The 113375-nt window shown below is 71.2% G+C and carries 95 protein-coding genes, 3 pseudogenes and 2 riboswitches; of the genes and pseudogenes, 48 read left to right on the top strand and 50 right to left on the bottom strand.

Annotated features, from left to right (window positions below; translation table 11 throughout):
• Positions 1-65: 65 nt before the first annotated feature.
• The 7 genes from ACFWXQ_RS31030 (at position 66) to ACFWXQ_RS31000 (ending at position 6207) form a co-directional block, all read left to right on the top strand.
• Positions 66-590, top strand: coding sequence for a 2-oxo-4-hydroxy-4-carboxy-5-ureidoimidazoline decarboxylase (locus ACFWXQ_RS31030; protein WP_383952826.1), 525 nt, complete (start codon positions 66-68; stop codon positions 588-590).
• A gap of 532 nt (positions 591-1122) precedes the next feature.
• A complete protein-coding gene (gene sdhC, locus ACFWXQ_RS31025; protein ID WP_079053671.1) occupies positions 1123-1503 on the top strand; it encodes a succinate dehydrogenase, cytochrome b556 subunit in 381 nt (126 codons plus the stop codon).
• Positions 1504-1511: 8 nt separating this feature from the next.
• The gene (locus ACFWXQ_RS31020) at positions 1512-1997 is read left to right on the top strand and encodes a succinate dehydrogenase hydrophobic membrane anchor subunit (protein ID WP_383952818.1); all 486 of its coding nucleotides are present in this window, start codon (positions 1512-1514) and stop codon (positions 1995-1997) included.
• Between the two features lie 19 nt (positions 1998-2016).
• On the top strand, positions 2017-3774 hold the full coding sequence (sdhA, locus tag ACFWXQ_RS31015; protein WP_383952816.1) for a succinate dehydrogenase flavoprotein subunit: 1758 nt from the start codon (positions 2017-2019) through the stop codon (positions 3772-3774).
• Positions 3774-4553 (top strand): succinate dehydrogenase iron-sulfur subunit, encoded by a 780-nt coding sequence (locus ACFWXQ_RS31010; protein WP_200396256.1) that lies wholly within the window; start codon positions 3774-3776, stop codon positions 4551-4553. The genes sdhA and ACFWXQ_RS31010 overlap by 1 nt, the downstream gene beginning before the upstream one ends.
• A 344-nt stretch (positions 4554-4897) precedes the next feature.
• Positions 4898-5068 carry a hypothetical protein gene (locus tag ACFWXQ_RS31005; protein ID WP_383952813.1) on the top strand — a complete coding sequence of 57 codons (171 nt, stop codon included), beginning with the start codon at positions 4898-4900 and terminating at the stop codon, positions 5066-5068.
• Positions 5069-5082: 14 nt separating this feature from the next.
• Positions 5083-6207, top strand: a complete 1125-nt coding sequence (locus ACFWXQ_RS31000; protein ID WP_383952811.1) for a hypothetical protein — start codon at positions 5083-5085, stop codon at positions 6205-6207.
• On the opposite strand, the gene ACFWXQ_RS30995 is transcribed toward ACFWXQ_RS31000, so the two are convergent.
• Entirely contained in the window at positions 6175-6912 is a 738-nt protein-coding gene (locus ACFWXQ_RS30995) for a hypothetical protein (RefSeq protein ID WP_383952809.1), read from the bottom strand. The two genes, ACFWXQ_RS31000 and ACFWXQ_RS30995, sit on opposite strands and share 33 nt — an antisense overlap.
• Positions 6913-7070: 158 nt before the next feature.
• Between ACFWXQ_RS30995 and ACFWXQ_RS30990 the strand changes: the two genes are divergently transcribed.
• Positions 7071-8225, top strand: coding sequence for a serine hydrolase domain-containing protein (locus ACFWXQ_RS30990; RefSeq protein ID WP_383952807.1), 1155 nt, complete (start codon positions 7071-7073; stop codon positions 8223-8225).
• Here the strand turns inward: ACFWXQ_RS30990 and ACFWXQ_RS30985 are convergent.
• The 3 genes from ACFWXQ_RS30985 to ACFWXQ_RS30975 all read right to left on the bottom strand — a co-directional run bounded on the left by ACFWXQ_RS30985 (position 8212) and on the right by ACFWXQ_RS30975 (position 12251).
• On the bottom strand, positions 8212-10671 hold the full coding sequence (locus ACFWXQ_RS30985; RefSeq protein ID WP_383952824.1) for a DUF4132 domain-containing protein: 2460 nt from the start codon (positions 10669-10671) through the stop codon (positions 8212-8214). The two genes, ACFWXQ_RS30990 and ACFWXQ_RS30985, sit on opposite strands and share 14 nt — an antisense overlap.
• 8 nt (positions 10672-10679) lie before the next feature.
• Positions 10680-11072: a hypothetical protein gene (locus tag ACFWXQ_RS30980; RefSeq protein ID WP_383952805.1), complete on the bottom strand. Its 393-nt coding sequence runs from the start codon at positions 11070-11072 to the stop codon at positions 10680-10682.
• A 165-nt stretch (positions 11073-11237) separates the two neighbouring features.
• Entirely contained in the window at positions 11238-12251 is a 1014-nt protein-coding gene (locus ACFWXQ_RS30975; protein WP_383936774.1) for an aldo/keto reductase, read from the bottom strand.
• A 167-nt stretch (positions 12252-12418) separates the two neighbouring features.
• Here ACFWXQ_RS30975 and ACFWXQ_RS30970 point away from each other — a divergent pair, with 167 nt between their 5' ends.
• The 5 genes from ACFWXQ_RS30970 (at position 12419) to ACFWXQ_RS30950 (ending at position 15633) form a co-directional block, all read left to right on the top strand.
• Positions 12419-13288 (top strand): helix-turn-helix transcriptional regulator, encoded by an 870-nt coding sequence (locus ACFWXQ_RS30970; RefSeq protein WP_383936772.1) that lies wholly within the window; start codon positions 12419-12421, stop codon positions 13286-13288.
• Between the two features lie 25 nt (positions 13289-13313).
• A complete protein-coding gene (locus ACFWXQ_RS30965) occupies positions 13314-13724 on the top strand; it encodes a VOC family protein (RefSeq protein WP_383936770.1) in 411 nt (136 codons plus the stop codon).
• A 196-nt stretch (positions 13725-13920) separates the two neighbouring features.
• Positions 13921-14328, top strand: coding sequence for a hypothetical protein (locus ACFWXQ_RS30960; RefSeq protein ID WP_200396267.1), 408 nt, complete (start codon positions 13921-13923; stop codon positions 14326-14328).
• Positions 14329-14333: 5 nt separating this feature from the next.
• Positions 14334-14846 (top strand): thiol-disulfide oxidoreductase DCC family protein, encoded by a 513-nt coding sequence (locus tag ACFWXQ_RS30955; protein ID WP_383936795.1) that lies wholly within the window; start codon positions 14334-14336, stop codon positions 14844-14846.
• 10 nt (positions 14847-14856) lie between these two features.
• Positions 14857-15633 carry a TetR family transcriptional regulator gene (locus ACFWXQ_RS30950; RefSeq protein WP_383936768.1) on the top strand — a complete coding sequence of 259 codons (777 nt, stop codon included), beginning with the start codon at positions 14857-14859 and terminating at the stop codon, positions 15631-15633.
• A gap of 13 nt (positions 15634-15646) precedes the next feature.
• Here ACFWXQ_RS30950 and ACFWXQ_RS30945 read toward each other — a convergent pair whose 3' ends face one another.
• Entirely contained in the window at positions 15647-18067 is a 2421-nt protein-coding gene (locus tag ACFWXQ_RS30945; RefSeq protein WP_383936793.1) for an MMPL family transporter, read from the bottom strand.
• A gap of 167 nt (positions 18068-18234) precedes the next feature.
• On the opposite strand from ACFWXQ_RS30945, the gene ACFWXQ_RS30940 reads away from it, so the two are divergent.
• Positions 18235-18924 (top strand): response regulator transcription factor, encoded by a 690-nt coding sequence (locus ACFWXQ_RS30940; protein ID WP_383936766.1) that lies wholly within the window; start codon positions 18235-18237, stop codon positions 18922-18924.
• Entirely contained in the window at positions 18921-20363 is a 1443-nt protein-coding gene (locus ACFWXQ_RS30935; RefSeq protein WP_383936764.1) for an ATP-binding protein, read from the top strand. The genes ACFWXQ_RS30940 and ACFWXQ_RS30935 overlap by 4 nt, the downstream gene beginning before the upstream one ends.
• A gap of 121 nt (positions 20364-20484) precedes the next feature.
• Here the strand turns inward: ACFWXQ_RS30935 and ACFWXQ_RS30930 are convergent, their stop codons facing one another.
• The 4 genes from ACFWXQ_RS30930 to ACFWXQ_RS30915 all read right to left on the bottom strand — a co-directional run bounded on the left by ACFWXQ_RS30930 (position 20485) and on the right by ACFWXQ_RS30915 (position 24365).
• Entirely contained in the window at positions 20485-20886 is a 402-nt protein-coding gene (locus ACFWXQ_RS30930; RefSeq protein WP_362072263.1) for an ATP-binding protein, read from the bottom strand.
• 96 nt (positions 20887-20982) lie between these two features.
• The gene (locus ACFWXQ_RS30925; protein WP_383936761.1) at positions 20983-22533 is read right to left on the bottom strand and encodes an ABC transporter substrate-binding protein; all 1551 of its coding nucleotides are present in this window, start codon (positions 22531-22533) and stop codon (positions 20983-20985) included.
• 204 nt (positions 22534-22737) lie between these two features.
• Positions 22738-24039 (bottom strand): metallophosphoesterase, encoded by a 1302-nt coding sequence (locus tag ACFWXQ_RS30920; protein ID WP_383936792.1) that lies wholly within the window; start codon positions 24037-24039, stop codon positions 22738-22740.
• An 83-nt stretch (positions 24040-24122) separates the two neighbouring features.
• A complete protein-coding gene (locus ACFWXQ_RS30915; RefSeq protein ID WP_055615755.1) occupies positions 24123-24365 on the bottom strand; it encodes an SCO4848 family membrane protein in 243 nt (80 codons plus the stop codon).
• A 145-nt stretch (positions 24366-24510) separates the two neighbouring features.
• Between ACFWXQ_RS30915 and ACFWXQ_RS30910 the strand changes: the two genes are divergently transcribed.
• Positions 24511-25842: a D-alanyl-D-alanine carboxypeptidase family protein gene (locus tag ACFWXQ_RS30910; RefSeq protein WP_383936790.1), complete on the top strand. Its 1332-nt coding sequence runs from the start codon at positions 24511-24513 to the stop codon at positions 25840-25842.
• Here ACFWXQ_RS30910 and ACFWXQ_RS30905 read toward each other — a convergent pair.
• From ACFWXQ_RS30905 to ACFWXQ_RS30890, 4 genes are all read right to left on the bottom strand, one after another.
• Positions 25796-26845, bottom strand: coding sequence for a YihY/virulence factor BrkB family protein (locus ACFWXQ_RS30905; RefSeq protein ID WP_383936759.1), 1050 nt, complete (start codon positions 26843-26845; stop codon positions 25796-25798). The genes ACFWXQ_RS30910 and ACFWXQ_RS30905 overlap by 47 nt on opposite strands.
• On the bottom strand, positions 26833-27276 hold the full coding sequence (locus ACFWXQ_RS30900; protein ID WP_383936788.1) for a GtrA family protein: 444 nt from the start codon (positions 27274-27276) through the stop codon (positions 26833-26835). The genes ACFWXQ_RS30905 and ACFWXQ_RS30900 overlap by 13 nt, the downstream gene beginning before the upstream one ends.
• Positions 27277-27362: 86 nt before the next feature.
• Positions 27363-28310 (bottom strand): decaprenyl-phosphate phosphoribosyltransferase, encoded by a 948-nt coding sequence (locus ACFWXQ_RS30895; RefSeq protein WP_383936757.1) that lies wholly within the window; start codon positions 28308-28310, stop codon positions 27363-27365.
• Positions 28303-28824: a phosphatase PAP2 family protein gene (locus tag ACFWXQ_RS30890; RefSeq protein ID WP_383936755.1), complete on the bottom strand. Its 522-nt coding sequence runs from the start codon at positions 28822-28824 to the stop codon at positions 28303-28305. The genes ACFWXQ_RS30895 and ACFWXQ_RS30890 overlap by 8 nt, the downstream gene beginning before the upstream one ends.
• 132 nt (positions 28825-28956) lie before the next feature.
• On the opposite strand from ACFWXQ_RS30890, the gene ACFWXQ_RS30885 reads away from it, so the two are divergent.
• Positions 28957-30312, top strand: coding sequence for an FAD-binding protein (locus ACFWXQ_RS30885; RefSeq protein WP_383936753.1), 1356 nt, complete (start codon positions 28957-28959; stop codon positions 30310-30312).
• Positions 30313-30378: 66 nt separating this feature from the next.
• Positions 30379-31134 carry a decaprenylphospho-beta-D-erythro-pentofuranosid-2-ulose 2-reductase gene (locus ACFWXQ_RS30880; protein WP_383936751.1) on the top strand — a complete coding sequence of 252 codons (756 nt, stop codon included), beginning with the start codon at positions 30379-30381 and terminating at the stop codon, positions 31132-31134.
• Positions 31135-31223: 89 nt separating this feature from the next.
• On the opposite strand, the gene ACFWXQ_RS30875 is transcribed toward ACFWXQ_RS30880, so the two are convergent.
• The 3 genes from ACFWXQ_RS30875 to trpS form a co-directional block, all read right to left on the bottom strand.
• Entirely contained in the window at positions 31224-32423 is a 1200-nt protein-coding gene (locus tag ACFWXQ_RS30875) for a hypothetical protein (protein ID WP_383936750.1), read from the bottom strand.
• Positions 32424-32490: 67 nt separating this feature from the next.
• Positions 32491-33069 (bottom strand): 2'-5' RNA ligase family protein, encoded by a 579-nt coding sequence (locus tag ACFWXQ_RS30870; RefSeq protein ID WP_383936748.1) that lies wholly within the window; start codon positions 33067-33069, stop codon positions 32491-32493.
• Positions 33070-33240: 171 nt separating this feature from the next.
• Complete coding sequence (trpS, locus tag ACFWXQ_RS30865; RefSeq protein ID WP_383936746.1) at positions 33241-34254, bottom strand: tryptophan--tRNA ligase; 1014 nt, start codon at positions 34252-34254, stop codon at positions 33241-33243.
• Positions 34255-34354: 100 nt separating this feature from the next.
• Here trpS and ACFWXQ_RS30860 point away from each other — a divergent pair, with 100 nt between their 5' ends.
• The 3 genes from ACFWXQ_RS30860 to ACFWXQ_RS30850 all read left to right on the top strand — a co-directional run bounded on the left by ACFWXQ_RS30860 (position 34355) and on the right by ACFWXQ_RS30850 (position 37039).
• Entirely contained in the window at positions 34355-35047 is a 693-nt protein-coding gene (locus tag ACFWXQ_RS30860) for an RNA polymerase sigma factor (RefSeq protein ID WP_383936744.1), read from the top strand.
• Positions 35048-35219: 172 nt separating this feature from the next.
• Positions 35220-36011, top strand: coding sequence for a hypothetical protein (locus ACFWXQ_RS30855; RefSeq protein WP_383936742.1), 792 nt, complete (start codon positions 35220-35222; stop codon positions 36009-36011).
• A gap of 287 nt (positions 36012-36298) precedes the next feature.
• A complete protein-coding gene (locus tag ACFWXQ_RS30850; protein WP_383936740.1) occupies positions 36299-37039 on the top strand; it encodes a hypothetical protein in 741 nt (246 codons plus the stop codon).
• 415 nt (positions 37040-37454) lie between these two features.
• Here the strand turns inward: ACFWXQ_RS30850 and ACFWXQ_RS30845 are convergent, their stop codons facing one another.
• Complete coding sequence (locus ACFWXQ_RS30845; protein ID WP_383936738.1) at positions 37455-38900, bottom strand: glycine hydroxymethyltransferase; 1446 nt, start codon at positions 38898-38900, stop codon at positions 37455-37457.
• 32 nt (positions 38901-38932) lie between these two features.
• Positions 38933-39019: riboswitch (ZMP/ZTP riboswitch) on the bottom strand.
• Positions 39020-39212: 193 nt separating this feature from the next.
• Between ACFWXQ_RS30845 and rocD the strand changes: the two genes are divergently transcribed.
• On the top strand, positions 39213-40418 hold the full coding sequence (gene rocD / locus ACFWXQ_RS30840) for an ornithine--oxo-acid transaminase (protein WP_383936736.1): 1206 nt from the start codon (positions 39213-39215) through the stop codon (positions 40416-40418).
• A 67-nt stretch (positions 40419-40485) separates the two neighbouring features.
• Here rocD and ACFWXQ_RS30835 read toward each other — a convergent pair whose 3' ends face one another.
• Entirely contained in the window at positions 40486-41670 is a 1185-nt protein-coding gene (locus ACFWXQ_RS30835) for a glutathionylspermidine synthase family protein (protein ID WP_383936734.1), read from the bottom strand.
• A 98-nt stretch (positions 41671-41768) separates the two neighbouring features.
• On the bottom strand, positions 41769-42131 hold the full coding sequence (locus ACFWXQ_RS30830) for a hypothetical protein (RefSeq protein WP_383936732.1): 363 nt from the start codon (positions 42129-42131) through the stop codon (positions 41769-41771).
• Positions 42132-42279: 148 nt separating this feature from the next.
• Here ACFWXQ_RS30830 and ACFWXQ_RS30825 point away from each other — a divergent pair, with 148 nt between their 5' ends.
• The gene (locus ACFWXQ_RS30825) at positions 42280-43200 is read left to right on the top strand and encodes a hypothetical protein (protein ID WP_383936786.1); all 921 of its coding nucleotides are present in this window, start codon (positions 42280-42282) and stop codon (positions 43198-43200) included.
• Between the two features lie 143 nt (positions 43201-43343).
• Here the strand turns inward: ACFWXQ_RS30825 and ACFWXQ_RS30820 are convergent, their stop codons facing one another.
• Positions 43344-44753: a PLP-dependent aminotransferase family protein gene (locus ACFWXQ_RS30820; RefSeq protein WP_383936730.1), complete on the bottom strand. Its 1410-nt coding sequence runs from the start codon at positions 44751-44753 to the stop codon at positions 43344-43346.
• Positions 44754-44800: 47 nt separating this feature from the next.
• On the opposite strand from ACFWXQ_RS30820, the gene ACFWXQ_RS30815 reads away from it, so the two are divergent.
• Positions 44801-45343, top strand: a complete 543-nt coding sequence (locus ACFWXQ_RS30815) for a carboxymuconolactone decarboxylase family protein (RefSeq protein WP_383936728.1) — start codon at positions 44801-44803, stop codon at positions 45341-45343.
• Positions 45344-45510: 167 nt separating this feature from the next.
• Here ACFWXQ_RS30815 and ACFWXQ_RS30810 read toward each other — a convergent pair whose 3' ends face one another.
• The 5 genes from ACFWXQ_RS30810 to ACFWXQ_RS30790 form a co-directional block, all read right to left on the bottom strand.
• Entirely contained in the window at positions 45511-46464 is a 954-nt protein-coding gene (locus ACFWXQ_RS30810; protein ID WP_383936784.1) for an ABC transporter substrate-binding protein, read from the bottom strand.
• Between the two features lie 67 nt (positions 46465-46531).
• Positions 46532-48499, bottom strand: coding sequence for an ABC transporter permease (locus tag ACFWXQ_RS30805; RefSeq protein WP_383936726.1), 1968 nt, complete (start codon positions 48497-48499; stop codon positions 46532-46534).
• On the bottom strand, positions 48499-49839 hold the full coding sequence (locus tag ACFWXQ_RS30800; protein WP_383936724.1) for a glycine betaine/L-proline ABC transporter ATP-binding protein: 1341 nt from the start codon (positions 49837-49839) through the stop codon (positions 48499-48501). The genes ACFWXQ_RS30805 and ACFWXQ_RS30800 overlap by 1 nt, the downstream gene beginning before the upstream one ends.
• Positions 49839-51368 (bottom strand): GMC family oxidoreductase, encoded by a 1530-nt coding sequence (locus ACFWXQ_RS30795; protein ID WP_383936782.1) that lies wholly within the window; start codon positions 51366-51368, stop codon positions 49839-49841. The genes ACFWXQ_RS30800 and ACFWXQ_RS30795 overlap by 1 nt, the downstream gene beginning before the upstream one ends.
• Positions 51369-51451: 83 nt before the next feature.
• Positions 51452-52963: an aldehyde dehydrogenase family protein gene (locus ACFWXQ_RS30790; RefSeq protein ID WP_383936722.1), complete on the bottom strand. Its 1512-nt coding sequence runs from the start codon at positions 52961-52963 to the stop codon at positions 51452-51454.
• Positions 52964-53208: 245 nt separating this feature from the next.
• On the opposite strand from ACFWXQ_RS30790, the gene ACFWXQ_RS30785 reads away from it, so the two are divergent.
• Positions 53209-54102 carry a GNAT family N-acetyltransferase gene (locus ACFWXQ_RS30785; protein ID WP_383936720.1) on the top strand — a complete coding sequence of 298 codons (894 nt, stop codon included), beginning with the start codon at positions 53209-53211 and terminating at the stop codon, positions 54100-54102.
• Between the two features lie 338 nt (positions 54103-54440).
• Here the strand turns inward: ACFWXQ_RS30785 and ACFWXQ_RS30780 are convergent, their stop codons facing one another.
• Both ACFWXQ_RS30780 and ACFWXQ_RS30775 read right to left on the bottom strand, forming a co-directional pair.
• Positions 54441-55430 (bottom strand): malate dehydrogenase, encoded by a 990-nt coding sequence (locus tag ACFWXQ_RS30780; RefSeq protein ID WP_383936718.1) that lies wholly within the window; start codon positions 55428-55430, stop codon positions 54441-54443.
• A gap of 922 nt (positions 55431-56352) precedes the next feature.
• Positions 56353-57666 carry a DUF2690 domain-containing protein gene (locus ACFWXQ_RS30775; protein ID WP_383936716.1) on the bottom strand — a complete coding sequence of 438 codons (1314 nt, stop codon included), beginning with the start codon at positions 57664-57666 and terminating at the stop codon, positions 56353-56355.
• Between the two features lie 574 nt (positions 57667-58240).
• On the opposite strand from ACFWXQ_RS30775, the gene ACFWXQ_RS30770 reads away from it, so the two are divergent.
• Positions 58241-58423 carry a hypothetical protein gene (locus ACFWXQ_RS30770; protein WP_383936714.1) on the top strand — a complete coding sequence of 61 codons (183 nt, stop codon included), beginning with the start codon at positions 58241-58243 and terminating at the stop codon, positions 58421-58423.
• Positions 58424-58589: 166 nt separating this feature from the next.
• Here ACFWXQ_RS30770 and ACFWXQ_RS30765 read toward each other — a convergent pair whose 3' ends face one another.
• From ACFWXQ_RS30765 to ACFWXQ_RS30755, 3 genes are all read right to left on the bottom strand, one after another.
• On the bottom strand, positions 58590-59159 hold the full coding sequence (locus ACFWXQ_RS30765) for a helix-turn-helix domain-containing protein (protein WP_383936712.1): 570 nt from the start codon (positions 59157-59159) through the stop codon (positions 58590-58592).
• Between the two features lie 337 nt (positions 59160-59496).
• Positions 59497-60036 carry a DUF3017 domain-containing protein gene (locus ACFWXQ_RS30760; RefSeq protein WP_383936780.1) on the bottom strand — a complete coding sequence of 180 codons (540 nt, stop codon included), beginning with the start codon at positions 60034-60036 and terminating at the stop codon, positions 59497-59499.
• Between the two features lie 754 nt (positions 60037-60790).
• Entirely contained in the window at positions 60791-61645 is an 855-nt protein-coding gene (locus ACFWXQ_RS30755) for a bifunctional methylenetetrahydrofolate dehydrogenase/methenyltetrahydrofolate cyclohydrolase (protein ID WP_383936711.1), read from the bottom strand.
• 315 nt (positions 61646-61960) lie between these two features.
• On the opposite strand from ACFWXQ_RS30755, the gene ACFWXQ_RS30750 reads away from it, so the two are divergent.
• The 7 genes and pseudogenes from ACFWXQ_RS30750 to ACFWXQ_RS30720 all read left to right on the top strand — a co-directional run bounded on the left by ACFWXQ_RS30750 (position 61961) and on the right by ACFWXQ_RS30720 (position 67287).
• Entirely contained in the window at positions 61961-62596 is a 636-nt protein-coding gene (locus ACFWXQ_RS30750) for a hypothetical protein (protein ID WP_383936709.1), read from the top strand.
• A gap of 191 nt (positions 62597-62787) precedes the next feature.
• Positions 62788-63630 carry an FHA domain-containing protein gene (locus ACFWXQ_RS30745; RefSeq protein WP_383936707.1) on the top strand — a complete coding sequence of 281 codons (843 nt, stop codon included), beginning with the start codon at positions 62788-62790 and terminating at the stop codon, positions 63628-63630.
• On the top strand, positions 63627-65195 hold the full coding sequence (locus tag ACFWXQ_RS30740; protein ID WP_383936705.1) for a serine/threonine protein kinase: 1569 nt from the start codon (positions 63627-63629) through the stop codon (positions 65193-65195). The genes ACFWXQ_RS30745 and ACFWXQ_RS30740 overlap by 4 nt, the downstream gene beginning before the upstream one ends.
• Positions 65196-65402: 207 nt before the next feature.
• Positions 65403-65991 (top strand): annotated as a pseudogene (locus tag ACFWXQ_RS30735) (FHA domain-containing protein); the annotation flags it as partial.
• A gap of 12 nt (positions 65992-66003) precedes the next feature.
• A pseudogene (locus tag ACFWXQ_RS30730) lies at positions 66004-66333 on the top strand (peptidase inhibitor family I36 protein); the annotation flags it as partial.
• A complete protein-coding gene (locus ACFWXQ_RS30725) occupies positions 66315-66836 on the top strand; it encodes a hypothetical protein (protein WP_383936703.1) in 522 nt (173 codons plus the stop codon). The pseudogene ACFWXQ_RS30730 and the gene ACFWXQ_RS30725, both read left to right, overlap by 19 nt.
• A 172-nt stretch (positions 66837-67008) precedes the next feature.
• Positions 67009-67287 carry a hypothetical protein gene (locus tag ACFWXQ_RS30720; protein WP_383936701.1) on the top strand — a complete coding sequence of 93 codons (279 nt, stop codon included), beginning with the start codon at positions 67009-67011 and terminating at the stop codon, positions 67285-67287.
• A gap of 78 nt (positions 67288-67365) precedes the next feature.
• On the opposite strand, the gene purH is transcribed toward ACFWXQ_RS30720, so the two are convergent.
• Together purH and purN are read right to left on the bottom strand one after the other, a co-directional pair.
• A complete protein-coding gene (purH, locus tag ACFWXQ_RS30715; RefSeq protein WP_383936699.1) occupies positions 67366-68946 on the bottom strand; it encodes a bifunctional phosphoribosylaminoimidazolecarboxamide formyltransferase/IMP cyclohydrolase in 1581 nt (526 codons plus the stop codon).
• Positions 68943-69608 (bottom strand): phosphoribosylglycinamide formyltransferase, encoded by a 666-nt coding sequence (gene purN / locus ACFWXQ_RS30710; protein WP_383936697.1) that lies wholly within the window; start codon positions 69606-69608, stop codon positions 68943-68945. The genes purH and purN overlap by 4 nt, the downstream gene beginning before the upstream one ends.
• Positions 69609-69961: 353 nt before the next feature.
• Between purN and ACFWXQ_RS30705 the strand changes: the two genes are divergently transcribed.
• Both ACFWXQ_RS30705 and ACFWXQ_RS30700 read left to right on the top strand, forming a co-directional pair.
• Positions 69962-70858, top strand: a complete 897-nt coding sequence (locus ACFWXQ_RS30705; protein WP_383936695.1) for a hypothetical protein — start codon at positions 69962-69964, stop codon at positions 70856-70858.
• 219 nt (positions 70859-71077) lie between these two features.
• Entirely contained in the window at positions 71078-72064 is a 987-nt protein-coding gene (locus tag ACFWXQ_RS30700) for an aldo/keto reductase (RefSeq protein ID WP_383936693.1), read from the top strand.
• A gap of 1377 nt (positions 72065-73441) precedes the next feature.
• On the opposite strand, the pseudogene ACFWXQ_RS30695 reads toward ACFWXQ_RS30700, so the two are convergent.
• A pseudogene (locus tag ACFWXQ_RS30695) lies at positions 73442-74917 on the bottom strand (DUF6350 family protein); the annotation flags it as partial.
• A 156-nt stretch (positions 74918-75073) separates the two neighbouring features.
• On the opposite strand from ACFWXQ_RS30695, the gene ACFWXQ_RS30690 reads away from it, so the two are divergent.
• Positions 75074-76093, top strand: coding sequence for an RNA polymerase subunit sigma-70 (locus ACFWXQ_RS30690; protein WP_383936691.1), 1020 nt, complete (start codon positions 75074-75076; stop codon positions 76091-76093).
• A 189-nt stretch (positions 76094-76282) separates the two neighbouring features.
• On the opposite strand, the gene sucD is transcribed toward ACFWXQ_RS30690, so the two are convergent.
• The 7 genes from sucD to ACFWXQ_RS30655 form a co-directional block, all read right to left on the bottom strand.
• Positions 76283-77167, bottom strand: a complete 885-nt coding sequence (gene sucD / locus ACFWXQ_RS30685; RefSeq protein WP_383936689.1) for a succinate--CoA ligase subunit alpha — start codon at positions 77165-77167, stop codon at positions 76283-76285.
• Between the two features lie 21 nt (positions 77168-77188).
• Positions 77189-78367, bottom strand: coding sequence for an ADP-forming succinate--CoA ligase subunit beta (gene sucC, locus ACFWXQ_RS30680; RefSeq protein ID WP_383936687.1), 1179 nt, complete (start codon positions 78365-78367; stop codon positions 77189-77191).
• A gap of 441 nt (positions 78368-78808) precedes the next feature.
• Entirely contained in the window at positions 78809-80509 is a 1701-nt protein-coding gene (locus ACFWXQ_RS30675; RefSeq protein ID WP_383936685.1) for a hypothetical protein, read from the bottom strand.
• 250 nt (positions 80510-80759) lie between these two features.
• On the bottom strand, positions 80760-81842 hold the full coding sequence (locus tag ACFWXQ_RS30670) for a hypothetical protein (RefSeq protein WP_383936683.1): 1083 nt from the start codon (positions 81840-81842) through the stop codon (positions 80760-80762).
• A gap of 312 nt (positions 81843-82154) precedes the next feature.
• On the bottom strand, positions 82155-83372 hold the full coding sequence (locus ACFWXQ_RS30665) for a VWA domain-containing protein (protein ID WP_383936778.1): 1218 nt from the start codon (positions 83370-83372) through the stop codon (positions 82155-82157).
• Positions 83373-83389: 17 nt separating this feature from the next.
• Positions 83390-86017: a DUF5682 family protein gene (locus ACFWXQ_RS30660; RefSeq protein WP_383936681.1), complete on the bottom strand. Its 2628-nt coding sequence runs from the start codon at positions 86015-86017 to the stop codon at positions 83390-83392.
• Positions 86014-87168, bottom strand: a complete 1155-nt coding sequence (locus tag ACFWXQ_RS30655; RefSeq protein WP_383936679.1) for an AAA family ATPase — start codon at positions 87166-87168, stop codon at positions 86014-86016. The genes ACFWXQ_RS30660 and ACFWXQ_RS30655 overlap by 4 nt, the downstream gene beginning before the upstream one ends.
• Before the next feature lie 133 nt (positions 87169-87301).
• On the opposite strand from ACFWXQ_RS30655, the gene ACFWXQ_RS30650 reads away from it, so the two are divergent.
• Together ACFWXQ_RS30650 and ACFWXQ_RS30645 are read left to right on the top strand one after the other, a co-directional pair.
• Positions 87302-88654: an SWIM zinc finger family protein gene (locus ACFWXQ_RS30650; RefSeq protein ID WP_383936677.1), complete on the top strand. Its 1353-nt coding sequence runs from the start codon at positions 87302-87304 to the stop codon at positions 88652-88654.
• 134 nt (positions 88655-88788) lie between these two features.
• Positions 88789-90444, top strand: a complete 1656-nt coding sequence (locus ACFWXQ_RS30645; protein WP_383936675.1) for a DUF5691 domain-containing protein — start codon at positions 88789-88791, stop codon at positions 90442-90444.
• 152 nt (positions 90445-90596) lie between these two features.
• Here the strand turns inward: ACFWXQ_RS30645 and ACFWXQ_RS30640 are convergent, their stop codons facing one another.
• Positions 90597-90998 (bottom strand): cobalamin B12-binding domain-containing protein, encoded by a 402-nt coding sequence (locus ACFWXQ_RS30640; protein WP_383936673.1) that lies wholly within the window; start codon positions 90996-90998, stop codon positions 90597-90599.
• Positions 90999-91535: 537 nt separating this feature from the next.
• Here ACFWXQ_RS30640 and ACFWXQ_RS30635 point away from each other — a divergent pair.
• Together ACFWXQ_RS30635 and ACFWXQ_RS30630 are read left to right on the top strand one after the other, a co-directional pair.
• Positions 91536-92447 carry an esterase/lipase family protein gene (locus ACFWXQ_RS30635; protein ID WP_383936776.1) on the top strand — a complete coding sequence of 304 codons (912 nt, stop codon included), beginning with the start codon at positions 91536-91538 and terminating at the stop codon, positions 92445-92447.
• Positions 92448-92775: 328 nt separating this feature from the next.
• Positions 92776-94500 (top strand): M23 family metallopeptidase, encoded by a 1725-nt coding sequence (locus ACFWXQ_RS30630; RefSeq protein WP_383936672.1) that lies wholly within the window; start codon positions 92776-92778, stop codon positions 94498-94500.
• A 75-nt stretch (positions 94501-94575) separates the two neighbouring features.
• Here ACFWXQ_RS30630 and pcrA read toward each other — a convergent pair whose 3' ends face one another.
• Complete coding sequence (gene pcrA / locus ACFWXQ_RS30625; RefSeq protein ID WP_383936670.1) at positions 94576-97068, bottom strand: DNA helicase PcrA; 2493 nt, start codon at positions 97066-97068, stop codon at positions 94576-94578.
• 397 nt (positions 97069-97465) lie between these two features.
• Positions 97466-97637: riboswitch (cyclic di-AMP (ydaO/yuaA leader) on the top strand.
• 6 nt (positions 97638-97643) lie between these two features.
• Between pcrA and ACFWXQ_RS30620 the strand changes: the two genes are divergently transcribed.
• Positions 97644-98804 (top strand): NlpC/P60 family protein, encoded by a 1161-nt coding sequence (locus tag ACFWXQ_RS30620; RefSeq protein WP_383936668.1) that lies wholly within the window; start codon positions 97644-97646, stop codon positions 98802-98804.
• A gap of 43 nt (positions 98805-98847) precedes the next feature.
• On the opposite strand, the gene ACFWXQ_RS30615 is transcribed toward ACFWXQ_RS30620, so the two are convergent.
• Together ACFWXQ_RS30615 and ACFWXQ_RS30610 are read right to left on the bottom strand one after the other, a co-directional pair.
• Entirely contained in the window at positions 98848-99201 is a 354-nt protein-coding gene (locus tag ACFWXQ_RS30615) for a hypothetical protein (protein ID WP_364191467.1), read from the bottom strand.
• Between the two features lie 248 nt (positions 99202-99449).
• The gene (locus ACFWXQ_RS30610; RefSeq protein ID WP_386269592.1) at positions 99450-99638 is read right to left on the bottom strand and encodes a hypothetical protein; all 189 of its coding nucleotides are present in this window, start codon (positions 99636-99638) and stop codon (positions 99450-99452) included.
• On the opposite strand from ACFWXQ_RS30610, the gene ACFWXQ_RS30605 reads away from it, so the two are divergent.
• On the top strand, positions 99639-100706 hold the full coding sequence (locus ACFWXQ_RS30605; RefSeq protein ID WP_383956013.1) for an NlpC/P60 family protein: 1068 nt from the start codon (positions 99639-99641) through the stop codon (positions 100704-100706).
• 322 nt (positions 100707-101028) lie between these two features.
• Positions 101029-101712, top strand: coding sequence for a hypothetical protein (locus tag ACFWXQ_RS30600; RefSeq protein ID WP_383956016.1), 684 nt, complete (start codon positions 101029-101031; stop codon positions 101710-101712).
• Between the two features lie 53 nt (positions 101713-101765).
• Here the strand turns inward: ACFWXQ_RS30600 and ACFWXQ_RS30595 are convergent, their stop codons facing one another.
• Together ACFWXQ_RS30595 and ACFWXQ_RS30590 are read right to left on the bottom strand one after the other, a co-directional pair.
• Complete coding sequence (locus tag ACFWXQ_RS30595) at positions 101766-102611, bottom strand: LuxR C-terminal-related transcriptional regulator (protein WP_383956018.1); 846 nt, start codon at positions 102609-102611, stop codon at positions 101766-101768.
• Positions 102608-103891, bottom strand: a complete 1284-nt coding sequence (locus ACFWXQ_RS30590; protein ID WP_383956021.1) for a PspC domain-containing protein — start codon at positions 103889-103891, stop codon at positions 102608-102610. The genes ACFWXQ_RS30595 and ACFWXQ_RS30590 overlap by 4 nt, the downstream gene beginning before the upstream one ends.
• 233 nt (positions 103892-104124) lie before the next feature.
• On the opposite strand from ACFWXQ_RS30590, the gene ACFWXQ_RS30585 reads away from it, so the two are divergent.
• Positions 104125-105600 (top strand): PspC domain-containing protein, encoded by a 1476-nt coding sequence (locus ACFWXQ_RS30585; protein WP_383956024.1) that lies wholly within the window; start codon positions 104125-104127, stop codon positions 105598-105600.
• The gene (locus tag ACFWXQ_RS30580) at positions 105587-105844 is read left to right on the top strand and encodes a hypothetical protein (RefSeq protein ID WP_383956027.1); all 258 of its coding nucleotides are present in this window, start codon (positions 105587-105589) and stop codon (positions 105842-105844) included. The genes ACFWXQ_RS30585 and ACFWXQ_RS30580 overlap by 14 nt, the downstream gene beginning before the upstream one ends.
• A 98-nt stretch (positions 105845-105942) precedes the next feature.
• Here ACFWXQ_RS30580 and ACFWXQ_RS30575 read toward each other — a convergent pair whose 3' ends face one another.
• Together ACFWXQ_RS30575 and ACFWXQ_RS30570 are read right to left on the bottom strand one after the other, a co-directional pair.
• A complete protein-coding gene (locus ACFWXQ_RS30575; protein ID WP_384095596.1) occupies positions 105943-106464 on the bottom strand; it encodes a DoxX family protein in 522 nt (173 codons plus the stop codon).
• A 265-nt stretch (positions 106465-106729) separates the two neighbouring features.
• Positions 106730-108031, bottom strand: a complete 1302-nt coding sequence (locus tag ACFWXQ_RS30570) for a hypothetical protein (RefSeq protein WP_383957050.1) — start codon at positions 108029-108031, stop codon at positions 106730-106732.
• A gap of 302 nt (positions 108032-108333) precedes the next feature.
• On the opposite strand from ACFWXQ_RS30570, the gene ACFWXQ_RS30565 reads away from it, so the two are divergent.
• Positions 108334-109242 carry a DUF4429 domain-containing protein gene (locus ACFWXQ_RS30565; RefSeq protein WP_383957053.1) on the top strand — a complete coding sequence of 303 codons (909 nt, stop codon included), beginning with the start codon at positions 108334-108336 and terminating at the stop codon, positions 109240-109242.
• Positions 109243-109258: 16 nt separating this feature from the next.
• On the opposite strand, the gene ACFWXQ_RS30560 is transcribed toward ACFWXQ_RS30565, so the two are convergent.
• Positions 109259-110053, bottom strand: a complete 795-nt coding sequence (locus tag ACFWXQ_RS30560; protein WP_384095587.1) for a class II aldolase/adducin family protein — start codon at positions 110051-110053, stop codon at positions 109259-109261.
• A 279-nt stretch (positions 110054-110332) separates the two neighbouring features.
• Between ACFWXQ_RS30560 and ACFWXQ_RS30555 the strand changes: the two genes are divergently transcribed.
• Positions 110333-110851 carry a hypothetical protein gene (locus tag ACFWXQ_RS30555; RefSeq protein WP_383957016.1) on the top strand — a complete coding sequence of 173 codons (519 nt, stop codon included), beginning with the start codon at positions 110333-110335 and terminating at the stop codon, positions 110849-110851.
• Positions 110852-110930: 79 nt separating this feature from the next.
• On the top strand, positions 110931-111428 hold the full coding sequence (locus ACFWXQ_RS30550) for a pyridoxamine 5'-phosphate oxidase family protein (RefSeq protein ID WP_384095584.1): 498 nt from the start codon (positions 110931-110933) through the stop codon (positions 111426-111428).
• 20 nt (positions 111429-111448) lie between these two features.
• Here the strand turns inward: ACFWXQ_RS30550 and guaA are convergent, their stop codons facing one another.
• Positions 111449-113023: a glutamine-hydrolyzing GMP synthase gene (guaA, locus tag ACFWXQ_RS30545; protein ID WP_383957023.1), complete on the bottom strand. Its 1575-nt coding sequence runs from the start codon at positions 113021-113023 to the stop codon at positions 111449-111451.
• Positions 113024-113375 lie beyond the last annotated feature (352 nt).

Below are 113375 nucleotides of genomic sequence, written 5' to 3'. Positions count from 1 at the left end.
ACCCGTCGGAGCCCTCGGAGCCCTCGGAGTCCCCCGAGCCCTCAGGGCCCTCAGGACCCTCGGAACTGCCGGGGCAGACCCGCTCGGCGCCGGACCCCACCGGAACCCGTCCCACCGGTCTGGACGGGTTCAACGGCATGCCCGCCGACGAGGCCGAGCGCGCCCTCCTCGCCTGCTGCGGCAGCCACCGCTGGGCCCGCCGGGTCGCCGCCCACCGTCCGTACCCCGACCTGGACGCCCTGCTGGCCGCGGCCGACGAGGCGGCGTACGACCTGACCCCCGGCGATCTCGCCGAGGCCCTGGCCTGCGAATCGCTCACGCTCCTCCCGGACGGCGCGTACTCCGCGGCCCACACCGCCCTGAGCGCCGCCCACGCCGCCTACGAGAGCCGTTTCGGCCACGTCTTCGTCATCTGCCTGGACGGCACGACCCCCGAGGAGTCCCTCGACCAGGTCCTGGCCGGAATCCGATCACGATTGACAAACGATCCCGACGAGGAACGAACCCTCACAGCAGAAGAACTCCGCCGCCTGGCAAGAGGCCGCCTCACCAGGTCCTTCAGACCGGCGGGAAACTGCGCGGTCTCGTAACGACACGTCCGGGGGCACGGGGACCGGCCCCTTGGGGGCGCGGGGAAGTCCGCAGGGGCGCGGGGGCGCCGCCGCCTCTTGGGGGGCGCGGGGAACGGCGCAGGTCTTTTTTGGGGGCGCGGGATCGGCGCAGGTCTCTTTATGGGGGCGCGGGGGTCGGCGCAGTCGTTTTCGGGGCACGGGGAACAGCGCGCAGGCCTTCCTGGGGGCGCGGGGAACAGCGCGCAGGCCCTCTTGGGGGCGCGGGGAACTGCGCAATCTTTTAGGGGCGCGGGGAACTGCGCGACCAGCCACAACCAACCCGCACCCGGCAAACCACACAAAGCCCCACCCCCGTAGCCGCCCCGCCCCACCTACGGAGTAGCCCGTCCGTGTCCCATATGACTGCCGGTTCGATCACATCGGTAGGCCCGCCGTAAACGTTCCGACAACACGTCGCTACGATGGCCAGGGCCGGTGGACCGTACCCGGCCGGGCCCGTCCGACACAGAAGCCGGCGCGGCCCCAATCCCCGCTCCCGGAGGGTTCTTCCGTGCCGGCTGGAACGCTGTACCGCGGCCGGGAAGGAATGTGGTCATGGGTGGCTCATCGAGTCACCGGCGTCCTCATCTTCTTCTTCCTGTTCGTACACGTGCTGGACACCGCTCTTGTCCGTGTCTCCCCCGAGGACTACGACAAGGTCGTAGCCACCTACAAGACGCCGATCGTCGCGCTGCTGGAGTACGGCCTCGTCGCCGCCATCCTCTTCCACGCGCTCAACGGCCTGCGTGTGATCGCCGTCGACTTCTGGTCGAAGGGACCGCGGTACCAGAAGCAGATGCTCTGGACCGTGGTCGGCATCTGGGTCGTGCTGATGGTCGGGGCCCTGTACCCCGTACTCGGCCACGCCGCTCGTGAAGTCTTCGGGAGCTGACGCCAACAATGTCCACCACTGAGAAGACCGCCGCCTCCGGCATCGGCCCCGTCGAGGGCGAGTCCCTCTACGGCGTCGACAACCCGGCGCCCCTGATCGAGGCCCCGCGCAAGCGGACGAAGAAGACCCCGAAGTCCACCCGTGGCAACTTCGAGATGGCCGCATGGCTCTTCATGCGTCTGTCCGGCATCGTCCTCGTCGTCCTCGTCATCGGCCACCTGCTGATCCAGCTCGTCCTCGACGGCGGAGTCTCCAAGATCGGCTTCGCCTTCGTGGCGGGCCGCTGGGCGTCCCCGTTCTGGCAGACGTGGGACCTGCTGATGCTGTGGCTGGCGATGCTGCACGGCGCCAACGGCCTGCGTACGGTCATCAACGACTACGCGGAGCGCGCGAACACCCGGCTGTGGCTCAAGGGCCTGCTCTACACGGCCACGGTGTTCACCATCCTGCTGGGCACGCTGGTGATCTTCACCTTCGACCCGAACATCCGCTAGATCCGGGGCTACGAGAATCATGAAGATCCACAAGTACGACACAGTCATCGTCGGCGCGGGCGGCGCCGGCATGCGCGCCGCGATCGAAGCGACGAAGCGCAGCCGTACCGCCGTGCTCACGAAGCTCTACCCCACCCGCTCCCACACGGGCGCCGCGCAGGGCGGCATGGCCGCCGCGCTGGCCAACGTGGAGGAGGACAACTGGGAGTGGCACACCTTCGACACGGTCAAGGGCGGTGACTACCTGGTCGACCAGGACGCCGCCGAGATCCTGGCGAAGGAGGCCATCGACGCGGTCCTCGACCTGGAGAAGATGGGCCTGCCGTTCAACCGCACCCCGAACGGCACCATCGACCAGCGCCGCTTCGGCGGTCACAGCCGCAACCACGGCGAGGCCCCGGTCCGCCGGTCCTGCTACGCGGCCGACCGCACCGGCCACATGATCCTCCAGACGCTGTACCAGAACTGCGTGAAGGAGGGCGTGGAGTTCTTCAACGAGTTCTACGTCCTCGACCAGCTCATCACCGAGGTCGACGGCGTCAAGCACTCGGCCGGTGTCGTCGCGTACGAACTGGCGACCGGTGAGATCCACGTCTTCCAGGCGAAGGCCGTGATCTACGCGTCCGGCGGCACCGGCAAGTTCTTCAAGGTGACGTCGAACGCGCACACGCTGACGGGTGACGGACAGGCGGCGGTCTACCGTCGCGGACTGCCGCTGGAGGACATGGAGTTCTTCCAGTTCCACCCGACCGGCATCTGGCGCATGGGCATCCTGCTGACGGAGGGCGCCCGCGGTGAGGGCGGCATCCTCCGCAACAAGGACGGCGAGCGCTTCATGGAGAAGTACGCGCCGGTGATGAAGGACCTGGCGTCGCGAGACGTGGTTTCGAGGTCCATCTACACGGAGATCCGTGAGGGCCGGGGCTGCGGTCCCGAGGCCGACCACGTCTACCTCGACCTCACGCACCTCCCGCCGGAGCAGCTGGACGCCAAGCTCCCGGACATCACCGAGTTCGCCCGTACCTACCTGGGCATCGAGCCCTACACGGACCCGATCCCGATCCAGCCCACCGCGCACTACGCGATGGGCGGCATCCCGACGAACGTCGAGGGTGAGGTCCTGTCGGACAACACCACGGTCGTCCCGGGCCTGTACGCGGCCGGCGAGGTCGCCTGCGTGTCCGTCCACGGCGCGAACCGCCTGGGCACGAACTCCCTCCTGGACATCAACGTGTTCGGGCGCCGCTCGGGTATCGCCGCGGCGGAGTACTCCTCGAAGGTCGCCTCGCACGTAGAGCTGCCCGAGGACCCGGCCTCCCTGGTCGTCGAGCAGATCGAGCGGCTGCGGTCGTCCACGGGCAACGAGCGCGTGGCGGACATCCGCCGCGAGCTGCAGGAGTGCATGGACGCCAACGTCATGGTGTTCCGCACCGAGCAGACGATCAAGACGGCCGTGGAGAAGATCGCGGAGCTGCGCGAGCGGTACCGGAACGTCTCGATCCAGGACAAGGGCAAGCGGTTCAACACCGACCTGCTGGAGGCCGTCGAGCTCGGCAACCTCCTGGACCTGGCCGAGGTCATGGCGGTCTCCGCCCTCGCCCGCAAGGAGTCCCGCGGCGGTCACTACCGCGAGGACTACCCGAACCGCGACGACGTCAACTTCATGCGCCACACCATGGCGTACCGCGAGGTCGGCGACGACGGCACCGAGTCCATCCGTCTCGACTACAAGCCGGTCGTCCAGACCCGCTACCAGCCGATGGAGCGTAAGTACTGATGGCTACCCCCACCCTGGACAAGGCGGACAGCGCCGGCGCGCCGGAGGCCGGCTTCGCCGACACCCCGTACATCACCGCCACGTTCCGCATCCGCCGCTTCAACTCCGAGGTCTCGGCGGAGGCGGTCTGGGAAGACTTCCAGCTGGAGATCGACCCGAAGGAGCGCGTCCTGGACGCGCTGCACAAGATCAAGTGGGACCTGGACGGCACGCTCACGTTCCGCCGGTCCTGCGCGCACGGCATCTGCGGCTCGGACGCGATGCGGATCAACGGCAGGAACCGCCTTGCCTGCAAGACGCTGATCAAGGACATCAACCCCGAGAAGCCGATCACGGTCGAGCCCATCAAGGGCCTGACGGTCCTGAAGGACCTGGTCGTGGACATGGAGCCGTTCTTCCAGGCATACCGCGACGTCATGCCCTTCCTCATCACGAAGGACACGAACGAGCCGACCCGGGAACGCCTCCAGACGGCGGAGGACCGCGAGCGCTTCGACGACACCACGAAGTGCATCCTCTGCGCGGCCTGCACGTCCTCCTGCCCGGTCTTCTGGAACGACGGCCAGTACTTCGGCCCGGCCGCGATCGTGAACGCCCACCGCTTCATCTTCGACAGCCGTGACGAAGCGGGCGAACAGCGCCTCGAAATCCTGAACGACAAGGACGGCGTCTGGCGCTGCCGCACCACATTCAACTGCACGGACGCCTGCCCCCGAGGCATCGAGGTAACGAAGGCGATCCAGGAAGTGAAGAGGGCACTGATCACTCGTCGGTTCTGACCTCCACGGCCGTACGTTGCCGAAGGCCCTGCTCCCCGGACTACCGGGGGCGGGGCCTTCGTCGCGTACATGCTGTGCGTACAAGGGACTTGGCGGCATACTCGTTCCACCTACGTGGGGTGGGGGTGGTCATGGCGCGGGGAAGACCTGGTCGTACGCGGCTGGGGCTGCGGCTGCTTGTTCTGTGGTGGGTGTCGGTTGCCGACCAAGCTCCCTACTTTCAAACACGGCCTCCGGAGCCCGGCTGGTACGTCTACGTATGCTCCGCCGACGGGTGCGCCCACCCCTCTCTCATTGAGGACGAGGTGGCGGATCCCCTTCCTGAGTGCGCGTGCGGAACAACCATGGACACGCAGCAGATCCTGCCCGGTATGGAACTGGCTGACCTCTCCCTCGGCAAGATCATCTGGGTCTGCGTCAGCTGCCCCGGTCAGCCTCCCGTCCGCACCGGTCGAAGCGCGCCGAACTGCCCGGGTCCCGGTATGCAGCACCACATGAAACGCTTCTCCACGTAGGGGACGAGTCGTAAATGTTGAAGGGTCTTATCGAGGCGGGCGGCAAGGTCCTGGGCGGGGCGCGGTTCAGCCTCCTGAGCATTCTGCCGAGTGTCCTGGTGATCGGCGTCGTTGCCACCCTCGTGCGCGCGCACCTGTACGACCCCGACGCACACGTGGACTTCGGCGCCGTGCTCCCGGAGAAGCGGGATGCGGCAGCCTTGGCCCTAGGGACCTTTTTCATCTTCGTGGGCGGGGTGATTCTGCGCCCCTTCGAAGCCGCACTGGTCCAGCTCCTCGAAGGCTACTGGACTCGTCCGTCCCCTTTGGCGCCTCTGCGCGGTGCCGCAACCGAACGCCACCGCCGCCGCAGAAACCGTGCGATCGCTACTCTCGAATTCGCCAAACCGGGCACCGCCGTCAGCACCACCGCACAGGCGACCGTGGCCCGTCCATTGCACATGCTGGCGTCGGAAGCCAAGGAAACCGCAAAACAGCAACGCCGGATGAAACAGGCGCAGCGCATCCGGAACAGGTATCCGACCGAGGTCCGCGAGCTGGAACTGCCAGACAATGAATGGCGGGACAAGCACGGCGAGTTGATGGCCACCGAGCTCGGCAACGCCCTGCTGCGGGCGGAGCGTCTCTCGGGGGACCGCTACGGGCTGGACATGATGCGCACGTACCCACGGATCTATCCTTTCGTGTCCGAAAGGCTCAACGGCGCCGTAACCCAACAGATGGATGTCATCGCCTCGACCGCCTCCCTCTGTGTCTCGCTGGCAATCTGCACGGTGGCCACCCTGCCGCTGATACTCCGACTCGATGCCTGGTCATTGCTGCCCGTACTTCCCGCTGTCATGGCTGCACTCGCCTACCGCGGCGCTGTCGCCGCGGCGCTCCACCACGCGGTGCTGCTGTGCGCAGTCTTCGATCTGCACCGGTTCGACCTGGTCAAAGCGTTCCACTACAAGCCGGAAACCAACGCATCGGACTTCGTGCAGGTGAACGAGCTGATCTCGGAATTCATAGCCCAGGACGACAGTCGGCTCGATACTCACGCCAGCCTCAAGCGCGAAGTCATGGACCACACTGTGGATGCCCCAGTAAGCGCAGACACCACTGCCTCACAAGGAACGAATGGCAACGGATCCGCCTAGCCCCAGAACATTGAGCAGCACTCGGCGAGGCATTTCCTCACCCACCAATGTGCGATAGGTGTCTGTGTCCGCGTACACGGCGACGCGGTCGGCGTAGTGAACGGCCAGAGTGTTCTCCACATTGCCGCGCACAACCGCGCAGCGCGACGGCAGGACGAGTTCGACCCTGCCGAAGCAGACCATGACATCGACCTCCAGCACCTTGTACCCCCCGTCGGGCTCAGGGTCACTGGTGAACTGAGCTCCCGAGAGATCTATCCGCGCGTCCCCGAACCACGAACTCACCGCCACGTTCTGCAATGGCACGGTCTCCGTTGCGACGCGCTTACGCACCGGAAGCACAATGCTCCGATAGAGCCTGAACGGCAGTTCGTCCTCCACGACCGCGGGCCGGGGCCGCACGCCGAGCGCGAGCGCTGCCCCCAGTGCGATCACGACGCCAGGCCACACCCTGCCCGCGCTCGCCTCCCCCAAGTACCCCGCGTTGTAAGCCGCCCACAGTCCGCCGCCGGCGATGAGAACGAGCGGCGCGGCAAGCAGTCCTCTCGGCACCGCCGCTCGCAGGACCAGCAGCAGTCCGAGTGCGACCAACACATACGGCAGCGCCGACAGTGCCCACCGTCCGCCCGAGCGGACCGCCGACCCCCCGCCCAGCAGCCAGACCGTGCCGACGACAACCACCAGCAGCCCGAAGGCAATTCGCACGCGGCCCACCGGCTCCCCCTCCCGCAATCAGCCTGAAGAGTACTGAAGCCTCCATGACAGGTCCCGTGCCGGGCAGGGGCAGGCTCAGGGTGACGTCAGGGGCGCGTCCGGGATCCTCCCTATGGAGGCGGCGCATGTGTGGCGCGAGGCTGGTGTGCATGGCGAACTTACTTGGGCGCAAGAAGCGTTGGAGGACGGCGGCCGCCGCCGGAGCAGTGGCGGCCCTGCTGGTGGCGGGGGCCGTGCCTGCGGTGGCCGCGGGCTCCGGGCACGGTGTGGTCCGTGGTGACCGGGGGCTCGGCAACAGTGGCCGAGGGCTCGACAAGGAGGCGTTGCGGGCGGCGCTCGCCGGGCTGCCCGATGAGAACGTGACGGGCGGGCTGATCCGGATGTCCGGGACGGACGGCCGCTGGTCGGGTACGGCCGGTCCGTCCGTGCCGGCCGCCGACGCGCACTTCAGGATCGGCAGCGTCACGAAGATCTTCACCTCGACCGTACTGCTCCAACTGGCCGCCGAGGGACGGCTGACCTTGGGCGACACCGTGCAGGAGCTGGTGCCGGGCTTGCTGCCACCCGGCTACTACCCCGTCACCGTGGGCCAGTTGCTCAGCCACACCAGCGGGCTGCAGATCATGACCTGCGCCACGGAGGACATGTCACCGCGCGAGGCAGTGGACGCCTCACTGGCCTGCGGAGAACCGACGGAACCGGGCAGAGCCACGCGCTACAACGGCATCAACTACTTCATCGCGGGGCTGATCATCGAGCAGGTGACCGGACACGCGTACGGCTCCGAGGTCCGCTCCCGGATACTCAAACCCCTTCGGCTACGTGACACGTACGTCCCGGCCCTCGACGACTCGTCGATCCCGGCGCCCCACACCCGCGGCCTCGTGGCGGTGCCGGGCTCCGGCGAGCTCAAGGACGTGAGCGTCCAGAACCCGTACGGGTGGGCGGAGGGCGGCATGATCTCCAACGCCCCCGATCTGGCCCGCTTCTTCACGGCCCTGTACCGCGGTCGCCTCCTCCCTCCGGCCCAGCAGAAGGACCTCTTCCGGATGCCCGCCGCGGCGAGCGGCGACACGCAGTTCAGCTACGGCGGGCTCCAGCGCACCGAGTTCCCCGACGGCACGGTCGTCTGGGGCAAGAGCGGGCACGTCCCCGGCTACACGAGCGGCACCTTCGCCACCCGTGACCTCCGCCGCCTCCTCGTCTACTCCCTCAACCCGACGGACCGGAACCCCGAACTGCCGTACGTCCTGCGGATAGCGGGGGCGGCGTTCGACGTACCGATACCGGCTACAGCTGGCTGAGGATCGTCGGGTCCGTGATCTCGGTGTCCTTGGCCAGCATCATCGCCTTGCTGAGGATGACGGCGAGGGTGCGGTCTCCCTCGTAGGGGAGGTAGCCGGCCTGGGGCGTCGCCGCGGACTTCGGCACGATGCACAGGTACTGGTCGTTCGGGGTCATGAGAATGTTGCCCGAGCCGAGGTGGATCTTGTACGTGTGACGCTCGCCCTTCACATGCAGGAAACGGCCCTCCAGGGTGCAGCGGTCGGCTATCGCGAGCCGGGGGATCAGGCGGTCGAGGAGTGCCCGGCGGGTCTCGGCGCTCTGGTTCAGCTCGCCGAAGCTGTACCCCGACCAGTACTCCTGGAAGCGGCCGCCGGGGCCGCCGTCCTGCCAGGTCGGGTCGTTGCCGACGCTCGCGACGCCCACGAACAGGTCGACGTCGCGCAGGACTTCGGAGAGGGCGAGGGGTGGGATCTCGGTGAGGGGCAGCGGCTCGACCGGGTCCTGCCCGTCCTGCAGCCACATGCTGTACTCGCCGCCGTAGCAGTGCGCCGAGTTCTCCGGGGCGTCGATCGGGTAGAAGCGGACCTGGTCGGTGCGCAGCCGCAGATAGCTGCCGGACTCCGTGGTGTCCTCGTCGTACTCCTCGCCGTCGCCCTCGATCCAGTACTCGGCACGCAGGCCCCACTGGGGCAGCTCCCGGACGGCCGGCGGGGCCGAGTCGTCGACGCACAGCCGGAGCTTGTTGCGCCAACCCCTGATCGCGGCCAGCGAGTTGAACTGGTGCTGCCGCAGCACGTGCGCCGCGAAACGGTTCGAGTACGTGCCCGTGGCGCGCTCGGCGTCGGTGAGCAGGTACACCTCGCGGTGGGCCTGCTTGAACGGCTGGGTGATCTCGTGCCGCTCCAGCCAGTCGCGCCAGGCGACGACCTCGGCGGGTTCGCGCCCGACCGGGTGCCAGAGCTCGACCTCCGAACCCGTGGTCACCGGGTCGTCGGTGAGTGTGCGCAGCTCGCCGTCGGCGAACCCGACCGGTCTGCCGTCGACCGTCCACAGGAGGCGCCTGGCGAGGGTGCCGACCAGCGGGTGGTCGATGTAACGCTCGCGCCAGGCGTCGTACGCCCAGGTGCGCCGGGCCAGGAACTGGCGGTCGAGCCGCTCCGCCTGTGCCGAGAGCATCTTGTCGATGTCCTTGGCGGCCGCCTTGAGTTCCTTGAACTCGTCGGCGTGGTCCCGCTTCACGGCGGCGGGCACGCTCTTGACCTCCTTGCCGGCCGCGTTGCGCCAGCCGAGCACGGACTTGGTGCCGTGGACCTCGATGAGGGCGGTGACGTCCCCGAGTAGGTGCCGGGCACGCCCCACCTCGGTGAGACCGTACGCCGGGACGGCGAGCTCCTCGATCTCCTCGCGGCTCAGGCCGAGCGCGGTGGCGCGCGCCTCCAGCGCTCCGTCGAGCAGCTTCGCCGTGTTCTTGTACGTCACCCGCGTGGCCAGGCGGGCCAGTTCGGCGAGGGCGGCCTCGCTGTCGACGCGGGAGAGCGCGATGACGCCGGCGTTGGCGACCTTCGGGTTGCGCGGGCCGATTCCGGCGACCTTCTTGAGGGAGGTCTCGACGAGCGTGCCCAGCGCCCGGGCCGTGTCGGGGTGCGGCGGCAGGAGGGACAGCAGCCAGGCGAGGCCCCGCAGGGCGTTGGCGTTGTAGGGGTCGAAGGCGTTGTTGACGTCCGGCTCGTACGTCTGGCGTTCCAGCGGGATGGTGCGCGGGCGGCCGACGAGAGCGAGCCAGGACAGCAGGGTCCGCGCGACCCGGTCCGCTCCGAGGGTGTCGATGAGGGCCTGGGCCTGCTTGTCCCACTTGGCACTGGGCTTGGAGGCGGTGGCCGTGAGCGCGTGGACGAGCAGGGCGTGCCAGGGGTCGTCCGGGCCGGTGAGCTGCTCCATGGCGTGATCGGCCCATGCCTCGCCGACGTTGAGGACAGGGGTGGTGAGCTTCCTGACCAGCTCCACGAGGTGCTCCGAGCGGTAGGCGACCAGGGCCGTACGACGGAAGACGGCCACGACGGCCGGCGCGAGCTGTCGGCCGGTCGCGAGCTCCGCCTCGGCCAGGAGGTCGAGGCGCGTGGCGTGCCAGTAGGAGTGCCGGGCACCGAGCGATTCGAGCTCCGCCAGCCGCTCGGTGGGGAGGAAGCAGTCGTCGGGCAGGTCACGGGCGACGACGCCGAGCAGCGTCAGCACCTTCTGCCGGGTCTCCGACTCCTTGCCGAGCGACTGGAAGCGCTCGATGAGCGCGTGGGCGAGCCGGCGACGCTCCTCCATGGGGAGGTTGCGCAGGGTGTCGAAGAGCTCGCTCCAGTCGTCACCCCAGAAGCCGTGGTTGGCGACAGCGGCCTTCAGCGCCTCGTCGGCGAGTCTGCCCATGTTCCCCGCGGCGATCTGGTTGCGGATCTTCTGCTTGTGCGATCGCATCGACGTCATCAGCCACCCACCAGCGCGACGAGCTTCAGGAACGTGACCTCGGTGCCGAGCGCAAGCTCGATCTCCTCGTCGAGGTCGGTGAGCTGCCGGTCCCCCACCAGGACCAGGAAGCCGTTCCCCGCGAAGGCCTTGAGCGCCAGCTCGGTCTGCGCCTCGGGGTCTATCCGCCGGGGCGTCCGCAACGCGTACCCGTTCAGCACGCGCTCGGTGTCCTTGGGCTGCACGAGTCCCTGGAACACCTCCGGCGTACGCGCGTTGAACTCGGCGACCTCCTGAAAGACCCGCCGACGGATCAACTCGCGCAGTGCGAGCCGCTCCTCGGCGATCTCCAGCCCCCAGCCAACGCCGCGGTCCCCGCTTGTCGTCTCGTCAACGAACGTCACCATTCCCATGCCGTCGACAGTACGAGGCGCCACTGACAATCAGTCACCGCGGGGGAGAACCAGGCGGCGGGGCCCCGGTTTCGGGGCCCCGCCGCACCGCGGGCAGTACCGTCCGCAGCGGACCGTACCGTCCACTGCTGGCCGTACAGTCCACTGCTGGCCGTACCATCCTCGCTACCCGCGGCGGCGCAGCGACGGGTCCGTCAACGCGGGCTGCTCGACGAAGTAGTTGTCGGCCCGGTTCAGGTCCGTGCCGGGCGGAACGATCTCGTCGATGCGGTCCAGGATCGCGTCGTCGAGGGTGACGTCGGCGCCCGCCAGCAGGTCGGTGAGCTGGTCCATCGTGCGCGGGCCGATGATGGCCGAGGTGACGCCCGGGTGGGCGCGCACGAAGGCCAGGGCCAGATGCGGGAGCGGGAGACCGGCGTCGGCGGCGACCTTCTTGAGGTCGGCGACCGCGGCGAGCTTGGCCGCGTTGCCGGGCAGGGCCGGGTCGAACTTGAAGCCCTCCAGCTTGGCACGCCCGCTGGCCGCGAGGTCACGGCCGGAGAGCCAGCCGGCACTGAGCGGGCCCCAGGTCAGCGTGCCCATGCCGTAGCGCTGGGCCGCCGGCAGGATGCTGCCCTCCGCCCCGCGGGCCAGGATCGAGTAGGGCGGCTGCTCGGTACGGAACCGGACGTGGCCGCGCCGCTCGGCCGTCCACTGGGCCTCCACGATCTGGTCGGCCGGGAAGGAGGAGGAGCCCACGACCCGTACCTTTCCGGACCGTACGAGGTCGGACAGGGCGGACAGGGTCTCGTCGATGTCCGTGAGCGGGTCGGGGCGGTGCATCTGGTAGAGGTCGATGTAGTCGGTGTCCAGGCGCCGCAGGCTGTCCTCGACCGCGCGCATGATGTAGCGGCGCGAGCCTCCCGCCAGGTTGGGCTCGTCGCCCATGGGCAGCCGGAACTTGGTGGCGAGGACGACCTCCTCGCGGCGCCCCTTGAGGGCCTTGCCGACGATCTCCTCGGACTCGCCGGTGCTGTAGATGTCGGCGGTGTCCACGAAGTTGATGCCCGCTTCCAGGGCCGCGTGGATGATCCGTACGGAATCCTCGTGGTCGGGGTTGCCGATCTCCCCGAACATCATCGCGCCGAGCGCGTACTCGCTGACCGAGATGCCGGTGCCGCCCAGAATCCTGCGCTGCATAGGGGTCGAGCCTCCTTGGGCTTCACATGGCTGTGTGGATACGTTTCGACCCTCCCTCCCGCCGGACATCCGGACCAGGCCCGGTCCAGCCTGGGTCTGGCAGTACCAGGAACCGGCGCAGGAGGAACCGTGCGCGGCGATGGATCCGGCTGGGCGATACTCGGAGCATGGTCACGCGTCCCGAACCCGACATCAGCGCGTTCCTCAAGGCCCGGCGTGCCGCTCTCGACCCGGCCGAGCTGGGGCTCCCGGCGGGGGTCAACCGCAGACGGGTGCCGGGCCTGCGGCGCGAGGAGGCCGCCCAGCTGGCGGGGATCAGCGTGGACTACTACACACGCATCGAGCAGGGCCGTACGCCCAACATCTCGGACTCCGTCCTGGACTCCGTCGCCCGCGCGCTGCGGCTGACCGACTCCGAGTACGCCTACCTGCGGGACCTCACCCTTCCCGGACGCAGGACGCCGACGACGGGGACCACGACGGCCTCGCAGCAGGTGCGGCAGGGCATCCGGCTGCTGTTGGACGCCATGGAGGACGTGCCCGCGTATGTGTGCAGCGCGGCCATGGACGTCCTGGCCTGGAACACGCTCGGCGGGCGGATCTCGTACGACTTCGCCGCGATGGAGCCGCGTGAGCGGAATCTGGCCCGGCTGTACTTCCTGCACGAGGAGCGGTCCAGGTCGCTGTATCCGGAATGGGAGGCGGGCGGCGAGTACATGGCGGCGACGCTCCGCGCCGACGTGGGCCGGCACCCCGGCGATCCCGCCCTCGGCGCACTGATCACCGACCTGCTGGCGCAGAGCGCGCTGTTCCGCCGCTGCTGGGACCAGCAGCACGTACGGGGCCTGTGCTACGGCGTGAAGCACATCACCCACCCGGACATGGGCGAGCTTTGGCTGCACTACGAGTCGCTGCCGCTGCCCTCCGATCCCGGCCAGACGCTGGTCACGTACACGGCGGAGCCCGGCTCCGCGACGGACAGGGCGTTGCGGCTGCTCGCCACGCGCGCGACGCCGCAGCCGGTTCCGTCGCCCTGAGCGGACGGCGACCTATTCTGACGGTATGTCAGGTGACGAGTCGTACGAACTGCTCGGTTTCGACAACGTGCTGCTGCCCGTCGGGAACCTCGACGAGGCGCTGGGCTTCTACGGACGGGCCGGGTTTCCGGTGGCCTTCCGCCTGGACGAGGCCGGGATCGCCCTGCTGAAGGTCGGGAACGAGACTCCGGGCGTGCTGCTGCGCGTGGACGAGGAGCTCGGACAGCGGGGGCCGTCCTGGCCGGCGTGCCGCGTGTGGCTGGAGGTGCGGGACGCCCGGGTGACGGCGCGGGCGCTGAGCGCGGCCGGGATCCAGCCCCTGGACGAGCCTTTCCCGGTGGCCACCGGCTGGACGGTCGAGATCGCCGACCCCTGGGGCAACGTCATCGGCTTCACGGACTACGGCAAGCGGCCGGAGCTGGCACGCACCGGCTGAGCGCCGCGCGCGGCACCGACCGAGCGCCCAGCCACCCAGTAGGCCCCCCAGGGCCCCTCCCCACCCCCTCGCGGCCTGAGCCGCACGTCACATCCGCATGCCCCGCAACCGACTTGAACACGTTCAAAAACAGGTCTACATTCTTCCTCGACAGCGCGTTTTGAACGCGTTCAAGAAGACGGGAAGGGGTGGGGACATGGACCTCACGGTCGTCGCGTATGTCATATATCTGCTGGTCAGCGTGGCGCTGACGATCTGGGTGGCACGGACGCTCAGCCAGAACGGGCGGATCTTTCTGGCGGATGTGCTGCACGGGAACGAGAAGCTCGCGGACGCCGTCAACCACCTGCTGGTGGTGGGCTTCTACCTGGTGAACCTGGGCTTCGTGGCCCTCTATCTGAGCCAGGACGAGGAAATCGCCGACGCCCGTGGGGTCTTCGAGGCCCTGTCGACGAAGCTCGGCGTGGTGCTCCTGGTGCTCGGCGCCATGCACCTGGGCAATGTGTACGTCCTCAACAAGATCCGGCGCCGGGGCCTCATGGAGCGCGAGCAGCAGCCGCCCGTGCCGCCGCAGGACTGGGTCGCCCCGGCGGTCGGGGCGTGACCGCGATGGCCACCGCCGCCACCCCGGACCGGGACGCCGCGCGCGTCCCGGTCCGCGGGCTCACCGTCCTGTACGACGCGCAGTGCTCGCTCTGCGCCTTCGTCCGCGACTGGCTCGTACGGCAGCGCCAGTTGGTGCCGCTGGAGCTGGTGCCCGCCGGCTCGGAGGCCGCCATGCGGCGCTTCCCGGGGCTCGACCACGCGGCGACGCTCGACGAGATCACCGTGATCGGCGACTCGGGCCAGGTCTACCGGGGCACCGCCGCCTGGATCGTCACCCTGTGGGCACTGGCCGAGCACCGCCCGACGGCCCACCGGTTCAGCACCCCGGCCGGGGCGCGGCTCGCGCGCGGCGCGGTCCTGGCCGCCGCCAAGTGGCGTGAGGGCCAGTGGGCGCGCAGGCACGGCGCCTGGGGCGGGAGCGCGTACTACGGGGCCGACGGATGGCAGTACTCCCCGGCCACGGGCTGGACCTACGACGCACCCGCCTGCGACAGCGACACCTGCGCGCCTCGTTAGGCTCTCTCCCGTGCCAGCAGCGAAAGACAGCGCCAGTCGTCCGGACGGCCCCGCGGAGCCGGAGGGCCCCGCCCGGCCGTCCCGAACGCCCGCCAAGAGCGAGCAGACCCGGGCCCTGATCCTGGAGACGGCGATGCGCCTGTTCCAGGAGCGGGGCTACGAGAAGACGACGATGCGGGCCATCGCCAAGGAGGCCGGGGTCTCCGTAGGCAACGCGTACTACTACTTCGCCGGCAAGGAACACCTGATCCAGGGCTTCTACGACCGGCTCGCCGCCGAGCACCGGGCGGCGGTCCGCGAGGTCATGGACCAGGAGAAGGATCTGGAGGCCCGGATCGCCGGGGTGCTGAAGGCGTGGCTGGACGTGGCGACGCCGTACCACGAGTTCGCGGTGCAGTTCTTCAAGAACGCGGCCGATCCGGACAGCCCGCTCAGCCCGTTCTCCGCCGAGTCGGAGCACGCGCGCGTGGAGGCCATCGGGGTCTGCCGGGAGGTCCTGGCGGGCTCCAAGGCGAAGATCCCGGAGGAACTGCGGGAGGTGCTCCCCGAGTTGCTGTGGCTCTCCCAGATGGGGCTCGTCCTGTACTGGATCTTCGACCGTACGGAGGGCCGCGAGCGCAGTTACCGCCTCGCCGAACGAGGTGCCCGTCTCACCTCGCTCGGCATCTCGCTGGCCCGTTTCCGGGTGCTGCGGCCCCTGGTCCGTGAGGTTCACGGGCTGTTCACGGACTTCCTGCCGGGGATGACGAACGCACTGCCCGACCCCGCCAAGAAGTCCGCGAAATAGCGCCCCCGCGCGGTCAGTTCACGGCGTCCACCTCGTCCTCGGCCAGCTCCACGTCGTACACCAGGGGCTCGGCGCCGACCATCACGTGCCGGGCGCGGGAGGGGTGCTCGGCGGCCGTCACGGCCAGCAGGTACGAGCCCGCGGAGGGCACCGAGACGATGTACGAGCCGTCGGCCAGGGACGTCACCCGGTCGAGCTGACGGCCGCCCTTGGAGAGCAGGGTCAGCGCGGCGCCCTCGACCGGTGCGCCGTCCGGGGTGCGGACGAAGCCGTGGATCACGGTCGAACCGCCGTCGGCGTCGTCGGGCACGCGCGCGTGGGGCTCGGAAACCTCCTCCTCGCGGGGCTCGACCGCCAGATGCGGCAGCCGCTTCTCCAGGCCGGCGGGCAGCCACCAGTTGGAGTTCCCCAGGAGGTGCATCGCGGCCGGCACCAGCGCCGTACGCAGGATGAACGCGTCCAGTGCGACCGCCGCCGCGAGCCCGATGCCCGCCATCGCGCCCTCCATGTCGCCGCTGAGGACGAACGCGGAGAAGACGCAGATCATGATCAGGGCCGCGCAGTTGATGACCCGGCTGGTCTCGGCGAGGCCGACCCGGACCGCCCGCGCGTTGTCCTTGGTGTGCACCCATTCCTCGTGCATGCGGCTCACCAGGAACACCTGGTAGTCCATCGAGAGCCCGAAGAGCAGCGACAGCATGATGACCGGCAGGAAGGCGGTGATCGGCCCCTCCTTGCCGATGCCGAGGAGTTCCGTGCCCCAGCCCCACTGGAAGATCGCGACGAGCACTCCGAAGGACGCGGCGGCCGCGATGAGGTTCATCAGGGCCGCTGTCAGCGGCACCACCAGGGAGCGGAAGGCCACCATCAGCAGCAGGAAGCCGAGCGTGATGATCGCCGCGACGAAGTACGGCAGCCGGTCCCCCGTGACGGCCGCGAAGTCCTTGAAGACGGCGGTCACTCCGCCCACATGGGCCTCGGTTCCGGACTCCGGGATCACGTCGTCCCGCAGCCGGTCGATCAGCTGGTCCGTCTTCTCGGACTGCGGTGACGTGGTGGGCACGACCTGGATCACCGTGACGCCCTGGGAGGGCGGCGCGGCGGCGACCTGGGCGACGCCCTCCGTCGACCGGATCGTCGACACGAGCGCGTCCGCGTCACCGCCGTCCACGACGACCTGGAGCGGGCCGTTGAAGCCGGGCCCGAAGCCCTCGGCGAGCAGGTCGTACGCCTGGCGTGTCGTCGTCGAGTCCTTGTGGTTGCCCTGGTCGGTGGCGCCGAGCCGGATCGACAGGACGGGCAGCGCGAGGATCACCATCACGACCAGTGCCCCGGCGGCGATCGAGCGCGGCCGCTTCTGCACGTACGAGGACCAGCGGGCCGCGAGGCCGCTCGCCTCGGCCGGCTCCGGTCCCGTCGCGGCGAGCCTGCGGCGCTGCTTGCGGCTGAGGACGCGCATGCCGAGCATGCCGAGGAGCGCGGGCAGCAGGGTGGTCGCGGCGAGGACGCTGAGCACGGCGGTGAGCGAGGTCGCGACGACCACACCGTCCAGGAAGCGCATGTTCATCACGAGCATGCCGGCGAGCGCGATGCACACCGTGCCGCCCGCGAACAGCACGGCACGGCCCGAGGTGTTGAGCGCCGTGACGGCGGCCTCCTCGGGCTTCATGCCGCGCAGGATGCCCCGCCGGTGCCGCGTCACGATGAACAGCGCGTAGTCGATGCCCACGCCGAGACCGATCAACGAGCCCAGCAGTGGGGCCACTTCGGGTACGTCGGTGACATGGCTGAGCAGTGAGGTCGCCATCAGGCCGGTGCCGAGGGCCGCGATCGCGACGACGAGCGGCAGCAGCATCGCGAAGAGCGAGCCGAAGGCGAGGAAGAGGACGACCGCCGCGGCCAGGATGCCGACCATCTCGGCGATACCGGTGGGCGGTTCCTGGATCCGGGTGATCGCCTGGCCGCCCAGCTCCACCTGGAGACCGGCGCGTTCGGCGTCCTGCGACGTGTCGACGACGTCCTGGACCAGTTCCTTGGGGACGCCGTTCGCCTGCTCGGTGAAGGTCACCTGGGCGTAGGCGATCCGCCCGTTCTCGCTGATCTGGGTGGCCCCCTGGGCGGCGTACGGGCTGCTGACGTCGCCGACGCCCTTCATGCGCCCGATCTCCTCCAGGGCGGGCTCGATCCGGGAGCGTACGGAATCGTCCCGTACGGATCCGTCGTCGACCTTCCACACCACCGTGTCGGTGTCGCCCGAACGCTCCGGGAAGGCCTTCTCCATCAGGTCGTACGCGCGCGTGGAGTCCGTGTTCGGAAGGGTGAAGGTGTCCGCGTAGTTCGTGCCCGCGGCAGATCCCGCGAAGCCGAGCCCCAACAGCGCCCCCACCCACAACAACAGGACCACCAGCCGGTGCCGATAGCACCACCGTGCCAATGTCGTCACGCCTCAACGCTCCTTAGTCGGTCGTCGGTCGGTCCCCCAGGTCCTGCGGCTCAGCATCGGGGTGGCGCGCACCCGTGGACACGACTCGGCCATGACTCACAAGGAACTCCAAAGCACGACCCGGCCCCGTTGTCAGTGCCCGCGCCGATACTGGGGACATGACCGTTCACGAGGGGGCGACCGTCCTGGTCGTCGAGGACGAACCGAGCATCGCGGACGTCCTGGCCATCGCTCTGCGCTACCACCGCTTCGAGGTGATGACGGCAGGGACCGTGCGCCAGGCGCTGACGCTGGCCGAGCGCACCCGCCCGGACGCCGCGCTCCTCGACGTGATGCTTCCGGACGGCGACGGCCGTGCGCTGGGCCGCGAACTGCGCGCGAAACAACCCGACCTGGCCCTGGTGTTCCTGACCGCGCGGGACGCGCCCACCGAGATCGTCGGCGCGCTCGCCTTCGGCGACGACTACATCACCAAGCCGTTCAACATCGACGAGGTGATCGCCCGCATCACCGCGGTCCTGCGCCGCACCCGCCCGGCCGACGTCCTCCCCGAGCGCCCGCCCCTGCGCTACGGAGACCTGGAGCTGGACGAGACGACGTACTCGGTGCACTGCGCGGGACGCTCGGTCGAGCTCACCCCCACCGAGTACGCGCTCCTGCGCTTCCTTGTGCGCAACGGCGGCCGGATCGTCCCCAAGGAGCAACTCCTGCGCCACGTCTGGCAGTACGAGCACTCGGCCGAGTCGACCGTCGTCGAGACGTACATCAGCTATCTGCGGCGCAAACTCGACGCCCTCGGCGCCCCGGTGATCACGACACGCCGGGGCGTCGGATACGGGCTCGCATGATCTTCCGGCGCCACCACAGCCATGGCATCCACTCGCTGCGCGGCAAGCTGACGCTGGCCAACGTGGCGCTGCTGGCGCTCGGCATCATCGTGGCGACGGCGGTCAGCCTGATGGGCATGCAGTACTACCTCCTGGACCAGGTCGACTCGGAGTTGCTCAAGACCCGGGACTCACTGGGGAGTACGCAGATCACCGCGCGGCAGATCGACTCGATGAGCGCGCTGGCCTTCGTCCGCGACGGGAAGATCCCGGAATCGCAGGGGCCGCCGAACTCGGACTCCCTCTTCGCCCTGGTCGACACGACGGGACACACCCTCACGATCGGCTCCTTCGAACCGACGGACAACCAGCGGGCGCTGGCCGAGGCCGTGGACGACCCCCGGTCCCTCACCGGTGACGCAGAGCCGCGGGACGTGAGCGTGAACGGCGCCCCGTTCCGGGTCATAGGTGTCTCCCTCACGGACGGCACGACCATCCTGCTGGCCACCTCGACGGACGCCCTGCACAAGGGCATGGCCAAGGCCCTCAAGCTCGATCTGACCTTCGGTGCCCTGCTGCTGGCGCTCCTCGCCGTACTGACCATGCTCAGCGTGAGCCGCCGGCTGCGGCCCCTGGAGGACATGGTCGAGACGTCGTCGGCGATCGCCGAGGGGGATCTGGCCCGGCGCGTGCCCTCCAGCCACCACCCGACCCAGGAGGTCGAGCAGCTGCGGCTCGCCCTCAACTCGATGCTCCACCAGGTCGAGTCGGCGTACCGCACCCGCGAGCGGAGCGCCACGCAGCTGCGCCGCTTCGTCGCGGACGCCTCCCACGAACTGCGGACGCCGCTGTCGGCGATCCGCGGCTACCTCCAGCTGTACGACAAGGGCATGCTGCGCGAGCCGGGTGAGCGCAAGCGGGCCTGGGACCGGATGACCGGTGAGGCCGACCGCATGGCCCGCCTGGTCGACGAGCTGCTCACCCTGGCCCGCCTCGACCAGCAGCCCGAACTGCGCTTCAAGAACGTCGACCTGAGCCGTCTCGTGCGGGACGCGGCCGAGGACCTGCGGGCCCAGCAGCCCGAGCGGCCGGTGTCCGTGGGCGCCGACGGGGCCCTGCTGATACACGCCGACGAGTCGGGCCTGCGTCAGATCCTGGGCAACCTCGTGGCGAACGTACGGACGCACACGCCGGCGGATGTCGCTGTCACGCTCGGTCTGGAGCGGGTCGACGGGGTCGTCCGGCTCTGTGTCGCCGACGAGGGGCCCGGTCTTGACGAGGATGACGCCTCGCGGATTTTCGACCGGTTCTTCCGGGCGGGTGGGGGTGCGGGGAGTGGGCTCGGCATGGCCATCGTTCAGGGGGTGGTCGTGGCCCATGGGGGTGAGGTGGAGGTGCGGACGGCTCCGGGGGAGGGGCTGGCGGTGACGGTTACGTTGCCTGCGAAGACTTGCGGTTGATTTGTGTGTGTGGGGGGCTTGCGGTGCGTTGTGGGCTGCGGGCCGGTGGGGGCTTGTCGCGCAGTTCCCCGCGCCCCTGAAGGACGGGGCTGCGCCCCTGTCCTTCGTCCTCCGCAAGGCGCTACGCCGCCGGGACCAGGGCCCATACCGTCTTGCCGTATCTTCCTCGGCTCCATACTCCCCAGGCGGTTGTGAGGTGTTCGACCAGGGTCAGGCCTCGGCCGGACTCCTCGTCGTACTCTCCGACCACCCGCAGGCGGGGCTGGACGGGGCTCTCGTCGGAGACCTCGATGAGGCAGGAACCGTCCGCGAGTACGGTGACGGCGACCTCGAACTCCCGCTCCAGCAGCGGCCCGTGGCGTACCGCGTTGGTCGCGAGCTCGGACACGAGCAGCACGACGTCCTCGAAGGCCTGCTCCCCCTTGCTGTGCCCCCAGTTCGACAGATGGTCACGCACCCGGCGCCGGGCGAGCCCGACCGAAGCCGGATGCCGGGGCAGCCGGAAGGAGTTGCGTCTCAACACGTTTGCTCCTCACCCCACGCACACCTTCGTCACAAGGTGCTGCGTGGGGTGAGCCCATCGCGTCACTGACGCAATCGTCAACCCCGCGCGAACGCGTCAGATCCGGTCGAGACTCCACAGCCGGAAGACCCCGGTGCCGTCCGAGAGGTACTGTCCGCCACCCACGGCCTCGCTGCTCAGTACGTAATCCTTGCGCTGCCACAGCGGAACGAGCGGAACATCGCGGGCGACGTCGTCCTGGACCACCCGGAAGTCACCCTCGGTACGGCCGCGGTCCGCGTACTGCCGACTGTCCTGAATCCGCCGGTCCACGTCCTTGCTGCTGTAGCCGTTCTTCATGCTGCCGCCGGTGCCGACCAGCGGCGCGGTGAAGTTGTCCGGGTCGGGGAAGTCGGCGACCCAGCCGACGGCGTACGCGTCCAGCTCACCGTCCGCGTACCGCTTCTGGAAGTCGGTCCACTCGTAGCCCTTGAGCGTCACCTGGAACAGTCCGCCCCGCTCCAGCTGCCGTTTGAGCTCGGCGGCTTCCGCGCCGGCCGCGTCCCTGCCCTTCGCGTAGCCGTAGGTGAAGCGCACGGGTGTCTTCACCCCGGCGGCGGCGAGCAGCGTCTTCGCCCGCGCGGGATCGGGTTTCGGGTAGGCGTCGAAGAAGGAGGCCGTGTGCCCGGTGATGCCCGCGGGGATCAGCGAGTAGAGCGGATCCACGGTGCCCTGGTACGTCGTGGTGGCCAGCTCGTCGCGGTCGACCAGCAGGGCCAGCGCCTGCCGTACCCGGCGGTCGTGGAGCGGTGATCCGGCCCTCACATTGAGGTACAGATTGCGGGTCTCGGCGCCGGCCGCCTCCGTGACGCGATGGCCGGGATCGCTCGGCGAAAGACCCGCAAGCACCTTCGGCGGCAGCGTGCGCGCGACGACGTCCACCTTCTTGGCCTTCCAGGCGGCGTCGAGTTTCCCGGGGGTCGCGTAGTAGCGCACGACGGCGGATTCACCCTTGGTCTGCGCCGCCCCCCGATAGCGTGAGTTCGGCGTCAGAACGGCCCGCTGATCCTTCGTGTACGTCTTCAGTGTGTACGGTCCCGAGCCGTCGACCCCGTTGCCGGTACGCAGCGAGTGCCCGGAGTAGCGGGTGCGGTCGACGATCGAACCGGCGCCGGTGGCGACCTTGAACGGGAACGTGGCGTCCGGCGACGACAGATGGAAGGTGACGGTGAGCCCTTCCGCGTCCACCGACCCCAGCGTGTCGAACAACGGGGCCGGTCCCACGGCCGAGTCGATGGACCTGACCCGGTCGAAGGAGAACTTCACGTCCTCGGCGGTCATCCTGTGCCCGCTGGGAAACGTGATGCCGTCCTTCAGCGTGCACCGGTACGTGGTCAGGCCCGTACCCACGAATCCGCAGCTCCTGGCGGCGTCGGGCACGGGGTCCGCGCCGCCCGGCGCGAAGGTCAACAGCGACTGGAATACGTTGCTGAACAGGTCCCAGGATCCGGCGTCGTAGGCGCCCGCCGGATCGAGGGCCGTCACCGCGTCCGTCGTACCGACGGTGATGGCCCCGCCGCCGCCCGTCGGCAGCAGCTGCCATCCGCCCACACCCACGGCGACCAGCACCAGAACCACCGCGAGAATCCGTATGCGAACCGATCGCATCGGCGCCCCTCCTGGAGCCACTGTCCTGTGGCTCGATCCCGCCACTCCCCCAGTGGCTCCTCATGCCACTCCCTGGTGGCGCGAGGCACTCAACCACAGGGGTTTCGGGCGGCGGAAGGCTTATGGGGAGTGTTGGGAGAAAGCTGACCAAGCGATGGTTTCCGGCCGCTTTCACAGCTCGCTCCCGGGCGGGACGTGTGCGCCTCAGGCCTGCCTGGAAGCCAGCTCCACGACGGTGATGTCCGACGGCGCGCCCACTCGCGTGGGCGGCCCCCAGGCACCGGCGCCCCGCGACACGTACAACTGCGTGTCCCCGTACCGCTCCAGGCCTGCGAGGGTCGGATTGACCTGATCCGCTATGAGGCTGCCGGGCCACAGCTGGCCGCCGTGCGTGTGCCCCGAGAGCTGAAGATCCACGCCATGGTCGACGGCGTCATGGATCTGCACCGGCTGGTGTGCCAGCAACACACATGCCCGCGACCGGTCCCGGTCCCCGAGCGCCTTGACGAAGTCGGGTCCCTGCCCCTCGTCCTCACCGGCCACGTCGTTGACTCCGGCGAGATCGAAATCGGCCAGTTCCGTACGGGCGTTCTCCAGCGGGCGCAGCCCCAACTCCCGCACGCGCGCGACCCACTCCTCGGCCCCGGAGAAGTACTCGTGATTGCCCGTGACGAAGAACGAACCGTGCCGTGCCTTCAGCTGGGCGAGGGGCGCGGCCGCCGGCCCGAGATCCTTCACACTGCCGTCGACGAGGTCTCCCACGACCGCGATGAGGTCGGGCTGCGTCGAGTTGATCGTGTCGACCACCTTCTGCGCGAACCCACGCCCCAGTACGGGCCCGAGGTGCACATCGCTGACAACGGCGATCCGGTATCCGTGAGCCGACCTGGGGAGTTTGGCGAGGGGCACGGTCACCCGCTTCACCTTGGGCCCGCGCAGGACGCCGTACGTCCCGTATCCGACAGTCCCCACGGCCGCGGCGGCAGCGGCGCCGCCGACCACGCGCGAGACGAAGAGGCGGCGCGAGGGACCGGTGGCCGGGGTGGCCGCGGGCTCCGGCTTCTCGTCGCGCTCGGGCTTCGCCTCGGCCCCGGCCTTGGTTTCGGACCCGGCTGCGGCGTCGATTTCGGCTTCGGCTTCGGCTTCAGAGGAGGGCTCGGAGGAGGGCTCGGCTCGGGAAGGGGACTGGGCCTCCAGGTCGGGAACTCGCGCGCGGACGGGTGCGCCCTCGCGTACGCCCACCGGCTCGACCGTGGGCGTCGCACGCCGTTCCAGCACCCGCCGGAGCAACGGCCGTACGACCTCCCCCACCAGCAGCGCCAGCAGGAGATAGAGCGAGAAGGCCATCCACAGGAACCCCGGCCAGGCCAGCACCTGCTGCAGCCAGAACGGTGCCCCGCCGCGCTCGGACGCGATCGCCGCGAACATGAGCAGCGGACCGCCGACGATCAGGGCCGTGCCCACCCGACGGGCCGTTCCCGGCCGCGCCGTCGTGTCACGCACCATCCGACGCCACACGTACCAGTGCAGACCGCCGAACACGGCCAGGACCAGGACCAGGAACACGATGATCACGCGGAGACTCCCCGTTATGACGTGTGACGCAAGGCTCGAACACCGCGCAACCCGATGCCCCCGACGACCGTCCCCAAGACAAAGGAGACAACGGCGAGCGTCAGGTGCACCCAGAAGTACCCGGTCGGATCGCCCGCGTCGTCGAACGCGAGCCCACTCCCGTCCTTCCACAGGTTCTTGACGAAAGTGATCCAGATGACCCAGCTCCACACTCCGAAGGCGAGCAGGAACCAGGAGACGGGACGGCTGAGCTTCATGGGTTCAGTATCGCCGCCGTCAAACGGCACCGGCGCCCGGGGTGGGGAGGGCCACAGCGGTAAGGACCGCAACGGTACGAGCCACGGTGAGGAGGGCCGCGCGACTTCCCGCCCCTCGCCATGTACGTTCTCGACCGTGCCCGCCATGAAAAAGACCGCCAAGTCCTCCTTGCTGGTCACCTCCGCCACCCTGTTGTCGTTCTCGCTCGCGCTCACCGCGACCGCCACCGCGCCGGCCCTCGCGGACGACAAACCCTCTTCGACACCGTCGGCGACTCCGTCGACGTCGACCTCGCCGTCGGGCAAATCGTCGACCAGCCCGTCGGCCACGCCCCCGGCGAACATGTCGACCGTGGGCGGCGCCCAGCTCGGCCGGTCCGGCACCCAGGCGAATCTGGGCACTGGCGCCCCGGTCCTCCCGAAGGACCTGAGCGCCCGTTCCTGGATCGTCGCGGACGCCGAGTCGGGCGATGTCCTCGCCTCGCACAACGCGCACTGGCGGCTGCCTCCGGCGAGCACGCTGAAGATGCTGTTCGCGGACACCCTGCTGCCGAAGTTCCCGAAGACGGAGAAGCACAAGGTCGTGCCGTCCGACCTGGCGGGCATCGGCTCGGGCTCCAGCATGGTGGGCATAAAGGAGGACGAGACGTACACGGTCCACGACCTGTGGCTCGGCGTCTTCCTTCGCTCCGGCAACGACGCGGTCCACGTCCTGTCCGCGATGAACAAGGGTGTCGACCAGACCGTCAAGGACATGAACGCGCACGCGGAGGAGCTCCAGGCCCTCGACACGACCGTGGTCAGCCCGGACGGGTACGACGAGAAGGGGCAGGTGTCGTCGGCGTACGACCTGACCCTTTTCGCCCGCTCCGGCCTGCAGAAGAAGGACTTCCGGGAGTACTGCTCGACGGTCCGCGCGAAGTTCCCCGGCGAGACCAAGAAGAACAAGAAGGGCAAGACGACCCGCGAGTCCTTCGAGATCCAGAACACCAACCGGCTGCTCACCGGTAACTACGGCCTCGACCCCTACAAGGGCATCGCAGGTGTGAAGAACGGCAACACCACGAACGCCGGTTCGACCTTCACGGGTGTCGCCGAGCGCGACGGCAAGGTGCTGCTCGTCACGGTCATGAACCCCGAGAAGGAGGAGCACGACCAGGTCTACAAGGAGACCGCGAAGCTCCTCGACTGGGGTTTCCAGGCGTCCGGCAAGGTCGACCCGGTGGGCGAGCTGGTGCCGCCGAAGAGCGCGGACACGGGCGCGCAGCCGGGCGCGAACGCCTCCGGCGAGGCGGGCGGTTCGGGCGACGGCAAGGCCTCCTCGAAGCCCGTCGCCGCCTCTGCCGAGACGGAGAGTTCGGGCGGTGTCGGCACCGCGCTGGCGATCACGGGCGGCGTCCTCGTGCTCCTGGCGGCCGGAGTCTTCGTGATCAACCGCCGCTGGCCGCTGCCCGACCTGATGCGCCGCCGCCGCTGACCCCGGCGGACTTGCCGATGCCGGCGGATTTACCGACACCGGTGGATCCGCCGGAGTCGGTGACCGCGCCGGACCCGGTGGACCCGCCTGACCCGGCCGGTCCGCCCTCCGGGGTGGACTCGTCGGGCTCGGCCGGCTCCTCGGACCCGGCCGGCTCCTCGTGCTCCGTCGCTGTCCAGGCGGCGCAGTACAACAGCAGCTTCGAGGTGAAGTTGATCCACAGGAGCAGTGCGATGGGCACCCCGAACGCCCCGTACATGCTCTTCGACGCGACGCCCTGCATATAGCCGCTGAGCAGCAGTTTCAGCAGCTCGAACCCGGCCGCCCCGATGAGCGCGGCGACGACGAGGCGGCGCCGCGCGGGCTGGACGCCGGGCAGCAGCGTCAGGACGTACAGAAGCAGCAGGAAGTCGGCGAGGACGGCCACGGCGAACGCCGCGGTCTGCAGCAGCACCCCGCCCCAGCCGTCCTCGTCAATGCCGAACAGCCGGGCCGTCCAGCCCACCGCGCTCGACGCGACGGTGGAGGCGGCGAGCGTGACGAGCACGGCGCCGCCGAGGCCGAGGAGTACGCCGCCGTCCTTGAGCTTGCTCAGGAAGGGGTTCTCCTCCTCGTCCGGCAGCTCCCAGACCGCGCGCAGGCACTCGCGCATCGAACCGACCCAGCCGATGCCGGTGAACAGCAGCAGCGCGCCCGCGATGAGTCCGACCGTGCCGGCGTTGTCGACGAGGCTTCCGATGTCGAGCTGGTCGGAGATGCCCGGCACCTGCTCGGCGATCTTCTCCTGCAGCTTCTCCTGCCCGTCCTTGTCGAGCGTCGCGGCGGCGATCGCGGCGGCGACGGTGATCAGCGGGAACAGCGCGACAAAGCTGATGAAGGTCATCGCGGCGGCGAGCCGCGTCCACTTCACCCGGTCCAGCCGTTCGTACGAGCGCCACGCGTGCGTGGCCATCAGACGTGTGACCAACGGGCCCACGCCGGGGAGCTTTTTCAGCCAGTCCATGATCCGACTCTGCCCTCGCCTCGGAAAACCAATGTCCGGGTACCCCAAAACCGCAGGACAGTGGCGAGCGCCATGCCGATTCCCGAACCCGACACCGTGTCCGCGCGCGGGGAGGTGAAACCGAGGCCGTAGTGGCTGATGAGGATGCACAGCAGTTGGACGAGGGCACCCGCGATGTTCACCGCGAAGAAGACCGCGTACCGGCGCAGGCCTCCCGTCGTCGTGTGGCGGTAGGTGCCGAGCGCGTTGCCCGCGTACGCGACCGAGCAGCCCGCCACGAACGACAGGGCCTTGGCGGTGAGCGGGTCCAGTCCGACGGGGCCGCGCAGCCAGACGAAGAGGGCGAGGTCGGCGGCGTACGCGAGAAGCCCGACGGCGGCGAAGCCGAGCAGCTCCTGGGCTCCGGGGCGTCCGGCCCGCGACCTCGACATGGACTGGGGCTGGGGCTGGGGCTGGGGCTGGGGCTGGGGCTGGGGCTGGGGCTGGGGCCCGGGGGCCTTCAGCCGCTGTGCGTGGCTCACCAGTTGGCCACCGCCAGGCCGTACATCGCGAGCCACACCACGCCGATGAGGGCGAGCGCGCGGTCGCGCAGGACGACGTCCTCGGGTTCGCCGGCGGTGCCGCGGTCGGCGAACACCGCGTATCTCAGGACCGCGAGGATGAAGGCGACCATCGACAGCTGCCGCCAGGGCAGGACGCTGGTGTGGGGTACGCCGCCCTCCTCCAGGGCCCACAGGCAGTAGCCGAGGACGGCGACCGAGGCCGCGAGCTGCCAGACGAAACGCAGGTAGCCGGTGGTGTATTCGGTGAGCAACGCGCGCGTGGCGCCCGCTCTCCCTGCCATCTGCACGGCTTCGGAGTAGCGCTTCGCGGAGACCATGAACAGCGCGCCGAAGCCGGTCGTGATCAGGAACCAGCGCGACAGCGGAATGCCGAGCGCCAGCCCTCCGATCATGGCCCGCATCAGGAACCCGGTGGTCACCACGACGAGGTCGACCACGAGGACGTGCTTGAGGCTGATGCAGTACGCGAACTGCATGCCCAGGTAGGCGGTCAGCAGGGCCGAGGTGAGCGGGGAGCACAGGAACGCGGCCGCCGTCGGAGCGATTACAGCGAGCGCGATCCCTACGGAGTAGGCGACCGGTACGGGCACCTGTCCGGCGGCGACCGGCCGGCGGCGCTTGACCGGGTGGGCGCGGTCGGCGTCGGCGTCCCGGGCGTCGTTGACCAGATAGACGCCGGCGGCGCAGGCCGTGAACAGCACGAAGACGAGGGCGATCTGGGTGAGCGCGTGGCGCGAGAAGAGTTCCCCGGCCGCGGCCGGGGCGGCGACCACGAGGACGTTTTTGACCCACTGTTTCGGACGGGCGGTCCTGATCAGCCCTCTTAGGAGGCCACTTTTCTCCCGGGCGGGCTGTTTCTCGTGCTTCTTGTGAGTGCTTTCCAGAACGGCCGTGTCAGCCATGGTCCCGGCCTCCGGTCATCCAGCGGGCCCCGAGCCGGGCCGTCACCGCGCCCAGTGCCGCGCCCGCGGCCACGTCGGAGGGGTAGTGGACGCCGACGACCAGCCGGGAGAGGCACATCGCGGCGGCCAGCGGGGGCACCACGCGCGCGCCGAGCGCTCCGAAGGCCACGGCGGCGGCCGTCGCGGAGGTGGCGTGCGAGCTGGGGAAGGAGTGCCGGCCCGCGGTGCGGACCAGGGGTTCGACGTGTCCTGGGCGTGGGCGGCGTACGAGCCGTTTCACGCCCATGCTGGCCAGGTGCGCACCCGCGGTCAGGGCCGTGCCGCGCAGCCAGGCACCGCGCCGCTCCCGGTCGACGGCCGCTCCGGCGAGGCCCGCCGCGAGCCACAGCGCGCCGTGCTCGCCGGCCAGGGACAGGGCCCGCGCGGCGGCGGCGACGCCCGGAGCGGCACCGCGGGCGTGGAGGGCCGTAAGGATCCGGTGGTCCAGGTCGGGGACGTCGTCGTGGTGGTCCATGTGGACTCACTGTTCACGTCAACACGGCAGGAACTCCGGCAATATTGAGCGACATCCCATTAATCACCCATTTCGGGGAGAGAGGTGATGTTAGAGAACTACAGGTCACTTTCGGGCGATACGGTCGCGTGCATGCCTGCCGACACGGTTTCCGTCACGGGGTGGGGCCGCACCGCCCCCACCACCGCCCGTCTGATCCGCCCTGGTTCGTACGAGGAGGCCGCGGCGGCCGTCCGGGAGTGCGGGGCCCGCGGGGGCATCCCACGGGGCCTGGGACGGGCGTACGGGGACGCGGCGCAGAACGCGGGCGGGGCCGTGTTCGACATGACGGGCCTGGACCGCGTCCACGCGATCGACGCCGACGGCGGGACCGTGCTGTGCGACGCGGGCGTCTCCTTGCACCGCCTCATGGAAGTCCTGTTGCCACTGGGCTGGTTCGTGCCCGTGTCGCCCGGGACGCGCTATGTGACGGTCGGCGGGGCGATCGGCGCGGACATCCACGGCAAGAACCACCATGTGTCCGGCTCGTTCGCCCGCCATGTGCTCTCCTTCGAACTGCTGACCGCGGACGGCGAGATCCGTACGGTGAGCCGCGGCACGCCCCTCTTCGACGCGACGGCGGGCGGTATGGGCCTGACCGGTGTGATCCTCACGGCCACCGTCCGGCTGCAGCCCGTCGCGACCTCGTTGATGTCGGTCGACACGGAACGCGCCACGGACCTGGACGACTTGATGGCCCGCCTCACCGCGACCGACCACCACTACCGCTACTCGGTCGCCTGGATCGATCTGCTGGCCCGCGGCGCGTCGATGGGACGCTCGGTGCTCACCCGGGGCGACCACGCTCCCCTGGAGGCGCTGGCGGACCGCACACGCGCGCGTAGAGCCCCTTTGGAGTTCCGTCCCGGCCGTCTTCCCGCCGCCCCCGCCTGGATGCCCGAGGGGCTGCTCGGCCGGACGACGGTCGGCCTCTTCAACGAGCTCTGGTACCGCAGGGCGCCCCGCGCGCGCAGGGGTGAACTACAGCGGATCTCCACCTTCTTCCACCCGCTCGACGGCGTGCCGCACTGGAACCGCGTCTACGGGCGCGGCGGTTTCGTGCAGTACCAGTTCGTCGTCGGATACGGCCAGGAGGACGCCCTGCGCCGGATCGTGCACCGCATCTCGCAGCGCCGCTGCCCCTCCTTCCTCGCCGTCCTGAAGCGCTTCGGGGAGGGCGATCCGGGCTGGCTGTCCTTCCCGATGCCCGGCTGGACCCTCGCCCTGGACATCCCCGCGAACCTGCCGGGGCTCGGCGGCTTCCTGGACGAGCTGGACGAGGAAGTCACCGCGGCCGCCGGGCGTGTCTATCTCGCCAAGGACTCCCGGCTGCGGCCCGAACTGCTCTCGGCGATGTACCCGCGGCTGGGCGATTTCCGGGCGCTGCGCGAGGAGTTGGACCCGCGTTCCGTCTTCACCTCGGACCTGTCCCGCCGCCTCGGCCTCTGAGGCGAGCCGCTCGGTGAGTTCGGTTTTCCCACTCTCTCTGATCTCTCTCTACAGGAGTTCGGTTTCATGAAGGACGCCTTCGGTGCCCCCCAGTCCATGCTCATTCTCGGCGGCACGTCCGAGATCGCGCTGGCCACCGCGCGGCGGCTGATCGCCCGCCGTACCCGCACGGTGTGGCTCGCCGGCCGCCCCTCGCCCGCACTGGAGACGGCCGCCGCCGACCTGCGCGTCCTCGGCGCGGACGTCCGTACGGTCGCCTTCGACGCGCTCGACCCCGACGCCCACGAGACCGCGCTCGGCAAGGTCTTCGCCGAGGGCGACATCGACCTCGTACTGCTCGCGTTCGGTGTCCTGGGCGACCAGTCGCGCGACGAGAACGAGCCCGGCTCGGCGGTCCGGGTCGCGCAGACCAACTACACGGGCGCGGTGTCGTCGGGCCTGGTGTGCGCGCGGGCCCTCCAGACGCAGGGACACGGCTCTCTGGTCGTGCTCTCCTCGGTGGCCGGCGAGCGCGCCCGCCGCGCCAACTTCATCTACGGCTCCAGCAAGGCGGGCCTAGACGCCTTCGCCCAGGGCCTGGGCGACGCCCTGCACGGCACGGGCGTCCACGTGATGGTCGTACGCCCCGGCTTCGTCCGCACCAGGATGACGACGGGCCTGCCGGAGGCCCCCCTCGCGACGACCCCCGAGGCGGTCGCCACAGCCATCGAGACGGGCCTGCGCCGACGCTCCGAGACGGTGTGGGTACCCGGGGCACTACGGGTGGTCATGTCGGCACTGAGGCACGTACCACGAACGGTGTTCCGCCGCCTGCCGATCTAGGGGGCGACGCCCCCTAGGGGCGCGGGGAACTGCGCGACAAGCCCCCACGGCCCGCACTACGAGTACTGCCCCCGCTCCCCCGCGGAGCGCTACCTCTTGAGCGACACGATCACGGACTTGCTCATCGGATTGCCACTCTGGTTGACCTGGACGTGCCCCACCCCAAGAACCCGACCGGTGCCCGGCACAACCTCCACGGCCGACAGCCACAACGACTGCCGGGACCCCGCCCGCACCCCACCCTCACTGGGCAACCGCGGCCGCGTGATCTTCGTACAGGCACCATCCGTGCCGACGTACCGGTTGCCGTCCAGGAAGAGCCCGCGCGTGCCGTCGACCGCCATGGGGACGCGCCCGGCGCAGTCCCCGGCGGCGTCGGGCGTCTTGGCCCAGTCGGAGCCGTCCCAGCGCAGCCGTACGGCCTCCTCCTGGGGTTCGTCCTCGACCTCGCCGTGGTTGAAGCTGTGCATGCCGTACGCGCGGACGTCGTCGGCCGCGAGCGCGAGGACGTCGTCGATCGAGGCGCCCGGCTCGGGCGGCACCGGCTCGGGGAAGCGGTAGGCGGGGGTCTCCGTCAGCTGCCAGGAGGAGCCGTCCCAGTGCACGGCCGCGGGCTGGGTGAACTCTCCGCCGTCACTGCCGTCACCCGTGTCACGGTGGCCGACCGCCCACAGGTCGTCGGCCGCGACGCCGTCGAGCGAGACGACGGTGGCGGGCAGGGTCGAGGTGCTCCACCGGGTGCCGTCCCAGTGGTGGATCTGCGAGTCGCCGCTCAGGGCCCAGACGTCGTCGGCCGCGAAGGCCTTCATGTCGACGAGCCGTCCGCCGCCCGGCAGCTCCGGGAGCGCGGTCCAGCGCGTGCCGTCCCAGCGGACCGTCCGTGGCCCTGCCAGGGTCGGCAGTGAGGCCGTCAGCAGGAACCCGTCCGGGCCCAGGGAGTCGAAACGGGCCTCGTGGACGGCGGAGCCAAGCGCGGCGGGCATCGGCTGCCGCTGCCAGCGCGTGCCGTCGTAGCGGAGCAGATACCCGTCGTCACGCGACGGATTCGCGCTGTTCGTGACGGCGCCCGCGACCCAGATGTCGTCGTCGGCCGTCGCGATCACGTCCGACAGCTTGCTCTCGTCGTCGAGGATCTCGTCGTACGTCCAACTCGGCCCGGACGTCCCACCGGCGGCCGAGGTGGACGACGAGGGTGCTGCCTTCGACTTGCCGTCGTCGCCGTCTGCCTCCGTACCGCATCCGGTCAGCGCGAGGCCGAGCACAGTGAGCCCCGTCACGATCCTGCGCATGATCCCCCTGGTCGTCCGATGCCCCGCCCGCCCCATCCGTGGGCTGTCCGCTCGGCGAGTCGTCCGCTCAGCGAGCCGGGAGCGGGCCCCGCTCCGCGCGGGCGGCCTGCGGCGGTACGACCGCGCCTCCGAAGGCGTAGTCACGCAGCCTGCGCCACACGCCGTCGGCCCCCTGCTCGTAGAGCGCGAAGCCGGTGCACGGCCAGTCGGCCGCGTACTCCGCAAGCTCCTCGAACGCCCGGTCCATCGCCTCGTCGTCGATGCCGTGCGCCACCGTCACATGCGGGTGGTACGGGAACTGCAGCTCGCGCGCCACGGGCCCGGACGCGTCCCTGACCTGCTTCTGCAGCCAGGTGCAGGCCTCGGCCCCCTCGACGACCTGCACGAACACGACGGGCGACAGCGGACGGAAGGTTCCGGTGCCCGACAGGCGCATCAGGAAGGGCCGGCCGGCGGCCGCGACCTCGACGAGATGCGCCTCGATCGCGGGCAGCGCCGAGTCGTCGACCTCGGTCGGCGGCAGCAGTGTGACGTGCGTGGGGATGCCGGAAGCCGCGGGGTCGCCGAAGCCCGCGCGCCGCTCCTGGAGCAGGCTGCCGTGTGGCTCCGGGACCGCGATCGACACACCGATCGTTACGGTCCCCACGTCGTCTCCTGTCGTTGTGTTGATGTTCCGTCGTGTTTATGCACTTCTCAGGCAGGGGTTGCTGCCGGTTCGGCTATCGACTGTACGGCCGTACGGCCCCGTTCCGGTTGTCGTACCGGTGTTGTCCTGGTCTCGTACTGGCTGTTGTCCCGGTTGTTGTCGTCCCGGCAGTCAGTGTTTCGCCGGCAGGAAACCCACTCTGTCGTACGTCTGGGAGAGGGTCTCCGCGGCGACGGCGCGGGCCTTCTCGGCCCCCTTGGCCAGGATCGAGTCGAGCGTCTCCGGGTCGTCCAGATACTGCTGCGTACGCTCCCGGAACGGAGTCACGAAGTCGACCATGGCCTCGGCGAGGTCGGTCTTCAGCGCACCGTAGCCCTTGCCGACGTACTTCTGCTCCAGTTCCGCGATACCGGTCCCGGTGAGGGTGGAGTAGATGGTCAGCAGGTTGCTGACGCCGGGCTTGTTCTCGACGTCGTACCTGATCACCGTGTCCGTGTCGGTGACCGCGCTCTTGACCTTCTTGGCGGTGACCTTCGGCTCGTCGAGAAGGTTGATCAGGCCCTTCGGAGTCGACGCCGACTTGCTCATCTTGATCGCCGGGTCCTGGAGATCGAAGATCTTCGCCGTCTCCTTGAGGATGTACGGCTTCGGGACGGTGAACGTCTGACCGAAGCGGCCGTTGAAGCGCTCGGCGAGGTCGCGCGTCAGCTCGATGTGCTGGCGCTGGTCCTCACCCACCGGGACCTCGTTGGCCTGGTACAGCAGGATGTCCGCGACCTGCAGGATCGGGTACGTGAAGAGGCCCACCGAGGCGCGGTCGGCGCCCTGCTTGGCGGACTTGTCCTTGAACTGGGTCATGCGGGACGCCTCGCCGAAGCCGGTGAGGCAGTTCATGACCCAGGCGAGCTGTGCGTGCTCGGGGACATGGCTCTGGACGAAGAGCGTGCAGCGCTCCGGGTCGAGACCGGCGGCCAGCAGCTGGGCCGCGGCCAGCCGGGTGTTGGCGCGGAGGTCCGCGGGGTCCTGCGGAATGGTGATCGCGTGCAGGTCGACGACCATGTAGAACGCGTCGTGGGACTCCTGCAGGGCCACCCACTGACGGACGGCGCCGAGGTAATTGCCGAGGTGGAACGAGCCGGCGGTGGGCTGGATTCCAGAAAGCACGCGAGGACGGTCTGAAGCCATACTCACCATTCTCTCAGGTGTCAGGGGCCGTTCCGGAACTGGTCGGAAACAGATGTGCCACGGGTGGGAACCGATCTGCCTCCGGCGGTGTAACAAGAGCGTGAGGACGCGGGAGGGGGGCCGCATCGTCGATGAGGCCGCGGTGATCGCACGCGTGCGCGCCGGAGAGCCGGAGGCGTATGCGGAGCTGGTGCGTGCCCATACGGGCATCGCGCTCAGGGCGGCCGCGGCACTGGGGGCGGGTGCGGACGCGGAGGACGTGGTGCAGCAGGCCTTCTTCAAGGCCTACTGCACCTTGGGGCGCTTCCGGGACGGCGCGGCGTTCAAGCCGTGGCTGCTCTCGATCGTCGCCAATGAGACGAGGAACACAGTGCGGACGGCGGTGCGCCAGCGGACGCTGGCCGGCCGTGAGGCCGCCCTCGTGGAGGCCGAGCCGCTGATACCGGAATCGACGGATCCGGCGGCCGCGGCCCTGGAGGTCGAGCGTCGGACGGCCCTGCTGACCGCCCTGGAAGGACTGGGCGAGGACCACCGCCTGGTCGTCACCTACCGCTATCTGCTGGAGATGGACGAGTCGGAGACCGCCCAGGCCCTGGGCTGGCCGCGGGGGACGGTGAAATCCCGGCTCAACCGCGCCCTGCGGAAGCTCGGCAGACTGCTGCCGGAGTTCGAACCGCGGGAGGGGCGGGAGGGTTCGGGCGATTCGGAGGATGGCACTGATTCGGCTGATGCGGCGGGCCTGGGCGGCCTAAGGGGTCGGAGGACGCGGGGAGGAGGTGATGAGCGTGGGTGACTCTCATGAGCCGGATGAGTCGCATGAGTCGCATGAGGCGGGGGGCACGGGGGCCTCCGGTGACCGGGGACCTGGTGAGGGCCAGTACGGGGGCCAGTCCGGGGGCGGCGGCGGGGACGGGCATGGGCGCAGGCCGGGGCAAGGTGATGGGCACGGGCAGGGTGTCTCCCGGTTGCCCGAGGAGCTGCGGGCGCTCGGGCGGTCGCTGGACCGGCCCGGGGCGGTGGGCGGTGAGTCGATGGTCGAGCGGGTGCTGGAGCGGATACTCGCCGAACATGTGCCGGTCCCTGTCGCTGAGCCACCGGGCCTCTCGGAACGGGTGAGGGCGATGCGCCGATGGGCCCGGGCGCGTCGGCGCGCGCTGGCCGCGGGGCTGTGCGGTCTGCTGACAGTCCTCGTGCTCACGCCTCCGGTGCGCGCCGCGGTCGTCGAGTGGTTCGACTTCGGCGGGGTGGAGGTGCGGTACGACCCGTCGGCGACGCCTTCGCCGGGGGCCGGGGTGCCCGGCTGCGGCGGCCCGTCGCTCAGCCTTGCCGAGGCCGAACGGCAGGCGGGCTTCGCGCCCCTCGCGCCCCCTGCCCTGGGAACCCCGGAGGCGGTGACGGTGACCCGCGAGCCGAAGGGGCGGTTCCTGATCACCTTGTGCTGGCGCGAGCAGGGGCGGACGGTCCGGCTGGACGAGTATCCGGCGGTGCTGAGTCCCGGCTTCGCCAAGTTCGTGCGGGAGCAACCGGAGTATGTGCCGCTGGGCGAGGACACGGACTCCGTCGGGCGTATGGCGCTGTGGTTTTCCGACCCGCACCTCCTGCGCCTCTGGCTGATGGACGGGGACGGCGAGTTCACCCGCTCCGAGCGGACCGCGGGACCGACGCTGCTGTGGATGCACGGGGGCAACACGACGCTCCGGCTGGAGGGTGTGGCGTCCAGGGCGCGGGCGGTGGAGATCGCGAAGTCGCTGGACTAGCGGGCCCGTTGGCCGGGCGGGACGGTTCTGGGTGGACCGGGGCGGTTCTGGGCGGACCGGGGCGGACCGGGGCAGGTCTGGGTGGCCGGGGCAGTTCTGGGTGGGCCGGGACGGAGCAGACCGAGGTGGCCTGGGCTCCTCGAAATTTTGGTCGGTGACGAGTGGGAACCCCGGCGGGTCGAGCGGTGTACCAGAAGTGACACGCGGGTGCGGGCGGACCGCACCGAGGCCGATTGGGGGGTGTCGGGATGCGCAGGGTTCGTGCACGGGTGACGGGGAGCCCACGGATGACGTGGAGCCGGGGATGGGCGGCGATCTCGGGGTGGGCGATGGCGCTCGGTCTGGTGGTGATGTGCGCGCCCACCGCGGCGGCCGGCGGTCCGACGAGTGTGCTGGTGGTCTCGCCGGAGAGCGGACAGAGCGCGGCGCTGTACGCCTCGAAGGAGGAGTACGGGGAGTTGCAGCGCCTCCTCGGAGCGTCGGACAGCGGCACCCGCGAGGAACCGCCCGGGCTGGGCGTGGGCAGCGGTCGGCAGATCAACGTCACCTGGATGCTCCATGACGTGTCGCCCTGGCGGGTCGACCGCGTCTATCCGGAGACACCGCGCACCAAGGACGTCTGGATACACACGGCGGCCAACGTTCCGGAGTCGATGAACGGCCACTGGCACAGGGCCGAGCAACCTGCCGCCGTGCGCGCGCTGTTGAAGAAGCTCGGCGTGCTGGGCGAATCGTCCGGCGAGGGCGCCGGAGCCATCTATCCGGCGCCCTGGGAGACGACGGAGGATGCCGCCGCCGCACCCGCGCCGGAACCCGGGTCCACGGAGCGGTCCGGCGCGGCCACGGATGCCTCGGCGACGGCGCCGGACGACGGCACCGACTGGTGGTGGGCGATACCTGGGCTGGTGACCGGGGCTGTGCTGGCCCTGGGGCTGCGGCCGTTCGTCGGGCGGTTGCCGGGAGTGCGGCAGTTGGGCCGTCGGCGGGTTCGGGAAGCGGGTCCTCGGCAGGAACTGAGGGATGTCTGAGAGGGGCGTGGGAGTTGTTCGGTCCGGGGCGGGTGACAGGCGGTACGGCAGATTCCGCGGGCGGCTCGGGGTTGGCAATAGCCGGGCTCGCGGCGGGGCTCTCCCTCGGCGTCGGCGGCACCCTGCTGATACGCCGCGCGGCGGCCGGGCGTGAGCCGGGGCCGCCGCGGGAGTGCACGACAGGAGTTGATCGACTTGTGAGCCGGCTTGAGGGTCGACTGGTGGGTCGGCTCGTGGATCGGCTGGTGGGTCGACTGGTGAGCCGGCCTCTGAATCGGCTTGTGAATCCGCTGGTTCGGCTTGTGAGCTGGTTCCGGCCGGGACCCGGTGTCGTCGGTTCTCGGTCTCGGCGCCCGGGCCCTCGTTCACGCCCTCGCCCTCGCCCTCGGATTCAGCCGCCGCCTCAGCCGCGGTCTCAGCCGAGGTCGATCTCCGGGTAGAGCGGGAAGCCGGTCAGGAGGTCGGTCGCCCGGTGGGAGATCTCGTCGGCGATCTTCGGGTCCAGGACGTGCTGGGCCTTGGAAGGGGCGCCCTTGGCGGTGGTGCCGGGCTCCGTGGTGGCGAGGACGCGGTCGATGAGGCCCGCGATCTCGTCCATCTCGGTGGCGCCGAGGCCACGGGTGGTGAGCGCCGGGGTGCCGATGCGGATGCCGGAGGTGTACCAGGCGCCGTTGGGGTCGGCGGGGATGGCGTTGCGGTTGGTGACGATGCCCGAGTCGAGCAGGGCGGTCTCGGCCTGGCGGCCGGTGAGGCCGTAGGAGGAGGCGACGTCGATGAGGTTGAGGTGGTTGTCGGTGCCGCCGGTGACCAGCGTGGCGCCGCGTCGCATCAGGCCCTCGGCGAGAGCGCGGGCGTTGTCGACGACGGCCTGGGCGTAGTCGCGGAACTCGGGGCGGCGGGCCTCGGCGAGCGCGACGGCCTTGGCGGCCATGACGTGCGGCAGGGGGCCGCCGAGAACCATCGGGCAGCCGCGGTCGACCTGGTCGGCGAGGGAGGAGTCGCACAGGACCATGCCGCCGCGCGGACCGCGCAGCGACTTGTGGGTGGTCGTGGTGACGATCTGGGCGTGCGGGACCGGGTCGAAGTCACCGGTGAGGACCTTGCCTGCGACGAGACCGGCGAAGTGCGCCATGTCGACCATGAGCGTGGCGCCGACCTCGTCGGCGATCTCCCGCATGATCCGGAAGTTCACGAGACGGGGGTAGGCGGAGTAGCCGGCGACGATGATCAGGGGCTTGAACTCACGGGCGGAGGTGCGCAGGGCCTCGTAGTCGATGAGGCCGGTGGCGGGGTCGGTGCCGTAGGAGCGCTGGTCGAACATCTTGCCGGAGATGTTCGGGCGGAAGCCGTGGGTGAGGTGGCCGCCGGCGTCCAGGGACATGCCGAGCATGCGCTGGTTGCCGAAGGCCTGGCGCAGTTCGGCCCAGTCGGCGTCGGAGAGGTCGTTGACGTTGCGGACGCCGGCCTTCTGGAGGGCGGGTGCCTCGACGCGGGCGGCGAGGACGGCCCAGAAGGCGACGAGGTTGGCGTCGATGCCGGAGTGCGGCTGGGCGTAGGCGTGCTCGGCACCGAAGAGCTCACGGGCGTGCTCGGCGGCGAGGGCCTCGACGGTGTCCACGTTGCGGCAGCCGGCGTAGAAGCGGCGGCCGACGGTGCCTTCGGCGTACTTGTCGCTGAACCAGTTGCCCATCGCGAGGAGGGTGGCCGGGGAGGCGTAGTTCTCGGAGGCGATCAGCTTGAGCATCTCGCGCTGGTCGGCGACTTCCTGCCCGATGGCGTCGGCGACGCGGGGCTCGACGGCGCGGATCACTTCGAGGGCGCTGCGGAAGGCGGTGGATTCGTTGGAGAGGGGCTCTGGCATGACGGCCTCCGGACGTGGGCGTTCGGCGTTCACGGTTCGGCCCAGGCGCACGGCACACAGTTCATGGGCCGCTCCCCGATGGTCGGTCCCATCCCAGCGCGCCAGTCACGGCCCGTGGATCAGCGTACCGGGCGCGCCGGTTCGTCGGGTTCCCCCGTCCACCATGCGAGCGACGATAGGAAAGGAGCCACACGTAGTCGGACGGCTGGCCGGGAGCCGGACCGGAGTTCTGGCACAGAAACCGGAGTTCTGGCACAGAAGCGGGAAAAGAAGCAGGTCACGAGCCCTTGTGCGGCCGGAAACGGAGACCCCGTGAGCACCACCGAAGAACTGATCGCCTCGGCCGAAGCGCACAGCGCGCCCACCTACCACCCGCTGCCGGTCGTCGTGGCGACGGCGGACGGGGCCTGGATGACGGATGTCGAGGGGCGCCGCTATCTGGATCTGCTGGCCGGGTATTCGGCGCTGAATTTCGGTCACGGCAACAGGCGGCTGATCGAGGCGGCGAAGGCGCAGCTGGAGCGGGTGACGTTGACGTCGCGGGCGTTCCACCACGACCGGTTCGCCGAGTTCTGTACGCGGCTGGCCGAGTTGTGCGGCATGGAGATGGTGCTGCCGATGAACACGGGCGCGGAGGCGGTCGAGTCGGCGGTGAAGACCGCCCGAAAGTGGGGGTACCGGGTCAAGGGCGTGCCCGAGGGGAGGGCGAAGGTCGTCGTGGCGGGCAACAACTTCCACGGGCGTACGACGACGATCATCAGTTTCTCCACGGATGCCGAGGCGCGGGCGGACTTCGGTCCGTACACGCCGGGCTTCGAGATCGTGCCGTACGGGGATCTGACGGCGATGCGCGCGGCGGTCACGGAGAACACGGTGGCCGTGCTGCTGGAGCCCATTCAGGGCGAGGCGGGGGTGCTGGTGCCGCCGGCCGGTTATCTCGCGGGCGTACGGGAGCTGACGCGTGAGCGGAACGTGCTGTTCGTGGCGGACGAGATCCAGTCGGGCCTCGGGCGGACGGGGCGGACCTTCGCGTGTGAGCACGAGGGGGTCGTGCCGGACATGTATGTGCTGGGCAAGGCGCTCGGGGGCGGGGTCGTGCCGGTGTCGGCGGTGGTGTCGTCGAGCGAGGTGCTCGGAGTGTTCCGGCCGGGTGAGCACGGGTCGACGTTCGGCGGGAATCCGCTGGCCTGTGCGGTGGCGCTGGAGGTGATCGCGATGCTGCGGTCGGGCGAGTACCAGCGGCGGGCCACCGAGCTGGGCGAGCATCTGCACCGGGAGCTGGGGCAGTTGGCCGGTTCGGGCCGGATCACTCAGGTGCGGGGGCGCGGGCTCTGGGCGGGAATCGACATCGACCCGGCGTACGGCACGGGCCGGGAGATCTCCGAGAAGCTGATGGACCGGGGTGTGCTGGTCAAGGACACCCATGGGTCCACGGTCCGGATCGCACCTCCGCTGGTGATCAGTAAGGAGGACCTGGACTGGGGGCTCGCGCAACTGCGGGACGTGCTGGGCGTGTAGCCGGCCGCTCTGTCCTCTCCTGCCCCCGGCCCGGTGCCGGGAGGGCAGCCGGGGGGGCAGCCAGGGGTCAAAGGATCACGTGTGGCAGGAAGCGGGCGTACTCGTCCGTGATCAGGCCGGAGGATTCGCGGATGCCGAGGCCTGCCGACTCGTTCTCGACGACCCAGGCTCCGAGGACGACGCGGTTGCCGTCGAAGGAGGGGAGGGGTGCCAACTCCTGGTAGCAGCAGGGTTCTTCGCGGAGTACGGGAGCGGAGCCCGGTTCGTGGACCGTGACTCCGGCGCCCTCGCGGCCGAGCAGGGGCTTGGCCACGTATCCGCGGGTGGTGGCCAGTTCGCGGGGGCCGTCGAGGAAGGCGGGGAGGAGGTTGGGGTGGTCCGGGTACAGCTCCCAGAGGATCGCGAGGAGGGCCTTGTTGCTGAGCAGCATCTTCCAGGCAGGCTCGATCCACATCGTGGTTCCCGTGCCGCCGCCGTTGTCGAGGGTGGCGAGGATGTGCGGGGCGAAGCGGTCGGTGGTGAGCCATTCCCAGGGGTAGAGCTTGAAGCAGCTGCGGATGAAGCGGAGTTGCTTGTCGACGAAGCGGCCGGAGAGGCGGTCCCAGCCGATCTCCTCCATGGCGATCCAGGCGGTGTCGAGGCCGGCCTGTTCCGCGGTCTCCTTCAGATAGGCGACGGTCATCAGGTCCTCGCCGAGTTCATCGGCGGCGGAGTGTGCGAAGTAGAGGGGGTTGCCGGGCGGGAGGAGGGCGGACTGATTCTTCCAGGCGTCGACGAGGCGTTCGTGGAGGGAGTTCCACTGGTCGGCGCCGGGGAAGCGTTCCTCCATCCAGAACCACTGGGGGCTGGCGGCCTCGACGAGTGAGGTCGGGGTGTCGGCGTTGTACTCAAGGAGCTTGGCCGGGCCCGTTCCGTCGTGGCGGAGGTCGAAACGGCCGTACAGGGAGGGGAGTTCGGCGCGGCGGTGCCAGGCCTCGGTGACCGCCTCCGCAACTCGGGGGTCGGTGAGGCCGAGGTCGGTGAGGCGGTTCTCGGTGACGATGTGCTCGGCCGCCGCGAGGCACATCGTGTGGAGTTCCTCGACGACCTCCTCCAGGGCCTCGACCTCGGGGAGGGAGAAGACGTAGTACGCGGACTCGTCCCAGTACGGGCGCAGGGAGTCGTCCGGGTGGCGGGTGAGGGGGTAGATGAGGCCCTGTTCCTCGACGGTCTGCTGCCAGCCGGGGCGAGGGGTCGTGGTGCGGCGTTCCATGACGACGGTCCGGTTCCTCGGAGTTGCTCGGGGTTCTCGGAGTGCTCGGAGTGCTCGGAGTTCCTGGGTTCTCCTGGGTTCTCCTGGCTTCGCCGGGGTCAGCCGCCGCCGCTGCCTGAGCCTGAGCAGCCGAAGCCGTCGCGGTCCACGGCCTCGCTTCGGCTGAAGGTGCCGTAGTCGGCGTAGCCGGCGCTGACGTCGGAGTCGTAGTACCAGGCGGCGTCGACCGTGCCGGTCCGGCTGCCGCTGCTCTTGCGGTTCTTGCCGGACGAGGAGGAGGTGGAGCCCGACTTGCAGTTCTTGTCCGCGACGACCTTGTAGCCGTTGACGTACTCGTAGCTGTCGCGGTCCACGCAGCGGCGGTCGGGGTCGGAACCGCACGAGGTGAGGGCCGCGGCGAGGACGCCCATTCCGCCGAGTACGACCGTGCTCGAACGCAGTTTCCTGCGCTGGTCCGCCATGTTCTCTCCCCCGTTGGGCCCGTCCGGCGGGCTCGTCCATGGCCGGCTCGGTTGTCCGGCCCCCGACAGGTTAAAGATCAAGTGAGTGGGTTGTACAAGCGGCTCCCCCGAACTCTCGCTCCCCTACAGTCGCTTTGTGCTCTTTGGAATGGTGTGCGCCCTTGGTGCGGCGGTGTGCTTCGGCACGGCGACGGTGTTGCAGGCGATCGCGGCGCGGGCGGCCGCACGGGGACCGGAGAGCTCCGGCTCCCCGGGAAACTCCCCTGACGGATCGTCCGGCGGGACTTCCGGCGGATCCTCCGGCGGGGCTTCCGGTGTGGACGCCGCCCTGTTGTTGCGGGCCCTGCGCGAGTGGCGGTACATCGCGGGGCTCGCGCTCGACGGGGTCGGGTTCGTGCTGCAGATCGCGGCCCTGCGGTCGCTGCCGATCTACACGGTGGGGGCGGCGCTCGCCGCGAGCCTCGCGGTGACGGCGGTGGTCGCGGCCTGGCTGCTCCATGTGCGGCTCAGCGGGCTCGAATGGGGCGCGGTCGGGGTGGTGTGCGCGGGGCTCGCGATGCTCGGTCTCGCGTCGGGGGAAGAGGGCGACCAAGCCGGGTCCACCGCGCTCAAGTACGCGATGCTCGGCACCGCCGTGGTCGTGCTGCTCCTCGGCGCGCTGGCCGGACGGCTGCCCGACCGGGGGCGGGCGCTCGCGCTCGGGCTGGGTGCCGGGTTCGGGTTCGGGGTGGTCGAGGTGTCGGTCCGGCTCATCGACGGGCTCACTCCCTCGGCGCTCTTCACCAACCCGGCGACATACGCCCTCCTGCTGGGCGGAGGCGCGGCGTTCCTGCTTCTCACCTCCGCGCTCCAGCGGGGCTCGGTGACGGCGGCCACGGCGGGGATGGTCATCGGAGAGACCATCGGGCCCGCGGTGGTGGGCGTGGTGTGGCTGGGCGACCGTACGCGGGAGGGGCTGGCCTGGCTGGCCGTACTCGGCTTCGCCGTGGCGGTGGCCGGGGCGCTGGCGCTGGCCCGCTTCGGGGAGGCGCCGGTGGAGGCGGACGAGTCGGAGTCGGTTTCGCCATAGGGCTCAGCAGGTCGGCTCCGTTCCTCGCAGGGCCGTTCCTCGCCGGGCCATTCCTCGCCGGGCCATTCCTCGCGGGGCCGTGTCCCGCGCGGCCCCGCAGCCGTGTCTCGCGCGGCGCACCGCACGGCAGCGCTGGGGCAGCGCTAGGGCAGCGCCCTGATCAACGCCTCCAGCGCTCCCGGCCATGCGCTGTCCGTGGGCGTCCCGTACCCCACGACCAGGGCGTCCAGGGGTGGGGCCGTGGCGGACGGGTGGCGGTAGCGGGTCAGGCCGTGGACCGCCAGGCCCTGCCAGACCGCCGAGCGGACGACCGACTGCTCGGTGCCGGGCGGGAGTTGGAGTACCGCGTGGAGGCCGGCCGCGATGCCGGTGGCCGTGACCGACGGGGCGTGGGCGGCCAGGGCGGAGACGAGGTGGTCGCGACGACGGCGGTAACGGAGGCGGGAGGCGCGCACATGTCGGTCGTACGCGCCCGACGTGATGAACTCCGCCAGGGTCAGCTGGTCCGGAACACCGCACGACCAGTCCGCGTCGCCCTTCGCCGCCGCGATCTCGGCCGCCAGGTCCGGCGGCAGGACCAGCCAGCCGAGGCGCAGGCCGGGGGCCAGGGACTTGCTGGCGGTGCCCATGTACACCACGTGGTCGGGGTCGAGGCCCTGGAGCGCGCCCACGGGCTGCCGGTCGTAGCGGAACTCTCCGTCGTAGTCGTCCTCCAGGATCAGCCCGCCCGTCCGCCGCGCCCAGTCGACGACGGCTGCCCGGCGGTCGGGATGCAGGGGCACACCCATGGGGAACTGATGGGCGGGCGTCAGCAGCACCGCCGCCACAGACGCACCCTTGCCCCCGGTCAACTCCTCCGTGCGCGTGCCCAGTTCGTCGAACGGCAGGGTCGCCGATCGCAGCCCCGCCCGCTCCACCAGATTCCAGTGCACGTCGAGCCCGTACGACTCCATCGCCAGCGCCCCGGCGGCCCGCTGTCGCAGCACCGCGCCGAGCAGCATCAGGCCGTGTGCGAACCCGGAGCAGATGAGGATGCGTTCGGGGTCGGCGCGTACGCCGCGGGCCCGGGCGAGGTAGCCCGCGAGCGCGGTGCGCAGTTCGACGCGGCCGCGCGGGTCCCCGTATCCGAGGGCGTCGTACGGGGCCGCCGCGAGGGCCCGGCGGGAAGCCTTGAGCCACTCGGCGCGCGGGAAGGAGGCGAGGTCGGGGGTGCCGGGGACGAGGTCGTACGCCGGGCCGCCGGGCGTACGCGGCCGGGGTGCGGCGGAGGCCGGTGCCACCACCGCCCGCTCGGCGACCCGCGTGCCGGAGCCTTGCCGGGCGGTGAGCCAGCCCTCGGCCACGAGGTCGGCGTACGCGTCGGCGACGGTGTTGCGCGCGATGCCCAGATCGGCGGCGAGGGAGCGCGACGACGGCAGCCGGGTCCCGGGCGCGAGCCGTCCGCCGCGCACCGCGGCCCGCAGCGCGTCCGTCAGGCCTTTGCGCAGGCCGGAGCCGGTACGCGTCACGTCGAGATGCAGATCCACTCCGAAAGTGGCCCAGGATTTCACCATGGAAATGGACCATACTCCTGGGCTACTCCGAGCGTAGGCTCATGATCATGACGACGAACACCACACCCGCCGACACCACTACGGACACCACCACGGACACCTCGATCGACACCCCGCTCGCCCGCGAGCACGCCCCCCGCCTCCAGTGGACCGAGTTCGCCCCCGAGGTCTACAAGGCCATGGTCAGGCTGGACGCGGCCGCCCGGAAGGGCGTCGACCCGGTGCTGCTTGAGCTGGTGAAGATCCGCGCGTCGCAGCTCAACCACTGCGCGTTCTGCCTCGACATGCACACGAAGGACGCGTTCGCGGCGGGCGAGAGCGTCGAGCGGATCGTCCAGCTCAGCGCGTGGGAGGAGTCACGGCACTTCTACACGGAGAAGGAGCTCGCGGCACTCGCGCTCACCGAGGCCGTGACGGTCCTGACCGACGGCTTCGTGCCGGACGAGGTGTACGAGGCCGCCGCCCGCCAGTTCGACGAGGCCGAGCTGACCCAGCTGATCGCGGCCATCACGGTGATCAACGCCTGGAACCGCTTCGGCGTGACCTGCCGTCTCGTGGCCGGGCACTACACGGCCGGGCAGTACAAGTAGCAGTACGGACGAGTAGCAGTACAAGTAGCGGCACTGGATGCGGGAGTGCCGGGTGCCCTCGTCAGGGAGACACCCGGCACCCGTACAGGGAGGGCCACTTGCACGGCCCGTACGGCAGGCGGCCCATACGCAGACGGCCCGTACGGCGGTGGCCTACTGGCAGTGACCTACTCGGGCAGCCACGCCCGCCACGTGGACTCATGGCCCTCGGCCCACTTCCGCGCCGCCTCCTCGGGCGTCAGCTTCTGGTCGGCGATCATCAGGGAGACCTCGTTCTGGTCCTCGGTCGTCCACTTGAAGTTCTTCAGGAAGGCCGCCGCCTTGCCGCCGCTCTTCGCGAAGTCCGTGTTCAGGTACTTCTGCAGCGGGGTGTGCGGATAGGCGCAGGCGACCTTCTCCGGGTCGGCGTCGCAGCCCTCCTTGTAGGCGGGCAGCTTCACCTCCGTCATGGGGACCTTCTTGAAGAGCCACTGGGGTGAGTACCAGTACGTGAGGAAGGGCTTCTTCTCCTTGGCGAACTGGCGCATCTGGGTGATCTGGGCCGCCTCCGAACCGGCGAACACCACCTGGAGGTCGAGGTCCAGGTTCTTCACCAGCGCCTTGTCGTTCGTGACGTAGGAGGGTGAGCCGTCGAGCAGTTGCCCCTTGCCGCCGCTCTCGGGGGTGCGGAGCTGGTCGGCGTATTTGTTCAGGTTCTTCCAGTCGGTCACGTCGGGGTGCTGCTTGGCGAAGTACGTCGGTACGAACCAGCCGATGTGCCCGGTGACGCCGAGGCCGCCGCCGTTCACGATCGTCTTCTTGTCCTTGACATACCGCTGTTCCTGCTCGGGGTGGCCCCAGTCCTCCAGGATCGCATCGACCCGGCCCTGGCTGAGCGCGTCCCACGCGGGGACCTCGTCGACCTGGACGGTGTCCACGCGATAGCCCAGCTCGTGCTCCAACAGGTACTGCGCGACGGCCACGTTGGCCTGCGCCCCGACCCACGACTGCACGGACAGGGTCACGGTCTTCGCCCCCTGCGCGTTGGCGAAGGGCGAGGCCTGCTTGGTCATGTCGGCGGCTCCGCAGCCGGCCGTCGTCAGCACCAGCAGGGAGCAGCCGACGGCCAGAGCGCCCGTCATGCGCGTACCACCGGTCGTACCAGTCGTGCCGGTCGTGCCGGTCCTACGACGTGTGCGCGTACGCATCTCAGGCTCCCTTCTTCGTACGGCGGTCCGTCGGCTGGGTCACCCGGTCGAGCATCAGGCCGAGGCAGACGATCGCGGCGCCGGCCACCAGACCCGTGGCCAGGTCGCCCTGGGCGAGCCCGAACACGACGTCGTAGCCGAGCGCTCCGCCGCCGACCAGGCCGCCGATGATGACGACGGCGAGGACGAGGACGACGCCCTGGTTGAGCGCGAGCAGCAGGGCGGGACGGGCCAACGGCAGCTGGACCTGGCGCAGTTGCTGCCAGCCCGTCGCGCCCATCGAGCGCGAGGACTCCATGGCCGCCGGGTCGACCTGGCGCAGGCCCTGCGTGGTGATGCGGACGACGGCAGGCAGGGCGTAGACGACCGCGGCGGCGACCGCCGGGGCGCGGCCCACGCCGAAGAGCGCGACGACGGGGATGAGGTAGACGAACTGCGGCATCGTCTGGAAGACGTCCAGGAAGGGGCGCAGCAGGCGTTCGCAGCGCTCGCTCCTGGCCGCCGCGATGCCGGTCGCGAAGCCCAGGACCAGGGTGACCGCCACCGCCGCGAGGACCTGCGACAGCGTGTCGAGGGACGGTCCCCACACGCCGAGCACGCCGATCGCGGCCATCGCGAGGACGGCGGTGAGCGCGGTGCGCCAGGTGCCGATCAGCCAGGCGAGCGCGGCGACGATCAGCAGGACCGACCACCAGGGCAGCCACTGCAGGCCGTCCCGCATGGGGTCCAGGACCCAGGTGGTGAAGTGGCCCGCCCAGTCGGCGGTGCCACCCACGTAGGGGACGCCGGAGTAGAGGTGGTCCGTCATCCAGTCGACGGCCCGGTTGACGGGCTCGGCGATGTTCACGAGCCAGGCCTCGGGCCAGTCGAGACGGTCGGTGAGGCGACCGGCGACCGCGACGGCGAGGGCCGCGACGGCGGCGTAGGCCCAGCCGGTCGGGCGGGACGCCCGCTCTCCGAGCCCGTCCCCCGTCCCCGCCGAAGTCACGGATCCCGCCGCGCCCGTCACCCGGTCGAGGACGACCGCGAGCAGCACGATCGGGATGCCGGCGGCGAGCGCCGCGCCCACGTCGACCGAGGCGAGCGCCTGGTAGACGCGGTCACCGAGGCCGGCCGCGCCGATGACGGACGCGATGACGGCCATGGACAGGGCCATCATGATCGTCTGGTTGAGGCCGAGGAGGAGTTCCTTGCGGGCGAGCGGTATGCGGGCCGTGAGGAGCCGCTGCCTGGCCGTGGTGCCCAGGGACTCGACGGCCTCCATCACCCCGGCGTCGGCGCCGCGCAGGCCGAGCGCGGTGAGCCGGGCCATCGGCGGGGCCGCGTACACGACGGTGGCGAGTACCGCGGCCGGCACACCCATGCCGAAGACGAGGACGACCGGCAGGAGGTACGCGTAGGCCGGGAACACCTGCATGGTGTCGAGTACGGGGCGCAGCGCGCGGTACGTACGGTCGGAGAGCCCGGCCGCGAGGCCGAGGAACACACCGAGCACGACAGATGCGAGGACCGCGACCACCATCAGCGCGAGCGTCTGCATGGTGGGGATCCACATGCCGAGCAGCCCGCAGGCCAGGAACGCGGCGCCCGTGCCGAGCGCCAGCCGTACCCCCGCGACCCGCCAGGCGACCAGTGCCGCCGCGGCCGTGACGCCCGCCCAGCCGGCGGCGAGCAGGACGAGGTAGACGGCGCGTACGGAGAGGACGACCGCGTTGGAGACGTACCCGAAGAAGTAGAGGAACAGCGGGTGGCTGTCGCGGTTGTCGATGACCCAGTCGCTGGTCTTTCCGAGGGGTTCGGAGAGGTCGACGGTGAGGGCGCCCGGCCAACTGCCGCTCGCCCAGCGGGCGTCGGCCAGCGGGACGAGGACCGCCGCCGCGACGGCGAGCAGCAGGAGCTTGCCGGTGGCGGGGTGCTTGAGGAGGCCGGGGAGGCCGCTCCGGGGAGCGGCGGCGGTGATCGTGGCCATCAGGCCGCCCCCTCGCGAGTGGGCGCGGCGGTGCCGTCGCCCTTGCCGCGAGCGGGCGCGGCCGAACCGGCACCCGGCCCCGAACCGGCACGCGAACCGGCACCCGTCCCGGCGCCCGAACCAGCGGCCTCGCCGGTCGCCTCATCGGCGGCCGAACCGGCACTCGGACCGGCCGAGCCGTCGGCCGCATCGGTGGTCGCATCGGTGGTCGCATCGGTGGCCGGCCCGGCGAACTGTCCACCCGTCCCCGCCACCACCCCCAGCAGCGCGTCCGAGTCGACGACGCCGAGGCAGCGCCCCCGGTCCACCACGCGGGCGGTCTGGCCGGTGCGCGCGACCGCCTCGATGGCCTCGGAGACCGTGGCCTGGGGCGCGAGGGCCGGACCCTCGCCCGCCTCCTGCGCGGACGCGGCCCGCATGGCCCGCCGTACCGTCATGACCTGCTCGCGCGGCACGTCCCGTACGAACTCGCGTACGTAGTCGTCGGCGGGCGAGCCCACGATCTCCTCGGGCGTGCCGAGCTGGACGACGCGGCCGTCGCGCATGAGGGCGATGCGGTCGCCCAGGCGCAGGGCCTCGTTCAGGTCGTGGGTGATGAAGACCATCGTGCGGCCCTCCTCGTGGTGGAGCCGGACGACCTCCTCCTGCATGTCGCGCCGGATCAGCGGGTCGAGCGCGCTGAACGGCTCGTCGAACAGCAGGACCTCGGGGTCCACGGCCAGCGCCCGCGCCAGTCCGACGCGCTGCTGCTGGCCGCCGGAGAGCTGGCCGGGCCGCCGCTGCTCCATGCCTTCGAGGCCGACCTTGGTGACGACCTCCTGGGCCTTCTCGCGGCGCTCGCGCTTGCCGACGCCCTGGACTTCCAGCCCGTACGCGACGTTGTCGAGCACGGTCCGGTGCGGCAGGAGGCCGAAGTGCTGGAAGACCATCGCGGCGCGGTGGCGGCGCAGTTCGCGCAGCCGGGCCTTGTCCATCGCGCGGACGTCCTCGCCGTCGATGACGATCGAGCCGGCCGTCGGCTCGATGAGCCGGGTCAGGCAGCGTACGAGCGTGGACTTGCCCGAGCCGGACAGGCCCATGACGACGAAGACCTCGCCCTTGCGCACGTCGAAGCTCACGTCCCGGACGGCGGCCGTGCAGCCGGTACGGGAGCGGAGTTCGGCCGGGCTGAGGGCCGCGAGCTCGGGGTCGGCGGGGACGCGGTCGGCCTTGGGGCCGAAGACCTTCCAGAGGCCCTCGACGGCGAAGACGGGGGCGGTGCCCGTGCGCTCGGCACTGCCGTGCCCGGCACCCGCGCTCTCGAAGGCGGCATCCTGAACATCGGTTGACGTACTGCTCATCACGCACCGCCTCCCAGCAGGTCCACGCACTTCTCGCCGACCATGAGCACCCCGATCATCGGGTTCACGGCGGGCATGGTCGGGAAGACCGACGCGTCGGCGATCCGGATGCCTTCGAGGCCACGGATGCGCAACTCGGGGTCGACGACGGCCAGTTGGTCGTCGGAGGCGCCCATACGGCAGGTGCCCGCCGGGTGGTACACGGTGTGGGCCACCGACCGGGCGTACACGCCGAGTTCCTCGTCTCCGGTGATGTCCGGTCCGGGGCACACCTCGCGCTTGAGCCAGTGCGCGAGAGGCTCCGACTTGGCGATCTCGCGGGCGATCCTGATGCCGTCGACGAGGGTGCGGCCGTCGTAGTCGTCCTCGTCCGTGAAGTAGCGGAAGTCGAGGGCGGGCTTCTCGGCCGGATCGGCGCTCGTCAGGTACAGACGGCCTCGGCTGCGCGGCTTGGGGATGTTCGGGGTCATCGAGACGCCGTGCGCGGGGCGTTCGTAGCCGATGCGCTCCGGGTTGTCCGTGAAGGGGACCTGGTAGAAGTGGAACATCAGGTCCGGGCCCGCGTGTTCGGGGTCGCGCCGCACGAACAGGCCCGCGTCGGAATCCATCGCGGAGTTCTCGGGGATCGACCCGTCCGTCTCCCAGACGATGACCGACTCCGGGTGGTCCAGCAGGTTCTCGCCGACGCCCGGCAGGTCGTGGACGACGGGGATGCCGAGCGCTTCGAGGTCCTGGCGCGGCCCGATGCCGGAGTGCATGAGCAGCCTCGGCGAGTCGACGGCGCCGGCGCACAGCAGGACTTCGTTCCTGGCCCTGACGAGGACTTCCTCGCCGTCCTTGGTGCGTACGTGCACACCGCGGGCGCGCGTCCCTTCGAGCTCCAGCCGGTACGCCCAGGTCTCCAGGAGGATGTGGAGGTTGGGGCGTTCGTCCATGAACGGATGCAGGTAGGCGACGGACGCGCTCGACCGCTTGTTGTTCTCCGGGTGGTACGCGAGGTCGAAGAAGCCGACGCCCTCGGTGAACGGCTGCTTGTTGAAGCCCTCCACGCGCGGCACTTCGAGTGCCGCCTGCGCGGCGTCGACGAAGTCGCGGGCGATGGCGTTCCGGTCCTTCTCGTCCACCGGCACGATGTTGTTGCGCAGCCGCGGGAAGTACGCCTCCATCGGCACCGCGCCCCAGCCCTTGGCGCCCGCCGCCTCCCACTCGTCCCAGTCGGACGGCAGCGGCTTGAACGCGATGAGGGTGTTGTGCGAGGAGCATCCGCCGAGGACCCGGGCGCGGCTGTGCCGGATGTGCGAGTTGCCGCGCGGCTGCTCGGTCGTGGGGTAGTCGTAGTCCAGCTCCCCGCCGAGCAGGCCCATCCAGCGCCGCAGGGTCAGGACGTCCTCGCGGCCGACGTCGCTCGGGCCGCCCTCGATGACGGCGACGGTGACGTCCGGGTTCTCGGTGAGCCGGGAGGCGATGACCGATCCGGCGGTGCCGCCGCCTATGACGACGTAGTCGTACGTGTTCTGTTCTTCGGGCATGGCGTGTTCAGGCATGGCGTGGCGCTCCAAGGTGCCTTGTGCGGTGGGGAGTCCGGCGAGTCGAAGGTGGTACGGGGCGGGGGTCAGCCCGCGAACCACCGGACGGGCTTCGGCGCGAGGTTCTGGTAGACGTGCTTGGTCTCGCGGTACTCGGCGAGCCCCGCGGGCCCGAGTTCGCGCCCCACACCGCTCTTACCGAAGCCGCCCCACTCCGCCTGCGGGAGGTAGGGGTGGAAGTCGTTGATCCAGACGGTGCCGTGCCGCAGCCGGCCGGCGACGCGCCGGGCGCGCCCCGCGTCGGCGGTCCAGACGCCGCCCGCGAGCCCGTACTCCGTGTCGTTGGCGAGCGCGACGGCCTCGTCCTCCGTGCGGAAGGTCTCGACGGTCAGGACCGGGCCGAACACCTCTTCCCGGACGACCCGCATGTCGCGGTGGCACTGGTCGAGGACGGTCGGCTCGTAGAAGTAGCCGGTGGCGGGCCGCTCGGCGGACGGCTCGGGGCGGGCACCGCCGGCTCGCAGCACCGCGCCCTCGGCGAGCGCGGCGGCGACGTACGACTCGGTCTTCTCGCGCTGGTCGGCGGAGACCAGCGGTCCGCACTCGACGCCGTCCTCGGTGCCGCGGCCGAGCCGGATCCGCTCGGCCCGCCGCGCCAGTTCGGCGACGAAGCGCTCGCGCACGGACTCCTCGATGATGAGCCGGGAGCCGGCGGAGCAGACCTGCCCGCTGTGGATGAAGGCGGCGTTGAGTGCCTGGTCGACGGCGGTGTCGAACCCTTCCTCCGTGGCGCAGGCGTCGGCGAAGACGACGTTGGGGTTCTTGCCGCCGAGTTCGAGGGCGACCTTCTTCACGGTGACGGCGGCGGCCTGCGCGACCTTCGTACCGCTGACGAGTCCGCCGGTGAACGACACCAGGTCGACGTCCGGGTGCTCGGCGAGCCGGGCGCCGACGCTGTGGCCGGGCCCGGTGACGATGTTGGCGACACCCTCGGGAAGACCGGCCTCGACCAGCAGCTCGATGAGGGCGACCGTGGTCAGCGGGGTGATCTCGCTCGGCTTGACGACGAAGGTGTTCCCGGCGGCGAGGGCGGGGGCGACCTTCCAACTCGCCTGCAGGAGCGGGTAGTTCCAGGGCGTGATCATCGCGCAGACGCCGACGGGTTCGTGCACGACGACGCTGTGGATGTCGTCCGACCCGGCGTCGACGACCCGTCCGCCGCCCTCTCCGACGACGAGATCGGCGAAGTACCGGAAGGCGTCGGCGACACAGTCGATGTCGACGCGCCCCTCCTCCAGGGTCTTGCCCGCGTCCCGGCTCTCGAGCAGCCCGAGCTGCTCGCGGTCGCGTACGAGGAGGTCGGCGACGCGGCGCAGGAGCGCGGCCCGCTCGGTGACCGGTGTGTGTGGCCACTGTCCGTGGTCGAAGGCGCGCCGGGCGGCCTCGACGGCGGCGTCCGTGTCCGGTACGCCGCCTTCGGCGACCACGGCGAACGTCTTGGCGTCCGCCGGGTCGAGAATGTCGCGAGTGGCCCCTGAGGCGGCCGCACGCCACTCTCCGCCCACGTGAATCGTCTGCTGCGCCTGGTGTCCCGACATGATCGGTGTTGCCTTCCGTTCCTGTTCCGTGCCCCTGTGTCACACGCGTGTCACTCTCGCGGGCCGAGTGCACCTGCCCCGGGACCTGGTTCGCATGCGCAACCAGTGACGGATAGTGCGCGGGGTCACTGAAAAATCGGCGTAAAGCAGACCGGAAGGTGCGAATCGCAGGGCCTGATCACGGGCACCTGCGGTCGGTCCGGCCCATGGACACCCAGCAACTCTTTGACTAAAGTCAAAGAAATATGGAGCCAGTGACAGCGTCAGTGTCCGCGGAGCACGTGACCACCCTGCGCCGCTTCAACCGGTACTTCACCCGCCGGATCGGGGTGCTCGACGATCACTACCTCGGGCAGGACCGGCCGCTCGGCGAGGCCCGCCTGCTGTTCGAGATCGGGACCGGCGCGTCGCTGAAGGAGCTGAGGACCCGACTCGGCCTGGACGCCGGGTACTTGAGCCGGATGGTGCGCGCGCTGGAGGGCCAGGGGCTCGTCCGGGTCAGCGTGCACCCGACGGACAGCCGGCTGCGCCTCGCGGAGCTCACGGAGGCCGGTCGGGCGGAGCTGGCGGAGCAGAACCGGCGGGCCGACGGACTCGCCGAGGGGCTGCTCGACGGGCTCAGCGAGGAGCAACGGGGGCGGCTGACGGAGGCCGTCACCGTGGCCGAGCGGCTGCTGCGACTGGCGGGGGTCGGCGTCAGGGCCGTCGACGCCCGGTCGGCCGACGCCCGCGCCTGTCTGGCCGGTTTCGCCGCCGAGCTCGACGAGCGGTTCCCGGAGGGATACGCCACCACGGATCTCGTACCGCCGGAGCAGATCGCGGTCCTTCTCGTCGCGTACGAGGAGGAGCGTGCCGTCGGCTGCGGGGCGCTGTGCGCGCTCGACGCCGGCACGGCCGAGATCCGGCATCTCTGGGTGCACCCGGACGCACGTGGACTCGGCCTCGGGCGGCGGCTGTTGACCGCACTGGAACGGGCGGCCGCCGAGCGCGGGCATCACGTCGTACGCCTCGACACGCACGAGGTCCTCAAGGAGGCCGCCGCGATGTACCGCACGAGCGGGTACGTCGAGATCCCGGCGTACGACGCGAACGCGCACGCCAGTTACTGGTTCGAGAAGGTGCTGGTCCGGCCCGGCTGACGTACGGTCCGCTCGACCCATAGCCCGTCGCCCGTCAGCCGTCCTTGCTGCTGATCGAGGGCACCGCGCTCGGTGAGGGGACCGGGTCGAAGCGGAACGTCTGGCCCAGCTTTTCTTGGAACCGCTGGGCACCGAGACGCAGGAGTCGGTGTGCAGAAGCGTTCGGCGTTGCCGCGGTGGCCGCAGTAGTCGTCCGCCAACTGCGCGCCGCCCCGGGTGCTGTTCGGACAGGCAGGTATCGGACAGCGGGGCGGTGCGCGAGAAGCCGCCCCCGGGGACTCCCGGGGGCGGCTTCAGGCTTGGGCTTCGGCCTTAGAGGCTTCGGCTCGGCGGGCGGCTCAGAGGAGGCCGAGACCGCGGACCGCCTCGCGCTCCTCCTCCAGCTCCTTCACCGACGCGTCGATGCGGGCGCGGGAGAACTCGTTGATGTCGAGGCCCTGGACGATCTCGTACGAGCCGTCCTTCGTGGTGACGGGGAAGGAGGAGATGAGGCCCTCCGGAACGCCGTACGAACCGTCGGACGGGATGCCCATCGAGGTCCAGTCGCCGTCCGCCGTGCCGTTGACCCACGTGTGGACGTGGTCGATGGCGGCGTTCGCGGCCGAGGCGGCCGAGGAGGCGCCGCGGGCCTCGATGATGGCGGCACCGCGCTTGGCGACGGTCGGGATGAACTCCTCGGCCAGCCACTTCTCGTCGTTCACGGTCTCGGCGGCGTTCTTGCCGGCGATCGTGGCCTGGAAGATGTCGGGGTACTGGGTGGCGGAGTGGTTGCCCCAGATGGTGAGGCGCTTGATGTCCGCGACCGTCGAGCCCGTCTTCTTCGCGAGCTGCGTGAGCGCGCGGTTGTGGTCCAGGCGGGTCATCGCGGTGAAGCGCTCGGCCGGTACGTCCGGGGCGGCGGCCTGGGCGATGAGGGCGTTGGTGTTGGCCGGGTTGCCTACGACGAGGATCTTCACGTCGTCCGCGGCGTTGTCGTTGATGGCCTTGCCCTGGGGCTTGAAGATGCCGCCGTTGGCCTCCAGGAGGTCACCGCGCTCCATGCCCTTGGTGCGGGGGCGGGCGCCGACGAGGAGACCGACGTTCGTGCCGTCGAAGGCGACGTTCGGGTCGTCCGTGATGTCGATGCCCTGGAGGAGCGGGAAGGCGCAGTCGTCGAGCTCCATGGCGGTGCCCTCGGCGGCCTTCAGAGCCGGCGTGATCTCCAGGAGACGCAGCTTGACCGGCACGTCCGCGCCGAGCAGCTGGCCGGAGGCGATGCGGAAGAGCAGGGCGTAACCGATCTGGCCGGCCGCGCCGGTGACGGTGACGTTCACGGGAGTGCGGGTCATGGCGTTCTCCGTATGACAGCTGACGACGGTGGGGCGTCCCTGCCCCGGGGTACGGGATCCCCTGCCCTGCCGCCGGATGATCGATCACCTGTGTCGATGATCGATCTCTTGGCGTCAAGAGAGATCCAGCGGTCAGGCTATCGCGCATCCGGGATCCCGGGCCGCCGGGGCCGATGTGGCCCGCCCCACAGAGCGCTCCGCTGGGTCAGGGGGTACGGGAAGGCGGCCGTCGTTCCGGGAGAGAAGGACGACGGCCGCCTTGGTGGGGGTGCCGGTTTGCCGGGAGGGGGGGACCTCCCGGGCGGCGCCGGACTCCCGTGGGGGTACGGTTCGCCTGCCCCGGCGGGGGGAGGTCATTCCTCCTGCGCGGCGAATTGTTGGGGGCGGGTTGGACGGGGTGGGTGGGCTTGGGCCGGTGGGTGTGTGCGGGTTGTGTTGGGCTGGTCGCGCAGTTCCCCGCGCCCCTGAAGGCAGTTGCCGACGGGCCTGAAGGGCCGGTGCCCTCGGCCTCGGAGAAGCGGGGGGCTTGGGCCGGTGGGTGAGTGCCGGTCGTGTTGGGCTGGTCGCGCAGTTCCCCGCGCCCCTTAGAAGGCAGGGGCCTCGGACCCGTGAAGGGCAGGAGCCCCGGACCCGAACCACCAGGTGCCCTCGGCCTCGGAGAAGCGGGGTGGGCTTGGGCCGGTGGGTATGTGCGGGTCGAGTTGGGCTGGTCGCGCAGTTCCCCGCGCCCCTAAAAAGGCTGGGGCCCCGGACCCGTAAAGGGCAGGAGCGCCGGACCCGAACAAGCAGGTGTCCGCGGCCCGCGGAAGCAGATGCGCGCGGCGGCGGAAGAGGTCGTGCCCTCGGGCCTCGAAAAGACGGGTGCCCGCCTCTCTTGAGGCGGGCACCCGGGTGAGGCTCGTTCGGTGTGAGTCTCTGTTTGCTACTTCGTGCAGCCCTCTTCGCCGGAGGTCTGCAGGGTGGCGCAGGCCTTGGCTTCGGTGGCGTTCTTCACGGCGACCATGGGGGTGTAGGCGTCGGTGTCCGTGTCGACCTCGGCGGTCTGGGCGGCTGCCTTGCCCGCCGTGATCCGGACCTCGTCGCCGGGCCCGGCCGCGGTGATGCGGGCCCAGGCGGCCCCGCACGTCTCGCTGTAGCGGACCTCGACCTGGGCGGTGCCGACGACGGCCTTCTCGACCGTCGTCGCAAGCGTGCCGCCGCAGCCCATGTTCTCCGGGTCTTTGCCCGCGCAGTCCGCGCCGAAGCACTCGACACCGGCCGGCAGCTCCTTGCTGACGGTCGGTGTCGGCGTCGGCGTGGTGTCGCTCCCCGCCTTGTCGTCGCCCCCGCCGTCCGTGAGGAACACGGCCGCGGCTATCACCACGAGCGCGCCCACGACCCCCGCGAGGAACATCGTGAGCCGCCGCTTCCCCCGCTTCCCGTCGGGCGAACCGCCCGAACCCGGACGCGCGTCCTGAGGCGGCCCCCCGGCCGAACCGGCAGCGCCTGCGGGACCGGCCATGCCGGACGGCCCGAAGGAACCCGACGGGCCGAGGCCCGACGACCCGGAGGCACCGGACACACCAGATGCACCGGCGGAGCCGGACGCGCCGGCACTCGGCGTACCCAGACCCCCGGGGTATCCGTACCCCCCGGACGCTCCGCCCGACCCGGACGCCCCCGAAGGCGTGGCAACGGCTCCCCAGCCGCCGCCGCGCGAACCCGAGGCCCCGCCGGAGGCGTTGCCGGCACCGGCGCCGTGCGGCGTCCGCCGCTCCTCCCCCTGTACCGGAGTCTGCGGCGGCACCGTGGGCGCCACCCCCGCAGGTCCCGCGATACCCGGCGTGGGCGCCGCTGTCGCGCTACCCCCGGCGCGCGCCTGCTTCCCGTTCCGTCCCCCCTTGGCCGGAGTCGACCCGAACTCCCCGAGCGCGGCACGCGCCTGGGAGATCCGAATCGCTTCCATGGTCATGTCGTGGCGCATCTCCGAGCGGCTCCAGGCCCTCTCGGCAAGCTCCCACATCGTCGTCAGATGGACGGGATTGGTCCCGGTCACCTCGGCCAAAGCCACGATCGCGCCCTTCGGCGCGAGCAGTCGGCCGTTCAGATACCGCTCCCAGGACGTCTTGCTGTACCCGGTGCGGTCGGCCACGGCGGCGACACTCAGCCCGCCGCGGTCGACCAACCGGCGCAGCTGGCTGGCGAACTCCCTGACCTGCGGATCGAGTTCATCCGGCAAGGCCCTCCAACGAGGCATTGCTACCCCCCTCTTTCCCCCCGTACATGCTGGCTTTTCCCGCGCGTGAAGCCCTCTGCCGAGTCCTCGTTCTGGCTACCCACAGGGATGCGCACAGTAAGGATCTCAGTTCCCGGGATGGGGGCGCACGGGAGCATTCGGGCCTGTGGGCATGCACCGTTGCACGCCCGTTGGTATGCGGTCCAGTGTCCCACCGACTTCCCTCTCGGCCGACGGGATCGCCTGGTCAGCGCACGGGACGTCCCGGAGCGTCCCGATTGCCCACGTTATCCCTGGTGTCGGGGGTGATCAGCGTAAATCCTCGAACTTGTCAACACATCGACACGCGGGGAACACATGCGCGACCTCCTGCGTCACTCGCGACCTCAGGGGGATCACGGGCGCACGGAGGGCAGGTCCAATCGCCGACCGCTCACCGCCGGCACCGGGCCGGCGACCGCGGAACCCGTGCTCGGCGCGAGGGCCGGCCCGCGGCGACCACGTGCGGGGCCGCCGCCTCTCCGCAGGTCATCGACGGCACCGGCGGCCCGTACAACGACTGGGTCACGGTGTCAGGCGGAGGGACGACAACGGCGTGAAACACCCCTTCGTCAACGACTGCATCGACGACTCCTTCGGCCGGTGGGCGCCGTCGGCCACGACGTGGTGGCTGGTGCGTGAGGAGCTTGAGGAACTTGAGGAGGAACCGGAGGACGTCGACGGCATCGCCGGAAAGGAGACTTTCGGCCACACAGACGACTTTCTCGACGGCTCGTAACGGGGCGGCAAGGTTACGTACGGCGGCTACCGGCGGGACGTCACGTTCGAGCGGCTGGGCGGGAAGTACTACGTAAAGATCGGTACGCAGGGGAAGGTCTCGGCGTGCGACCGGCGTGGCCGAATCCGTGTGCCCCGAGCCCTCGGGCCGTCACTCCGACGTGTGATCACGCCAGGGTGACTGCACCGATCACCGCGGTCAGCAGCAGGACGAGGACGAGCACCAGGGCGTAGAGCAGCAGTCGGTGCGAGGCGGCCCAGGGGGCCCGGGCGGGGGCGGAGGCGGGGGCGGAGGCCGGTTCCGGTGTCTCGGCGAGCAGGTCCCACCACGGGACCGTGGGGTCGTCCTCGTACCCGCCCTCGTCCGCAGGCCCGTTCGCAGGCCCGTTCACACCGGCGCGCATGCCCGCGCCCGCGCGCCCGGCTGCGCCCGCCGGAGCCGTCGCCGGAACCGCCGTCGGAGCCACCGTTCGCGGCCACGCCCGCACCGCCAGCTCCCAGCGCACGCAGAAGCGCTCGGCGTCCGTGCCCGCGACCCGGCACAGGGCGACGACCGCCTGCCGGGGCGGGGGCTGCGTCGCGTTCAGATAGCGGTGCCAGGAGGACTTGCTGTACGCCGTGCGCTCGCCCAGGGCGACCAGACTGAGCCCCGTACGGTCCTTGAGCAGCCGCAGCTGCTCCACGAAATGCCCCACCTCCGGCGGAAGACCCGCAGGCAGTGGCTGCCAGGCGCTCATCCCTCTCCTCGCCCCCTCGCCGTCTCCTCGTACATCCCCCCGCTATGACCGGGTGACGGCACCGACGGCGGTTTGGTTCCCACCGGACGCGTCGCGGGACGCACGCCACACGTCGGCCCCACGTCGGCCCCCTGACGGGTGGGACGTACCGGAACGGTCACCTCCGTGCCACAGGGGATTGACAGGCATTGAACCGCCGTTGGCACGTCCATGACTCTGGAGTCCAGGCGGCGCCCGTCCTCGCTCGGGGGAGTGGACGGGCGCCGCTCCCGTCCACGACGAAGCCCGCCTCCTCGGAAAGAGGGGACGGGCTTTCGTCGTACGGGCGCCGCGTTCGCTAGGTCCTGATCGTGAAGTGCAGCGTGTCGTCCAGGAACGGGATCTCCAGCAGCGGGTTGGGCTGCGCCATCATCGCGAGCAGCACGATCGTCACGCCGAGGACGCCGTACGTCACGAGGTCGGTGAACCTGGAGCGGACGGCGAGCATGCCCACGTCGGGCAGCATCCAGCGCATGACGCCGCCCGCGAGCAGCGCGACACCGATCAGCAGGGTGCCGAACCTGAAGACGTCGAGCGCGGTCAGCAGCAGACCGAGTCCGACGGTGCCGATGACCGCGAGAATCGGCCACTGACGCGCGGGGGCGGGCGCGTCGCGCGGAGCCGCCCTGCCACCGCCCTCGGGCCGCGCGGTGTCCCGCGTGAACAGCGGGAACCGACGCGTGGTCCGCTGCGGCTGCCCATCGGGCCCGGGCGCGCTGACGGCATCCCGGGCACTGGGCTCGCCACCCGGGTGGCCCGCGTCAGCACCGGGTTCGCCGTCCGCGTCCGGGCTCCCACCGGAGTCCCGCTCGCGGACGCGCGCCGGGTGCGGCTCGATGCCGGTCGGCTCGGCGCCGGGCGATTCGGTGCCGGGCGATTCGGTGCCGGGCGATTCGGTGCCGGGTGGCTCAGCGGCGGACGGCTCGGTGCCGTGCGGCTTCGCGGCCAGCGCCTGTCCGGCCTCCGGCTCGGTGCCGTGAGGCTTAGTCTCCGGTGCCTGCCTGGCCGCCGGCTCGGCACCGGACTGCTCTGCACCACTCGGCTCGGCGCCCTGCGGCTTCGCGCTCGGCACCCGTCCCGCCTCCGACTCGACACCGGACCGCTCGGCGCCACTTGACTCAGCGCCGGGCAGCTCTGCACCACTCCGCTCGGCGCCCTGCGGCTTCGCGCTCGGCACCCGTCCCGCCTCCGACTCGACACCGGACGGCCCTGCGCCGGTCGGCTCCCCTTCCGGTACGGATCCCCCGGCGGCGGACGTCCCCTGCGACTCGGTGTCCTGGACGACCGGGTCGTTCTCGGCACTCTCGGGACCCTGGCCCGCGGCGTCGCTCCGAGCCCGGCCGCCCTCCCGGCGCTCACTGCCGCTCCGGTCCGCAGCCTCAACCTGTGTCGCGGCGCTGGCACGCGTCGCCGTCTCGGCCCGCAACGCCGCGTCGCCCTTCGTCGAGGCACCCCCCTTCGCCGACGTGTCCGCCTTCGCGGAGGCATCCCCCTTCACGGAGGCATCCCCCTTTGCGGAGGTGTCCGCGCCCGTGGAGGCATCCGCCCTCGCCGACGGGTCGGTCTCGTTGTCCCGCCCCGTGGCGGCCCGGTCAGCCGGCACTGCGTTCCGCCGCCTCGACCACGTTGACGAGGAGCTGGGCGCGGGTCATCGGGCCCACTCCGCCGGGGTTCGGGGAGATCCAGGCGGCGACCTCGGCGACACCGGGGTGGACGTCGCCCACGATCTTGCCCTCGGCGCTGCGGGAGACGCCGACGTCGAGGACGGCCGCCCCGGGCTTCACGTCCTCGGGGCGGATCAGGTGCGCGGAGCCCGCTGCGGCGACGATGATGTCGGCCCGGCGCAGATGCGAGGCGAGGTCGCGGGTGCCGGTGTGGCACTGCGTCACCGTCGCGTTCTCGGAGCGGCGCGTGAGCAGCAGCGGCATCGGGCGGCCGATCGTCACCCCACGGCCGACGACCACGACCTCGGCGCCCTTGATCTCCACGCCGTACTGGCGCAGCAGGGTCAGGACGCCGTTGGGGGTGCAGGGCAGCGGGGCCGGCTCGTTCAGGACGAGGCGGCCGAGGTTCATCGGATGGAGCCCGTCCGCGTCCTTGTCCGGGTCCATCAGCTCCAGGATCCGGTTCTCGTCGATGCCCTTGGGGAGCGGCAGCTGGACGATGTATCCGGTGCAGACCGGGTCCTCGTTGAGCTCGCGGACGACCGCCTCGATCTCCTCCTGCGTGGCGGTCGCGGGCAGTTCCCGCTGGATGGAGGCGATACCGACCTGGGCGCAGTCGCGGTGCTTGCCCGCGACGTACTTCTGGCTGCCGGGGTCGTCGCCCACCAGGACGGTTCCGAGGCCGGGCGTGATGCCCTTCTCCCTCAGGGCCGCCACGCGGACGGTCAGATCGGACTTGATCGCGGCTGCGGTGGCCTTGCCATCGAGAATCTGGGCGGTCATGGACCCATCCTCGCGGATGACGGGGCCCTGGTTCCAATCCGGCCCTCCACGGCCACTTTCTGCCTCCCCGGCGCACCTCCCCAGCTCGCTCCGTCCGGTGGCCGTCCGGTCGCCGTCCCGCCCGCGGTCATGATCGGCGATGTTGCACTTGCACAACACACGCGGTATCCGGCTGGACAAATAAGCGACGTGTTAAGGACGATGAGCGGCACAGTGCCGCGGACAGTACCGGGGGGACGAACCGCATCTGTAGAACTTTCCTCCGAAATGTGCCGCGTCGTCCCCGCACTTACGCAACGACGGAGGAAAGACGCCATGAGTTTTGGCGACCCGAACAACCCCTACGGTCCGCCGCAGGGCCAGCAGCCCGGCTACCCTCCCCAGCCTCCGCAGGGCCAGCCCGGCTACCCTCCCCAGGGCCAGCCCGGTTACGGCTACCCGCAGGGTGCGCCGCAGCAGCCCGGCTACGGCTACCCGCAGCAGCCCGCGTATCCCGGTTACCCGGGCGGCAACCACATGACCATGGAGATGCCCGGTCTGATGAAGACCGCGCGTGTCCTGCTGTTCATCATGGCCGGCCTCCAGATCCTGTTCGGCATCATCGCGGGCATCGCCGTCGGCGCCGTCCAGGACGTGTCGAACGGCGTCGGCAGCGGTGACGACACCGACACCCTCGCCGGTCTGGGCTTCGTCCTCGCGGCGTTCCTGGTGGGCCTGGGCGCCCTGTCCATCTTCCTCGGCGTCAAGTTCAAGAACGGCGGCAGCGGGATCCGCGTCACGACGATCGTGTACGCGTCGCTGATGATCCTCGGCGGCCTCGTCAACACCGTGCAGGGCGCGGGAGGTTCCGGCACCTTCGGCGGGCTCATCTCCCTCGCCATCGCCGGCATCATCCTCGCCTCGATGGTGAACAGCGCCGCTTCGGCGTGGTTCAACCGCCCGCGGTACTGACCCCGGAGCCTGAGCGGCACCCGCCCCGGAGCCCCCGGGCTCCGACTCCGGAACGGCACGTTCACGCCATTCACGCCAAGGGCCGTGTTTCACCCCGCTGAGGGGGGACACGGCCCCTGCCGCGTCGCCATACCCTGATCCGGTAACCGCGTGCGGGACCGGGAACGGGGAGCGGGACGGGGAGAACGGCCTTGTACAGCATCATCGTGGTACCTCCGCCGACCACGGAGGACGGACACAACGGCACGTACGGCGAAACGAACCGCGGCACGTACGGCGACACGAACCGCGGCGCATACGGCGACGCGCACAGCGGCACGTACACCGCAAAGCGCAGCGGCCCCCAGATCCGGCTCGCGCCCGGCGAGCGGCTGGCCTTCGGGCGTTCCGCGACGGGCAACAGACTTGCAATCGCACACGAAGGCGTCTCGCGGAACGCGGGAGAGATCACCGCGCAGGGCGCCTTCTGGGTACTGAGCAACCTCTCGGCCCATCAGACGTACGTGGTGGAGAACCCGGAGGGCGCGGGCGAGCACATCAAGGTCGGACCCGGGCGGCTGGACGCGCCGGTCCCCTTCGAGTTCTCCCGGATCGTGCTCCCGGCGGCGGGCGACCTGCTGCCCATCGAGGTGTGGGCACCCCGCCACGACTATCTGCGCTCACCGGAGGGCCTGGACGGGGCGACGACCACGCCCGCGTTCTCCGTCGACCGCACCAAGCGGTACTTCGCGGTCCTGGCCGCCCTCTGCGAGCCCCGGCTGCGCGGTGAACCGCACGCCCCGCTGCCCACGGTCGACCAGGTCGTGGAGCGGCTGCGGCCCCACTGGCCCGCCGCGTCCCGCACCTCGGTCCAGTGGAACATCGACTACCTCGCCGTGAAGCTGCGGCTCAAGCCGGGCCCCGACACGGCGGACACGGGCCCGCGCCTCAACGGCAAGAAGGAGTCCCTGGTCTCCCTGGCCCTGCGTTTCGATCTCGTACGGGAGGACGACCTGCTCGTCCTGACGGAGCCGGCGGGCCGGGCGGCGCGGTGACCGAGGCGTACGCGGTCCCGGTGCCCAAGGGGTACCGGGTGGGGTCCTGGGAGGTGCGGGACCCGATCGCCACGGGCGCGTTCGGCAGCGTCTACGAGGCCCGGTGCGCCCACCCGCGCGAAGGCCTGCCGAAGTCGGCCGCGCTGAAGTTCCTGCCCACCGGTACGGGTACGCCCCGTCAGCTGACGCATCTGCGTGAACTCGCCGAGCGCGAGGTCGAGTTGCACCGAAGACTCACGCGCCCGCGGCTCATCCGGATGTACGAGACGCTCACCGTGGACGACCCGGACCACCCCGAACTCGACGGCGCCACCGTCCTCGTACTGGAACGGGCCGAGGGCTCGCTGGCCGCGCTCCTCGACCGTTCCCCGCACCCGCCGCAGGGCCCCGCGCTGCTCGCGCAGACCTGTGAGGGGCTGGCGCAACTGCACAGCGCCGGCTGGGTGCACGGTGACCTCAAGCCCGCCAACGTGCTGCTGATGAAGGACGGTTCGGCCCGGCTCGCCGACTTCAACATGGCCGCCGAGCTGGAGGGCACCCACGCCTACACCCCCGCCTTCTCCACCCCCGACTACACCCCGCCCGAACTCCTCTGGTCGGAGATCGGCGAACGCGGCCGCCAGATCCGGCCCTCGGCCGACGTCTGGGCCTTCGGTGTCCTCGCCCATCTCGTCCTCACCGACACGTTCCCGCTGCCGGGCGGCACCCCCTCGGCCCGCCGGGACGCCGCCGTCCGGTACGCGCGCGGCACCGACGAGCTGCGGCTGTCCCCTCAACTCCCGGACGGCTGGCGGGAGATCGTGCGGGACTGTCTGGCCCGTACGCACACGGAACGGATCTCCTCGGAGGCGCTGCTGCGGCGGGTGGAGGAAGCGGCCGGCACCGGTCGGTCCCCGCGCCTGCCGAGGCTGCGGGCCCGGCGCGGACGCCGTTCGACGCTGGTCCTCGCCGCCGCGGCCGCCACGGTCGCCGTCTCGGGGCTCGCGTACGGCATCACGACCTGGGCGGGCGACGACGCGAGCGATACCGAGGGGGACGGGGGCGGCGCTCCCGCGACCGAGAAGGTCGTCCAGGCCTCGTACGGCGCCGGCGAACTCCGTACCGACAAGGGCGTACCGGCCGTCCACCGGCCGCTGATCGTCGACTCCGCGCACGACTGTGTGCAGGAGGAGGTCACCCCGGCGCTCCTCGCGGCCATGCTGAAGGTGGAGAGCGGCTTCGACCCGGAGCTGTCCGACCCCGCCAACGACGAGTACGGCATCGCCCGTTGGACCCCGCGGGTGCTGCGCTGGTGGATCAGGTCCGACGGTGTCACCGCCAAGACGATCCCCGAGCCGCCCTTCTCCCCCGCCGAGTCCATCCCCGCCATGAGCAGATACCTGTGCTGGATCGCGCCACGACTCGATCCCAAGCTCGAAGGCGACCACCGCGTGCTGATCGCGGCCGCCTACCGGACGTCGTACGAGAAGGTGAACGACGCGGCCGGTGTTCCCCCGAAGTACCGCGACTACGCCGCCCGCGTCGCTCACTACCTCAAGGAGTACACGCCCGCGGCGAAGAAGTGACCCTGAGACTTCCGAGGTACCGCTCGCGGGCGTCCGCCGCCAGGGTGGGCGGTACCGGTCCATGGTGAAGGCGGCGGTCTCCGGCTCCCTCGGGGGAGGGCCGGAGGCCGCCGTCGCCGTGCCCTCCCCCGTCGAGCCGCCGTGACATGTCCCCGGTAACTCGCCCTACTCTGGCCTCCGTTGAGGCAGGAGGAGGGGGACGACTCCATGTACACCGTCATCGTGGTGCCACCGCGCAGTGGCCGATCCGCCGACGGATGCGACGACCGGATCAGGCTCGCGTCGGGCGAGAGGCTCGCCTTCGGAAGAACCGCGCGGGACTGCGGGCTGATGATCGCCCACGAAGGGGTGCCCAGGGTCGCCGGTGAGATCACCGCGCACCGGGCCTTCTGGATCCTGAGCAACCTCAGCGAGGACCAGACCTACGTGGTCGAGAACCCGGAGGGCGCCGGCGAGCACATCAAGGTCGCGCCGGGCCGCCTGGACGCGCCCGTGTCGTTCGAGTTCTCCCGTGTCGTCCTGCCCGCGGCGGGCGAGCTGCTCAGCTTCGACGTGTGGGCGCCGCGCCACAGTTACGGCGCCGCGGCCCGCTCCGGGCTCTCCGGCACCATCACGGCACCGGCGTTCACGCTCGACCGCACGAAGCGGTACTTCGCCGTGCTCACCGCCTGGTGAGAGCCCCGGCTGGCCCGCGGCGAACCGCTCCTCCGTGTACTGGAACATCGACTACCTGGCGGTCAAACTCCGGCTGCGCCCCGGCCCGGACACGGCGGAACCCGGCCCGCGCCGCTGCGGCAACCACCGCTGCCCGGCCGACTCCGTCTGCTTCTTCAGTGAGCCCAACGGCTCGGGCGAGATGTGCAGTTGGCACGAGGACGACACGGACTGGCTGTCGGGGCCAGAGACCTGCGGGTGGACCCGGGGCCGGCCGGTGAAGTCCATCTTCAACAACAGCAGCGACGACGAGAACGGGCTCGGCGCGGTGGCGTACTTCAGGGGCCGCGACTTCACCCCCGTCGGCGCGGACATCACCCGGAAGAACGCACGCAACCGCACGGGCTGCACCTCCCAGCGAAACCAGGGAAACCTGGCGGGCACATACGCCCCGCTGTCCCACAGGTGGATCGCACGCTGCTGACGCTCGGGGAGGAGCTGGGCCTTCCCCGCACGGCCGGAACTGCTCAGAATGAATTCAGCGGGAATCCGGACACATCCACACGGACCAAGCCGGGGGGCGCCGTGCGAGGCTGGGCCATCTTCTGTGCGGTGTTCGCCGTCGTCAGCATCGTGTCCTTCCGCCCCCGGGCCGCCCGCGAGCGCCGCCTGCGCAGACACGGACGCGTCACGACGGCCGTCTGCCGGGCGCACCTCAACGCTCTGGGGGACGGCCCGATCCGCGTCCGCTGCGGCCACCGGCTGCGCCCGGACGGCGCGGAGTTCCACGCCGTCGTCCGGACGCGCGAGCACATTCCCCAGGTCGGCGAGGAGTTCAGGGTCGTCTACGACCCGCGGGAACCCAACCACGCGGAGAGCCTGGACGTCGTACGCGCCCCGCTGTTCGGCCGCGACGACATCCTCGCCCTGGCGATGTGGACCGGCCTCTTCCTCCTGGGCGCGGGCTGCTCCGCGGCGGCGGGCTGACTCGCCGCCACGTCGGCGCCCTCGCGTGCCCCCGATGAAGGGGGTCCAAGCAGTCACGACGGGACACGCAACCTGAACAGTTGCAGGTACCTCAGCACCCGCGTCCGGGAGACAGTCAGGCGTGCCCGACCGGCACGTACCCATTGGGACAAAATCGGGGAGCTGATTCGTTGTGCGTGTTCGACCGAAGACGACCAGGCGGATGGCCGTCGTGGCGACAGCGGCCGCCGCACTCGCCACCGCAGGGCTGGCCACGGCCCCCATCGCCTCGGCCGACGACTACAACGGATGCGGCTGGCCCCGCGTCTGCTTCTACCTGACCGACAGTGACTGGAACGACGGCGTGACGTACTACGCGTGCCTGAAGCCGAACCAGACCTTCCACTTCAGCTCCACCTCCACGGTCACCGGCGTCCGCATCGACACCCAGTCCAGTTGCCCCTCGGTCTGACAGGGGCCGTCGCGACACGACAACGGCCTGCCGGTGTCTGGGGGGGGGACTGCCGGCGGGCCGTCCGACGCGTGCTGCTCAGTGGAAGAAGTGGCGCGTCCCCGTGAAGTACATCGTCACGCCCGCCTTCTTCGCGGCATCGACGACCAGTTCGTCACGGACCGAACCGCCGGGCTGGACGACAGCCTTGACGCCGGCGTCGGTGAGGATCTCCAGGCCGTCGGGGAACGGGAAGAAGGCGTCCGAGGCGGCGAAGGAGCCCCGGGCCCGCTCGGCGCCCGCGCGCTCGACGGCGAGCTTCGCGGAGTCGACGCGGTTGACCTGGCCCATGCCGACGCCGACGGAGGCGCCGTCCTTGGCGAGGAGGATCGCGTTGGACTTCACCGCGCGGCAGGCCCGCCAGGCGAAGGCCAGTTCCTCCAGCTCGCCGGGCGACAGGGCATCGCCGGTCGCCAGGGTCCAGGAGGACGGGTTGTCGCCGTCGGCCTGGAGGCGGTCGGCGACCTGGAGGAGCCGGCCGCCGTCGATCTGCTTGACCTCGACGGAGGCGGCCGGGCCCTGGTGGGCGCGGAGCACGCGGATGTTCTTCTTCTTGGTGAGGGCCTCCAGCGCGCCGTCCTCGTACTCGGGCGCGACGATGACCTCGGTGAAGATCTCGGCGACCTGCTCCGCCATCTCCTTCGAGACCGGACGGTTGACGGCGATCACGCCGCCGAACGCGGAGAGCGGGTCGCAGGCGTGCGCCTTGCGGTGCGCCTCGGCGACGTTCGCGCCGATCGCGATACCGCACGGGTTGGCGTGCTTGATGATCGCGACGCAGGGCTCGTCGTGGTCGTACGCGGCACGGCGCGCGGCGTCCGTGTCCGTGTAGTTGTTGTACGACATCTCCTTGCCGTGCAGCTGCTCGGCCTCCGCGAGGCCGCCCGTGCCGTCGACGTAGAGGGCGGCGCCCTGGTGCGGGTTCTCGCCGTAGCGCAGGGTGCTGCGCTTCTCGAAGGTCGAGCCGATGAAGTCGGGGAAGGCGGAGTCGTCGGCGGGCGCGTACGAGCTCGCGAACCAGGAGGCGACGGCGACGTCGTACGCGGCCGTGTGCTGGAACGCCTCGGCGGCGAGCCGCTTGCGGGCGTGCAGGTCGAAGCCGCCGTCGCGGGCGGCGGACAGCACGTCGGCGTACCGCTCGGGGCTGGTGACGACTGCCACGGACGGGTGGTTCTTGGCGGCGGCGCGGACCATCGAGGGGCCGCCGATGTCGATCTGCTCGACGCACTCGTCGGGCGTGGCGCCCGAGGCGACGGTCTCGCGGAACGGGTAGAGGTTCACGACGACCAGCTGGAACGGCTCCACGCCCAGCTCGCCGAGCTGCTGCCGGTGGGACTCCAGGCGCAGGTCGGCGAGGATGCCCGCGTGCACGCGCGGGTGCAGCGTCTTGACCCGGCCGTCCAGGCACTCGGGGAAGCCGGTGAGCTCCTCGACCTTGGTGACCGGGACTCCGGCGGCGGCGATCCTCGCGGCGGTGGAGCCGGTGGAGACCAGCTCGACACCGGCGGCCTGCAGACCGCGGGCGAGGTCTTCGAGACCGGTCTTGTCGTAGACGCTGATGAGCGCGCGGCGGATGACCCGCTTCGTGTCCTGCGTACCCTGCGTACCTTCGGCGGTCACGGGATAACTACCTTTCGTCCCTCAATGCGATAGCCGTTGCGGGCGAGCCGCCCCACGACATCGACGAGCAGGCTTCGCTCGACTTCCTTGATGCGCTCGTGCAGAGCGCTCTCGTCGTCCTCGTCCCGGACCTCGACCACGCCCTGAGCGATGATCGGGCCGGTGTCGACGCCGTCGTCGACGAAGTGGACGGTGCACCCGGTGACCCTCGCGCCGTACGCGAGGGCGTCGCGAACGCCGTGCGCCCCCGGGAAACTCGGCAGCAGCGCAGGGTGGGTGTTCACGGTCCGGCCGCCGAAGCGGGCCAGGAACTCCTTGCCCACGATCTTCATGAACCCGGCAGAGACGACGAGATCCGGCTCGTACGCGCCGGTGGCCTCGGCCAGTGCCCTGTCCCACTCCTCGCGCGTGGCGTGGTCCTTGACCCGGCACACGAAGGTGGGAAGCCCGGCGCGCTCGGCGCGCTCCAGGCCGCCGATGCTGTCGCGGTCCGCGCCGACCGCGACGATCTCGGCTCCGTAGGCGGCCGTCCCCTCCGACGCGATCGCGTCGAGGAGAGCCTGCAGATTCGTACCTGATCCGGAGACCAGCACGACGAGGCGCTTGGCCTTGGCCACGGCGGGGCCCTTTCTCGGGGGTTTTCGGGGTTCCTGGGGGCTCATGGGGGGTTCATGGGGTTCTTGGGAGGCCGCTCTCGGGGAGAGCACGTCCGCGGTCGGCGTTTGTACGGTCGTACGAATGCATCGAGCCCCCGGATACGGGGAAGTCTACGAAGCGGCCGACCGTCAGCAACGATACCGGCACACCGAGCGGCCCCCACGGGACGGGGGCGTGGCCGGAAGGTAGCGTCTGGGGAGGATCCGCCCGGGGAACACCGTGCGCACAGGGGAACGCCTTCTGCGCACGGGACGTTGACCAGGGACGGGTACGAACGCTTGGGCGCGAGCCCCGGACACGTAACCAGCTCTGTGGACACGTTGCCGCCAGAGACCATCAAGGGGAAGACGCACACCTGATGCCGGACCGCAGTCTCCGACTCCCTCCGCTCCTGCTGCGCGAGCGGCGCCCTTCTCCCACTCCGCCGCGGGAGAGCGACGACGTGCCCGAGGGCGGGCAGGGCTCAGCGGGCGGCCAGGGTTCCGCAGGTGGGCAGGGCTCCTCGGGCGGCCGGGGCGGCTCCGGTGGCGCGGACGGCTCCGGTGCGCCCGATTCCGGGCAGCGGCCCGAGCCGCCGCAGCCTCCCGCCGACGACAACCCGTTCGCCCCGCCGCCCGAGGGCACGCCCGACCGGCCCTGGCAGCCGCGGCGGCCCGCGCGTGGACAGGGCGAGGGCCAGGACGGCCGGGGCGAGGGCGACGGCTCCCCCTGGGGCAGCCAGTGGAGCGACCGCCAGCCGGGGCCCGCGCAGGGCGGCCGGTTCGGTGACCGGCCCGGTTCCAGCGGCGGCGGGCCCGGCGGCGGCCAGAACGGCCCCGAAGGACCCGGCGGCCCGGGCCCCGGCATGCGCTGGGACCCGACCGACCCCGCCCAGCGCCGCGCCCGGTTCGCGCTGCTGTCCGGCATGTGGGCGTTCTTCTTCGCCCTCTTCAGCTGGCCGTACGTGGCACTCCTGCTCGGCGCGCTGGCCATGTACTGGGCGATCAGCGCCCTGCGCAGCAAGCCGCCGCGTGCGCCCGATCCGAACACCCCGGCGCCGCCCACCTCGGGCGCCAGGCCCCAGACCACGGCGGCGATCAGCGGCCTGGTCACCGCGTCCCTGGCCCTCGCCATGGTCGCGGCCACCTTCACGGCACAGCTCGTGTACAGCGACTACTACACGTGCGTGAACGACTCGCTCACGAACACGGCGAAGAAGTCCTGCGACCAGCTGCTGCCGGAGGAGCTGCGGGGGCTGCTGGGGACGCAGGACTGACGGCCCGCGCTGTACTTGGTGCGGCAGTTGGGCTGTCCGTGCTGCGGTAGTGGGCCGTATGTGTGCGGCCGTGGTGCGGCCGTGGACCGTGCGTGGTGCGGCCGTGGACCGTACGTGGTGCGGTAGTGGGCCGTACGTGGGTTGACTTGGAGTGCGCTTCAAAATCCATGCTCCTTTCGACGCCCGCCGCTCGGCGGGCCGCAAGGGGAGGACACCCGCATGCGCTACCGCACGATCGGAACGACCCCCGGAACCCGCCGTGACGTGAGCGTCCTGAGCCTCGGCGCGATGCTGTTCGGGACGGTCACGGACGAGGCGACCTCGTTCGCGATCCTCGACCGGTTCGTCGAGGCGGGCGGCACGTTCATCGACACGTCCGACAACTACGCGTTCTGGGTCAACGGCACGCAGGGCGGCGAGAGCGAGGCCCTGCTCGGCCGCTGGCGGCGCAGCCGTGGCATCGGCGACGAGATCGTCATCGCCACGAAGCTGGGCGCACGGCCGCTCGCCCCCGGCACGAGCTACACCGACAACCCGGAGGGGCTGTCCGCCAAGGCCGTCCGGGAGGCGGTGGAGGGCAGCCGCGAGCGGCTCGGCGTCCCGAAGCTCGACCTGCTGTACGCCCACATCGAGGACACGGCCGTGCCCCTGCGGGAGACCGTCGAGGGCTTCGCCGAACTCGTCGCCGAGGGCACGGTCGGGCTGCTCGGCGCCAGCAACCACTGGACCTGGCGTCTGGAGCGGGCGCGCGGCCTCGCGGCGGCGGCCGGCCTGCCGGGTTACGAGGTCCTCCAGTACCAGCACAGCTATCTGCGCAAGCGCGCCGATCTGCCCGGGCAGCTCTCGCCGGACGGCGACCAGGGCGTGACCGGCGGCGACCTGCTCAGCTATCTGCGCGCCGAACCGTCCCTCACGCTCGTCGCCTACACCCCGCTCCTGTCCGGCCGTTACGTCCGCGAGGACAAGCCGCTCGGACCGGAGTTCGACCACGCGGGCACGCCGGCCCGGCTGGCGGCGCTCCGTTCGGTCGCCGAGGAGACCGGTGCGACGGTCAACCAGGTGGTCCTGTCGTGGCTGATCGACGGCGAGGTCCCGGCGATCCCCCTCGTCGGCTGCTCCTCCGTGGCCCAGCTGAACGAGAACCTGGCGGCGGTCGACCTGGAACTGACGGCGGAACAGCGGGCCCGCCTGGACGCGGCCCGCTGACCCCCGTCAGTCCCTCCGATCCCCCTGCCCCGGGGGATCGGCAGGCCCGGACACCTGCTTGAGAGCGGCCCAGCGCGCCTCACGCGACACATCGTCGTGCCAGAGCGAGCCAAAGGAGTCGGAGGGCGGCAGAAAGTCGTACGGCTCGAAGTCGGGGTCCGGGGTGACACGACGACTCTCGACGGGAGCGACGGGGGCGACAGCGGTAACGGGCGGCACCTCCGACTGCCGCCGACGCCACACGCGCGAGAACCAGCTGGTGCGCGGGGTGGGCTGACCGCCCTGGGTGCCTCGGGTGCGCTGGGCGCGCGGGTTCGGCGAGGGTTCGGTGGGGAGTTCGGGGGACGTCCGGGGGTGGAGGGAGGATGCGGTCGGCTCGGGGGCGAGGGGCGGGCGGGCGAAGGACTCGGGGGCGAGGGGCTGGTCGGCAGGGTGCTCGGGGGCGAGGGACTCGGGGGCGAGGGGCTGGTCGGCAGGGTGCTCGGGGGTGAGGGACTCGGGGGCGAGGGGCTGGTCGGCAGGGTGCTCGGGGGTGAGGGACTCGGGGGCGAGGGGCTGGTCGGCGAGGTGCTCGGGGGCTCTGGACTCGGCGTGAAGGGTCTGCTCGGAGGGCCCGTCGGCGGGACGAGGGGCCTGCTTGGAATACTTGAACTCGGCCCGAGAGACCTGCTCGGAGGACCCGGACTCAGGGCGGGGAACCTGCTCGGCGAGCCCGAAGTCCGGCTGCTGTGCCTGCTCGGAGCGCCCGACTACGGGACGAGGAGCCTGCTCGGAATACTTGAACTCGGCCCGAGAGACCTGCTCGAAGGGCGCGGACTCAAGGCGGGGAACCTGCTCGGCGAGCCCGAAGTCCGGCTGCTGTGCCTGCTCGAAGGACCCGGACTCAAGGCGGGAAGCCTGCTCGGCGACCCCGAAGCCCGGCTGCTGTGCCTGCTCGGAGGGCCCGTCGGCGGGGAACCCTCCTTCTGACCGCTCGAAGTCCGGGAGCACAGCTTCTGACCGCTCGCGGCCATGGGACGGGACCATGCCTCCTGCCGGCTCGGAGCCCGGAAGGTGTGCCTGCGACTCCTCGGCCAACGGCTCCCGGACCAGCGGCTCATGAGCCGGGGTCACCCGGGCCGCGGGCCCATGGGCCGAGAGTTGCGTGCCCGAAAGCTGCGTGCCCGAAGTCTCACGGACCGAGGGCTTCGGGCCCGCATGCGTCACCCCCACATGTGGCTGGCCCCCATGGGTCTGGCCCACACGGGTCTGGCCCCCATGGGTCTGGCTCACATGCATCCGGCCCGCCTGCTCCTGACCCCCGTGTTCCTGGACCCCGTGCCCCTGAACCCCGCGCTCCTGAACCCCATGCTCCTGGACTCCCCGCCTCCGCCCCCAAGGCCCCCGCACCCAGGAAACCCGCACCCGTAGCCCACCCGTACGCGCGGCCCGTACGCGGGGTGCCCGCGGCACCCGTACCCGTACCCGTACCCGCGGCTGTCGAAGGCGCCAGGCGCGGAGGAGCAGGGCGGCCGGGACGCCCACCGCCGCGGTCCACCCGGCCGCCGCGGGCCCCGTCTGCCACCAGACGGGGCCGAAGTCGGCGAGTGCGTCGGTGCCGAGGGGGCCGCCCGACAGGGCGGCGAGCGCCGCGAGGGCCAGTCCGCAGAGGAGTGCCGCGAGGGCCGCGTTCCCGGCGGTCCGGCCGGGCGGCCAGGCCTCACCACCGTGGGCCTCCACCGGAACCCGGGCCCTCCCCTTCCCTCCCTCCTTCCCCCTCCCCTTCCCACTCCCGTCAGCCCCTGCCCCTGCCTCGCCCTTCCCCGCGTCCATCCGGCCCGGTACCCCCGACCGCACCGTGAACCAGGCCACCACCACGCCCGCCACCAACGGCACGGCCCCGGCCGCCCAGTTCAGCGGAGTGCCCGGGCCCGCGCCCGGAACCGCGGCCAGCAGGGGAAAGGGCGGCAGCAGCGGACCGGGCGACGACATCAGGGGATCGGCCGCGTGCCCCGCGCCGAGCAGGAAGCCGGGTCCGAGGGCGTACGCGGCCCCCCACACCGCCGCGTTCGGCACGAGGGCGAGTGCCAGCAGCAGTACCGCGAACCGTCCCGACCAGCTCTCCGTGAGATGCAGGAACGACACACGGGCCAGGCCTCCGTGCCACACCAGCGAGGCGCCGACCAGCACGGCCCCGCCCCCCACGAGCACCGCCGCACCCGCACTCGCCGCGCGCACAGCGGCCGGGAGCCGGACCCCAGGGACGGCGGACACGAAGGAGGCGAGGGGGAGGGCGCGGAGAGCCCGGCGCACGGGCGGCGCCAGAGGCCCCCGGGGGCGCCCGTACGCCGTCCACACGCCCACCCCCGCCGCGGTCACCGCGAACAGCGGCAGCCACCCGGCGACCGAGGCCCAGGACGGCCGCAGCGCACCGCCCGAGGCGTACAGGGCCGCGGCCGTGCCGACCGTCAGATAGCCCGCGACGACACCGCCCCAGGCCGTGCGGACGGCGGGCGGTGCCGACTCCTCGTCGCCGTCCGCCGCGTCGCGCCCCGCGCGGTGCAGCAGCCACGCGGGCAGCACGACCAGGAGGAGCGGGGTCACGCCGACGGGCGCGGGTACGCCGGACAACGTGTCCGTGCGGACGAGTTCACAGCCGTGCGCGAGCAGCCACAGCCCGGCGGCGACATGCAACGCCCCGTCAGGACCGCTGTCCGGATAGGGCGAACTGATCCAGAGGACCGTCACGAGTACGGTGAACGCCGCCAGTCCGAGCCCCGCCGCGAGCGCGCCGCCGACCAGGCTCGGGGCGAATCCGGGCGACCTCCCGCGCCATCGGGCCAGCAGGGCCGGCTTGGTCAGCAGGCTCGGCAGGGACGGCGGGGACGGGCTGCGGTCCGGACTGCGGTCGGTCGTCTGGGTCACGCCGCCATGCTCCCAACGACACGCGCTTTCTCCTCGTAACAGGCGAACCCCGGATGTGTCGCTCAATATATGTTTTATGTACTTTTACGTACGAAGGGGCGCCCGGTGACGCAGACCCCTGCCTGCCCGCCGCCACTTCCGGAGGCCGAGGCCGAGGACGGGACCGAGGTGAATACCGAGGCGGAGAACCAGACAGAGAACAAGGCGGAGAACCCTGCCGAGAACCAGGCGCAGAACCAGGCGCAGAACCCGGCGGAGGACCAGGCGGACGACCCGGACGGGCCCGAGGCGGAGGCCGACTTCGAACTCGCGCTCCCCGCCCCCGTCCTGACGCCAGGTCAGGCCTTCGACGCCCTCTACGCGTTCGCGGCCCCCGCCCTCGCACGGCAGGCCTATCTGTTGACCGGGCGGCGGGAGTTGGCCCGCGAGTCCGTGGAGCGGGCCTTCCAACTGGCGTGGCAGCGCTGGCCGGAGGTGGCGGTGGACCGGGATCCGGCGGGCTGGGTGCGGGCGGCGGCGTACGAGTACGCGGTGTCCCCCTGGCACCGGCTGCGTCTTCGGCACCGGACTCCGGAGCCACCGCCCGCCGCCCTGGACGACCGCCGGCTGCTCGCCGTACTGCTCAGCCTGCCGCCCGCGTACCGCCGCACGGTGCTCCTCCACGACGGCCTCGGCATCGGGCTGCCGGAGACCGCGGCCGAGACGGAGGCGAGCACGCCCGCGGCGGCGGGCCGGCTGCTGCACGCGCGTGAGGTCGTCGCCGCGCGCGTGCCCGAGCTGGCGGATCCCGGGGACCTGCGGCTCAGGCTGACGGAGCTCGGGAGCAAGGAGTCGCTGCGGACCGCCGCGAAGCCCGTCGTGGTGCGGTCGGGAAGCGAGCGCCGCGCGCGTCGCTGGACCCGCGCGGCGATCGCCTTCACGGTCCTGCTCATCGGGTCCACCGCGTTCACGCTCCGCACGGCTCCCGACCACTACGAGGCCCCGCAGGCGCCCGCCGCGACGATCAGCGGGGTTCCGCCTCGGTCGGGCCCCGGTCCGCTGTCCGAGGAGGAGCAGGAGGTCCGCGCCAAGCTCCGCTCGATGTTCCACAGCGGTCCCGAGAGGCTCCACCCGGAACTCCGCTGAGGAGCAAGGGCACCGGAACCACCGGGCAGACGGCGACACGGACGGGCCCGCACCCCTGGAGAAGGGGTGCGGGCCCGTCCGCGTACAGGCTGCGAATCAGAGTCAGCCGTCCCGGCCGGGCTCCGGGCCGGGAGCCGGCCGGGAACTGTGGTGCCAGGAGCAGCCGTACTCAGCCGTGCTCAGCCGTGCTCAGCCGGCAAGGATGGCGCGGGCCAGCTTCGCCGTCTCGGTCGGGGTCTTGCCGACCTTGACTCCGGCGGCCTCCAGGGCCTCCTTCTTCGCGGCGGCCGTGCCGGAGGAGCCGGAGACGATGGCGCCGGCGTGGCCCATGGTCTTGCCCTCGGGCGCGGTGAAGCCCGCGACGTAACCGACGACCGGCTTGGTCACGTTGGCCTTGATGAAGTCGGCCGCGCGCTCCTCGGCGTCGCCGCCGATCTCGCCGATCATGACGATCAGGTCGGTGTCGGGGTCGGCCTCGAACGCGGCGAGCGCGTCGATGTGCGTCGTACCGATGACCGGGTCGCCACCGATGCCGACGGCCGACGAGAAGCCGATGTCACGGAGCTCGTACATCATCTGGTACGTCAGCGTGCCGGACTTCGAGACCAGGCCGATGCGGCCCGGCTTCGTGATGTCGCCCGGGATGATGCCGGCGTTGGACTGGCCCGGCGTGATGAGGCCGGGGCAGTTCGGGCCGATGATGCGGGTCTTGTTGCCCTTCGACTTCGCGTACGCCCAGAAGGCGGCGGAGTCGTGGACGGCGATGCCCTCGGTGATGACGACCGCGAGGGGGATCTCGGCGTCGATGGCCTCGACGACGGCGGCCTTGGAGAAGGCCGGCGGCACGAAGAGGACGGACACGTTGGCGCCCGTCTTCTCGATGGCCTCGGCGACCGTGCCGAAGACGGGGATGTCGGTGCCGTCGAAGTCGACCGACGTGCCCGCCTTGCGCGGGTTGACGCCGCCGACGATGTTCGTGCCGTCGGCCAGCATGAGCTTGGTGTGCTTCATGCCCGTGGCACCGGTCATGCCCTGGACGATGACCTTGCTGTCCTTGTTGAGGAAGATAGCCATGGCGGTTGTTTCCCTCGTCCCTTACTTCGCAGCCGCGAGTTCGGCGGCCTTGTCGGCCGCGCCGTCCATGGTGTCCACGCGCTGCACCAGCGGGTGGTTGGCGTCGGACAGGATCTTGCGACCCAGCTCCGCGTTGTTGCCGTCGAGACGGACGACCAGCGGCTTGGTGACTTCCTCGCCCTTGTCGGCGAGCAGCTGCAGCGCCTGGACGATGCCGTTGGCGACCTCGTCACAGGCGGTGATGCCACCGAAGACGTTGACGAACACGGACTTGACGTCCGGGTCGCCGAGGATGATCTCCAGGCCGTTCGCCATCACGGCGGCGGACGCGCCGCCGCCGATGTCGAGGAAGTTGGCGGGCTTCACGCCACCGTGGTTCTCACCGGCGTACGCGACGACGTCGAGGGTGCTCATGACGAGACCCGCGCCGTTGCCGATGATGCCGACCTCGCCGTCGAGCTTGACGTAGTTGAGGTTCTTGGCCTTGGCGGCGGCCTCAAGCGGGTTGGCCGCTTCCTTGTCCTCGAGCGCCTCGTGCCCGGGCTGGCGGAAGTCGGCGTTCTCGTCGAGCGAGACCTTGCCGTCCAGCGCGAGGATGCGGCCGTCCTTGGTCTTCACCAGCGGGTTGACCTCGACGAGGAGCGCGTCCTCGGCGACGAAGGTCTCCCACAGCGTCACCATGGCCTCGGCGACACCCTCGGCCACCTCGGCCGGGAACTTCGCCAGGGCCACGATCTCGCGCGCCTTCTCGATGCTCACGCCCTCGACGGCGTTGACCGGGACCTTCGCAAGGGCCTCGGGGGTCTTCTCCGCGACCTCCTCGATGTCCATGCCGCCCTGTACGGACGCCATGGCGAGGAAGGTGCGGTTGGTGCGGTCGAGGAGGTACGAGACGTAGTACTCCGCCTCGATCTCCGGGGACAGCTCGGCGATCATCACCTTGTGGACCGTGTGGCCCTTGATGTCCATGCCGAGGATGTCCGTGGCGCGGGCGACGGCCTCATCGGCGTTCGCCGCCAGCTTGACGCCGCCGGCCTTGCCTCGGCCACCGACCTTCACCTGGGCCTTGACGACGGACTTGCCGCCAAGCCGCTCGGTCGCCTCGCGGGCTGCCTCAGGCGTGTCGATCACTTCACCGGCCAGCACCGGTACACCGTGCTTGGCGAAGAGGTCCCTCGCCTGGTACTCGAACAGGTCCACGCGCGTCCGTCCCTATCAGGTATCTCGCGGTTCGTTGTCTGCGTGGGCGTGCCGCGAAGGGCAACGTGACTGCGCGGTCACAAGGAGGGCGTGGGCACGGTGGCCGGCACGCGGCATGTCCGCCTCGCAGGTTATCCCCGCTCGTGGTGGGGTCGTAAATCGCAGATCACACCTGGGCGGTGATTACGGTCACAGATTGCCAGTTTAAAGGGCCTCACCAGGCTGGGGTTTGCCTGGTGAGGCCCCTCGAACAGCCCCTAACACTGACCTAAGGGGCGCAGGGCGGCCGGTCCCCACCCCAATGAGGACCGCCCGACCCTGACCGCAGGGTTTCGGTCGCACGGACCGACGGATTTCGGCCGTACGTAGCCGTCGCCCTGCGGGGTCTGTTGGGTGCCGTACGCCCGGCCGCCGGGCACGGTCGTACGGCGGGGGCGCCGGTCAGACGCCGTAGGAGGAGCCGTGCTGCCCGTACTGGGCGGTCGGCGCGTGGCTCGGGATGGCCCCGTGGCGGGTGGTCGGCGTGTGGTCCGCCGGGTCGACCGCGTACTGGGCCGTCGGCAGGTAGCTCGGGGTGACGGACTCGGCGATGTCCCCGACTCCGCCGACGGCGTTTTCGGCCAGCGGGCCGGCGGCCGACTCGACGGTTCCGGTCACGTTCCGCGCGAAGGGCCCGACCTGTCCGGTCACGCCGGCCGCGAAGGGGGCGACCTCGCCGACGACACCGTCCGCGAAGGGGCGTACGTCGCCCGTGACGCCGTACGCCAGCGTCGTGGCGCTCCCGCCGGCTGCGTCCACGACGGGCCGGACGTACTGGACGGCCGTGTCCACGACCGGCCGCACCGCGCCGGTGACCCCCTCGGCGAACGGCGGCACCTGGCCGACGACTCCCCGCGCGAACGGGTCGACCTCGGCGACCACGCCGTACGCGAGCGGCGGCACGTCTCCGGCCACACCGCCCACGACGGGCCGCACGTCGCCGACTACGCCGACGACACCGTCGGCGAGCACGGTCGCGTCTCCGACCGCCTGCCCGGCGACGGGCACCACACCGTCCACCGCCGTGGCGGCGAGTGGCGGAAGGACGGAGCCGACGGTCTCGTCGGCGACCTGGGTGACCAGGGTGGTGGCGTACGGGGGGATGTCCGCGACCACGCCGGTGGCGTATGGGGCGACATCGCCGACGACACCGGTCGCGTACGGGCCGACGTTCCCGGCCACACCCGTCGCGTACGGGGTCACGTCGCCGGTGACTCCGTCGGTGTACGTGCGCACGTCGGCAACGGCCTTGTGAGCGAGGCCGGTGGCGTTGCCCACGGCCTGACCGGCGACCGGGACCACTCCGGTCGCGGCCTGGTCGGCGACGGGAGTGACCCCGCCGACGGCCCGACCGGCGATCGGGGTGACGCCATGCACGGCGGTGGCGGCGACGGGCGGCAGCGCGGCGGCGGCCGTCTCGTCGACGACCGGGGTGACCGACCTCTGAATGCCACGGACCGTGGAGGGGAGGCCGGTGACGGTGGCGGTGGCGGTGGTGCGGGCACCGGAGGGGATGGCTGTGGCGGTGCGCCGGGTGGCGCCGAGCTTCGTCTGCGTGCCGGCTAGGGCCTGCTCCAGCTCCGGTGCGAACGCGGAGAGGGGGCCGAAGAGGTAGTCGACCTCGCTCTGGGGGTGGGGGCCGGGGCGGGGGCCGGTGGCGTCGTTCAGTGCGTCGGTGGCCGTGGCGGTCGCTTCGGCGGTCGTGTTGGGGGTGGCCGTCCGCAGGGTCTCGGCTGGTGCGACGGACTCGGCCCGCGCGACCTGCTGCGCGGGCAGGTCGGCCTCGACGTACCGGCGGGCCTGGTCGGCCGCCTTCGTCTTCGCGTTGACGGTCGACTTCGCCTTGGCGGTGGTGTCGGCGACGGTGTTCTGCGCCTTGACGGCCGTACCGCCGGTTACGTCGGTGACGGCTGTGAGGGTGTCCGTGGTCGTGTCGGTGACCGTGCCGACCACGTCGTCGACGTCGTCCACCGAGAGGGACGCGTCGGGTACGGAGGCGGACGTGGCGGGGAGTTCGTCCGCGCTGGCGACGGCTGAGCCGAGCGCCCAGGCGCCGGTGACACCGGCGGCTATGACGATGGAACGGCGAATGTTCTTGTGCATGCGTGCGTCAGTCCTTTGGAAGACCGGGAGTTCGGGACGTGGTGTGGGGAGGGACCGGGCGTCCGGAGGTGCCGATGCGCCACGTCGGTGAGGGGGTTGAGCACCGACGGCCTTGGCAGCGGCCCGCGTCCGGGCGGTGTCCGGCCGATCGCGTCCGGAGGCATCGGAGGGATGTCGGATGTCCGGACGGGTACGGGCAGACCTGTTCCGCCCCCGCGCGGCAGATCTCAGCGGGGGAAGAAGACCGGCCCTAGCCGGGGAATGCCGGAATGTCCCGGTGCCTGTCCCGGGTCGTGGCCGCGGTGACGTCCGCGGCGGCGCCGGGCACCAGCGTCGGCCGGGCCCTCTCGTTCAACGCGACGGCCTGCGCGTCGCCATGCCGCGGCGACCCGTTGTCGCCCGCGGAATGACGCCCCAACGCACCCGTGGGGTCACCGTCGGGAACCTGGTGCACAGGTGCCTGCACGGCCCGCGTGCCCCGGGCGTCCGCGTCCACGTGGTGGCGCACGTCGTCACCGGCCGCCGCGGGGCCACCGGCGAACTGCGGCCCGTACGCCGTCGCCGCACTGTCATCGCGGTCATCGCGCGACCGCTTCTCGGCCGCCCGGTGGTTGTCCGTCGCCCCGCCGGGCTGCTGCGGCACCGTGCCGACCGGCAGGGTCTGCCCGGGAACCGCGGGCAGCGGCAGCTCAGGAAGCCCGGGAAGGCCCGGCAGCGTGGGCAGTTGAGGCAGCGACGGCCACCACTGCGGCGGAGCCGGCCGCTCGACGATCCCACCAGTGATCCCGCCGGTGATCTGATCCACCAGATCACCAATGGGCCGTACGACGTCCTCGGCGACCGGCGGTACTACGCGCTCGGTGACCGGGCGTACCACCCGTTCGGTGACCGGCCTTACGACTCGCTGGACTTCGTCGGTCACGGGCGTGAGCGCCTTGGAAAGTCCAGGCCGTTCGGCCCCCGAGCCGACGGCGGAACTGGAGTCGGAGCCGGGGCCGGAGCCGGGAGCAGCGGCGGAAGCGGACGGCGGCGGGGCGGCCGGTGATGGCGAGGTTGCCGAGGAGGCGGCCGACGAGACGGTCGCGGGCCAGGAGTTCGAGTCCGGGGACCGCTCTCCGATCCGCTGCTGCTCCGTGGCCTTCGCCACCTGCATCTGCATCTGCACCCGCTCGGCCGAACTCGTCACCGACCGCCCGACCTCCGCAGGTACAGAGGCCGGCGCGACACCGTCCGCCGCGCGCGCCTGCTCCCCGCAGAGGAGCCCCAGCACGAACAACCCGCCCACCAGCAGCGCCACTTGCAGCGCACGCCGCCCCGCCGCAGTACGCGTCACGCGCAGAGCGGCATCGGGCAGTACGGCTGACAGGGCCAAGGCGGGGAGAGCCTCCCGTGCGGAGGGACGAGGTGAAGCGAGATGGGGTGACGAGGTGGGGTGAGACGGGGCGGGGTGGAGCTGATTGGGGCGCGGCTTACGAGGCTGCGCGCCCCCTGAAGACCCGCCGATCCTTGCACGGGACTCCCGAGGTCGCGCAAGTCCCCTGTTACCGATGGATACTCATGTCCGCTTTTTCCATCGTCTTTCGGCTCCCCTGCGTCGGCCCCGCCTCCGACCCGCGTCCGCCCCCCACCCCACCCACCGCCGCCTCTAGTGCCCCGGGCTCCCGGTGTCCGGTATCGGCAACGGGCGCTTCTCGATCGCCGCCGCCATCACCTCCGGGAAGAGGTCGGGCGTACAGGCGAACGCCGGTGCGCCCAGCGCCGCGAGCGCCGCCGCGTGCTCGCGGTCGTACGCGGGAGCCCCTTCGTCGGACAGCGCGAGCAGTGTCACGAACTGCACCCCCGACGCCTTCATGGCCGAGACCCGTTTCAGCATCTCGTTCCGGATGCCGCCCTCGTAGAGGTCGCTGATGAGGACGACCACGGTGTCGGCGGGGCGGGTGATCTGCGACTGGCAGTACGCCAGCGCCCTGTTGATGTCCGTGCCGCCGCCGAGCTGTGTGCCGAAGAGCACGTCGACCGGGTCGTCGAGCTGGTCGGTGAGGTCGACGACGGCCGTGTCGAAGACCACGAGCCGGGTGTTGATGGACCGCATGGAGGCGAGGACCGCGCCGAACACCGACGCGTACACGACCGACGCCGCCATCGAACCCGACTGGTCGATGCAGAGGACGACCTCCTTCTTCACGGACTGCGACGCGCGCCCGTACCCGATGAGCCGCTCGGGCACGATCGTGCGGTACTCCGGCAGGTAGTGCTTCAGGTTGGCCGAGATCGTGCGGTTCCAGTCGATGTCGTGGTGGCGGGGCCGGTTGATACGGGCGCTGCGGTCCAGGGCACCGGTGAGCGTGGCTCTCGTGCGGGTCGCGAGCTGCTTCTCCAGGTCCTCGACCACCTTGCGTACGACCGCCCGTGCCGTCTCCTTGGTCGTCTCGGGCATGGCCTTGAGCGAAAGGAGCGTGCCGACCAGGTGGACGTCCGCCTCCACCGCCTCCAGCATCTCCGGCTCCAGGAGCAGGGTGGACAGGCCCAGCCGGTCGATGGCGTCCCGTTGCATGACCTGGACGACGGAGGACGGGAAGTACGTCCGGATGTCCCCCAGCCACCGGGCGACGGACGGCGCGGACGCCCCGAGCCCCGCCGAACGCTCCCGCCCCGCCCGCGCCTTGCCCCCCTTGCCGTTCCCGTACAGCGCGCCGAGCGCCCCGTCCATCGCGGCGTCCTGCCCGGTGAGCGAGCACCCGGTGCCGTCCGCGTCCTCCCCACCGAGCACGAGCCGCCAGCGACGGAGCCGTTCATCGCCGGCGCCGGCCGGGTCGCGCACGCCGCCCGGCTCGGGCGCCTCAGCCTGGTCCGTCGCTCCCATGTCCACCGCTCCCGCGCTCATCGGCCCACCCCCACAAGGTCGTTGTCATCGACACCATTGGTGCTGCTGCCGGCGTCGGCGGTGGCGTCCGCGGTTTCGTCCGGCCCCAGCAGCAGGCGCAGCACCGGCAGCACCGCGTCGGCACGTGCGGCGTCGAGGTCGGGCGCGAAGCCGGGTATGCCCGAGGCGGTGGCCGTGGCGCTTCCGCGCGTTCCCGGTCCGCGCCGGACCAGTTCGCCGAGGGTGCGGCGCACTCCGGGCTCGTACGCCGAGAAGGTGCGCCTGAGCAACGGCAGCACGTCGGTGAACGCGTCCCCCGGCACCCCGGTCAGCCAGGCGTCGACCAGCCCGAGCAGCCGCTCGTCGTGCACGAGCAGCATCCCGCCCCCGGAGCCTCCGCCGACGAAGCCCTCGATCCACGCCGCCGCGTCCGCAGGCTCCGTACCCGGCGACAGCACGAGCCCCATGAGCCGTGCCGCCTCCTCCTGCCCCAAGTCCCCGTCGTCCAGCAGCAACCGCACGGCCCGCCCCCGGACGACCCCGGGAACCGTGTCCCGCCCGGAGAGCGTGCGCAGAACACCGTGCCAACGGCCACGTATGCCGCCACGGTGGCCGGGATGGGATCCGGGGCGGGGCCCGGCCGAGCCCCTCGACACGCCTCCCCCTGCCCCATCGACTTCCTCTGGCCCTTCTGGGGCTTCTGGGGCTTCTGGGGCTTCTGGCCCCTCGGAGCCCCGCCGGCCTCGCGCGGAGCCAACCTCGTCCCGCGCGGAGTCGTCCTCGCCCCCCTCTCCCTCCCCCAGCAGCCCCACCGCCCCGTGCACCGCGTCCACATGCCCGCGCATCTCCTCCGCCGCCTCCGCGTCGAGTGCGGCGCAGGCCGGGGGCAGCCCCACGAAGACGCGCTCGGCGAGCCCCGCGGCGACCTCGGCCAGGGCCTCCGTACCCGTGCCGCGTACGTCGCCGTAACGGAGGGAGCGGACCAGGGCGGGGAGCGCCTGGGCGAGGTGGCCGACGTCGGCGTCCAGGGCGGCGCGGTCGGCGAGAATCCGCATCACCACCGGGAGCGCGTCCGGGAGTTCGGCGAGGAGGCAGCGCTCGGCGAGGCCCGTGACGTCGGCGAGGGACTGTGCGCCGACGGCGTCCGCCTCGGCCTTCGCGGTGGCGGCGGCGAGCACGGTCGTGCCCCACACACCGGCCTCGGCGACCCGCACCGCCAGCTCGGGCTCCCAGCGCAGCCGCCAGGTCTCCCGGAACGTACCGGTGCTGCCGCGCGACACGGCCGGTTCGCCCCACTCGATGCCGAGGAGCCGCAGCCGGTGGAGCAGCCTGCTGCGCCCGGCGTCGTTCTCCTTGCGCAGGTCGAGCTCCAGCTCCCTCTCCTGCGCCTCCGGTTTGAGCCGCAGCCGCCGCTGGAGCCGGTCGAGGTCGCGCTGCAGCGGCACGGCGGGCGCCGCCGCGGGGACCTCGCCCAGGACGTCACCGACGACGAGCCGGTCGTGCACGAGCGAGAGCGGCACGTCCGAGCCCTCGCACATCACGGCCCGTACGGCGTCGGTGGTCTCGGTCAGGCCCGGCAGGGGGCGGCCCCGCATCGCGGCGAGCGTGTCGGCGAGCCGCACCGCCTCGATGACGTGCGCGGACGAGACGAGCCGGTCCTCGTCGCGCAGGAGCCGGGCCACCTTCGTCATCCAGCGCTCGATCGGGCGGTCGGGGGCGCCGAACAAGTGCCCGTACCAGCCCGGTGAGTCGATCCCCGCGCCGTAGCCGCTCGTCCGCGACAGCCGCCGGTGAGTCCAGGGCACCCAGGTCATGTCGGTCTTGGCCTTGGGCAGCCCCTTCAGCAGTGCCCGGTCGGCGGCGACGGTGGTCCGCTGCCGCAGTGCGGGCACGTGCCAGGCACCGCACACCACGGCCACATCGTCCCCGAACTCCCGCTGGGCCGCCCGCACCTGGAGCCGCATGTACGCCTCCCGCACGAGGTCCCTCTCGTGTCCCCCGGTCCCGAAGGCCTCGCGCAGCGCCCCCATCGCCTCGCCGAGCACCTCGAACGGCGCGAACGCGTCCCCGTCGCTCGCCCCCCGGTGCTCGATCACGTCCTCCCACCACCGCTCGGCGTCGTCGTACCCGGCGGTCTCGGCGAGGACGGCGAGCGGGTCGATCCGCACGGCCTCCGCGGGCTGGGCCGGAAGTCCGCCCGGCTCCCCCTCCCCCGCCCGCTCCCTCTTCTCCGAGGCTCCCTCCTCCGATGCCTCCTTGTCCCCCTTGCCTCCCTTATCTCCCTTGTCCTCCGTCTCCTCCCGTCCCCAGGCCAGCGTGTGTGTGGCCGGGAGGTCGATGAAGCGGGCCGGCACCCCGTGCTCCAGGGCCCAGCGGATGGCCACCCACTCCGGCGAGAACTCGGCGAGCGGCCAGAACGCCGACCGCCCCGGCTCGTCCACGACATGCGCGAGGAGGGCGACGGGCGGCCGCATGTCCTCGTCGGCGGCCAGCGCGATCAACGCGTCGGCCTCCGGCGGCCCTTCGATGAGTACGGTGCGCGGACCCGCCGCCTCAAGCGCGGCCCGTACGGCCCGGGCCGAGCCGGGCCCGTGGTGGCGCACCCCGAGCAGCAGGGGCCCGGTCCCCCCTTCGCGGTCGCTCACGCGCTCACCTCCCGGCAGGCGCGGTAGAAGTCCTTCCAGCCGTCGCGCTCACGGACGACCGCTTCCAGGTACTCCTGCCAGATGACCCGGTCGGCCGCCGGGTCGCGGACGACGGCACCGAGGATGCCCGCGGCGACGTCGCTCGCGCGCAGCACCCCGTCCCCGAAGTGAGCGGCCAGGGCAAGCCCGTTCGTGACGACGGAGATCGCCTCCGCGGTGGACAGCGTGCCGCTGGGCGACTTCAGCTTCGTGCGCCCGTCGGCGGTGATGCCGTCGCGCAGCTCGCGGAAGACCGTGACGACGCGGCGGATCTCGTCGACGCCGTCGGGCACCGAGGGCAGGTCGAGGGAGCGGCCGATCTGGTCGACGCGGCGCGAGACGATGTCGACCTCGGCGTCGGCGCTCTCGGGCAGCGGCAGGACCACCGTGTTGAAGCGGCGGCGCAGGGCGCTGGACAGGTCGTTCACCCCGCGGTCGCGGTCGTTGGCCGTGGCGATCAGGTTGAATCCCCGGACCGCCTGCACCTCCGAGCCCAATTCCGGTATCGGCAGGGTCTTTTCCGACAGGATCGTGATGAGCGAGTCCTGTACGTCGGCGGGGATGCGGGTCAGTTCCTCGACCCGGGCCGTCATCCCCTCGGCCATGGCCCGCATGACCGGGCTGGGCACCAGCGCGTCCCGGCTCGGGCCGTTCGCGAGCAGTTGCGCGTAGTTCCAGCCGTAGCGGATCGCCTCCTCCGGTGTGCCGGCCGTGCCCTGCACAAGGAGGGTGGAGTCACCGCTGACCGCCGCGGCCAGGTGCTCGGAGACCCACGTCTTGGCCGTGCCGGGCACGCCGAGCAGGAGCAGGGCCCGGTCGGTGGCGAGTGTGGTGACGGCGACCTCGACGATGCGGCGCGGGCCGACGTACTTCGGCGTGATCACCGTGCCGTCCGGCAGCGTGCCGCCGAGCAGGTAGGTCGCGACGGCCCACGGCGACATCCGCCAGCGGACCGGGCGCGGGCGGTCGTCCTGCGCGGCCAGCGCCGCGAGCTCGGCGGCGAACGCGTCCTCGGCGTGCGGCCGCAGCGCCTCGCCCTCCGCTGCTTCTCGCGTGTGCGCGGAGTGGTGCTGGCTCGGTTCGACGGACGTCTGGTCGACGGACACGGACATGGAGCGGTCCCCCTTGCGGCTCGGCCGGTTCGGATCTGGTTCCACCGTGCACTACGCCACTGACAATCGCTCTGACCTGCGAAAACGCTCTCGCCGCAGTCGATTGTCAGTGGTGGGATCTACCTTCGATGACATGACTCAGCAGGGGGTGCGCTGGACTGCGGATCAGGTGCTGGCACTGGCGCCTGACGCAGCGTCACGCAAGGCGGGCAGCAAGCTCGGCGCGGCAGGGCCGTGGTCGGAGGCGGGCAGTTCTGACGAGGGGACGGTGTGGGGACTGTGCAGAGGAAGCGGCAGCAGGCCGTATCGGACGGTGATCGACATCGCGGACTCCACCGGGCCCGCGTACAAGTGCAGTTGCCCGAGCCGCAAGTTCCCGTGCAAACACGCGCTGGGGCTGCTGCTGCTCTGGGCGGGCGAGGACGGCACGGTGCCGCGGGGGCAGGTGCCGGACTGGGCGGAGGAGTGGACAGAGGCGAGGAGGAAGCGCGCGGACGACAAACGGGCGGCGAGCGCCGCGGGTTCCCCGGCCTCGGGTGATCCGGAGGCCGCGCGGCGCAGGGCGGAGCGGCGGGCCGAGCACATCACCGCGGGGGCGGCGGAGCTGGAGCAGCGGCTGGCCGATCTGCTCCGGGGCGGCCTGGCCACGGCGGAGCAGGCGGGGTACGGGCTGTGGGAGGAGACGGCGGCCCGGATGGTCGACGCGCAGGCGTCCGGACTTGCGGCGCGCGTGAGGGAGTTGGGGTCGATACCGTCGTCGGGCCCCGGCTGGCCGGTGCGGTTGCTGGAGGAGTGCGCTCTGCTCCATCTCCTCGACCAGGGCTGGCTGCGCCGCGAGCGGCTGCCGGACGGCCTGGCCGCGACGGTCCGGTCCCGGATCGGGCTGACCGGCTCGGCGGACGGCCCGCCGGTCCGCGACCACTGGCTGGTCCTGGCCCAGTACGACACGTCGGACGGCCGCCTCACCACCCGTCGCATCTGGCTGCACGGGTCGGAGTCGGCGCGCCCGGCCCTGCTCCTGTCGTACGGGGCGGCCGGCCGCGCACCCGAACTGGCCCTGCCGGTCGGGCTCGCGCTCGACGCCGAGGTGTCCGCATATCCGGGCGCGGGACAGCTACGGGCCGCGCTCGGCGAGCAGTTCACGCCTCCGGCACCGACGACGATCCGCCCGCCGGGAGTGAGCGTGGCGCAGGCGGCGGCCCGCTACGGCGAGGCGCTCAGGGACGACCCGTGGCTGGACTCCCACCCGGTGACACTCGGCCGCGTCATACCCACCCCCGACGGCGACACCTGGCAACTGGCCGACGCCCACGGCGGCCTGGCGCTGCCGCTCACCCCGGCGGCCAGGTCCGGCTCGGGCCTGTGGCGCCTGGTCGCCCTCTCCGGCGGCTCACCGGTCACGGTCTTCGGAGAGTGCGGCCACCGCGGCTTCACGCCCCTGACGGCATGGCCGGAGGGCCCGGGCGAGGCGGTGCCCCTGTGCTGACGACGGCATCCGACACACTCCGACACCGCTCCCGGCCCTACGCGGCCCACGGACCTGACCGACCCGGCCGGGTTGACCGACGTGACCGATGTGACCGACGTGACGGACCTGGTGGATCCATGGAAGGGACTCACATGAGCAGGACCCCCGCTCCCAGCGACACGGCGTCCGACACGGCCTCCGCGGACGCGTCCGGCGGAAGCCGCTGGGAGGAGCTCGTGACCGCGGCACTCCTGGGGACCGCTCGGCGTACGCCGTCGGGGATCCCGGCCGGACGGGAGGCGCCGACGGCACTGCTGGACGCGGCGGCCGTGGAGACCGTGCGGCGGCGGGCCGGAATGCGGCCGGGGCGGGCCGCGGCCCGGGTGGAGCCCGCGGCGGCGGACCCTCGACCGCCGTTGCCGCCCGCGGCCGCGCGCCGACTCGCGATGCTGCTCGCCGACCGACCCGGGACAGGAGGCGGCAGTGGCGGCCGCAGAGGGTCGGCTCCCGATCTCATGGAGCTGCTCCCCCAGTGGCTCGCCACGGCGAACCGGCGTGGGTTCGCGCCCCGCCCGGAGGCACTGCCCGCGCTGCTGGACGCGGCCCGGGGACGTACGGATCTGCGGCCGGCGGTGCTGGCGTTCGCGGGGCCGCGCGCGCTGTGGCTGGCCCGGCTGAACGCGGACTGGCGATTCGCGCTGCGCTCGGCACCGGGCGGCGGGGCGGCGTTGCCCGGGCCCGAGGAGCCCGATCGCATACGGGAGTTGTGGGAGGAGGGGCTGTTCGCCGAACGGGTCGCGCTCCTCTCAGGGATACGGGCCCGGGACGCGGCAGCCGCGCGGGACCTGCTGGCCACGACGTGGGCAACGGAGCGGGCCGAGGACCGACTGATGTTCCTCGACTCGCTTCGGACGGGGCTGTGCGCGGCGGACGAGCCGTTCCTGGAGCGGGCGTTGGCCGACCGGAGCCGCAATGTGCGGGCCACGGCTGCGGAGTTGCTGTCCGCACTGCCCGGTTCGGCGCTCGCCGGGCGGATGGCGGAGCGCGCGGTGTCCTGCGTGGCCGTCGATCACACGCAGAGCACGCCGACGATCGCGGTCGAGGCGCCGCACGAGTGCGATCCGGGCATGGAGCGGGACGGAGTCGTCCCCAAGGCTCCGGCGGGCCGGGGTGAACGGTCCTGGTGGCTGGGCCAGTTGGTCGAGGCGGCACCACTCGGTACGTGGTCGCGGCGGCTCGGGGGACGTACGCCGGAGGAGATCGTGGCGTTGCCCGTGGCGGACGACTGGCAGGGCGAACTGCATGCCGCGTGGTGCCGGGCGGCGGTACGGCAGCGCGACCCTTCCTGGTCCAGAGCGCTGCTGGGAGTTCCCGCCGCGCCGGAGGCGGGCGGACCGGGGGCGGTGTCGCTGGCCGAGCGGGCCAAACTGCTCGGCACACTGGGGGCCGCGGAGCGGGCCGACTGGGTGGCGGGATTCATAGCCGTGCACGGCCTGTCCGAGGCGTTCCAGCTGCTCGGAGTGTGCACGGTGCCCTGGTCGGGACCCTTGGGGCGGGCCGTGGTCGACGCACTCAACATCGCGCGGGACGCGGGCAGTTACCCATGGAGTTTCAGCGGAGTCATGGGCCTGGCCGAACGCTGCCTGGACCCTTCGGAGGCCCCCCACCTCGAAACCCTCACCGCCATCCCCGACGAACCGGAAAACGCGGCCCCCGGCGCCGGCAGCTACTGGGCGGAATCCTTCCAACGCCTGGTCACCACCTTGCGCCTACGAGCAGCAATGCAGAGAGAACTCACGGAGGAGTAAGCACCCGCGCTGCCGGATTCAAGGCATGACCGTCTCAGCGACCTCACACCCACTTACCTAAGGGGCGCGGGGAACTGCGCGCTCAGCCACGACGAACCCGCACCCACAACACCAGCCAAGCCCCCCACAACCCCCGCCCACCCGGCGGAGCCCTACCGCACGTTCGTACGAACCCACTCCACGATCGACCCAGTGGTCGCCCCAGGCGTAAAGATCTCCGCCACACCCAACTCCTTCAACGGCCCAATGTCCGCCTCCGGAATGATCCCGCCCCCGAACACCTTGATGTCCTCCGCCTCGCGCTCCTTCAGGAGCCGAATCACCGCGGCGAACAACGTGTTGTGCGCGCCGGACAGGATCGACAGCCCGATCGCGTCGGCATCCTCCTGGATCGCCGTGTCGACGATCTGGTCGGGCGTCTGGTGGAGCCCGGTGTAGATGACCTCCATGCCCGCGTCCCGCAGCGCCCGCGCGATCACCTTCGCCCCGCGGTCATGGCCGTCGAGCCCCGGTTTGGCCACCACCACACGGATCGGACCGGCTGCCACACCCATCACTGCCTCCATGAACCGACTGCACCGATCTACCGGCCCGGGGAGATCCACTCGGACCTGTACCGACTGATAGCACCCGAGGGCCGGGACGGCGACTCGCCGCCACCGCCCTCACGTCAGATATGCCCCGGTGGCACAGCGACCCCGCACGGCACAGCCCCGGAAAGTGAACGAACGTTATCGCCACCATCCCGCAACCGGCAGTTTCACGGTGTGGACCGAGGGGGAAATCACACGGTGGGACAAGTTCGCCGCGCACGGTCCCGCATCACGCGGCACATGGGCCGCAGCCCGCGGTCGATGGACCGCAGCCGAGCCGGGCGCAAGGGGAGCCGCTTCGAGGTCGCCGCACCGCCGCGCCGTCAGCCGCGCGGCAAGGTGGTGCGGCGCATCGGCGATCGCACGACGACGGGCACGCCCGTCGCTCCACCGGCGTCACACGCGCCGCACGTGCACCTCGCCTTCCTCGTCACCGGCTTCTCACTAGGGCACACGGGGGACGGAGTCGTACCCCCGTGCGCCGACGGGAGGTCGGCCATGAAGGTCACCAGGGCAGTGTCGCCCCTTCTTCCGCTCTGCCAGCGCCTGCTCCCCGGCAGAATCGCCGGACTCTCGCTGGCCCTCCTGAAGGCCACGGCCCTGGAGATCGCGATCCTCGCGGGCCACCTCCTCCTCTACCCCACCGGCATCACCCCGGAGCGCCGCCCGGCCCCGAACCCACCCGGGCCCCCGACCGACCTGACCGACACAGGCACCGGCACCGGCGGCACCCCCGACACCACCCGGCTGCCCACCCCCACCAGGCCCCCGGTCGTCCTGCTGCACGGCTTCATCGACAACCGTTCCGTCTTCGTGATGCTGCGCCGCTCGCTGGCCCAGCACGGCAGGCAGCAGATCGAGTCGCTCAACTACTCCCCGCTGACCTGCGACATACGGACCGCCGCCGAGCTGCTCGGCCGGCACATAGAGGAGATCTGCGAGCGCACCGGCCATCACGAGGTGGACATCGTCGGGCACAGCCTCGGCGGACTGATAGCGCGGTACTACGTGCAGCGCCTGGGCGGTGACGTCCGCGTCCGGACCCTCGTCACGCTGGGCACGCCGCACTCGGGCACGCGGGTCGTCCCGCTGATGAACGCACACCCGATCGTCCGCCAGATGCGCCCCGGTTCCGCCGTGCTCGACGAGCTGTGCCGGCCGGCCCCGCACTGCCGGACCCGGTTCGTGAGCTTCTGGAGCGACCTCGACCAGTTGATGGACCCGTTGGAGACCGCGTGCATCGAGCACCCGGACCTGCTCGTTCAGAACGTGCGGGTGAGCGGGATCGGGCATCTCGCCCTCCCCGTGCACCCGGCCGTCGCGACCGGCATCCGGCAGGCCCTGGACGCCGACGAGACGGAGGCCCGCCCGGCCGCCGCCGCCCACGCCGACGGCCTGACAGTGGCCTGACGGTGGCGTGACGGTGGCGTGACCGACGGACGATGGCGCGCCCGGAGGCGTGAGCCAACCGGAAGCGGTGGAGCGCAAGCGGCGCAAAAGCGAACCGGCACAACCGGAAGGCGCCGCCGAACCCGTTCAACCGGCTCCGAGGACCGACGTTTCTTCGAACATTCATCGAACGCCAGGCCAAAGCTGTGCCCGCCCTCCGCCGAAAGACGGCCGAATGCCCGTTTCCTGAGAGGAGGAAAGCCGCCGAAGATTGTCGCGCCCTCGTACCGCCGGGTACAGTCGCCGCACTGCTCTGCCAGCCCCTGTCGTCGAGGCGAAAGAGAAGTTGGTGAACGACCGTCACCCGTCGGGGACCGCAACTCCCCCGGCTCCGGCTCCCGAGGCCGCCTCGGCGCATTACGCGTCCTATGGCGAACAGGGCGTCCAGTACGGCGACTTCACCACGTACGACGGCTACCCCGCCACCGGTTTTGATGCCAACGCCACCGGCATGTACGGCGCGACGGGCAGCTACGACACGACGGGCGCCTACGCGACGACGACCTTCGACACCGACCCCCTGTTCGGCGACCTCCCCGGCAACAGCCACGGCAACGCCGGCGGAACCGACGGCAGCGGCGCGGGCACGGGCTCGTACGACGCCACCCAGTGGGGCACCGGCAGTCACCAGACGCTGAACTACGACCCGTACGCGGCCCAGCACCACGCCGCGTTCGAGACCGGCAGCTATGACACGAGCGGTGTCTGGCAGGACTCCGGTTACCAGCAGCTCGGCGAGATCCCGACGCAGGCCGGCAGCCCGGACGGCACCGGCCAGTGGGACGCGAACGCCTGGCTCCAGGCCGATCCGGTCGACCCCACCCAGCAGTGGACCGCGCCGACCTTCGAGACCGGCACGTACGACGCGACGGCGTGGAACTCGGACGGCGGCGACCAGAACCAGCAGAACCGGACCCAGGTCCAGCCCCAGCTCCACCAGCAGGCGCAGGCCGAGCACGAGTCGTATCCGGCCGACCAGCACACGCCGGCCGCCGCGCACACGTCGTACGACCACCACGAGGCCTACGACCACCACGAGTCGTACGACCAGCAGGCCACCACCACTTTCGAGCAGGTCCCGTACGAGGAACAGGCCACCGCGGAAGGCGAGTTCACCCCCTCCGACGACGCCGACGCGGACTCCGGTACCAGTGGCCACGGCCACTCCCACGACGAACCCGCTCCCTTCGACGACGTCGAGGAAACCACCTCCGTCGCCACCGCCGCCCCGGCCGGCCGCTCCGCGTCACGTGCGGCCGGCCGTTCCGCGCCCCGTTCCCGCCGCCGCACCCCGCCGAAGCGTTCCGCGCTGCTGACGGTCGCCGTGCCCTCGGCGTGTGTGATGGGCGTGGCCGGAATCGCCGCCGCGTCCGTGACCGGCGGAAGCAGCAGCAACGACGACGTGCAGACGACGGCCGCCGCGCCCGACACGAACACCGTGAAGCCCGCGGCCGCGAACAACCAGCTGGACACCCAGCTGGAGAACCTCTCCGCGGACGCGGACGACTTCGCCGACCGGGCGAGCCGTACGCAGGAACGTATCGACTTGAGGGCCCAGCAGGCCGCCGACAAGCAGAAGGCGGCGGCGGAGGCGGCCCGCAAGGAGCGGCTGCGGCCGAAGTTCGCGCTGCCGGTCGCGCAGCACGGCCTCAGCGCCTACTACGGACAGGCCGGCATCAACTGGATGTCCGTCCACACCGGCATCGACTTCCCGGTCTCGTACGGCACGACGGTGATGGCCGCGACCGACGGGACCGTCCGGACGCAGTGGAACAGCGCGTACGGGAACATGGTCATCGTGACGGCCAAGGACGGTACGGAGACGTGGTACTGCCACCTCTCCACGTACAAGGTCGCCTCGGGTGCCGTCGTGAAGGCCGGGGACCCGATCGCGTACTCCGGGAACTCCGGCAACTCGACCGGTCCGCACCTCCACTTCGAGGTGCGCCCGGGTGGCGGCTCGGCGATCGACCCCCTGCCGTGGCTGCGCAGCCACGGCATCGACCCGACGTAGCCCGGGCACCTCGACCTGACCCACCCGCTGTGACCCACTACTGGGGGCCGTCCCCCGAGGGGGAGCCCCCCAGGGCTACAGCTTCTCCACCGGTGCGTACCGCAGCAGCAACCGCTTCGGCTTCTCCTCGCCGAAGTCGACCGTCGCCTCCGCGTTCGCCCCCGTGCCCTTCACGCCGACCACCGTGCCGAGGCCGAACTGGTCGTGCGTGACCCGGTCCCCGACCGCGAGCGACACCACCGGCTTGTCCGTGGCGCCGCGCCGGGTGGCGAAACCGGACGCGCCCGAGGCGGCCGAGCGGGAGCGCGAGGAGGACAGGGAGGCCGCCACGCCGGACGCCGGACCGGAGGCCACCGGGCCCAGGGAGCCCGTGCGCTTCCACTCCAGATGCGTCTCCGGGATCTCCTCCAGGAAACGCGACGGCGGGTTGTACGAGGGCTGGCCCCAGGCGCTGCGCATCGACGACCGGGTGAGGTACAGCCGCTCCCGCGCGCGCGTGATGCCGACGTACGCGAGCCGGCGCTCCTCCTCCAGCTCCTTGGTCTGGCCGAGCGCGCGCATGTGCGGGAAGACGCCGTCCTCCATGCCGGTCAGGAACACCACGGGGAATTCGAGGCCCTTGGCGGTGTGGAGGGTCATCAGCGTTATCACGCCGGAGCCGTCCTCCTCCTCGTCCGGGATCTGGTCGGAGTCGGCGACGAGCGCGACCCGCTCCAGGAAGGCGGAGAGCCCTCCCGGTGCCTCGCCCTCGCCGGCCTCCTGCTCGAACTCCAGGGCCACGGCGGCCAGTTCCTGGAGGTTCTCGATGCGGGTCTCGTCCTGCGGGTCGGTCGAGGCCTGCAACTCGGCGAGGTAGCCGGTCCGTTCGAGAACCGCCTCAAGGACCGTCGCCGGGCCTGCGCCCGACTCGACGATCGTGCGGAGGTCCTCCATCAGCGTGTTGAACTTCTTGACGGCGTTCGTCGAGCGGGACGCCATGCCGTACGCCTCGTCGACGCGGCGCAGCGCCTGCGCGAAGCTGATCTTCTCGCGCTGGGAGAGCGCGTCGATCATCGCCTCGGCGCGGTCGCCGATGCCGCGCTTGGGGACGTTGAGAATGCGGCGCAGCGGTACGGAGTCCTCGGGGTTCGCGAGCACGCGCAGGTACGCGAGGACGTCGCGGACCTCCTTGCGCTCGTAGAAGCGGACGCCGCCGACGACCTTGTAGGGCAGGCCGACGCGGATGAAGACCTCTTCGAAGACACGGGACTGCGCGTTCGTACGGTAGAAGACCGCGACGTCGCCCGCCTTCGCGTCGCCCGCGTCCGTGAGGCGGTCGATCTCGTCGGCGACGAACTGGGCCTCGTCGTGCTCGGTGTCGGCCACATAGCCGGTGATCTGGGCGCCCGCGCCCGCGTTGGTCCACAGGTTCTTGGGGCGGCGCGATTCGTTGCGCTCGATGACCGCGTTGGCGGCGGTGAGGATCGTCTGCGTGGAGCGGTAGTTCTGCTCCAGCAGGATCGTCGTCGCGTTCGGGTAGTCCTCCTCGAACTGGAGGATGTTGCGGATGGTCGCGCCGCGGAAGGCGTAGATCGACTGGTCCGCGTCACCCACCACGCACAGCTCGGCCGGCGGGAGGTCGTGCTCGCTCGGCGGTACGTCCACGGGGTGCTCGGAGGTGCCGACGAGCTCGCGGACGAGTGCGTACTGCGCGTGGTTCGTGTCCTGGTACTCATCGACGAGGACGTGCCGGAAGCGGCGGCGGTAGTGCTCGGCGACGTCCGGGAAGGCGCGCAGGAGGTTGACCGTCGTCATGATCAGGTCGTCGAAGTCCAGCGCGTTCGCCTCGCGCAGCCGTGACTGGTACATCGCGTAGGCCTGGGCGAGGGTCTTCTCGAAGCCGTCGGCGGCCTGGGCGGCGAAGTCCTCCTCGTCGATCAGCTCGTTCTTCAGGTTCGAGATCTTGGCGCTGAACGACTTGGGCGGGAAGCGCTTGGGGTCGAGGTCCAGGTCACGGCAGACCAGGGCCATGAGGCGCTTGCTGTCGGCGGCGTCGTAGATCGAGAAGGAGGAGGTGAAGCCGAGCTGCTTCGACTCGCGCCGCAGGATCCGCACACACGCGCTGTGGAACGTCATCACCCACATCGCGTTGGCCCGCGGGCCGACGAGCTGCTCGACGCGCTCCTTCATCTCGCCCGCGGCCTTGTTCGTGAACGTGATCGCGAGGATCTGGCCCGGATGCACCCTGCGCTCGCCCAGGAGGTGGGCGATGCGGTGCGTGAGCACACGGGTCTTGCCGGAGCCGGCGCCGGCCACGATGAGCAGCGGCGAGCCGTGGTGGACCACCGCCGCGCGCTGGTTCTCGTTCAGCCCGTCCAGGAGCGCGGCCGGGTCCACGTGCGGCCGGGGGGCGCCGTCACGGTAGTACCCGTCCCGGCTCGGCGGCACGTCGAACCGACCGCCGAACAAATCGTCCGGAACCGGCTCCGCATCCGGCGTCTCGTCCTCGGGCGGCGGCGGGGGCTCTTCCTCGTGGGCCTGCGAGGGCTTGAGGTCCGCCAGGAAGCTGTCATCAAAGAGGCTGCTCATCGCTCTCCGAGTCTAGGCGCCCCCACTGACAGCGTGCCGCCACCTCGGCAACTCCGCGGGGCCGAGGTCTTCCGGGGCCGCCCGCAACGGGCCCCGTCACCCTCCGGAGGTGACCTCTGACGGTCCGCGACCAAGCGGTCTACCTGCGGCTTCGCCGGAAACCCGGAACGCCGTGTTTCGGGTGTGGGTCGGCTGTGGCTGGTCGCGCAGTTCCCCGCGCCCCCAAGGGGCGGACAACTCACCCCACACCCTTCCGAATTAACCCGGGAGCGGGGAACCCAAAGCTAAGGTCACGAAAATGTATCGGGCATAACGCGCATCAAACTTCACAGGGGCCACAGGAATTAGCTAACTTTTATGTGGGCCGCACGACCCGCACCGGCGAACACGCCGGGCCGAGCGGCCTCCGCCGAGTCCGGTACGCCCTCGTGGCCGACGGAGCCGGGGACCCACCGACCATGGGGTGAATCGGTCCAACTCCCTTCGGGGAAACGGACCGTAGGGCAAACCTTCCGGAGCACCCGCCCGAACCCGACAGCTAACTCGGTAGGCGGACGACGGAAGGAGACGCCCTCGTGGCGCCACACCGCAGGGCCCGGCCCCCCAGTTCCATGGGCATACGGACTCCGGCCATCGCCACCGCGGCCCTGACCTCGGTGGCCCTTCTCTCCCAGACGGCGAACGCGGCCCCCTCCGAGGAGCCCAGGCCGAGTCTCGAGGAAGTCGAGAAGAAGGTCGACGACCTCTACCGTCAGGCGGAGACGGCCGGCGAGAAGTACAACGCGGCCAAGGAGAAGACCACCAAGCAGAAGAAGCGCGTCGACACCCTCCTCGACGACGTGGCGCGCCGCACGGAGAAGCTCAACGACGCGCGCGAGGAGCTCGGTACGTTCGCCGCCGCGCAGTACCGCACCGGGGCCGCCGCCCCCGACACCGCCTCCCTCCTCCTCGCGGACAACCCGCAGGACTACTTCGACCAGACCCAGCTGATGGACCGGCTGACCAGCCGCCAGAAGCAGTCCGTCGACGACTACGTGACGCAGCAGACCGCCACGACGGAGAAGCGGCAGGAGGCGTCCGAGAGCCTGGAGACGCTCACCAGGACACAGAGCTCGCTCAAGACGTCCAAGGCGGACGTCCAGCGGAAGCTCGCCACGGCGCGCGACCTCCTCTCGAAGCTGACCACCGAGGAGAAGGCGCGGCTCGCCGCGATCGAGCGGCAGAAGCAGGAAGCGGCCCAGCGCAAGGCGGACGAGCTGGCCCGGCAGCAGGCGGCCGACGCCGAGCGGCGGCGCCAGGAGGCGGCACAGGGCACCGGGACCTCCACGGGCGCCGGGAGCGCCCCGGGGACGTCGGGGACCTCCGGGTCCGACTCCGCCGCCTCCACCGCCAAGGCCGGCAAGGCGCTCGCGTTCGCCCGCGCCCAGGTCGGCAAGCCGTACGTCTGGGGCGCGAGCGGCCCCGGCTCGTACGACTGCTCCGGGCTCACCCAGGCCGCCTGGAAGGCCGCCGGCGTCACCCTCCCGCGCACCACCTGGGACCAGGTCAAGGCCGGCACGACGGTCTCCGTGAACAGCGCCCAGCCCGGTGACCTGGTCTTCTTCTACGACGACATCAGCCACGTCGGCATCTACGTCGGCGACGGAATGATGATCCACGCGCCCAAGCCGGGGGCGTACGTCCGCGAGGAGTCGATCTTCTACATGCCGATCCACAGCGTGGTGCGCCCGGCCTGAGGGGCTTTCGCAGACCTGAGTGGAAGCAGGAGCCTGTCTCCGCTCAGGTCCAGAGCACCGCGATGAAGATGTTCGCCGTGGTCAGTCCGCCCACCAGGCCGAACAGGCTGTTCTCCACCTTTTCCTCGTCCCGTTTCACGTACACGAGGCCGAGGATCACGACCAGCAGGGCGAGCTTCACGCCTATCTTGATGTTGTTCACGGTCTGGTCGTCGGCCTGGTTGAGGCCGACCAGGATCGCGCCGGTGACGAGCATGGTCAGCGCGCCGTGGAGCATGGCGGGGCTGAAGCGGGCCGTGCCGTCGCTCATGGCCCTCAGCTGCGTGAGGAAGCCGCCGAGGAGGGACGCGATGCCGATGATGTGCAGGGCGACGAAGACATGAATGAGTACGTCCATGAGCCCGGACCCTAACCAAACGCCTCCGCACCACCACGCACCGCCCCCGGCCTCGCCCACCGGCCCCCGGCTGAGCCCATAGCACCGCGTCGCCGCCCGTTTCCCCACAACCCGCGCATCGGTCACCGCACCACGTCAAGTCGGCGGCCCCGGGGCCGGATCGCGGTCGCACCCGGTCAGCTCATGTCCGAGTCCCACCACTTCCGTACATGCCGTTACCCCCGCCGCGGTCCCAGGTTTAGCGTCCTTCACCAGGTGACCGGCTCCCCACCACCGCCCGGGTCAGGGCGGCATCCGGACACCACCGCCGAGAAAGGTCCGGCGGCGGCCCGCTCCCCCTGTGCGGGCCGCCGCCGGACGTGCAACCGGCCCCTGAGGGCCGCCGCCGCGGGACGCAGCAACTCCTCGGCGGCCGTACGGAAGGACGTGGAACGCACGTGGCAGCGCACCGCAAGCCGAGACAGCGCTCAGTCGGCGGAAGTACGGCCCGCACCGCCTTCACCATCGCGCTGGCGGGCGCGGCGAGCGCGACCGGGTTCGAGGGGACGGGAAGCGCCGCCCCGGAGCTGACACCCGCTCAGGTCAAGGCGAAGGTCGACAAGTTGTACCAGGAGGCGGAGGTCGCCACCGAGAAGTACAACGGTGCGAAGGAGAAGTCCACGAAGACGCGGGGCCGCCTGGACACCCTGCGGGACGAGGCCGCGCGCAGGACGGAACGGCTCAACTCCGAGCGGGACGCGCTCGGTTCACTGGCCGCCGCGCAGTACCGGGACGGCGGGATCGACCCCGCGCTCGGGCTCATGCTCTCCTCCGATCCCGATCAGTACCTGGACGGGGCCGCGTTCGCCGAGCGGGCCGGCAGCAGGCAGGCCTCGAACGTGTCGCGCGTACGACGGCAGCTGCGCGAGATCGAGCAGTTGCGCGGGGCCGCCCACGTCGAACTCACCTCGCTCAAGGAGCGGCAGGCGGAGCTGAAGCGGCACAAGACGACCGTCACCGGGAAGCTGGGAGAGGCACGGGATCTGCTGTCGCGGCTGTCGGACGCGGACCGGGCCCGCATCGGCGCCGACGACGCCGACACCGCCCGCGCCTCACGTTCCGCCGCGAGCCCGCGCGACCTGGGCGGCGGCCCGGGTGCGTCGACCACCGCCCCCAACTCCCGTGCGGCGACGGCGGTTTCATACGCGTACGGGAAACTCGGCAGCCCGTACGTGTGGGGCGCCACCGGACCCGACGCCTTCGACTGCTCGGGGCTGATGCAGGCCGCGTACCGCGCCGCGGGGATCGAACTGCCCCGCACGACGTACGCGCAGATCAACGCGGGCCAACGTGTGTCGCGGTCCGAACTGCGCCCCGGCGACCTGGTGTTCTTCTACTCGGGCATCAGCCACGTGGGGCTGTATGTGGGCAACGGGCAGATGGTCCACGCGCCCAATCCGTCGGCGCCGGTGCGGGTGGCGCCGATCGACGAGATGCCGTTCGCGGGGGCCACGCGCGTGGCGTGAGCCGACCGGCGGGCAGGCAGGGGTCGGCGGAGCAGACGGGGATGGGTCGAACAGGCAGGAAGGGCTGGTGGAGCAGGCAGGAATTGGTGGAGAGCGCAGGGGAGTTCAAGCCGTTCGGGCGTCGGACTGGCGTGGATGGGCATCGCGCGGGTACAGCGGCGGGGTAGCGTCGGCGTGGCACTGTTCGACATGCCGCACCGCACGGTCGCGATCCCCGCGTCGCGATCTGCTCGGCCCCGTTCCGCCTCGCTCTCCCGCTCTCTTCCGTCCCGTTCCGCCGTTCCGTTCCGCCCGGTTCGCCGTCGCCCTCCCGAAGGATTCGATGCCCGGCCCCACGCTGCCGCCTCCGCCGCCGCCCGCGTACATCAGCGGCTGGCCGGACAGATCGGCGCTGCTGGCGGACCGCGGGCGGGCGTTGGAGGAGTTGCGCAGACGCAGTCTCGGGGTGCACCGCGTGCTGCTGCTGTGGCTGCTGGCGGTCGCGGCGATCATCGGATGGGCGCTGCTGGTACTGCCGTTGCAGCAGCTTGAGCAGCGCGATCCCACCGGGTTCATCCTGGGTCCGCTCTTCGCGGTCCTCGGTCTGGCCTCGCTGGCACCCTCCGTCGTGGCGGTCGTTCTCGCCGTCCGGCGGGACCGTCATATCAGCCAACTTCTGGACGCCTGGCTGCGGTTGGACAGCCATCCGCCCACCGACGACCGCCTGCGCTCCTCCGGCCTGAGTCTCTTCTGGCTGCTCTCCTCGCTCACCGTCGGCGCGTTCGGACTGTGGACGTCGTTCGCGGGGGCGGCGGAGGCGAGGCCCGGACGTGACGCCTACAGCGACGTGGTGCTCGTGATGGGCATCGGCTTCATCCTCTGGCTGACCGGCCTGATCGGCGTGGTGAAGGCCGTACGGCACTATCGGTGGGCCGTACGGGTGTTGGGGCCCCGGGTACCGGCACTGGTACCGGCACCCGCCGAGCCGCGGACAACGGCTCCCGCTGCCGAGGATCAGGGCGACTGACACCCCGGTCCCGCTCTTCCCGGCTCCAGCAGGCGCCCTGACGTCGGACGACGTCAGACGAGCCGTCGCGCCGTGGCCCATCGCGTCAGCTCGTGCCGGTTGGACAATTGCAGCTTCCGCAGGACCGCCGAGACGTGGGACTCGACCGTCTTTACGGAGATGAACAGCTGCTTGGCGATCTCCTTGTACGCGTACCCCCGGGCGATGAGGCGCAGGACCTCGCGCTCGCGCTGGGTGAGGCGGTCCAGGTCCTCGTCGACGGGCGGGGCGTCGGTGGAGGCGAAGGCGTCGAGGACGAAGCCGGCCAGGCGGGGCGAGAAGACCGCGTCGCCGTCCTGGACGCGGAAGACGGAGTCGACGAGGTCCGTGCCGGTGATCGTCTTCGTGACGTAGCCACGGGCGCCGCCCCGGATCACACCGATGACGTCCTCCGCGGCGTCCGACACGGACAGCGCGAGGAACCGCACCGGCTGCTCGGCGTCCGCCATCAACGGCGAGCAGCGGCGCAGGACTTCGACCCCGCCGCCGCCCGGGAGGTGCACGTCGAGGAGGACGACCTCGGGCCGGGTCGCGGTGATGACCGTGACGGCCTGGTCGACGTCGGCGGCCTCGCCGACCACCTCGACGCCGGTCCGCTCGGTCTGCCCGATCTCCGCCTGGACCCCCGTACGGAACATGCGGTGGTCGTCGACGAGAACCACGCGCACGCGTCGGCCGGGCCCGGAGCCCGCCGGATCGGGGGCGCCCGCCGGGCCGTTGGCCGTGGTGGCCCCGGACGGCGCACCGGCTCCGGCCGAACCTGCCGCACCGGCCGCCGCGGCAGGGCCGCCGGCCGTGCCCGCGCCGGTCGTGCCGGCGTCCGGCCCGACCGCTCCGGTCGGTTCGCTCGCGTCGCTCATGTCTCCGCCCTCTCCATCTCCAGCTCGACCTCCGTGCCGCCGTCCGGTACCGCGCGCAGCCGCGCCGTACCGCCGTTGCGCTCCATGCGGCCGATGATCGATTCTCTGACGCCCATGCGGTCGCCCGGTATCGAATCCAGGTCGAAGCCCGGACCGCGGTCGCGGACCGACACGAAGACGGTCCTCCCCTCGACCTCGGCGAAGACCTGCACCGCGCCGCCCTCGCCACCGTACTTGGCCGCGTTCACCATGGCTTCCCTCGCGGCCTGCATCTGGGCGCCGATGCGGTCGTCGAGCGGGCAGTCGCCGACGACCACGACCTCGATGGGGACGCCGTGCTTGTCCTCCACCTCGGCGGCGTTGCGCTTCACGGCCTCGGCGAGCGTGCCGGGCTCGTCGTCCTCGTCCTTGCCGGTGCCCTCGGGCTTGTAGAGCCAGTTGCGCAGGTCGCGCTCCTGGGCGCGGGCGAGGCGCCGGACCTCGTTCGCGTTCTCGGCGTTCCGCTGTATCAGGGTCAGGGTGTGCAGCACCGAGTCGTGGACGTGGGCGGCGACCTCGGCCCGCTCCTGGGCCCGGATGCGCATCAGGCGCTCCTCGGAGAGGTCCTGGGTCATGCGGACGAGATACGGGCCGGCGAGCAGCGCTATGCCGACGAGGACCGCGAGCGCGGCCTGGAGGACCGATCCGAGGTGGGCGGCGGAGCCCTGCAGGACGAAGATCGCGGAGACGCCCGTGGCGACGAGCAGGACGCCGGCCGCGGAGCGGAGCAGGGTGATCGTGCGCTTGCGGCGGCCGACCTCCATCCAACGGGCCCGCCGCGCGTTGTCCGCCTGGCGCCAGACCAGGGCGACGCCCGCGCCCACCAGAACGGTGGGCCAGAGGTAGGCCTTGGCCCCGCCGCTCAGGTCCACATTGCCGACGAAGATCAGGGCCACCACGACCATGGCGAGCAGCGCGACGATCTGGCCCTTGTCGGGCTTGCGGGCGACGAGTCTGCGGCGGCCGTCGGGCGCGGTCTCGGTGGCGAGGGCGGGGGGCCGCTCGGCGTCCACACCGCCGATGCCGAGCGGGACGAAGAACCAGAACGCCGCGTACAGCAGCGCGCCGAGGCCGTCCGCCATCATCAGGCCGACGAAGACCAGCCGCACCCAGATCACGGGCAGCCCGAGATGGCCCGCGAGCCCCCGCGCCACCCCGCCGAGCCAGCGTCCGTCACTGCTGCGGTAGAGCTTGCGCGGCGGCCGCGGGTCCTCGACGGTCAGGGTTGCGGCTTCCGGCATGCCATCGATGTTCACACGCCGGACGGCGCCGGGCATCAGGGTCGACCCCCTAGACTCCCCTGATCTTCGAAAGACCCCTCCTGATCTTCGAATCGGCACGGGGATCTCCTCCGAATCGGCGCGGAAGCCCCCTCGTTGATCACCGCGTGAGGGTCCGGCCCAGGGTCGATTTCAGGGTTCGGCCAGGGTCGTACCGACTCCCGTCCGGCCGTCGCGGCCGTCACCATGGACACATGACAGATCACCAGCACGCCGCGCCGGGTCCGGGACCCGGCTCCGGCCCGTCCGGGGGTGGAGTCCCGGGGGCGGAGCCGCAGGACACCGTGCCCGCGGCGGGCGCCCGGGCCAGCGCGGGTGAGGAGCCGCGTGCGCCCGGGGAGCCACCCACGCCGGGGAGCCCGCTCGCGCCCGGGGAGCCCGGTGTGCCCGAGGTCCCGCGGAAGTTCCGGCGCGACCCGCGGCACAAGATGCTGGGCGGCGTGTGCGCGGGGCTCGGGCGGCAGTGCGACATGGACCCGGTGATCTTCCGGATCGTGCTCGCCGTGCTCTCGGCGACCGGCGGCCTCGGCCTGATCTTCTACGGCTTCGCCTGGCTCTTCGTCCCGAACGACGACGAGGACGAGAACGAGGTGCGCAAGCTCCTCACCGGCCGGGTCGACGGCCAGGCGCTGGCGGGCGTGCTGTTCGCCCTGGTCGGCTGCGGTGTGTTCCTCTCCATGCTGACCAACAGCGGCGTGCTGACGTTCGCGACGACGCTCTCGCTGCTCCTCGCGGGCGCCGGGTACTGGTCGAGGCAGCGCGCCACGGAGGACCCCGACCCGCTCGCCGCGCAGGCCGTCGCCGATGCGCCGCCGGAGGCGCAGGCACCGCCCGTCCCCGGCTCGTTCCCCTCCTGGTGGCGCGAGCCCATCGTCAAGGACGGCACGTATGTGGGCGGCACGGGCTATCTGTGGGGCCCCAAGGACGTGCGTGACCGCGACATCGCGGCGGCGATCACCATCGCGCAGGGCGGCGGCCACGTCCGGGACATACGTACCCGGGCGCCCAAGCCGCCAGGACCCCGCTCGATCGGTGGCCGGGTGTTCCTGTTCGCCCTCGTGGCGGGCCTGCTCGGTACGCGCCTGACCTGGGACGACCGCGCGCTGGGCGCCAGCCTGCAGACCGGCCTTGCCTGCGCGCTCGGCGTGCTCGGCCTGGGCATCGCGCTCAGCGCGTTCCGGGGGCGCACCGGAGCGGGGTCGATCTTCCTCGCCATCGTCACGGCGGGCCTCCTGGCGTGCTCGGCGGCACTGCCGAAGGACATCAGCACCCACTGGGAGCGTACGGACTGGACACCGGCCACGGCCGCCGCCGTACAGGAGCAGTACGACCTCGGCACCGGCGTCGGCACGCTCGACCTCAGCCGGATCGAACTCGCCAAGGGCCGGACGGTGACGACGAACGCCGAGGTGGGGATGGGACAGCTCAAGGTGATCCTGCCCAAGGACGTCACGGTGAAGCTGGTGATCGAAGTGGGCGTAGGCGACATCCAGTTGCCGGGCGACGACAAGCAGGACGTGGACGTGGCCCCGGGCAAGCACAAGCAGGTGACGCTCTCCCCCACGGGACCCACGGGAGAGAGCACGGACAAGGCCAAGGCCGGCGGCACGCTCGACCTCACCCTCGAAGTCGGCATCGGACAGGCGGAGGTCACCCGTGTCACGTCATGAGTTCCAGCCCGGCCGGCTCATCGCGGGCCTCTTCCTCACCCTCACGGGCGTCGTCTACGCCGGAGACGCGGGCGACGCCTGGGACACCCCGTGGTTCGTGGTGATCCCCCTGGTCACAGCCGGCCTCTGCCTGGCAGCCGCGGCGGGCACCCTGTCCCACACAATCCGCCGCCACCGACGCCGCGCACTGCTCACACGAGAGTCCAAGGAATCCAAGGAGGCCACCCACACCCCGGCCCAGTAGAGGTGCGCCCTTCAGGGGCGCGGGGAACTGCGCGACAAGCCCCCACCGGCCCGCAGGTCAGTCACACGCCTCCGGCGGAGGTGTCGGACGAGCAGCGCCTAATAGGCGCTGCTCGTCCGGCGCCGACGCCGAGCCCGAATCATCGCATCCACAGAAAACACCGACGCACCGGCAAGCACGAGCGGCAGCCAGGCCATCAGGTAAGGGAGGTCGTTGCCGTAGTAGTACGGGTCGGACGCCCAGCTCACCGTCAGCCACAGGCTGAGCGAGATCAGGGCGCCGCCGAACGCGGCGAGACGGGCGAGGAGACCGATCAGCGTGCCGATACCCACCGCGAGCTCACCGAAGGCGATGGCGTAGCCGAAGCCGACGGGATTCTTGAGGGCGAGATCGACGAGCGCCGGAATGGCCGAGGAGTCGCGCACCGTCCGCATCAGGTCGCCGACCGACCCGGCACCGGCGTCGTGCATGAAGGCACTGTCGGTCAGCTTGTCGATTCCCGCGTAGATGAAGGTGACGCCGAGGAAGACCCGCAGCGGAAGGAGGGCGTACCGCGTCGCGGTGTCCCGCCAGTCACCGCCGCCGTCGTCCATGTACCCGGAGTGCGTGTCCATTCGCATGCCGTGAGCCATCGCTCTCCGCCGCCTCTCGCCCGCCGAACGGTTCACCCCTCAACAGACGATACGTACGACGACGAGGTCCCGCTCAAGAACGGACGCACAAATTTTCACCAGGTCCCCCCGAACATCCCTTTTGAGCCCGTACGGGAACGGAGGATCCGCGTCCGCGGGCCGCCCGCCGGCGAGACGTCCATGCGAGTGGTGGCGGGCGGGAGCCGTGGGCCGGGCGCCGCGAGCCACGGTCGCTCCGTCACCGGGCCCGCGGTCACTCCGTCACATCGATGCCCACCCGGTTCGTCTCCAGCCCCGCCGCGGTGACGACCTGTACGTCCACCCGTCCGGGCTCCACATCCGCCGGCACGGGCACGGTGAGCACCGCGTCGGACGGGTTGCTGAACCCGCCGGGCACCGGAACCAGCGGCACATGCACATGCACCGCCCCGATCCGCACCACCATCCGCGACAGCCGGTCCGCGCCCTGTGCGCCGGGCGGTACGAATCCGGCGCCCCGGATCTCGATGTCGTCCCCGGTCCTGATCGGCGCGTCCAGATCCCCCGCCTCGCGCGAGCGCACGACCGACAGGATCACCGGCCGCCCACCCTCCGCGTACTTCCCGGCGACATACGTGGCGGCCGACACCAGGACCATCACAGCCAGCCCCCACGGCAGATCGGGCAGCTGCTCGGGCCGCCGGGCCAGCCGGACCGCCGCGAAGACCAGTGCGACGGCGCCCACGACCACGTACTGGATGTCGGCGAAGCTGCCCCGGCCGGAGTCGTCGGTGAGCAGGTCCGCGGCCCGGGGCCGGTCGGCCCGCACCTTCTGCAACCGCTGTCCGAGGACGCGCAGCCCCACGACCCGCCGCACGAGCACGGCGATCGCGCACACGACGGCGAGCACGGTCACGATCCCGGCTCCCCGCGCGAGTTCGAGCCCGGCGATCAGGGTGTCCCGCTCGTCGGGGGAGGACGCGCCGGCCAGCCGTCCCGCCAGCACGAGCACGGCGTAGACGACGAACAGCACCCAGCCGACCGCCACGGCACGGGAGGTGGACAGCCGGTTGTCCTCGCCGATGACGGGCGCCAGCACCCCGCCCCGCGCCCGGTGGAACCACGAGGCCCCGGTCAGCAGCCCGCTCACGACCACCGCGGCCACCAGCCCCGCGGTCCGCGCGGCCGTCCAGCCCGCCCCGATCGCGGTGAGCGTCTGCACCAGCAGCAGGACGACGACAACTCCCCATACGGCGATGACGGTTCGCCGCCACACCAGGCCGAGCCAGACCTCGCCCTCGGCCCGCCCGCGCTCCGCGACGACGTCCGCGGACTGGGTCAGCTCGTCCGACACCCACTGCCTCGACGCCCCGGCCGAGTACGCGACGGCCGCGGGCAGCCCCCGCCCGGACGCCAATTCGTCCCGCTTGGAAAGGAATTCGGCAACGGCACGCCGATGCCCCTCGCGCGCCCCGTGCGGACAGTTGCCGCAGGTGCAGCCCCCCTCGTGCCCGCTCCGACCGGCGCCGCGCCCGGCGTCACGCCCCGCGCCCTGTCCAGTCTCCTGCACCGCCACGCCCGTTGCCGCCTTCCAGACCATTGGGTCGAACCCTCATTTACCGCACGCCCCACCGAACCGACCGCACGCCCTGCCGATATGCCACGTTCGCACGCCACCGCCGCACCACGGTCAGTGGCACGACCACCGGCCCCATGGCCGCCGGTCGCACAATCAACCCCCGCACAACTGCACAGCCGCACAACTGCCTCGCGACGACAGCGCATTGTGCCGTACCCCACACCCCGCGCGTCCGCCAGGTCTGGTCAGCGCGGGTGAACCGCCCACCCCCGTGTTGACCCGGCTGCGAGAATTCCCGTATGGCCGAGATCATCCAGCGCGACGGGACCTGGGCCTTCGACGGCAGCACGGTCCGGATCACCCCGGGACTGCACCGCTCCGTGCCGCTGTTCCGGCAGACGTACGGAGAGATCGCCGTGCCCCTCGAAGCGGTCGCGGGCGTCGCCCACGAACCCGAACGCAAACGGGGCCGGCTGCGCCTGAGGCTCCGCGAGGGCGCCGACCCGCTGCTCCAGGCGACCGGGGGCCGCCTGCCCGAGGCCGCGGACCCGTACCGGCTGACGGTGGACATCGACCGCTCGGGCGTCGCCGAGTACGTCGCCGAGGAGATCCGGCGCGCCCTGCTCCTTGAGGAGATCCCCAAGGAACCGGCCAGAACCTACCTCCTGCCCGGCCCGCCCGTCCCCGTCTCGGTCCGTTCCAGCGACGGCACGGTGTCCTTCGACGGCACCCAGGTGCGTATCGACTGGAGCGACACCTCGGACCGGGTGAAGCGCGCGACAGGCCCGCGCATCATCGAGCTGCCGGACCTGGTCCAGGTGGAGTGGCTGCCCAACTCCGGTTACGAGGACGGCTTCCTGCGCTTCGTGACGCGCGACTCGGTGTTCTCCAAACTGCCGCCGGAGAAGGACCCGTTCGCCCTCGACCTGTGGGGCAGTGCCCGCCGCGATCTGCTCACGGCGCTGGTCGCCACCGCGGTCATGGCCCGCCTCCCGCACCCGTCCACCCGTTCCGGCGAGTACGCCCAGGGCGACCCGCCCAGCCTCCCGGCCGCACCCGCCGAGGACTCCGTACCGCAGCCGCCCCGGCAGGGCCACCACGACGTACTCCTGCGCCGCCTCAGGGAGTTGGGCGAACTGCACCGCGACGGGGTGCTCACGGACGAGGAGTTCGCGACGACGAAAGCGGCGGTGCTGCGGGACTTCTGACACAGGCGAGATCGGGCTAGCTGAGGAGATCGGGTTCGCTGCGGCTGATGTCCTGCCACAGCGGCTGGTAGTTGATCCACGCCACCAGGTCCCCGCCGAGCTGTTCCCGTGTCGCGACCGCCTGCTTGTGGTCGATGAGTACGGGACGGCCCGCCGCGCACGCGGTCAGCTGCACCTGGCACGAGCGCTCCATCGACAGGAACCACCAGGCCGCCGCGTCCACCGAGTCGCCGACGGTCAGCAGCCCGTGGTTGCGCAGCACGAGCGCCTTGCGGGTGCCGAGCGCGGAGGCGATCCGCCGCCCCTCCTCGGCGTCCACGGCGACCCCCGAGTACGCGTCGTACAGCGCGTGGTCCTCGTAGAACGCGCAGCTCTCCTGGGTGATCGGGTCGAGCAGGTCGCCGAGCGCGGACAGCGCGCGGCCGTGCACCGAGTGGCAGTGGGCGACCGCGACGACGTCCGGCCGGGCGGCGTGCACCTGGGCGTGCACGGTGAACGCCGCCTGGTTCACGTGATAGCGGCCCTCGATCACCTGCCCGTCCTCGTTGGCCATGACCAGGTCACCGACCGTGACGTGCTTGAACGGCATTCCGAACGGATTGACCCAGAAGCAGTTGCTGTACTCCGGATCGCGCGCGGTGATGTGACCGGAGACCCCGTCCTCGAACCCGAGCCGCCCGAAGAGCCGCAGCGCGCCCGCGAGGCGTTCCTTGCGGTGCCGCCGTTCGTCGTCGAGCGACTCGTGCATGGGCGGCATGGCGAAGCGCAGCCGGTCGGTGGGAAGCGGCAGGGGCGGTGTGGGCCCGTGCATATGTCCTCCAGCCCTGAGGTACGGACTCCGTACGTGTTTACGGGCGGGAAGTTACCGGCGGTCAGCGCAGGAGAACAGAGATGTTCGTGAAGAGAGTGCACAACCGTTGCACGGGGTCGCTGGTCTGCCTGTCCGGAGCCAACTATTCGGTCGGGCACCTGCACCGACGCCCCCTGGAGGACCCCCCGTGCGCAGTCACCCCCCTACGCTGCGCGGACCGCGTCCCGCGACCGCACCCCCCACCCGCCCATGAAGAGAAACGAGCGCCTTGTCACAGGCATGCTCAGACAGATCGCCACGCGCGACGTGGTCGTCCTGGACGACCTCGGCGGATCCCCCCGCCGCCTCGCCGCGCTCACCTACATCGCCGTGCAGTACGGATTCCGGTACGAGGAGACGAGCAGACTCGGCCAGACACTTCAGGTCCGCCTGACCCGCGACCCCCGCCCCGAGGCCCGCGAACGCAGCACGGCCGCCCTCGGCCGCCTCGCCGCAGGCCGCGCTCCGGGCATGCGCCCGGGCACGCTCAAACCGCTGCCGGACGTGGCGCCCGCGGTCGGGCTGCTCAGGGCCCGTATCGAGTTCGACGCGCTCTCCGACGACCTGGACTGGCGCCGCAAGGCCGTCTTCATGACCGCCAGCGCGGCCCTCATGGCGCTGCTGCTGATCCCTGCGGGCTGGAGGGCCTCGCTCGCCGCGAGCGCCACCATGGCCGCGGTGTTCGCGGTCTTCCTGCGCCTGGAGGTGATACGGAAGGACCGGCTGGCCCGGCGGCTGCGCTCGGCGGGGCTGATCTGAGCGGTCCGCCCCGAGAACCCGACCCTCCGCCGCCGCAAAGGCGACAGAAGATGTCGGGTATCGGCGTAAGACTCGTCGTATGACTCGGACGACATCGGCTCGCAGGACATCGAACTGGGCAGCGTTCACCGCCGCGGAACCGGACCTCGCCAAGACCGTCGAGGACCGGTTCGCGGCCTTCACGCACCACATCGTGGCGACCCTCCGCAAGGACGGGTCGCCACGCACCTCGGGACTCGAAGTCCGGTTCCTGAACGGGGAGTTGTGGCTCGGCATGATGCCGGACTCGCTCAAGGCACTGGACCTGCGCCGGGACCCGCGCTTCGCCCTGCAGGCGAACCCGGGTCCCGGCACGGAGATGGCGGGCGGCGACGTACGGATCGCGGGCCGGGCCGTCGAGGTCGAGGACCCGGCGGAGCGTGCCCGGTACGCCGAAGAGGTGGAACCGCCGGAGCCGTTCCACCTCTTCCGCACCGAGCTGACGGAGGTCGTACGGACCTACGTCGAGGACGACACGTATCTGGTCGTCGAGATCTGGAAGCCCGGAGAGCCGGTGCGGACTCTCAGGCGGACCTGAGCCACAGGTCTAGACCGGGCTCACTCCCATTCGATGGTGCCCGGCGGCTTCGACGTGACGTCGAGGACGACCCGGTTGACGTCGGCGACCTCGTTCGTGATGCGCGTCGAGATCTTCGCGAGGACGTCGTACGGGAGGCGCGACCAGTCGGCGGTCATGGCGTCCTCGGACGAGACGGGCCGCAGCACGATCGGGTGGCCGTACGTCCGGCCGTCACCCTGGACGCCCACGCTGCGGACGTCCGCGAGCAGCACGACCGGGCACTGCCAGATGTCGCGGTCGAGGCCGGCCGCCGTCAGCTCCTCGCGGGCGATGGCGTCGGCCTCGCGGAGCAGGTCGAGCCGCTCCTTGGTGACCTCGCCGACGATACGGATGCCGAGGCCGGGGCCGGGGAACGGCTGGCGCTGGACGATCTCGTCCGGCAGGCCCAGCTCCTGGCCGACCATCCGGACCTCGTCCTTGAACAGCTTGCGCAGCGGCTCGATCAGCTTGAACTCGAGGTCTTCGGGCAGCCCGCCCACGTTGTGGTGGGACTTGATGTTGGCGGTACCGGTACCGCCGCCGGACTCCACGACATCCGGGTACAGCGTGCCCTGCACCAGGAAGGCGACCTCGGGACCCTCGTCCGCGATGATCTCGGCCTGCGCCTGCTCGAAGACGCGGATGAACTCGCGCCCGATGATCTTCCGCTTCTCCTCGGGGTCGGAGACCCCGGCGAGCGCGGTGAGGAATCGTGCTTCCGCGTCCACGACCTTGAGCTGTACGCCGGTCGCGGCAACGAAGTCCTTCTCGACCTGCTCGGTCTCGCCCTTGCGCATCAGACCGTGGTCGACGTACACGCAGGTCAGCTGGGTGCCGATGGCCTTCTGGACGAGGGCGGCGGCCACGGCGGAGTCGACGCCGCCGGACAGACCGCAGATGGCGCGCTTGTCGCCGACCTGCTCGCGGATCAGCTCCACCTGCTCCTCGATGACGCTGCCGGTGGTCCAGGAGGGGGTGAGGCCCGCGCCCCGGTACAGGAAGTGTTCGAGCACCTGCTGGCCGTGCGTGGAGTGCATGACCTCGGGGTGGTACTGGACCCCGTACAGCCGCTTCTCGTCGTTCTCGAAGGCCGCGACCGGGACGACGTCCGTGGAGGCGGTCACCGAGAAGCCCTCCGGGGCCGCGCTGCACGCGTCGCCGTGGGACATCCACACCGACTGCTCGTCCGGGGTGCCCTCGAAGAGGGTCGAGCCCGACTTGGAGACGTGCAGTGGCGTACGGCCGTACTCGCGGGCGCCGGTGTTGTCGACCGTGCCGCCGAGGGTGGTCGCCATCAGCTGGAAGCCGTAGCACATGCCGAAGACCGGGACGCCGGCCTCGAACAGGGCGCGGTCCAGGCGGGGGGCGCCTTCCGCGTACACCGACGAGGGGCCGCCGGAGAGGATGATCGCCGCCGGGTTCTTGGCGAGCATCTCCGCGACCGGCATGGTGCTCGGCACGATCTCGCTGTAGACCCGGGCCTCGCGGACTCGGCGGGCGATGAGCTGGGCGTACTGCGCACCGAAGTCGACGACCAGGACGGTGTCGGGGGCGACGGGGGACGCTTCTGGCACGGTTTGCCTTCCGGCGGTTCAGCAGGGATGTGCCTCCGAGTCTAACCGGGCGCCCGAAGCCGACGCCCCGTCCCTGGGGCTCCGCCCCCCGACCCCCGTGTCACACCGGGGCTCCGCCCCGGGCCCCGCGGGTGCGTCGTCGGGTGCGGGCCGCGTATGGCTGGTCGCGCAGTTCCCCGCGCCCCTGAAAAGCGGGGCTGCGCCCCTGCTTCCAGCCCGTCCGGCGTTTGAGGACGAGGCCGTTCAGGCCGATTTCCCGCCCCCCCCCCCCCCCCCCCCCCCCCGCCGCCTAAAAAAAAAACAAGCCCCCCAACAACCAAAACAAAACGGTAGGGGGAGTGGTGGTGGTATA

The organism is Streptomyces sp. NPDC058697 (genome assembly GCF_042715345.1).
In the GTDB taxonomy this organism is placed as follows: Bacteria; Actinomycetota; Actinomycetes; order Streptomycetales; family Streptomycetaceae; genus Streptomyces; species Streptomyces liliifuscus.
The sequence above is the reverse complement of the archived record's forward strand: the minus strand, read 5'-3'. Positions and strand labels throughout refer to the sequence as shown.

Excerpts from the sequence above, each read along its gene's own strand:
- ACFWXQ_RS31020 (WP_383952818.1), top strand. The coding sequence starts at position 1,512 with ATGTCCACCACTGAGAAGACCGCCGCCTCCGGCATCGGCCCCGTCGAG.
- sdhA (WP_383952816.1), top strand. The coding sequence starts at position 2,017 with ATGAAGATCCACAAGTACGACACAGTCATCGTCGGCGCGGGCGGCGCC.
- ACFWXQ_RS31010 (WP_200396256.1), top strand. The coding sequence starts at position 3,774 with ATGGCTACCCCCACCCTGGACAAGGCGGACAGCGCCGGCGCGCCGGAG.
- ACFWXQ_RS31005 (WP_383952813.1), top strand. The coding sequence starts at position 4,898 with ATGGACACGCAGCAGATCCTGCCCGGTATGGAACTGGCTGACCTCTCC.
- ACFWXQ_RS31000 (WP_383952811.1), top strand. The coding sequence starts at position 5,083 with ATGTTGAAGGGTCTTATCGAGGCGGGCGGCAAGGTCCTGGGCGGGGCG.
- ACFWXQ_RS30990 (WP_383952807.1), top strand. The coding sequence starts at position 7,071 with ATGGCGAACTTACTTGGGCGCAAGAAGCGTTGGAGGACGGCGGCCGCC.
- ACFWXQ_RS30985 (WP_383952824.1), bottom strand. The coding sequence starts at position 10,671 with ATGCGATCGCACAAGCAGAAGATCCGCAACCAGATCGCCGCGGGGAAC.
- ACFWXQ_RS30980 (WP_383952805.1), bottom strand. The coding sequence starts at position 11,072 with ATGGGAATGGTGACGTTCGTTGACGAGACGACAAGCGGGGACCGCGGC.
- ACFWXQ_RS30975 (WP_383936774.1), bottom strand. The coding sequence starts at position 12,251 with ATGCAGCGCAGGATTCTGGGCGGCACCGGCATCTCGGTCAGCGAGTAC.
- ACFWXQ_RS30970 (WP_383936772.1), top strand. The coding sequence starts at position 12,419 with ATGGTCACGCGTCCCGAACCCGACATCAGCGCGTTCCTCAAGGCCCGG.
- ACFWXQ_RS30965 (WP_383936770.1), top strand. The coding sequence starts at position 13,314 with ATGTCAGGTGACGAGTCGTACGAACTGCTCGGTTTCGACAACGTGCTG.
- ACFWXQ_RS30960 (WP_200396267.1), top strand. The coding sequence starts at position 13,921 with ATGGACCTCACGGTCGTCGCGTATGTCATATATCTGCTGGTCAGCGTG.
- ACFWXQ_RS30955 (WP_383936795.1), top strand. The coding sequence starts at position 14,334 with ATGGCCACCGCCGCCACCCCGGACCGGGACGCCGCGCGCGTCCCGGTC.
- ACFWXQ_RS30940 (WP_383936766.1), top strand. The coding sequence starts at position 18,235 with ATGACCGTTCACGAGGGGGCGACCGTCCTGGTCGTCGAGGACGAACCG.
- ACFWXQ_RS30935 (WP_383936764.1), top strand. The coding sequence starts at position 18,921 with ATGATCTTCCGGCGCCACCACAGCCATGGCATCCACTCGCTGCGCGGC.
- ACFWXQ_RS30925 (WP_383936761.1), bottom strand. The coding sequence starts at position 22,533 with ATGCGATCGGTTCGCATACGGATTCTCGCGGTGGTTCTGGTGCTGGTC.
- ACFWXQ_RS30920 (WP_383936792.1), bottom strand. The coding sequence starts at position 24,039 with ATGGTGCGTGACACGACGGCGCGGCCGGGAACGGCCCGTCGGGTGGGC.
- ACFWXQ_RS30915 (WP_055615755.1), bottom strand. The coding sequence starts at position 24,365 with ATGAAGCTCAGCCGTCCCGTCTCCTGGTTCCTGCTCGCCTTCGGAGTG.
- ACFWXQ_RS30910 (WP_383936790.1), top strand. The coding sequence starts at position 24,511 with ATGAAAAAGACCGCCAAGTCCTCCTTGCTGGTCACCTCCGCCACCCTG.
- ACFWXQ_RS30905 (WP_383936759.1), bottom strand. The coding sequence starts at position 26,845 with ATGGACTGGCTGAAAAAGCTCCCCGGCGTGGGCCCGTTGGTCACACGT.
- ACFWXQ_RS30900 (WP_383936788.1), bottom strand. The coding sequence starts at position 27,276 with ATGTCGAGGTCGCGGGCCGGACGCCCCGGAGCCCAGGAGCTGCTCGGC.
- ACFWXQ_RS30895 (WP_383936757.1), bottom strand. The coding sequence starts at position 28,310 with ATGGCTGACACGGCCGTTCTGGAAAGCACTCACAAGAAGCACGAGAAA.
- ACFWXQ_RS30890 (WP_383936755.1), bottom strand. The coding sequence starts at position 28,824 with ATGGACCACCACGACGACGTCCCCGACCTGGACCACCGGATCCTTACG.
- ACFWXQ_RS30885 (WP_383936753.1), top strand. The coding sequence starts at position 28,957 with ATGCCTGCCGACACGGTTTCCGTCACGGGGTGGGGCCGCACCGCCCCC.
- ACFWXQ_RS30880 (WP_383936751.1), top strand. The coding sequence starts at position 30,379 with ATGAAGGACGCCTTCGGTGCCCCCCAGTCCATGCTCATTCTCGGCGGC.
- ACFWXQ_RS30875 (WP_383936750.1), bottom strand. The coding sequence starts at position 32,423 with ATGCGCAGGATCGTGACGGGGCTCACTGTGCTCGGCCTCGCGCTGACC.
- trpS (WP_383936746.1), bottom strand. The coding sequence starts at position 34,254 with ATGGCTTCAGACCGTCCTCGCGTGCTTTCTGGAATCCAGCCCACCGCC.
- ACFWXQ_RS30850 (WP_383936740.1), top strand. The coding sequence starts at position 36,299 with ATGACGTGGAGCCGGGGATGGGCGGCGATCTCGGGGTGGGCGATGGCG.
- ACFWXQ_RS30845 (WP_383936738.1), bottom strand. The coding sequence starts at position 38,900 with ATGCCAGAGCCCCTCTCCAACGAATCCACCGCCTTCCGCAGCGCCCTC.
- ACFWXQ_RS30835 (WP_383936734.1), bottom strand. The coding sequence starts at position 41,670 with ATGGAACGCCGCACCACGACCCCTCGCCCCGGCTGGCAGCAGACCGTC.
- ACFWXQ_RS30830 (WP_383936732.1), bottom strand. The coding sequence starts at position 42,131 with ATGGCGGACCAGCGCAGGAAACTGCGTTCGAGCACGGTCGTACTCGGC.
- ACFWXQ_RS30825 (WP_383936786.1), top strand. The coding sequence starts at position 42,280 with ATGGTGTGCGCCCTTGGTGCGGCGGTGTGCTTCGGCACGGCGACGGTG.
- ACFWXQ_RS30820 (WP_383936730.1), bottom strand. The coding sequence starts at position 44,753 with ATGGTGAAATCCTGGGCCACTTTCGGAGTGGATCTGCATCTCGACGTG.
- ACFWXQ_RS30815 (WP_383936728.1), top strand. The coding sequence starts at position 44,801 with ATGACGACGAACACCACACCCGCCGACACCACTACGGACACCACCACG.
- ACFWXQ_RS30810 (WP_383936784.1), bottom strand. The coding sequence starts at position 46,464 with ATGACGGGCGCTCTGGCCGTCGGCTGCTCCCTGCTGGTGCTGACGACG.
- ACFWXQ_RS30805 (WP_383936726.1), bottom strand. The coding sequence starts at position 48,499 with ATGGCCACGATCACCGCCGCCGCTCCCCGGAGCGGCCTCCCCGGCCTC.
- ACFWXQ_RS30800 (WP_383936724.1), bottom strand. The coding sequence starts at position 49,839 with ATGAGCAGTACGTCAACCGATGTTCAGGATGCCGCCTTCGAGAGCGCG.
- ACFWXQ_RS30795 (WP_383936782.1), bottom strand. The coding sequence starts at position 51,368 with ATGCCCGAAGAACAGAACACGTACGACTACGTCGTCATAGGCGGCGGC.
- ACFWXQ_RS30790 (WP_383936722.1), bottom strand. The coding sequence starts at position 52,963 with ATGTCGGGACACCAGGCGCAGCAGACGATTCACGTGGGCGGAGAGTGG.
- ACFWXQ_RS30785 (WP_383936720.1), top strand. The coding sequence starts at position 53,209 with ATGGAGCCAGTGACAGCGTCAGTGTCCGCGGAGCACGTGACCACCCTG.
- ACFWXQ_RS30780 (WP_383936718.1), bottom strand. The coding sequence starts at position 55,430 with ATGACCCGCACTCCCGTGAACGTCACCGTCACCGGCGCGGCCGGCCAG.
- ACFWXQ_RS30775 (WP_383936716.1), bottom strand. The coding sequence starts at position 57,666 with ATGCCTCGTTGGAGGGCCTTGCCGGATGAACTCGATCCGCAGGTCAGG.
- ACFWXQ_RS30765 (WP_383936712.1), bottom strand. The coding sequence starts at position 59,159 with ATGAGCGCCTGGCAGCCACTGCCTGCGGGTCTTCCGCCGGAGGTGGGG.
- ACFWXQ_RS30755 (WP_383936711.1), bottom strand. The coding sequence starts at position 61,645 with ATGACCGCCCAGATTCTCGATGGCAAGGCCACCGCAGCCGCGATCAAG.
- ACFWXQ_RS30750 (WP_383936709.1), top strand. The coding sequence starts at position 61,961 with ATGAGTTTTGGCGACCCGAACAACCCCTACGGTCCGCCGCAGGGCCAG.
- purN (WP_383936697.1), bottom strand. The coding sequence starts at position 69,608 with ATGAGCCCCCAGGAACCCCGAAAACCCCCGAGAAAGGGCCCCGCCGTG.
- ACFWXQ_RS30705 (WP_383936695.1), top strand. The coding sequence starts at position 69,962 with ATGCCGGACCGCAGTCTCCGACTCCCTCCGCTCCTGCTGCGCGAGCGG.
- ACFWXQ_RS30700 (WP_383936693.1), top strand. The coding sequence starts at position 71,078 with ATGCGCTACCGCACGATCGGAACGACCCCCGGAACCCGCCGTGACGTG.
- sucD (WP_383936689.1), bottom strand. The coding sequence starts at position 77,167 with ATGGCTATCTTCCTCAACAAGGACAGCAAGGTCATCGTCCAGGGCATG.
- ACFWXQ_RS30675 (WP_383936685.1), bottom strand. The coding sequence starts at position 80,509 with ATGCACAAGAACATTCGCCGTTCCATCGTCATAGCCGCCGGTGTCACC.
- ACFWXQ_RS30665 (WP_383936778.1), bottom strand. The coding sequence starts at position 83,372 with ATGGGAGCGACGGACCAGGCTGAGGCGCCCGAGCCGGGCGGCGTGCGC.
- ACFWXQ_RS30655 (WP_383936679.1), bottom strand. The coding sequence starts at position 87,168 with ATGTCCGTGTCCGTCGACCAGACGTCCGTCGAACCGAGCCAGCACCAC.
- ACFWXQ_RS30650 (WP_383936677.1), top strand. The coding sequence starts at position 87,302 with ATGACTCAGCAGGGGGTGCGCTGGACTGCGGATCAGGTGCTGGCACTG.
- ACFWXQ_RS30645 (WP_383936675.1), top strand. The coding sequence starts at position 88,789 with ATGAGCAGGACCCCCGCTCCCAGCGACACGGCGTCCGACACGGCCTCC.
- ACFWXQ_RS30640 (WP_383936673.1), bottom strand. The coding sequence starts at position 90,998 with ATGGGTGTGGCAGCCGGTCCGATCCGTGTGGTGGTGGCCAAACCGGGG.
- ACFWXQ_RS30635 (WP_383936776.1), top strand. The coding sequence starts at position 91,536 with ATGAAGGTCACCAGGGCAGTGTCGCCCCTTCTTCCGCTCTGCCAGCGC.
- pcrA (WP_383936670.1), bottom strand. The coding sequence starts at position 97,068 with ATGAGCAGCCTCTTTGATGACAGCTTCCTGGCGGACCTCAAGCCCTCG.
- ACFWXQ_RS30615 (WP_364191467.1), bottom strand. The coding sequence starts at position 99,201 with ATGGACGTACTCATTCATGTCTTCGTCGCCCTGCACATCATCGGCATC.
- ACFWXQ_RS30600 (WP_383956016.1), top strand. The coding sequence starts at position 101,029 with ATGCCCGGCCCCACGCTGCCGCCTCCGCCGCCGCCCGCGTACATCAGC.
- ACFWXQ_RS30595 (WP_383956018.1), bottom strand. The coding sequence starts at position 102,611 with ATGAGCGACGCGAGCGAACCGACCGGAGCGGTCGGGCCGGACGCCGGC.
- ACFWXQ_RS30590 (WP_383956021.1), bottom strand. The coding sequence starts at position 103,891 with ATGCCGGAAGCCGCAACCCTGACCGTCGAGGACCCGCGGCCGCCGCGC.
- ACFWXQ_RS30585 (WP_383956024.1), top strand. The coding sequence starts at position 104,125 with ATGACAGATCACCAGCACGCCGCGCCGGGTCCGGGACCCGGCTCCGGC.
- ACFWXQ_RS30575 (WP_384095596.1), bottom strand. The coding sequence starts at position 106,464 with ATGCGAATGGACACGCACTCCGGGTACATGGACGACGGCGGCGGTGAC.
- ACFWXQ_RS30565 (WP_383957053.1), top strand. The coding sequence starts at position 108,334 with ATGGCCGAGATCATCCAGCGCGACGGGACCTGGGCCTTCGACGGCAGC.
- ACFWXQ_RS30560 (WP_384095587.1), bottom strand. The coding sequence starts at position 110,053 with ATGCACGGGCCCACACCGCCCCTGCCGCTTCCCACCGACCGGCTGCGC.
- ACFWXQ_RS30555 (WP_383957016.1), top strand. The coding sequence starts at position 110,333 with ATGCTCAGACAGATCGCCACGCGCGACGTGGTCGTCCTGGACGACCTC.
- ACFWXQ_RS30550 (WP_384095584.1), top strand. The coding sequence starts at position 110,931 with ATGACTCGGACGACATCGGCTCGCAGGACATCGAACTGGGCAGCGTTC.